The organism is Bacillus sp. 9.4, assembly GCF_055486415.1.
In genome coordinates, this window is sequence record NZ_JBVFMU010000001.1 from 167,292 (window position 1) to 280,417 (window position 113,126).

Here is a 113,126-nt window from a genome sequence, read left to right on the forward strand (position 1 = left end):
TGTCTGTTTCTTGATAAATATCTTGAAGAGAATCCTCCATTGTAATATGTATTATGATTTTTAATTCCATTGTCTTTATGAGGAATTGGAAGATCTCCAATAGCATCTTTTAATGTCTTTCTTTCTGAATATGGAACTTTTTCCGGAAACTCGAATTTTCCTTCTACATCATTCCTTATACCAACTATAAATACTCTTTCCCTTTCCTGAGGAACTCCGTAATCATAACAATTCATCAGTTTCCATTGCACTGTATACCCAATGTCAGAAAAACTAGTGATAAGCCATTCAAAGAACTTTTCATGCTTTTTATATGTCATCCCTTTTACGTTCTCAACTATGAAAGCTTTCGGTTTCTTTTCTCTGATCAGTCTATAGAAATGTGCTCCAAGGTCACCATTTTTTAAATCTAACTCTCCTCTTCCTGAGCCTGCCTCACTAAATGGAGTACAAGGGAAACCACCTACAATAAGGTCGGCATCCATGATATCACTGCCAGTAAGTTTTCTTACATCTGCTAATCGTGCATGATTTCCAATGTTCTGATTGTATGTGTCAACTGCATATTTTTTATTGTCAATTGCATCAACAATAGTGTAACCTGCTTGTTTTAGACCGACTGCGCCTACTCCAGCCCCACAGAATAAATCTACTACTGTTAATCCATTATTTTGTCTCTTGTTTATTTCAACTTCCTCCTTATTTTACCGCTATAATCCCAACGAAATTGCACCATTTAAAAAACACATCAATATCCTTAAAACCAGCTTGGTGTAGCAATTTTAAATTTTCATTCAAAGATAAAGGCTTCAAAATACCTCTTATTGCTCTAGATTTATCCATGACTTGTTTTTCATTAAGACCGTTTTCTATTTTTTTCTCGTGATAAAGCTCAATCCACATCTCATTGAAGAACGGATTATTGCCTTTAATTTTCTCAACAATTATGTATGCCGAACCTTTATTTAATCCGCGATAGACTTTATCCAGAAGAACATTTCTTTTATGTATGGAAATAAACTGATTTGTTAAAATTGACGTTACTAAACTAGCATTCTTTATTTCAAATGAATCATCTAGTACGTCACCTTCAATTATGTTGGCATCAATATTATTCTTATCCATATTGACTTTAGCTTGTTCAACCATCTCTTTAGAACTGTCAATGCCAATTAAGTTGAACAGCTTATTTGGAGATGACCTTTTTATATTTTTTAAAAACTCACCCGTTGATGTACCGATGTCATAAACATTTGTATAATCTTCAATAAACCACTGACTTGTTGAAGATATGAGCTTATGTATTTCATCATATAAAGGAACATGTTCTCTTACATGTGAGTCAAAGGTTTTTGTCACGTCTTGATCAAATTTCCAGCCAGAAACCAACAATATAACACCTCCATATATTTTATTTTTATTCTAAATAAAATTGATCTTTTATTTAGTCTGTACAAAATATCCAATGTACCCTGGCTCTTTGGGTTTTAATTCGCCCCAAATATTTTTATTCTTGTCTACTATTTGAAGCTTGAATTTATTGTCTACACTCTTCTCAACTAACTCTAATCCATATTCATCAATATATTTTTGAGCTTCATTTTCATTAAATGACCAAGCTGCCATGTCTTCTAATAAACGGTGTAATTGTAAGGACATTTTTCTACGCAATTCCAGTGTTTGATTTCTAAATTTTAATTTAAGCAACCCTTCTCCACCCTTTCTGATAAATAATCAGTTTCACAAACACTTCACACATTTCAAATATTTAACATGCTAGACTAGAGTTGTAATCACAATCAAAATTTAGGGGGCAATTCTTATGAAAAAGTTTTACAAAGGATTGATTGTTTCTGCCTTATCTCTAACCACTCTGGCTCTTCCTGCTTTCACATCACAAGCTTCAGCCCTAACGCCTGTCAAATCATTTGACCAAGTTAAACAACTAGGTAATCCGATTAGCACAGTTGATTACCGCATGCTAAGAAACTCTAACGTATCTCTATTAAAAGGTTACACCCGATGGGAAATAGTATCTGGAAGCAACCTCATTAGCATTAGTTCCAGTGGTGTTGTTTCTTCTCACTCAACATTAGGTACAGCAGTGGTTTACGCTTATGACATTAACGGCAATTATGTTATTTATAAAATTACAGTAGAAGCACGTTAGTTTAATAAGGAGTGTTAGTTCACTCCTTCCCTTTTTGTTTTACTCAAATAATTGAATCAAATCCTCTACGATCTCATCGCTGCCCCATTGTCCAGTATCCCATGAATATGTATGTAATCCAGCATTGCTCATAACTTCTCTGTATAAGTTTAAAATTGAATCAATATCTTTTCCTTCTATATACTCATCTCCCCGCACGCTTAGCCGTTCTTTAATAATGTTTGGATCAGCATGTAAGTATACAACCTTAGCTTTCATTTTAATTTTATTCTCAATAAATCTAAGTTGTTGTTCTGTAAGGATTGAGTAATCTTTGAATTTCTTTGCATATACCAAGTTAGAATAAACAAACCTGTCAATAATCACGTTGTCCTTGTCAGCTAATTTGTTAAAGTGCTCAAATAATTTCTCATTCCCGCTTGTGGCCAACTCAAAGCTTGAACCTTTGATAATTGGATACTTCAGTTCTTTGCTTAGCTTTGCTGCAACTGTTGATTTAAAGCAGCAATCAGGCCCCTCCAAGATAATTAATGCCATTAATCCTCCACCTTTCTTATTTTATGAAATCCGACAACCTGGTAAGTGCCATCAGGATACTCTACTTCTACCTGGTTGTATCGATAATCAACTTTCGCAACAGCTCCAATCTCATCTGTAAAATCAACAATTACCTTTTGACCTTTTTTAAACATAAGTTAAACCTCCCTTTAGTGGCGTTAATTCATGTTCTTTAAAGTAAGTAATGTCACCTGTTTCATCGCTAACTGCATAGTCATATGTAGCTGAATGCAAATGCTCAATAATCTTTCCTTTTCTTCCAACATGATGAGGACAGCCATATCGTGCATTATTGTTAATTTCTACAGCTAGTCCAACAGGATAACTCCAGTATTTAGGCAATTTAATACCCCCTAATTAATAATTGAAACCGTTCCATGTTGTCTTCCGAAGTTAATTGCATCCTGTTCATTTGATACCAGCAAGTCCACTTTATTGCCAACAATCGCTCCACCTGTATCAATGGCTATGGCCTTAAATGAACTCCCTCCTACTTTTATTAATACTACGGAGTTAAGTGGAATAATACTTGGATCTGTAGCTATTACTCTATAACCTTTGTAAAAAATTGATTGTGTTACATCTACGCCAGTTTTGGTTCGACCGGTACAGCCTTCGGTACAGTTAGCAACATATGCGCTAAATTCGATATCTAGTGTCCTAGCATCATCATTTTCTTCATGTGTGATTTTATTTTTATTCTTTATTTGTTCATTCTTGTTCTTACCCTCACCTCCCTTCTTGATACTTTTCTTTTTCACTGGTTTGGGTTTAATAATAGCTGCGTTAAGAATATCATCTCGCCGCTTTTCTTGTTTAGCTTTCTGTTTCTTAGCAACTTCAGCGAACTTATTTAGCACCTGATTCTTGTGTTGAGGTAAGTTGATTTGTTTTGGTTTTCCATAAAATGATTCTTTTATAGAGTTTTTATTGTTTCCTGTATCTAAATAATGTTGCTCAGCACTTATGTATGAAAAGGTAACCAATGGGATTAAAATCATCATAGCACATTTAGTTTTCGATGTATATAATATAATTTTATTTTTATCCTTAATGTTGATGCGTATCACTTCTCTTTCTTTGCTTTTTTCTTTCTGTTCGATATGCCAAGGTAATCATTGATACGTTTTTTGGCCATTTCAATATAATATTCTTTATCAAGATAATCAGGAACCTTTTCGTTTTTAATGTTATCATTATTAATAAAGCAGCGAGGTGGAGTATTACCAATCTTCTCAATACGATCTTCTGTTTTCACTTTAAATACACCTTTGGCATCCTCTTCTTTAGAAGCAAATACTCTCAATACTTTTTCAGGTAACTTATCTTCCCCATGGAGAGCATACATGTACTTGTTTGAAACCTTAGAAATCTTTTGGAATTCTCTAAGTTCATTACATCCATTGATGGTTTCCTCAACTGGAATTGCTTTTGTAAAGTACTCAATCATTGCTTTGTTAACAATAGGCAGGTCATAATCCAGGTTATTAAGTTTCTTTACATATGCCCCCTTGGATTTATACTTTTGATCTTTATCAATAATAATGTAATTGTTTACGTCCTTTTGATAAATCTTTTCATAAACATCCCACTCCAAGTCTAAACGAGTTCTTGTTTCCCATTCTTTAGCAATATCCTTAATCAAATCAATATCAGATTCTTTCTCGACTTTCATGAACAAACCATCTGTATTTGACTGAATCAACTTACAATACGGCTCAATTTTTTCAATTAAATATAACAACAATAACTGTCCTGCTAAACACACATTATTAGCCATTAAAGGGTCATACAAAGGATTATACTGATCCTTCATAGCTCCATAAGTTGAATTTAAAACGATCTTATAAGGAGCTTGTTTAGGATCTTTTTTTCTTTTCAGATCTAAACGGGTATCTCTAATCTCCGTATACTTTAATGGATTTGTTACATTACGACTTATATAACCATATTCAATCATTATTGAGGGATACAGAGATGCTACATCGCAACATAAAATAATTCCCTCGTCTTTGTACTTTGGACGTGCTCCATGTAAACCACCCCATGCGAATATATGAGGAACACCAGCAACATCAACCTCAAGCTTTTTAGAATAATCCAGATTCTCAGGATTCTTGTACCAATCCACAATATGTTTGTATTTTTCAATCTTCAAAGTATCCGGGAACACAAGGTTAAACTCATCTCCTCGATTACCTTGTTTTTCAGCTCCTAGTATAAATGCTGATAATTGAGCCTTTGTTTTTGTGAACATAGACATCTTTAGATTAAACGCTTCGATTAATGCCAATTGACTTTCGAATTCCTCTTTTTTATTGTCAAATACTTCAATAGTCTGTTTCACGTCATGAATACAATAATCAATTACTTCCCTTATCTCTTCCTCAGTTAACTTTCTGTCAATATCAAAGGGTACAGATGACTCCTTGATTCTTGATCCCATAAAACCTTCAAGCTGCTTTAAACTATGAAAGCCCGTTGTTATATCAAAGTTATTTAAAGGAATCTTATATGCTTCTCTAACAACATTAAATGCTTTTACATTATCCTTAATGATTCTAGTACTGATAAAGTGAGGATTCATCCCCAATAAGATTCCTTTGAGAATATATTGATCATACATTCTTGAGTTATAACCAATCCAAATATCTTCTTTAAACATCCTATAAAACTTTTTAAGTTCTTCTGAATCGTTAACGATAACTTTTCCTTTTTTAGTATCATAATCAATCAAGACAACCATCCAGTCGTGCTTGAAGACTTCAAAGTCATAGAATATTTTTCTCATTAAATCCTCCTAAGAAAATAAGTTATCAAACATATCAGTTTTGTTCTTTTTCTCAAATTTATTTGACTCTAAAAACTCTTTATAGAACTTACATGTTTTACGATGTCCACATAATACACTGCAGTAAAAGGAATTATATTTATTTATTTTTACTGGCTGCCATTGCTTCTCATCTTCATGATCTTTATTTTCGATCCTCTCAACAGTCTCAGTAATATAGTTCTTCAACTCATTAACCTTTTCATCTGTGACCTCATATTCAACTGTACAATCTTCGAGCCAAAACTTATTCTTAACCTCTTCGGGTAAGCTGTTTAGGTTGTTTTCTTTTACTGCATTATCTAACATTAGCTCAATTTCAAAGTCGTCATATCTGAGGTTCTTCATTTGTTTTTCCAGTTGCTTGCGCATTTCCTTGACCCATTTACCTCTGTTACACATTTTCTTTATTACTTTGGTTTTTCCATGTGTACAAACATATACATACTTCACCATGAACCACAGGATTTTGTCCACTTTTAAATTTGTTGTTTGCTCAAGCGCAAACTTGTACATTAACAATTGTCTTCCTGCCTCATTAAGTTTCTTTCCAGTAAATTTACTTGATGTCTTCCAGTCATAAATACTTACATACGGCTTACCTTTTTCACTTGGAAGAATAGCATCCACATAACCCTGAAGGTAAATTCCTTCTGCGATTTCAAATACCATTAGCTTCTCTAAAATCATTTTACTGTCGATCTTATTGAAGTTGTTCATGAAATGACCGACATCAGCTTTCCAGCTGTCTCCGATTGATTCACTTGGAAAACTAACTCCATTCATTTCTAATTCAATTAATCTATTTTCAAAGTCTTTTTTAAACTTCTTAATGTCTAATTCATTTTTATAAATCTTCTCAATTCCATTATGTAATTCAGACCCCATAAGGGTATATATGTTATCGATACCTTTCTTTTTCAAAACGTATGTATTGTAATATTCGTATTCACAGTTATTAAAAGTTCCAAGCTTGGAAAAGGAATAAATGTTTTTTCCTTGTTCCCTTAGTTCATTTAATTTATCTTTCAATCAATCATCCCCTCTTTTATATCCACACCGTACAGTCTCTTATTAAACATTCAAGACTCATTTTATCTAGATCAGCCGGAGCCATTTTTGAACCTTTCGGGAGGTACTTGTTCTCTCGATCGAATATGTATCCAACCTCATTCTTGAAAAAGTTTTCAAACTTAAGACTTTTAGCAATTGTTAAACTATGTTCTTCATCAAGCCCTTCATCCATCATTATTAATGACTTCTTTGGAAACATCGATTTTATATTATTTGCTTGAACTTCACTTAAGAAGCTACCTCCTAATGAAACTCCAACATTCAAACCTTTACTGGATAAAGCCATAGTATGTTTTTCTGACTCACCAAGCATTATTATTCCTTTTTCTCTAATTGAACTGTAATTCTCAACAAATCCATACAGCGTTTTAGACTTGGGAAAAGGAATGATTGGTAACCACTTGGTCTCATCTTCACTAATGGTCTTTTTATTTAAACGTCCCATAACACCACATAACTCACCACTAAATGTTTTCCAAGGAACGGTGATTCTTCCCGTAACACTATCATAGCCAATCTGAAACACAGATTGAGTTTTTGGTAAAATGCCATCTTCGTAAAATAACATATTTGGAACTTGTTCAAACTGATCCAATATGTCTTCAGAATATGTTTCAAGATCTATATCGATGGGATTGTTAAATTTCCTTATCTTCTTATAAAATCCTCCAAAGGGAATCTTAGGTGGCTCATACTGCTCTTCATCTTTGTAGTCAATTAATTCAGCTATTTTGTTAATTGTTTTAGGAAAAGTTAAACCTAATTTGTCCTTAACAAGTGTAATTAAGTCGCCATTTAAATTCGTTGAGTAACATGTCGCACTTAAAGTTGTTTTATTGATTTTAACTGAAGTCGGGTTTCTTCCCTCTTTTCTTGCACACCTATATTCGTTTCCTCTGTTATCGATATTATAAAAACCTGTCTCTTCTAAAATAAGCTCTATGTATTCTGGTTTTTCGATAATATGATTTTTAAGATTATATACGTCCATGATCTCACCTTCCTTTGGTAATCATGTCCGCTCTGATGTTCGCTGATGCTTAGGGGTACAATAGCCAAGTTCAATCCATTTATTCCAGGCACCATCGAATTGATAAAGTAACACTGTATCTCCTTCATCATTCCGTGTCTTGTTCAAAAAGAATAACCTATATTTTTTGTTTGTATCTAACTGAATTTCTTCCTTAATGTTTGTATACTTTCCAGAAGAGTCTTTTTTAAATCTATATGGTTTAACATCAAACTTTCCGCCTGGAAACTCGTCATCCCATAATGGTCTTGTAAGTACTAACTCCGATACAATTTCTTTTACTGCCTTGGCATTGGAAAGACAAGATGCTGTTAGATATCTCGTGTTTTCCATATAAATTGCTAATTGCATTGTAATGATGACACAAATGTCGTCCTTCTCTGCAACCTGTAAGAGCTGTTTTGAAGCTTCAATTAGTTCCCCTGTTACATTATTAGAAGAAGCATCTTCTGCTTTAAATGTATCGTAAAGCATGTATCCGAATCCTTGTTTTGCCATTCTTCTCATAATTCTTTTTACATCATTTATGCTGTAATCATAAATCTTTGCAAACTTAATGCGTCCTTTATAATGTTTCTCATAGTACTCAACTGCTTTTTGCAGCATTTCTCTCTGCTCTTGTTTTAAATTACCCATTTTTTGTTTCTTCCGAGGTAAACCATAATAACCAAGTTTATGACTTAATATTGTGGCCATAAACATGTGTTGCCAAGCTCTCTTGTTCATTTCATTGGCTATAATCGTTATCTTTTCTCCCTGATCTAAAATTGACATGACATAGGAAGATACACAAAAGCTTGTTTTACCAGTTCCACTGAACCCAGCAAAAATTTGAACATTGGATTTATGAAGACCGAGCGTATGATAATTTAATAAAGGACATGCAGCTGCATAACTCAATCCCATTTCTTCGCCGTTTTCAATAGATTCAATAAACTTATCATCCAAGTCGAGCTCTTCAATTTTCACTCCAGATCCTCGACCTAAGAAAACATTATCTAATTGAAATTCAAAGTAACTGTATAATTGCTGACTTGTCATTTTCTTGAATTTTTCAAGTTCATGTATTACATTGAATCCTTTATCATGAAGCTTGAGCAGCATATTATATTTAATAAGCTCATCATAATAGGTATCAACGTTTTCATCGTTCAATACGTTTTTGAGCTCATCTACAGTTTTCATACCACCCCTTCGGATAAAACAGTTCTTTAATGTTTCTTTACCTTCTATATAGCTGAAAACACTTGCATCATCAAAGCTTTTGTAATTCATGTTACTCAGTTCCAAACCAAGAGAGTAATAAAACTTACCATCATCCGTCAAAAAATCTCTGTCTGCTCTAACTTCATCTTTATAGTCTTCATATAAGTCAGGATTTTTCCATAAGCAAAATATAAAACTTCCTTCAATTTGTCCTCTATTTTCCACTAGTTTAGCTGGATATGAATCTAAGTTGTTCAATAATTATCCTCCTCATCAAGAAACGCTGTTATATTTTTCGCGGAATTATTTTGTTTCAAAGATGAAGGTTTTGAATCATTAAATTGATTCATAATTGTTATATCAATTTGATTATTTTCTTCTTTATTTTTACGGTTTTGTTCCAGAGACCATACCTTATAGAAATCATTGATATTACTTTCTATGATCTTAAAAATATAGCTGATCATTCCAAATTCATTGTTAAATTCTTTGTTGATCAACCAATATTGAATTGTTTCTTGGTTCTTCTCAAAGCATTTTTGTATCACTTCATAATCATAAAACTTATTAAGTTCACCTATCTTCTTTAGAAAAACAGGTGGCAGCACTTGTCCATCCTTATAGTGGAGTACTTCTTTAGAAAGGTAATATAAAAGATTTTTGCGTTTTAGCTTTTCATTTTTAAAGTTTTCATATTCATCTTGGTTGCAATAATATTTATTCCTACCTTTTGTATCAGTAACCTTATAAAAAACATCTACTGTTCCATTTGCTTTACATAATTGACATACACACTTTCTAGCCAAGAAAACACTCCCTAATTAATTTAATGGGGAGCTAAGCTCCCCTTATATGTGTTTAGTTAGACAACGCATCGACTATCTTTTCAAATGCATTAGTTGGTATAGTGTCTACGCCTTTGAAATCCTTCATTTTAAACTGATCCATGATTTGTTTCATCTTCTCTTTTGCCTCATCACTGGCATTTGGAAACAGTTTTTTGATTTCGTCTGCTAATTTCTCATTCTCTTCTTGATCAACAAATGAAGAGTTATTAGCTTCATTCTGAATTTTAGTTTCTTTAAGTTGCTCTTGTTCTTTTCTTTCTTCCTCGAAATTGTTAGTGTTATTTTTTTGTTTATCAAAAGCTAAATGAATCGCTTCTTGAATAGCTTTGATAAACTCATTGTCTTCTAGAGCAATTGAAGGTGTGATATCTGAGAATCTAGATTTAGAATCGATATTAAAGTTGTCATCTCTGAACGTAATAATTCGTGATTCATCCACGACTGTTCCAATTGTTTTGTCTGGGCCAATTTTTTGCTTAATTGTTTTCTTTTCAATTGAACGATTAATGGAAGCGACTCCTAAAACGTGGAGCTTTGTCTTAATTGCATTAAAGTACTTATGGGTCATGTTTGTTGTTAACATGTCATATTCTAGACCTGTAACTACGTCAGTCATTGTTCTTTTCTTTGTATGACCTAAGATAAACATGCTGATACCCACTTTTTTTAGTTCCCACATCTTATCAAGAATTAATTCAATAGCTTTATCTTCCCCTGCTTGAAACCCCCCAAAAGCAGCTTTGATTGTATTTACTCTTTTTTCAGGATTGGCTTTATTATGTAATCGAATAACCTCTGGTTCTGTGATTTTAATAAGCTCATCAAATGTGTCATATACTAAAACCTTTAAATCGGCATAGTCTGTTGTTCTGTTTTTGATAATATCTTTAGTGATTTCATTAAAAGTTATCCAATCAGGGACATCTTCATAAGAAGCATTGGGAATAGCATCAACGCCATCCTCTTTTCCAATATTGAGAATCATATAACCATCTTCTCCAACTAATTTTTCACATACTTCTTTGGCTAGAGTGGTTTTACCGATACCTGATTCACCAATAAGTCCAATATTATAGTCCAATGGACTAACTTTAATTTTATTCTTTTTACCGAATTTTCTTGCCATATGTGACAACTCCTTATGTATTATGTAATAACGATACTGAGGTAAAATCAATTTTTCATTTAAGCAAATAAATCATCAAATGCATTATCTTTTTCTTCTTCAGTTACTTTACTTTCTTCTTTACCTTCTGATGGGGCAGTTTTTTGAGCTTGCTGCGGAATATATGTTAAATCTTCAACTTCATAGGTGCTTGTTAATGCACCTTCTGTAAAGTCATTGGAATCATTGACCTTTTTTAAAATAGGTTTTAAAAGTCGGTTTTCTTCACGGGATTCTCCTAACATTCCCCCTTTAGGTTTAAAATCATCCAATGTATTTAAACCGAGTGCAATCATTTCTTTTTGGTTTGGAGAAAGATCATCTTCAGTAAAATCTACTTCATCTGCTCCTCTAAAAATGTTAACTTCCCAAAGTAGGTGATAAACTCCATCCTCATCTACTTTAAAAAAGTTCTTAAGTAATTCTAATCTCTTCAAATGAAGTTCATTATTGAAATCAAGTTTTTTCGCATTGATTACAAGTTGTTGTGGAAAGAAACGATCCCTTTTCGCCTGATTGTCATAACTAAGCACATATGCATCAATGAAGTACTTTTTTTCTTCATCAAATGATGTTTCATCCAGTGAATCATTTGTATAAAACACATCCAAATTAGCTCTTAACTGTGATGGTGTATCATTGCTTACAATTTCAATTGTTTGGATTTTAAACTTTCTAAAATTACGGCCTTTCCAAGTGTTATATTCAACACTTCCTGTAATCTTGAATTTTTTATCCTTATACTTTTCTAGGTTTTCAGATAGGAATTGAATTGCATCATATTCGTGGATGAATTCTGCTCCATTTACGTTTAATTCTTTATATTCATCCAGGAGTTTTGAACGTGATTTCTTTTCCTCTTCAGTTAACGAGTCTTTATTATCTAAACCTCTCAATTTATATCTCAAGTCATTTAATTTTTCTTTTACAGATTCATCATTAAAATCAATAATAATTTTTGAAAAATCAGCAACCATATTTACAGTTTCATCTTTTAACCGATCTTCCCACGGAATTTCAAGTTTAGATCCTTTTTTATTTTCTGTTCCCTTACTGAAAGAGTAGACTTTATTGGGTTTACTTTTTGAATAACCACCTTCCAACTCAACAAATACGCTATTGGTTTTAGATTCTTGAACTACAAAGCTTAATCTATTCTTAACCCAGCCACTATCAAATTCCTTTACCTCATGAAATTTCTCTTTGTCGTTTGAAATGAATACATTACCAATAAATTCAAATTTATTTTGAAGTTTGCTCAACACTATTCCTCCGTAATTTAGTGATATTATTTTTATTCTTATTATTTCTATAATTAGACTTGCTGCTAAACTTACAATCTCTAATACCAAGTAGTTTGTTTAGCTCTATGTATCTCTTTTTAGGAAAATGCCAAGGCTCTGGATCGCCTTTAATGTTTCTTACTTTAATGATCGTATTATGTCTTACAGTAATCTTTAGATTTCCATATGAATATGTCTTTGAAATAAAACCTTTCTTAATTCCTTCAGGCCTAAATTCCTTTACCAACATTACATTCCTTGTTAATTTTCTTCTAGCCTGGTCTTCTTCAATGTCATAATTCCTTTTAACATCATTTCTATATGCTTCAATTGCTGATGGGTTAATTTTTAATATCTTCAATTCCTTTTTCACTTTACGACCTCCTTTCTCTCTGTGGGATATTCTTATCTTACATCACGCTCACAATATCGTCAATAGTAATTTTATTTTTATTCTAAATAATTTTCAAGAGAAGTTCCGTTCTAAACGGAACACCTTGGGCAAAGTTATTCATATTTCTTTTTAAGCTCTTTAAAGGTTACTTTCTTCAAATCGTATTCATCCATTGCAGATGAAGTAGCATTGTCGGTATCCAATGCCTCTTGTTTGTAAGTCTCAAGACTTCCCTTTGGTTCAATAGCCAAATCAGACAATTGCTTTACGTTTTTATATATATCAAGCAGATAATCATAATTATCATCGAACTCAGAAGGATGATTCTTCATTGATTTAATCTGCTTTTCAATTGTCTCTTGAGTATCTTCTAAATCTGAAATCTTGCCTTCATCTTCATAACCTGCGTAAAGCTGAACTAATGCATCATTAAAATCGCTAACATATGTTCCATTTACTTTATGTAGGTCATTAAAAATAACATCATGCCATGTTGTCTCAACTTCATTAATTATTTCTTCTGAACTTGCACCTAAGGAAGTCATATCAGTAACAAGACTTTCTTCTTTCTTAGAATATGCTTCTAGCTGCTCAAGTTTTTTGTTCTTTTTGTAAACTTGGTAGCCATAGATTCCTCCAATTATAAGTGCAACCACCGCACAAACTGAAACAATCCAAATAACTTTTTTAGTTTTCTTTGGCTTTTCTAAAGGTAACTCCCCTGTAGCCTCATGATCCATGTTGTTTATCCCCCTATAGTAAAAAAGAATCATTAATTCAATAATATATTACCATGAGGGGGAAAACTTAACAATTCCTTTTGAAATTAAAATAAAATGATAATTTTATTGAGTTATAAGGGCCAAGGAGCCACACAATGGCAGCTCCTGAGTTGATCAACCTCCGACTCTAACTTCCATATTAGCTCATCCCCCAATAATATAAATCACTTTTTAACCCCCAAAACAATTTTAATACTCTCCCTTAGGATTAAAGAGAATTATATCATGAATTTATAAAATTTAAACAATTTCACTCCATAACCATACATCCATTGTTTGCAATGTAAATCCGTCGGGTAGCTGCTTCATTTTCACATTTACATTGTATCTTCTGCCGGTTGTTTTATGTACAATAGCCAGTTCTTCTCCATTAAAGAAACGTACAATGGCCTCATCAAATTCAATTAGCTGATTAATCACGTATCCCTCTTTTAATGCTCTGATAAACAAATAAGGGTCATTTTTATACAGCTCATAAAGAATGTTCGCATATTGTTCGTTTTTGTCTCTAAGTAGTTCAAAATTAATCAATGGTATGTATAAGTCTTTGTCTGATAAATTTAATTTGTTTCTAAAGTATTTAATTGCTTCATCTTGCTCTTTAGAAATTATGTTTGGCATTCAGTTAACCCCTTTATCCGTATGATAACTGGGCTAGTCCAAGATTAGCCCAGCTTGACCCTAGTTAAAATTCCACCAGACCATCATTCTTAGCCCCTTCAGCTATTAAACTATAAGCAGCCAGAAGATGCTCTTTAATTTTCTCTTTTGTTTCTTCCCCGAAAGCATCAAAACCAATTTTAACATCGCTTGAGTAATTAATTTTCCTATTCCCTACTTGCACTACATTTTCCTTTTTAATTTCAGCAATAAAATAAGCATTTGCTAGGTTTTTTCCTAAATACTCCTCTGTAAATGGATCATAATCATCAAAAACCTCATACCGTATTTCTCCGATTCTAAGCTTTTGCTCACTCATATACTCATCCCCTGTTTTGAAATTTTTGGCACTGCTAAATTATATACCAAAACACATAAAGGGAACAAGTGTTCTCGTCTAGTTTTTTTATTTATAATCGATTACTGTATCATCTAAGGCTAATCTAGGTGTGCCGCTGTCGTATGTATTATGTATTAAAGTTGTACTGGAAGCATTAAACGTTGCATATGGATGTGAAAGCACTCTTGCGCCAATACCTTGAACATCATTCCTAATTAATCGAACCTTTTTTGTCCCGTTTAAATATATCCCATAGCCTTGATCTGAATCTCTGTTAAACATGATTTCATTTCCTCTAACCATATGCTCAGAACCGCCTATTAAGTGGATGGCAATAATTGATTTGCAATTATATATCTGGTTATCACTTATTCTGATATTGTATATATCAGCTGCGCCCATAATTGCAACATTTCTTGGTTCAAATATCTCGTTCCTTGTTAGGAAGACTTCTGAATCTTTATCCCAATATATCCCGTAACCTTTTCCACTCAATAAGAAATCGTTTAGCTTAATTCTGATGGATTGAGACCTTCACAATATAGACCTCCATATAGATTGGAGAACTTATTGTTTATAAAGGTGACATCATTAGAATCCATCACTTTAATCGCATATGCTGAGGTTGTTCCTTTCCCTTTATTATTGCTTACTTTAATATCTGATGAATTCCTCACCTGGATCTGAATACAATCGCTGTCCTGTATTCTGTTGTTTGAAATGGAAACATCTTCGGCCATATGTGTTGCTATTGCACAATTTGAAGCGTTCTTTACGGTATTATTATCAATCGATACCCCTTTCCCTCTAATCATCATGCCTATTTTAAACCCTTGAATATTGTTATCAGTTATTTGAATTCTGTTGCCAGTCTCAGTGCTCGAAACGCCTACAGAGTCTATTCCATACTCCTTAGAGTCCCCTTCATTTATTATCTTGTTACCCTTTATACTCACATCTGTACTGTAGCCATATGAAATAACATTGTCACAGTAATTATCTTTGATGGAAACTTTACCGCTTGTATGAGCAGTAACCGAACCACGACCATTTTTTCTAAACCTGCAATCCGATATCGTTAACTCATAAGGATGATCATACTTTCTTCCGTTTTCTCCGTAGCCCTCTAAATCAATACCTAGTTGTGGGCCAATTGTATCTCCTCCAGCTTCCTCTATATCACAGTCTTCAACCAATAATCCTTCACAGCCGTTAGTAGCTAAATTGTTCCGTCTCCCTCTTTTTAGTTCGCATTTTCTTACGGTCACACTTTTGGAAGGCGTATAAACCATCCCAGGGTAATTCATCATTCCGTGTGCTGCAATCCAAATGTTGTCTCCAATACAATCTGAGATTTTTACATTTTCAATCAAAACATTTTTGCTCCCATGAACATGTATTCCAAATCCCCATTCATGTGTTTTTCTATCGGTATCAATTAGAGAATAATCATGTTGATATCGGTCACCTATAATACGACCTCCTTTAATTATTACGTTCTCTACAAGCCCGATATAAAAACAAGAATAGCCTTGATACCCATTAGGATTTACTTGAAATACTGCTTCTGGATCTAAAAGAAGCTCCATATTGGATGGGATTTTAATTCCCCCGCCAATTTCAGGATTTCGTTGATTTAATGTATTTACTGAATCAATAATAAAATTGCCTTTTGGAATTTCCACAATAGGGAATTTATTTTTTGATGCGTATAAAAGAGCCTCATTAAACCCTTTAGTTGTTTCATTTGGATTCGAGTTAAAGGCATTTATTCCCCACTGATCAAAGTCAACATAGTATCGTAAGGTATTATTCAACAATGTCATGGTGCTACTCCGGCCATACAATACACATTTTCATTAATGAATTTAGTTAGAACAGCAATATAGTCATAAAAAACTTGATTCTGCGTTCCATTGCGTCCAGCCAGTGTAAAAGTATTAAACATTTCTCTTCGTTGTTCAGTGCTTATTTCAAGTTGAATACTCATACCAGTGCTATTTTTATTAGCAATGTTCTGCTCATTTGTGCCTGCTAAACGGGAATCTTCAGACAGCAATTCTGCAGAAAAGCCTGCATCGGTAAGTAATGATGTGATCTTTGCTGCTTTTTCTCTGTCTGTCCCACCAACTAAAGTGTGTTTCTTACTTGATGCATACCCATGAATTGAGATTGTTAAATCATGCTTACTCAATAAATCTAAAGCTTGAGGTTCATCGAAATTCGTACTTGTAATATGCAACTCAGAAGCTCCTGGTATCCTTAAACCTTCAAATAGATAGGCAGAGTAAGACTTACTTAATTCTCTTGCAAGCTCACTAGTCCCTCCTTCAATACCTCCACCATGGGGAGCCAGAATAAGCACTCTCCTGTCAACATCGGTAGTTAGAATGTTATAGCTCAAAGGTGACTCATTTTCTTTCAACTCTTCAAAATTACTATACTTATCTGCAGCTAGAACTGAATTGGGATTAAACAATGCAAACAATGAAGTAACTAGGATTGGAAAAGACTTCTTGTCTGTGATATACTTATATAGCTTCGTAACCTTGCGAAGTGTGCGGTAGAGAAGGTTAGGCCCGCCAAAGCTCGCCTTCTCTGCCCCCTTAACCTCTTTTTCTTCTATTCTGTTTTTAAACTTTAACAATCAACAACTCTCCTTAAATAAGTTTATTTTTATTCTTTATTTTCACCTTATAAGCAATCACATTAGTACCACCCCCTTATCCGAATAAAATATCGTTTTTATTGAGATTCTTTTCTTATCCATTTTCTAACCTTCACTTCTTTTAACTCCACTTCATAACAATCCACTTGATCTTCAAATTCCCAAGGGCTTTCATACTGGTTTTCAGTTGCACCTTTGCTATAGAAAGTTTCAAAAAAGCGCCCCTGATATGAGAACACAATTCTATAGTGAATGCTCCACCTAGACGTGTCAGTGATTTCTTCTAAAATTGAGGATTCCGGCAGTCCCAATTCATTTATCATGTAATCTTTGTCCAATTTAATTTTCATTTAAGATAACCCCTCTTCCTTTGCAACATTTACATTCGACTAAAGGCTCATTGATTTTAGCCATAAGATAATCTAAAAATTTCTTAATATTACTCTTCAAATCCTCAACATCTTTTCCACTAAACGGTTCTACAATTGGGTAGCTCTGATATGCTTTAGGTGCAACTTTGTAAATTTCAACTTCCCGCTTTGTTTGAAATCTTTTCTCAAGTTTAGGCTTTCTCCGTTTGTACATTGCATTAAGATCAACGACATACTCGTGAGGTTTGTAAAGTTCCAAAACTTTGACTACAGTAAAACAGAAATCATAATCACTCGTGACTCTTGCAAATTTAGGGTTTATATTGGCTTTTATATGGTTTCTGATAATCTTATAGCTTTCTTCTCGGGACAAGTAACACGGCTTTGTTTCAAGAAGCATTGGATGAGTTTGAATTCTATCCAGTAAGTTATAATTCAAGTTAAAATTATGACTTTGCAGCTTAAGTTCTCCGTCAATCTCTTCAATTACGTTCATTTCAAACTCGATTTTTTCATTTTGTTGTGGGACTTCTTCAAATTTCAATTCATATAGACCTTTTACTTCGTAGTATTCACTTTCTTCATCTATGTATGAAACATTAATTACTTGTGGTGTCAGATCGGTTTCCTGGAATCCCTCTTTTAATTCATACCTATGATTGATTTTTTTAGCTGGCATTTGCTTTTCAATAACACTCGGTTCCTTATCCAGCTTAAACCAGTCTGACTTATACGTTTCAGTTGCTCGTTTCCCATCGAAAAGTAATTCATCTAATTGACTATGAAAATATCTCTTACTCTCAATATTGTCAGACACCAAAAAACAGTTATTTGTTTTAATACCAATTAGCTTCATAGAAATTCCCCTTTATAATTTTATTTTTATCTTTTTAAAATCTCTGTTTTATCTAGATTTCTGTTTACTTACTTCTTCTAATTTTATTTTTATCCAACAAATCAATAATGTAAGTCTCATACATGTCATCCCAATAAGGATCTGTTCTCGCTATGTATTTCTTTGTTCTTCCGTTCTCCTCAATCTTAAAGGTTTGTCCCTTTTTAATATCGGTGAACTTTTTCTTTCTCCATATTCCCCTGATCAACACATCAACTTCTTTAACCTCAACTGTTTGCTGCAGCATCACATTCCTCCTTTTTGATTTTCATGTACCAAGCCTGTACAATATTCAAAAACCCTAAAGGATGATGAACATGTGTGGCAGGTTCACTTTATTTTCTGAGTTTGATGACATCATTGAGCAATTCAATATAGATCAATTCTTACCCGAAGATGAATATCACCCAAGCTATAATGTCGCTCCTTCACAAAACATCTTGACAATAATCAACGATGGCTCTAATAACCGTCTTGGTAAACTTAGATGGGGTCTCATTCCTCCTTGGGCAAAAGATGAGAAGATCGGTTATAAAATGATCAACGCACGAGCTGAAACATTGGCCGAGAAACCAAGCTTTCGAAAGCCACTTGTCAGCAAACGTTGTATCATACCCGCTGACAGTTTTTATGAATGGAAACGCCTTGATCCAAAGACTAAGATTCCAATGCGGATTAAACTTAAATCATCCAATCTCTTTGCTTTTGCTGGTTTATATGAGAAGTGGAATACACCTGAAGGCAATCCTTTATACACTTGTACAATCATCACGACAAAGCCTAATGAACTTATGGAAGACATTCATGATCGGATGCCGGCTATTCTTACTGATGAGAACGAAAAGGAATGGCTTAACCCTAAAAATACTGATCCTGATTATCTGCAAAGCTTACTGCTGCCTTATGATGCTGATGATATGGAAGCATATCAGGTTTCATCATTAGTGAATTCACCTAAAAATAATTCACCTGAGCTCATTGAATCCCATTAAGTACCACTGCCATATCGCTTTATATATCACCTTCTCTTAGCTAATATGTTTTAAGTAGGAGGTGATATTTTGTTTGTATTGCCAATGCTATTGCATTCAATAAAAGAGCCATTTGACGACGAGAACTATATCACTGAGCTCAAATTTGATGGAATCAGACTCATCCTTTCTAAATTTGATAATCAGATTAAGCTATACACTCGCCACAACAACGAAGTAACAAGCAAGTTTCCAGAACTCTTGGACTTAGATATTCCAGATGGAACAGTACTCGATGGTGAAGTAATTGTAGCTGCTCCAGGTGGCGCTCCTGACTTTGAGGCTGTAATGGAACGTTTCATGTCCAAAAAATCAGCCCATAAGATTGTTTACTGTGTCTTTGATGTTATATACAAAGACGGTCAGTCAATAGCAGCTAAGCCGCTCACTGAGCGTAAGACAGTTCTGAACTCACTTGAACTGAATCATCCAAATGTTTGTGTTATCGAAGGAATTCAAGGTAACAGTCTTGCTTACTTCAACCTGGCCAAAGAAAAGAATTTAGAGGGAATCGTAATCAAGAAAGCTGGCTCCCCTTATGAGATCAATAAACGTTCACATAATTGGCTGAAAGTGATTAATTATGATTACACTGAAGTTCTCATAACCGGCTACACGAAGAAGGATATTAAATTCCTTCTGTCTTATCCTGATGGAACTGCAGCTGGATTTATGGAATTCATGCCGAACGCGGAACGAAGTAAGTTCCACTCTATGAAACATGTAAAGTCTGAATCTGATGAATATGTATTTATTGAACCTATTTTATGTAATGTTAAGCACAGATTTAAGACTAAGTATGGTAAACTTCGCATACCTTCCTTCGAATCCTGGAGAGTATAAACTCTCCGTTACATAACTCCTTATTGCCCAGCAATTTAAAAACAAATGAACATTTAGCACATAGATCGTTTTGTTTTTTAACGGTATTATATTCACTTCTCTCGATTAATAGGTGTTTTTGATTGTATCTTGGACATGAAACAGTCGCTTCAATATAAGATGCATAGAAAATCATTACATTACAGCTTCTATAAGTAAAACCCATCCTTGTTTCTTGCCATAACTAGATCGCCCACTTCCTATATAAAATATCCCTAATCAAAGGTATTTTTCTTCGGCTTCTCTCATTCTTCTGAAGCGATGGTTTATTTTTACGTCTTTAATTTTGAAATGCTGATTCGGATTTATTACGATGACTTCCTCTTCAATATGTAGCCCTAACCAACACATACCATAACCCTGTTCATTAAAAGGGCACAGATCTCGATAAAACAATACATTTTCAATTGGAACTTCGACTGCAACTTGAACTTCTCGTTGATACCTGTTTTCATCTGTTGTAAAAGAAACTAAAGTATTCGTTTTTAATAAAGATGAATTTTTATAATAACTGTCTAGTTCATTACGAGTTAATCCCCTATAGAGCAACAATGTTTGTGAATCATTTTCACTTTGGAGCTTTGCTTGAGTTTCCCGATAAATACGCATTATTTCTGCTTTCATAGTTTTCTCAATTAAAGAATAGGCTGGCTTTCTGATTATTTTCTCAATAACCTTAAGTCTATAGTTGAAAGATACCTCTGTTTTTATATTGAATACCTCATTAACCATCTTAGTTAATAAAAATTTGGACTCCTGCTCATTGACTAAGTTGGTATTGACCCATGATGTTATTTTTTCAAAAAAATTTATAATCTCTTCATAGTCACTTCCAAAAATCAAATGATCAAGATACGGATTTTTAACATATAACCAGTTATTGGATAACATGTCTTCACCCCTATTCAATTTCCATTAACATTCTTTATGTTACATGAATCTTTTGAAATATAAAACAGTTTAGGGCGATACTGGATATTGTCAACTTCTTATCTTTTTTATCAAATTTAAAATAAAATGAAGATTTTATTGACTGTTCAGCTCCACACTTATGTTGAGGTTATTTGCAATACGTTTACCCACCTCATCGGAAACTGTTTGGGAAACCCTTTCTTTAAATCCATAAAGCAACCGACCTCTATCTTTAAAACCTTCTTCAATAAGTGAATCAATCTTTGCTCCCGCAATACTATCCAGCTTTCCTGACTCAGACATCTTCTGAACTTCATTAGAAACCACAACACTAATCATTTCTTGTATATCTTGCTTTGTGATACCTAAGTCATTATGTATGAGGTTTTTTATTTCTTTGTATCCACTATTTTTATTTTCGAATGTCTTCTCACATTTATCTAATGGAACAAGAACGCGGTAATCTTCATGTGGGACACGCCATGCGGCTGCCCTCGTTTCAAATCGCACATAAATATAGCGAGGTGGACTTTGATACCCAACAGTTCCAATTTCCCCTTTACTGTAAATATCACTCTTAGTAATCGAAATGATTTTCTCGCCTACTTTTGCATTACGACCGACCATTTCGTAGCGCTGACCGTCAATGTGAACGATGTTGGTCGGTTCGAGTACACGGTATTCTTCGCGAAGGATAAATCCGTTAAGGTTACCGCCACATCTATCTTCGTCACTTTCTACGTGCGCCTTTCCCGGGCGGTCACGATCAACTGTAAAAATAGCGCCATTCTCGTACCAATCATCGCAATCAACCTTCTCCACAATTACGACCTTCTCGCCAACCTCCGCCTTCCGATCGATCTCCATGAATTCGCGTTTAATGCCTCCTAATTTTTCGTCGGCAAGCACATGAATCTTCTCATTAGTTTTTGTCATATTTCCATCCTCTCTTATTATTTTTATATTTTTTTTTCAATTCTTTTTAGATTTTCACATTGCATTTCACTCTTTATATTGTAGAGGCATCACAAAAGACAGATGCCACATATTCTTGGAGGTGGAATCTAATGGAATTTCTTCTAGATTTTTTTGCGAATTGGACTTTTGATAAAGTCATGGATTATTCACTAGCTACTGTAATTTGGTTTGTCTTCAAGTCCAAGTCAAAGCAGAATGAGTATCTCGATGACTTTGAGGAAAGACGCCGCTATAGAGATTAACATCCCCCTCTGCGATCGTTATCGATGCGTGTACTATTACTGATAACGATCCATCCTTATATGTTTAGTTAAAAACTATCTTTTATTTAGATTTCATCAGCTTGTCTAATAGTGTCTAACAATTCTTTCTTCTTGAAATATGTCTTTTCCAAACGACTTACTTCCTTTTGCAATTCAGTAGCAGCATCATACTTAAGGATCCATTCTCCTACTCCACAGACTTCTCTTCGTTCTTTCTCAAACGTTTTTATGTGATAACCTTCAAACCAAACCCTTACTCTTGTTCCGTTTTCAAATTCATTATTAAAAGCAGCTGCTTTCTCAGTCCCCGCATAAATACATTTATACTTGCTGTCATCGACTACATAAGTGTTCATTTTACTTTCTCCTTGTAGAGTGTATTGAGTTTCTTTAATTGATTGTCTTTAATTGAATCCCAATCAAACGTTTCAAGTATGTTAAGCAGCCGCTCAACTTTTGGTGCTCTCCAAGCTGTCATAGCGTATGTATGTGCTTCAGACGTGTAATGGTGCTTGTTCAAATTGATGTGGCTCTTTGCTTCTGTTTTGGTCAAAAACATTGTATTTGGTTGTATAATGTGAACCTTTCTTTCTGGAATTAATTCTGCTTCTTCATCAATGTATTTTTGAATCCACTCAATAGCATCGTCATAGTCGTCCTCGATTTCTTGCAACTCTGTTAAGGCTTCCTTAGACAGCTCACTATCTTCTTTTAAATCTTCTAAATAATCATCTAAAACATATGCTTCTGCAATATATGGCAGGTATACAGAATACCGTTCTGCATTTTCTTCCCGAGCTTCCACCCACTCATAGTCACCAACTGTCCAGAAACGCGGTGCAGCTTGGCCGTCGCTGTCTTGATTTTTCAACTCTTGCTGAAGTTCTTTTAAAAACTGAATGTCTTGATTCATTCGTTTCCTCCTATCTGGTTAAAATCACGATTTTAATTTAACTTTAATGTGTATCATCTTGAGAAAATCCCCTTTAATTGGTAAACTCATACTTAACTTACATAAGAGTAGGTGATTCCTTGAGTAAAACAATCGGTATTACTGGATTTTTCTTAAGCATAGTAGTGCAATCATTTTCGGCGAATGATTCGCTATCCCACAAGATCGCTACGGGTTTATTATTTGTATCTATAGCAATTTATAATTTTGACCATGCTAAAGATTATTCCAAAGCATCCCTTGTCGTAATATGCCTCTCCTTTTTCGTACTTGCTTTGAGTATTCACAAGCTGCTTTCCTTTTCTAATGACCTATTTGACAATGTGGATATAAATTTCGGAGTAATATTCATCCTTCAAATCACACTAATAATTGGATCTATAGCAATAGCTATCAGTATTATGAAATTTATCTGTGATCGTCTAAAAAAGAAACCTAACGGTAAAGAGTGTTAATCCCTCTTTGCCTTTTTAAGCTAAATACTTCTTCTTATGTGGCCTTCTATGTACAAAATCAAATGCGATATCAACTTTTGCCGGTTCCTTCTCCTCTACTGCTCGTTCCGTAACAACAATCAGTTGTCCATTTTCCTGGCGTTCAATGCTCTGGACTGAATATCCTTTAGCAGCGTAATATTCTCCAATAATCTCATCAACGTGGTTGCTATGCAGATTTGTCTTTATCAATTGAATAACCTCCACTTATTTTATTTTTATCCTTAATTCGTCTATATGTATTCCATCCGCAGCTGTCAAATATGCTTATGTCCGCTCCAAGGTGCCATTTAAACCAAACTAAGTTAAACCAGACGGTTTCAATTATGTATTTGATGTACCCTATCTCTTTTGCCCTCCGTTCTGTTTAAAATAATCCTTTTAGTGTGATTTATTTTCCAACGCTTTTAATTCTTCTTCATACAAAGGTAGAATAGCCTTTTCGGCTTCGCCCCTAGACACACCATGCTGCTCCATATATGTAACAATATCCATTCCAATGTTATTTCCTAGCTCGGTTTCCCAAACTATGTAATCAGCCATAGCAAGATTTCCATCCATTAAGTAGTTCATCCCCTTTCTATATAAAACAGTCTTTTTATTCAGTGTAAGAATGCTTGACAAACCCACTTGTCTACCCCATCATAAATTTCGACTTCGCAGTGTTGTCCATTTTCATATTTCCAAGTTCCTTGATATTCATCATTAAGTACATCGAATTCTTTATTTTCTTCATCAATCACTTGCGAATCCGTTAGCTCACAGATATAGTCTCCAAACTGGACTACGACTGCTTCCAAAGTTTTGTTTCTATCATATATCACTCGGATATCCTTCACTTCATAACAGCTCCTTTTTCAATTTTATTCATAAATATCTAACCTTCCCCAGCAAGATTCCCAATTAAACTTTATTCCTAGAATATCATTAATGTCATCATGAAACTTATTCATCATTCTAGTCGCAAAGTGTCTAGCATCTCGTTCGCTTTTCTGTGTAAAATAGCCAGGTTGACCTCCATCTACATAATTCGAATCTTTAATCCAAGTCATAAACTCATCTTGGTAAGCGTGTCTAAGTTCATGGTACAGCGTTTCGAGAATAAAGAGCTTTATAGTCTGCTTGTAGCAAGTTAAATCTTTTGGATAATTGAATGGATAAATGTGAATAATCCCAAACCCATTTAAACCAACCAGTTGTTTTCTAATGATGCTTCTTATGGTTTTTAAGCAACAAGGTGCTCCAAGGGGATTCAAAAAATTAAGCACTGCTTGAAGTTTATTTTGAAACACAAATATTCTAATCCCTAGGTTATGATAATCCTTATGTAGTAGCTGTATACAGTCCTCAATCTCTTTTGCACTTATTACAGATGATTTATTCTCTATCAAATTACTATTTAGGTTTTGCCCCGTTACCAATCGAAGGTGATCTTGATATAACCTTCCTATATCATCCTCTAGATACACCTTTACTGAGGCATTAGATTTTTCAGCAATCACCGATCGCCTCCTGTATTTCATTTAAAACTTCAATTTTATTTAGTTTTCTAATGCTGCAATAATCTCTTCTAATCGATCCCTGCTGATCCGGTAATATCTAGTGCCATCTGTTCCCCTTTGTGAAATGTTATTTTCAATCATTTCCTTTAAATCAACAACCAGTACTTTATTTTTCATTATTGAGGCCTCCTATCTGATTGTCAGAAAGCTCCTTAATTAACAACTGTCCGAGTTCATCACTAATATATCTCCAGTCAGCTCCTTCAGGCGTTCTAATACCAAGAGAAAAACCGCCACACAGTGTATCCTCAGCCAACCTTAAAACACCATCACTTGTTTTAAGTAGCTCATGTTTAACCATCCCTTTAATCATTTCTCCTCTTCCTTTCTCTTTAAAATTTTACTTTTATTTAATTTCCCTTATCTAATAATGTTGCAATAAGTACATTAATTTGGCCGCCGATAACAGTTGTAGACACACCCATGAATATCCCTTTTAATTTTTCTACACATTTTGTGATTATTTTTTCTTTAGGATGTTCATTTCTAAGTTCGTTTTCAATTTCATTAACTGAGTTTGTTATGAGTTCCCATTGTTCAAATGATAATTTTAAGTTCCATATTTCATTTCTGATTAATTTTATGAGCTCAACTATTAAATCATTGTCTCTATAACTGTTCTGAACGCCCGTTTGATTAATTGGAGCATTCATTTGATGTATGAAATTATTAAATGTATTTGTAATAAGTTTATTTTGATTTATATGTGTTCCAATATAAAACCCCAGATCTTCTTCAGAAATTTCCTTCCTATAAGTAAGCTTTTCATAAAAAAGATCTTCTGGATTCACACCCAATTCTTTACTTAACAACTTCGCTTCGTGTATTTCCATAGGCCTACATTTATTAGTTCGAGTTCCAAACATCCACAATAATAACTTTTTTTCAGGTATACCTGTGGCCAATGATAAGTGCTTAAGAGGAATATCTTTCTCTTTTCTTACTTCCCCGAATCTACTAACAAGTACTCTGTCAATTAATCTATACTGCATATACATCTCCTTATTTTCCAGAGGAATTCTATCCAAACCGCTTTCTCCAAGGGACGTTACCCTCAATACTGTGATCAAGCATTTCTTCGCAACTATTACACAGAGTTGATTTAGTTATCGTCATATGGAATGACTCCCACTTACCACAACAATGACACGTCTTTTCAAAGGCTGCTGACTCCTTTTGTCTTACCCTTTCAGATCCGTTTCCTGTTAATAATAAGCCGTTACTATAAAGGTCGCTCTGTCTTACTTCTGCTTCTATGCTCCATGGGTATATTCGCTTCTTTAAGTACCTTTGCAATAATGACTTTCTTCGGCTATTTCCAATCTTCATGAACTCTCTATTTTCAGTAAGATCAACTGTTCTTTTCATCACTTCGTCCTTTTAAACAGTTTTTCAAACCAATTTTTCTTTTTGTTAACCCCTGCAAATCCGGGATTATTCATCCTAAACCCATTTGCTATCTTGTCCATGCTATTTAACTGCTTCTTCAATTGCTCAATATCTTGGGGTGTATTGATGGTCATTGCAATATTTGATTCTTTTACTTCCTGTACTTCGGAAATCATCTTATCTAAAGTGAGATCACAATACTCATCTTCCCAGTCGCCTATGAAATAAAAACGTTCAATCAAAGTACCGCTCGACTCATCTTGAAAAGTGCCGAATAAAATTGGATCCTTATCTCTCCGCTCTTTTTCGATCTGCCTTTCAACCTTCCCCGTATAATCTGTAAACACCACATAAAACCGATCCAATTTGTCTTTCACTTTGTTGTATTTAATGATTACCTCATCAGGGATTTCACGTTCGTAATTTTCAAGCTCAATAATTTTGACTGTATCTTTTGCAATGTTATCTATGTATTCTTCAATGTCATCCCGATAAACAAACGTATCAATACCAAGCTTTACAATCTCCCGTTCTTTTTCAATTGATTCTAAATGGAATATCAGTTTCTTTGCAGCTTTAATTTGATTGGTTTGCTTATACTTATTGAGTAACACCAAGCAATTGTCGTAATATCTTTGAAGTTCTTTGTCTGTAACCTTATTTTTCTTTGATTTAATCATTTCAAAATATTGATTTGGTTGTAACGCTTCCATCGGTTCATCTCCTTTACTTCATCTAATTCACTTTAAAATGCATCTTTTAATCAGTTCTTTGTAGCATAGCTTTCAAAGAATTCTTCAACTGATCTTAGGTAACGGTATTTATTTGGATCTTCCGGATTTCTGAAACTTTTCGATAGCACCAATGACCAATTAAACATCAACGGGGAAAACCTCGCCCATTTGCTAAAGCTTAACTGAAGACCTTTCCATTCTCTTCCTGCTAATTCTGCTAATTCCAGAATTTGATCTTCTTTTAAATTCACTTCTTCTTCAAACATCACTTGAATTTCTTCGTATGGCTTATGCCCAAAACAACAATGACGTGTTTTCAATCCAATCTTGAAATTTAAAATATCAATTAAATTAATCATTTGTGTATCAAGTTCATCATATGGGATACCATTTCGGATGAATTTTTCTCTTTGGTTTGTTTTCACATTAACCTCCAATAACAGTTACACCTCCTGACCATTCCACGCTTCAAATTTCTCTATTGCAGCCTTTTGTTTATTTTCGTGATTAATTTTCTCCTTTATGGAGTTTTCATAGATAATGACTTCATTGATTGCCATCTGTATGTAATCGTAATCCCACTTTTCTTCGAAATAACTCGGAGCGAAGTCTCCTTCTCTTGTAAGGCACTTGAATTTTTCTTTCCTGAAAAAACCGCGTACCTTTTTATATAAAGATACTTTGACAAAACCTTTTGAGTGTCTATCGTTATAAATGCTAACGGCATACTCATTCCCTTCAACTGATGTCACGGGATATTTGTGCAAATGAAATTCCTTCATTCCGCGTCCTCCTCATAAAGTCGTTTGAATCTTTGTACTGCTTTTCCTTGCGAATATAAAAATTCAGGTTTATATGAGATTAAAACCGGTCGTTTGTCTATTGTCAGAACAGTGTTGTCGTCCTTATCTATGGCTAATTCAGCCCGTCCAATTGCTTCTTCCAGTGGTACGTTACAGTGTTCAAATGCCTTTTTAATCTCTGCGTCGAAAACCTGTTTCTGGTCATCAAACGCTTTCCAAATATCATTATCCCAATTTTCAATGGGTGAAGAGTTAACCGGAAATTCCTTACCCTCTGGCGTAATCATTCGGAACTTCAATTCGTTACTTTCTTCAGGATTCACTTCACACCCTCCTCAGTCCAAAACAATCTCTCATTCGTTATTTTTTCCACTTTATAATTTATGAGGTTGTTATTATTTGCGTATTCCTCCGCGTATTCCAATGCAGTTTTATCATCATTGGCGCCGAAACTGAAATGCTTCCAACCGAACTCAACTTCGTACCAAAACTTATATTCAATACGCCTTATTTCAGTATTCTCTTTGGCTTCTAAATACTTCTCAACAAAATGAATCAAAAACATCCTTTCGATAATATCTGCCTGAATTTCGTCTGGCATTCTGTATCCCGGTTCTTCACAAAATTTATCCCATTCCTTTGCTAATTCTTTTTGCTTCTCTTTTATCGATGCGAACATTTCTTTATCCTTTGCATTCATCACTCCGCGCCCTCCAATAACTCAGGATTTTGATAAACGTCTCCACCGATGTCGCATTCATTCCAATCTATACAATCATCAATATGGTAATCACAATCGGCAGGATATTTAAGACCGAATTTACCACTTGCTCGAGCAACGATCATGGGTTCACTGTCTGTCATATCAATATCTTTTTCATAAATCATTTTTTCGTTCTTATCCTTCAACCCTGTCCCCCACATGAGAGCCGCATTTTTTTGAGTACTAGCCGCAATACGGATAGGATAAAGAGCTCCTACGACATTGCGATATAACCCCCATTCTCCACCTGAGATAATAAGACTCAGCTCACCATCATCCCAATAATGCATCTTCTCGCCGTCCCAAACTCTGTATGCTGTGTTCATTCAACTGGATCCTCCTCATCCGTATTTATGATTGCTCCAATTAGCTTAGTTAAATGAATCACTTGATCTTTATTTACAGCTGTGATTGCACCATACGGATGCTCTATGAAACTTACTTCATTATTTTCATCGGTGTATAAAGTACAATTACATGTAGTACACACATAATTTTCGTTAATCGTTTGGCCTTCTAAATTAATTAAAGACCCTTCATCATGATCCAGCACTTCAATTTTCTTACCTTCTTCATAATCACTGATTTCAAGTTTTAACTCACCGAAAAACACTAATGGTTTAAGATAGAGCTTCAATTCATCTAATGATAATTCCAAGTGATATCCCCCTCCAATTTGAATCTCGATAAAACTTACATTTTATTTTGATTCTTAATTGTTTTATTCTTTTTCTCTTCATATGTAAAAACAATATCCTTTAAAATAAACTGTATTTCTTCGAGGTTGTCCTTAACAAAGTCCAAATCACCAATAGTCTTCCTTATTTCTTCCTTATTCAAGTTATGTAAAGCTCTGTTGCATGAAGCAAAAACCTTTAAAAACTTTTTCATGACCATGTTTTTTATTTCTTTATTCTGCGGATCATTAATCAAATAAAAGCGACATCTCCTTTCTTTAGTATCTTTATGCTTTGAATTATACAGTTCATGGGATCATTTGTAAATAGTAATTTTATTTTTATTCTTTATTTGTTTAAAAATAAGCTTTACTTACATAGTAAAGCCACTGTTTAATACTGTTTTAGCATCGTCCAATTTCCACAGAGTTTCATTAATTTTATCTCTAAGATCCAATAAAGCAGCCCTGTCAATCCTCAACGTTAACTTATTGCCTTTATTCTGAAAGTCAATTTCTATGTAATATTCTCCACTTGATATGTTATCAGATCCAACGTTAAAGATAATTAATGCTAAGTTATCTCTCATGTCAATTTCAATGTCCAGTTTCATTTTTAAACTCCAGTCTGACTATAAAGCCATCAATTTTTTATCTCTCATGATGACTGACAAGATGTGTGAATTTCACTTTGCTGTAAACAATTCTGAGTTCTTGTATTCTTCGAGTGCTTCATCAAACATTTCATCGATCTCTTCAACATAAGAAGCGCTTATTTCGGCATCTTCAGTTGAATTTATATCAACATCAAATAAATGATTGTAATTTGATTTCCCTCTCTCTAAAAATCCAATTTTCCCGCTTTTATTTCTCAGTTTTTTTGTTAATACAGCAATAACTAATTTCATAGCTTGTTCTTCATTCTCTGCTTTGATTCGTCCATGATAAGAAATACTAAAATCCCCTTGTACAATGAACTCCTTCATTAATTTCCCTCTCTCTGGTAGTAATTGACCAAACATACGTTCTCTTTTGATTAAATTAATTATACCCTTTTGCCTATTAGTCTGCAATTCTTTTTTGATCATTTAAAAATCAGGTAAGAATTGATATAGTAAGATAAGGAGCATACATAAAATCAGGAGGTTGTCCGATGCTAGAAGTGGAATTCGGACAATGTTTGATTCCAGATCTCCTTCAAAAAAGAGGGCTTTCATTGGGTCAACTTTCGCGTATCACCGGTATCAGTACCCAAAGGTTAAGTGATTACGCTAATGGCGTTAGACCTTCTATGAACATTCGAACAGCCAAACTTATAGCTGTAGCGCTAAATTGTACCCTCGAAGACCTCTATGAATGGAAAATCAAACATTGAAAATCGCTAGGAATTTCGCCCTAGCGAACCTCCCTGTACCCTTTTTAGGGTATAGTCTGATTTTACCACAAATTACCCCTGTTGTCTTTGTCTACTTTTGTCGAATTCTGAAAATACGAACAAAATCCTACCATCTAATATTTAAATGTCACGATTTAGCTCATATTTATGTTAGTTATTTTATTTTTACTCTTTTTGTTATGTAAGATTAATCCCTATCAAGGGATTAATTAATCAGCAATCTTTTCTGATTGAATGCAATACTTTTCTATGTTCTCCATGTTGACAACTTTTCTTAATGATTGTGAAGCGAACTTTGCATTCTCATTCAAAAATCCATATTGAGCAGTTATTTTTTTATAATCTGGTACAGTTAGTTCTTTCTTTTCCTTATATATCTTATATGCCATATTCAACTTTCCCGAATTAGCTAAGTTCTTCGGAGTAAAATAAGGCTCTTCCAGTATCTTCTGAAACGTTTTAAAAGACCTGTGTACCAAGAACTTATCCGCTTGCATACTTTGATCTGGACTTTTATATTTCAATCTAAAAATGTGTTCATTTCGTACTAAATTAGCAAACCTCAGTTTACCTGATGCTGATCCATTATTTAAATGGTAAGTGTTTTGCTCATATGCTAACCTAAGCAGCTCATGACATTTTTCGCTGACTTCAATTATTCGTTCGCCATGTTTATCATCTTGAAGTCTTACCTTATTGTCATTAAGTAAATCATTTATTGTTAAGTTAATTAACTCAGAATGCTGATATCCGTCTATGCCCTCATATACAGCTTGAACCATTGCTTTATCCTGGTTATTGAATAAATAGCTAACGTATTCCTCTACTTCCTTATTCGTAAACAATGTCTTTTTGTTCTTATCTATAAACTGTTTTAAATCCTCGTCCTTTATTTCGTATACTTTATTGATGTTACTATTTGCTAGGCCATGTTCCATTGCCCATGTAGTGTATTGACCAATAACAGCACGTGCACCCCTTAATGATTCAAGTGACTTGCTATCTAAGTCAAAAAATAAAGTGCGTAGTTCCTCTAGAGAAAAATTAAATATGTCTTTTTCCAAAATCCTTTCTGTAAAAGAAAAATCTCTGAGTTTTAATCGGTAAAGCTCTTTTGTTGCTTCACTTTCATATCTTTCTAAGAACTTTTCTTTAATTTCAGCATTGTATAGTTCACTCATATCTATTTCTCCTTTAGCCTAACGAACATCAATTTCATCATAGAAAACTTTTTTCAGTTTTTTCTTCATTGCAGCATTTAATTGTTCTTCATAATTTCTGCTGCTTAACTCCTTGAATGTCTTACCTTTATCAAAATCAACCTGCTGTAGTATCGTTGCTAGTTTAGCTAGTGGTGTGCCATTCTCTTGCATTTTTTTGGCCAAATAAATGTATCCATAAAATACAGCATTATAGTTAATGTATGATCTGTTTCTTGACTCGCTAAGATCATCTTCAAGGAAATCATCTGGAAAAGCATAAAAAAGCTCAGCAAAGAAGTCCCTTAAATACTTGGACAATTGAATAGCGTCTCTCCGTGAATTGATTTCAAAAGCATCGTCAATTGCTTCAGAAAGTGTATAATAAGTAACCAAGAATGGACTACTCATCCCAATTTCACTTTGTACACTAATTTTATCTTTGAGTTCACTATTATATTTAAGTTGCTCAACAATAGTGGAAGAATAGCGTTTTTGACCAAGTTCTTCAATCCTTGATTTCTCAACAGGATTTATAGTATTCATTTGGGCAAAATGACGTTTTGCTTTTTCTTCAGTATAATTTAAGATATTTAAAATAAAGGTTTGATCTAATTCAGGAGCTTCAGTAATAGCTTTAACAACTCCAGATATTCTATGGTAACCATCTAGAACATCAACTAATGTACCCTTAGTAACAGTTAAGCTTAGGTCGCTTGGATTGTACTCAATTTCTTCATCCTCATCTGATGTGCCAAACCGTGCATTAAATGTAAACATAGACACGATTAAGTCGCCCTTTTTAAAAAGTTCTTTAATCTCTTCAACTGATTTAGGATTAGTCTTTGGCACAGGTATTAAACTTCCCTTAATGAATCTGCCTTCCCGTTGAGTATTATAGTTGTATTGTAGTATTGAGCTATTATATAGCTCACTTAATTCTTTCGCAGTAATTGAAGTCACATAGTTATCTTCATTTATTTTTATTACGTTTTTAAATGTATAAGGAAGTGTTAGAACCTCTTCACCGGCAAAAATTCTTCCGCCCTCTAACTCCTTAGCCAGCCTTGGTGGAAAATAACTCAAAGGGTCTAAAGCAGCTACACCAGTAAGTTTGTGTAGTTCTTTAGAGAAAATATAAACTTCCTTTTCATTTAAGCGTTGAATATTATTATCATTGTTATTCAAAATTTCTTGTACATAACCAGGCAGCGTTTTATACTGCGCTCCCATGATTGCTTTTAATTCCCTTACTTTTCTGGAATCATGTTTAATATCAGATGCAACTTCTTCTATTTTATTTTTAAGCTTTAAAAGCTTATCTGTTGTCAACAGATCCTGAACCACAGTATCACCTCACACATAATCATATTAAATTTATCATTACATTAACATACAAGTAAAGCATTTATATGATTATTTATATCACTTTTATTTTAATTCTAAAAATTTTTTGAGCTTTTTACGAGTGGAAACGTCACAATCTAAAAAGAACTGCCTAAACTGGTCTAATGTAACAGAATCCAGGAAATCAATATCTATATCTTGATCAATTAAAACACCAGGATCTTGAGAATAATCTCTTTCCTTATTTAGATAATGGTCATTTAGCACATTGATGTTTTTATGTCCTGAAAATGCTGCCACCTTTTTAATGTCTCCGCTTACATTGTAAGAAAAATTAGTGGCTGTATTTCGTAAACTGTGTGGCCTAAGATTTCTTTCCTGTGGAATATTTAGCACTTTACAAACTCTGTGCCACATATCATTAATTGAGTCTACAGTTAATTTATGAAAGATCAGCTCATGGTCACCATACTCATTCTTAAGTGTTAACAACTCCTCATAAAAGGAGTTAGAAATACCTACTGGTCTCGCTTTCTTCTGTTTTGTCTTCTTGAAATTGACCAAGTAACAATCGTGCTTTGATGAATATGTTATGTCTTCCCATTTTACTCGTAAGACTTCTGACTTTCTTGCGCCTGTGCGTACACTGAATAAAATAAAGAGCTTTTTCATTAACCTATTTTGTCTCTCATGGATAAATGCAGCTTCCGCAAACTCTTCAGCTTCAGGAATCCCCTCAAATGAACCAGCTGGATTCTTCTCTGTCGGCAATGGTCTAAAATTAAAAACGCTTGAGTCACAGTCGTGTTCTGACTCCAAGAATTTAATTAAACTTTTCAGTGCTGCAATTTTATTATTAATCGTTGCATTTGTATTGTTTTTATTTTTAGCCAAATAAGTCCTATAATCCAGTAAATCATTCTTTTTAATTATTACATCTTCTTCAGTTAAATATTCAATACCCTTACCAACTTGATAATTAAAGAATTTTCTAATATGTCTTTCATAGGTGGTTCTAGTATTAGACTTTTCAATGTACAGTGATTTGTCGTCCCTATTTCTCAAATCTAATTCATCAAACCATCTATTTATGTCATTAAAAATGGAGTAATCCCTTACAGATGGTGTTTGCTTTTTCATTTCCAAGGTTTCCACCTCATTTAATTTTATCCATTAAATAATTATCTAAATCATACCACAAATTTAACCAGTCAGTGTCTTGATTAGAGCTTCTTAGCAGCATAATATTTGCATTGCAGATTTCTATTTGCTTCATTAAGTCATAAACTTCTAGCAACTTAATCAAAATAGATATATTCAATAAAGCACCTACTTTAAGTATAAAATTAGTTTCTCAATGAACAGCTGAATATTGTTTTGTCGCCTGAATTTTGTCGCTTACATTTATAACAGGTTTGCCAGTCAGTTCCTCAAAAAATTCATTTTCAAACCCTATCCATTCATCATTATGAATTTCTTCCTGCAAGTAATTAAGATATGCTTCTGATATTCCTGGTTGCTCTAAGAATTTCAAAACAATCATATGCTTTTTCCAGACTTTCTTTTTATTTTCCTCGGTATAATATTTATTGTTAGTCATTTTATTTTTATTCTCCTTATATGCATTTAATTGTGTTATTTTGATCCTTAATAAGCATATGCTCTTTATGATTTCTTCTCATTGTAGTAACATTATTAGGTGTAAACACATCTGGATCTTCCATATGAAGATTAACACGAGTAAAGCTCTTAAGTTGTTTTATGTATTGATACTGTCTTAATGAAGTAACCTTATACTCTTCGTTTTTATTTGATTCTTCCATAGTCCCATCTCCCAACAACGTTATCTTATGTATCTTCATTATATCCGTTGCCAACAGATTATGCAATAATTAATTTTATTTTTATTCTAGACAAATAAACACATGTGCTCGATGTGTTTAAAATGTCTATTTTATTTAGTTTCATTCTGTTTAGGAAGCCATAGTTTTATGTCGTGATCTAGCCATTTCCGCTTCATTCTCAAGGTGATTATCCTCTTGTGCTATTGTTGAATTGATTGCAGCCATTTCTTCATAGCCTTTTGCCATTTCTTCATAAGAAAATGTTTGTAATAATTGTTTTTTCATTCTAATTCCCCCATGTTCTCATTTTTCAGTTTTAGAATTCCTGGAACTTTCCCTTAAAATTAGAAAAGACGCCTGATCCAATGGATCAAACGTCTAAGACAGTATTATGTATTATATTTGTTTTTTACGCCCCACGACTAGCAGAGGCTACTGTAACATCTCCACTTGCAGTTTCAACAGATTGTTGACCACTTACGAAACCAACAGCTAATGCAATTAAAATAACAAGACCGAAGTAAATTTTCTTCATTTTCTCACCTCCTTTCAAGGATGTCAACATTTAGAGTGAAATTAAATTCAATATTTCATCTGTATATCCACGTTTTTTAAGTTCAATAAGAGGCAAATTTAAACAAAGTTTATCGCCGGATTTTTTGAACTTCTTTATGCTTTCATGAAAGAAGGAGACATCATCATACAGTAGACCTTTAACATGATTTAGAAATCCTAAGTCATCATCCAAAACATTCAATTTCTCGATTTTTTCTATAATTGATGCTGCTTTCTCTAGTTCCTTCATGTTGACTAAATAATAGGCAACCTCAATCATATCCGGTATCTCGTTTGACTGAAAATCAATCCATTTATTATCTTTTGCCCAAACATTATTAAGAAAGCAAAGAGCTAGCTCTAATTTGTAGACGTGATGAGGATTTTCTTTTGCGTATTCCATCCCCTTTTCATAACATAATTTAGCTTCTTCATAATCTTCAAATATAAATGTGTTTCCATATGTCAAATAACCAAATACAATTAATCTATTGTTATTTGTACTTTCAATAACTTTTTGGCAATGAATCCTGGTCTCTTCTAATTCGTAGTCATTCAAGGATATATTGGCTTTTAAAAGTTCAATTCGGCCATAATAACATTCTTTAATAAATCCATCAGGTAACTCTTCTATATCTAAAAATTGCGAAGTGCTTTTCATTAAACCGAATTCACCAATTTTCAGATATTCGTACATAATTAGTATGTTTGAAAATAAAAACATTTCAGGGGTTTTTATTCTGAATTTACCTGTTTCTCTTATAGCATCATTTAACGTAATTTCACTTTTATTTAATCTTCTATGTATAGAGTAAATCTGACCCCATTCACGGCTTATTGAATTAGATGATTCGTAAAGATTATTAATAAGCTGGTCAGTAAGCTCATCCCATTGATTTAAATCCGAATATTCAACTGAGTGTCTTGCACATTTTTTGTTAGGATCTAATTCTAAGAAGTACTCACTTAATAGCTGTTTTTCATTATCAGGAAACAAGCTTTTTACGATGTTTATTATACCTTCGATGTTATCCATTTCTTTTTCTGGGGTGTTCACAAACTTATAGAAACCATTTACTTTTTCATAACCGGCCAATTTAGCAAGTCGAGCTGCAAGCTGATTATCTTTTTCGCATTCGTTCTTAATCATCTTCTTTAATTTCAACTTGTCTCCCCCCCTTTTATTCACTTATCACTTCCCTTGTTTATAATATACCTCATAGTTGTCAGAATTTCAAGTATATATTTTATTTTTATTCTTTATTTGTTGTTAAATCAATGAAATTCCTATTTTAACCAGACAAGGGCTTAGGCTTGTAAAGTGCCCCTGTCCCATATTTTCTAACCGTATTCGTAATAGACATCCTTTTGCTTCAGTCTTTCAATCACTAAGTCTTTAAAAGGGATATCTCCCAAAATAGCAAACCGAATATGATCAATTTGTGTTCTGTTGCTTTGCGTCTCTTGCGACAATATTCTTTCTATATTATTTCGTTCAAAAGCATAACTTTGAAGTTTTTTTCTATACCGCTTATAATCCTCAATTGAACAATTGTTTACTTTTGTAAAATGAATTATCAATCTATCCAACTGCTCTGATGATAAAACTAATTGCGACCTTTTAAAATGCTGGAATGCATGACAGTTTGCACAAATTAAATCCAGGCCAATTAACTTGACAACCCCATTATCAAAATCGTATTCTTCTATTTCATGTACATGTAATTCTTTATAATTTTCTTCCTTTGGGTGGTGTTTGCATATATCACATGTGTAGTTATTCTCTTTTAGAATCTGGGGTCTAATCTTCTTTAGCCACAATGATTGAGTTAGATTTTTTCTAACTGTCTTTCCATGAAACATAGTTGGTTTAGCATCAATTTTTAATTTAAAATGAGCGAACTCATCCATATGAAAACCTCTTTCCTATCCTAATTTATTTTAATTTTACTTCATGATAAACTGCAATTGGTTCAACAGCTATATTAGGGTAAGAAACAGAGGCGAACATGTCATTAATTTTCGAAAACTCTTTCAAAATTTCGTTTATTACTCTTTCTAGAGACTTTTCACTTTTTATATTATCCATCTTAATACTGGCACCAAAGTCTTTAAAGTTATCTTCAATATTCCCTGGTTTATTAGGCGGGATTTTCGTTATTTGACAAATCAGATCCCATTCACCTTTTGGTTTAGAACCGTATTTATAAATCATATTTCTAGTTGTTTCACGCAAATTTTCAGGATTAATTGCTCCAATAAAATTAATCCCTTTTTGATTTTTGACTTCAATAGTGGTTAAGTCAGAGTAAACACTTTGAATAAAATCTGTAAAGCCACTTATATCATCATTTTTTTGACCACCTCTTATTAAACTATCTACAGTACCAATTTTCTCTATTGTACTCCCTAAATCTTGATAATCGTATATTGAAAATTCACCCTTAACTTTCACAAAAATTCTTTCATTTCTACCTAATGCATTCCTATCTAATTTTGAAACATCTTTATATGGTAAAACGTTAAGAAGTTCAGTTAGTGCAAAATCATGAAGTGTCTTTTGTTCTTGCAGTCCTTTTGTGTTGTTGTATGTATACTTTCCTTCTGCAGATAAAGGTACCCCCAGCAGCTCTAAAATCTTCGATGATTTAGCTGTCCCTTCTAACTCATGATTTTTCTCCTTAGTTTCAATTATTGATTCAACAATTCCCTTATTTAACTGAGCAAGAATCGATTGAATTTTGTCTCCATTAAAGTACACAATGTCTCTATATATCATGTAACAACACTCCAATTCTTATTTAAAATAATAGAAATAAAAGATTGAGGATTTTTTATTCAAACCATTTACTTTTTAAATTGTTCCTTGTGTAACAGAAGAATTGTAGATGTGGATTAGATTTATACCTCCTCCATGACTCTTCTCTAAGATCTAGCCTATACTTCATTTGACTTTTATTTGCAATATTTTTAAAAATTTCTATTGGACAAAAAAAGACAATTAAGTCTGCTCCTCTTTCAAAAACTGTAGCTATAAATGGTTTGAAATCTAATCTTTCACAGGCTTTTTCAGCTGATTCAAGAGCTTTCTGAGTAATTCCAATGCTGGGCTTTCCGTCAACTAGAGATTTAAATTTAACTGATATTCCCCAGTTTTCACCCTCTTCACTTCTAGCAAAGATATCAATCCCCACATAATCAAATTTCACACACTCAAACCCCTTGCTGGATAAATAAAAAAGAATCATTTGTTCACCAAATTTTCCAGCTATATCAGCATGCCTTGAACTTTTAAATACTAACTTTCCTCCATCCTGCCCCATATATGTAACCCCATTCTGAATAAAATGATTATTTTATTACTATTATACTACAATTTTCCTTGGTCACACTAAACAAAAAGCAGTCTATTCAGATCTGCTCCTTAGTGTTTCTTCTTTTAACTTTTTGTTTAGTTTGAAGCCAATTAAGACATTGACAATAGCTGCTGGAAGATATAAAACTCCTGCACCCATTATTCCCAGCGCAGTGCTTGAACCCAATATAAATGCCTGCATTTCTGTGTTTCTTGACTTCAGGCTAAGTAATACTAAGAGACCCGCTAAAACTCCCATAAGCCGTGCAATACCTGGAATAAAGAAATCTGTTAGGACTCCAAATAATTGCCCTATAATTGATAGCATAATCCCGAAAAAGCTGGACAATAAAACTAAATTTTTAATGTCATTTCACTCCTTTTTAAAGCCGCTTCCATTCAACATACTCAAATCGTTTCTGATACAAGTCTTCAAGTATAGCAGCCCATTCAATCCAACCTTCTGCAACAATGTTTTTCTTTTCTCCATTCTCAATCCACTCTATCCAATACACCTAAACACTCCTAACGCTTTACGACTTGGATTTCCCTTACCTCACATTGCACATTACACTTCGTTTTCAGCTCACTTGCTACCTCAATGACTTCATACATTGTTTGCAATTTAGAAGCGCCGTGGAGGTCGCTAGATGTTAAATAACCGTCCTCATCTAAATTAAATGATTTGAAGTATTCCTTATTTTCAAACTGCAATACATAGAAATAATCAATCAAAGGCATAAATCAACCTCTTTTAAATAATTTTGTAATCCTCATTGCCAATGGCAGTAAACCAATTAACATAAAAAAAGCAATCACATTAAGCTTATTTTTGAAAAACAGGCTGGCCAAATTCCTTTCCATGCCCGCTGCTGTTTCTTTATCCATGAGTTCTTTAAACTCCTCATCATAGACCTGATCAACAAAAATAAACTTAATGCCGGTCATTAATCCAACTCCAAGCCAGATAATTAAAAAATAAGCTAATCCAATCATTTGTTCCCTCCCTATATCGAACGAAATTTGGTATTCTTGAGTATGTTGAATAAATTATGTAGGTGATCTTGTGGAAGAGAAATACGAAACAAACGGATATGACACTTCAATCGTATATGATTACAAAGAATATCCTGATGTAAAATACGGCCGCTGCGACAATTGTGATTACACTTTGTTTAAAAGCTCTGTGAAGAGTGGAATATTTTTACGTGAATGCAGAAGGTGTGGCATGAAAAAGAGCATTTAGTGTAATGCTCTTTTTGATTAAAACACTTCTTTTATCTTAATTCTTTATGCTCTCGGATTAAGACATGTAATCGTGTTAAGGTTAATACATGATTGCATAAGGAGTGATACCTTGCTAAAAGTTGCAAAAATTTCGGTTTCTTGCTTTGCATTAGTCTTGTGTGTATATTCACTGTTTAATCAAAATGAATTATTATTGATTGTTGCGCAATTATTTGTTGCAGCCCTTTTATCAGTAGTCGGGCTTGAAGCAATATTAAGCAAACAAAAACTGTCTGGATATTTATTGTTTGGAACAGCAGCCTTCTTACTTGTTGTCAACTGTGTTAAATTCATGATTTAATTTAATGTAGGAAGATGGAATCCCAAAACCAATAAATGAAAGCTGCAACAATACTCATAATGTAATAATTTAAGCTTCTGAATACAGTAAGAGCATTTGACGGATAATCAACAAACCAGAAAAAAACACAGCTAAAAAGGCTACTGCAGCATAAATTAACAAATTGATCAAACTGAATTTTCTGGGCCTTCTTCTTAGTAATTTTTGCAAAGGGATAGCAAATAATAAGTAAGTGATAAATGAGTAGAATGCTATGATTCCTATTGTGATTAATGCGATCGCCATAAAAGCTGAATAAACAAACATATACAAGCCAAAGATTAGACCATATGACAAGCTAGAACATACCAATGTATAAGCGTAACTGTCTAACGGTTTATATAACCCCAAAATGGTACCTCCGCTATTCTTCCGTTTCTATTAAAGAATTGCTTTATGTTGAAGGATCAATTACTTCTGGTTTATTAACGTTACTTCTATAGTCTACTTCTTCCGTTCCATCAAGTTCAATTGTAAGAAGAAGGTCATAACCATCTTTAATATGTACAACTGAGTGTGAAAAGTCATCTGGAAACCCGACATGAGATAAAAAATTTGCAAACTCAGTTGATCTCATTTTAGAAGGGCCAAATGTAAAGTAGTTTTCAATTAAAACAGTGTCCCCATTTAGAAAATCAACATAAGTTAAATCATCTCCAGAGTTTTCCCCATAATGAAAGTGAGTGATTTTTGTTACTTTTTTAAATCGCTTAGTTTCAGCCATCATTTTAATATCATTTATTACAACTGATGGATCATCCCTTCCACTTACCGGCCGAAAAATAATTCTTGGCTCTTTGTTATACTTATATTCCTTAGTGAGTTTTTGCAAACTATAAATATTCATTATATTCTCCTCTTATCTCTTTAAAATCGTAGTTATATTGTCTATTTGGCTGTTTTAATCACAATTTGACACTCAATTTTATAATCTGTTTCACCGGTCTCAATCTTTGTATCATCACGGTTAATTTTATATTTCCCTCCATACAAACTTGCTGAAATTGGGTGCCTTATGCCACTCTTTAACTGATCGAAAATGTGTTTCTTGCCTTCTTGAAAATTCTTTCGAGGAACATGTCCTACTTTGAAATCATTTACATAGACAGCTATAGCTTCCGTATCGTACTTGTTATTCTCTTCTATTCGCAATTCACAATTAGAGAAAAGTGCATTATGATAAACAAAGATTGGCTCATCAAAAGTAGATTCTAAAATCTCTTTATTTGTCATACCATCATATTTTTCATCGAAGAAAAAACTATTTTCATCCTCAGTCTTGATGGCTTTCTTAATATCTTTTTGATAGTGTGATGTTCCTGCAACTTTAAAGTCTATATACTCAAAAAATGCAGACTTTTCTTCATATTTCCTTGAGAAGGCAGTTTCTTGAATCAAGATTGGGAAATTTTCTTTTTTAGATGTCGCCTCTGTTTCGTTATTAACATTAGAAGTATTAATATTATTATTTCTATTCTCATTCTGTTCATTTTTAACTTTGTTCTTGAAAAAGTTGAATATGCCCAAATGTACCCCTCCAATTAAAATAAAAGAATGATTTTATTTAAACACCTTGAGTATAGTCTGATTTGTCAATAGTTACGAGATGTTCAATATCATCATAGTGCTCTGCATTCATAACCTCATAAATATCAATTCCAAGATTTTTCTTCAAATTGCTTTTAGCATGTAAAACAATCATATTATCTGCATTAATGCCATTAGGCATTTGTGGTACACCCGCATCTGTTTTGATTTCTACACCGTTTACATTGAAAGTTACTTTTACTGTATTTTGCATTATAACCTCTCCTATTCCCTATAAAAGTACGATTTTATGCAGACCTAGAAAACTTGTAATTCCTTCCTATGCTTGTAACTTTAGTATACCATTTTCATCCTGAGTGATCGATATGGTTATGATCTTTTTGGAAAATCAATAACTCATGCAGCTCGATGTTTAGGTATGTACATACCTTATCCAACAGCTCTCTCGGATACCGCTCCATTTCGTCATTATAAAGCTTTCTGACGGTCGGATACTCATGATCAATATCTCTGGATAGCTTTCGGATACTGATCTTTTTTTCGTCTAATATGGGCTTTAAATTTGATCTAATCAAGGTACTCACCCCATTTCCTAAATATGCTTCCAGGTTTTATATAACACAATGTCTGATATTGTTGACCTCTTCACACCAAATCTTTCTGCAAGATAATTTTGTGCCTCTGTCTTTTTCATATTGTTAATCAGAAGTTCATATTCTTTTCTTATTGATTTAACCTGCCCTTGACTGAGTTTTGACTTGGGATTTAACTCTCCCATTTTTAACTGAGCTAGTTTATCAATATATTCAGCTGTTTGCCTTTTTTCAATAATCCCCTTCCTAATATTCGTTTTCGCTTTGTCAGACATTTTATAATCCCTTTTCCCATAAAAGGGATGTCCAATTTTCATTAAGCTCATTTTTTGTTTCGTTTCCTCAGAAAGTTTTCTTCCTTTTAGAGCTTTACTTATTTTTTCCTTTGATTCTTTAGAATGCTTAAAACCTTTAGGAGGCATAACTCTTACACCCCTTGCAATATTGTTCTAATGTCCATATCCCGCCTTGTGAAGTTGTCATTATCTTGTCTTAATACAAGCTCGGCAAATGCCTCAGCAAAGTCCTCTTTATAGTTGTATTCAGCCCTCTCTGATTTGCCTTCTTGAGAGAGTTTATAAGTTTTATAATTTAATAGCTGATGATGTACGGCATGCCCTAGTTCATGAATGGCTGCTTTTAAAGTTGATCTTCTGCAAAGAAAGATCGTTCTTGATTCTGGACAATAAGCCCCTAATACTTGAAACTCAGAGTCAACATGTTCTTCAGTTTTATCCAGTACAACAGTTCCTATTTTATCCTCTAAAGTATACTCAACTTTATCCAATAATCCTGGAAAGGTGCTGTTTATATAATTAATTGCCTTATTATGAATAATGCCGACATGGGTAAGATTAAAAAGATCCATGATATCAAGAAGACCTCCATTTAATAGTTATTTGTGTAATATATTCCTTGTTTTGTAATTCAAGTATACCATGATCATTTTAAGTTATCAAATATTATTTTATTTTTACTCTAATTTTATTTTTGTCTCTTTTCTTTAAAATCCATGTTTTATTCAGTTATTTAGATTTGGCCTAATTAGATTAACGATTTCTTTTACATATTCAATAAACTGATTTTGGTCTTGAAGAATACCAAGCTTTTCGTATTCACCAGTAAAAAGCCATTGTGGGGTTTCCCCATTTGTCTGTATCTCCATGATAAAGCTTGATCCTTTTGTGTTGATCTCTTCATCTTCCTTAATTTCATAATGATGTGTAATCAATTTTTTCAAAGAGTGGCTGTCCTTTATTTCTTTTGTATAAAATGATAATCCCTGCTCCTCATACTGCTTTAGTTCAAAGCCATTATCCAGTAAAAAGTTCAAGGTGTTTTGATTTAATGTAAGCAACATTTATTTCCCCTTTCATTAAAACTGCTGTTTTATTCAGATTTTAAGGCATTCACAAGCTTCTCCCTGCACTCATCGCAAACGTGTATTATGCTTGTCGCATATGGCAAACAAATACTATATACACCTTTCAATCTTCTATTCCCACATCCATTGCAATGTTTAGTTTCTTCTGTTTTATGTACACTAATTTTATCTCTATCCAAACTGCGCCCTCCTTAATCATCCGTACCGTCATACATTTGATCTTTTGAATGAGTTTCAAGATGTTCCAGAAAGTCTCGCCAGTTATCTGTCCCATTTTCTATACATTCACTAAAATATTCTTTCATGAAATCACTGTTTATTTCATTAGATTCCAACCAATCACGAATTTTATTCGCATCCTCTATTGCCTGCTTGTAATTAAAAGAACTGTTTAGAATGGCTTTCTTAATATCATCAGGAACATGCATTACTTCACGCCCTCCTTATTTTTTATAAACGACCATGTTCTTTTAAGAATGATTCTGTATCCTTGATTCTAGTAATCAAAATGCTATTATCATGCCATATTTCGTTAGAATCCTCTTTAATCCTGTAAAGTATGTCCAGCTCATTTTCTGCGCTGTCAAGTTGACCGTTCAAATATCCTTTGTCATACTGTTTCATTCCGCATCCTCCTCTAACCCTATTACAAGTTTTTCAACTGCTCCTATCTCATATAAGAACTTTTCAACGTCACGAATCAGACTATCTACGGTATCTGCCGCATATCCATCTTCCTCTTGTGCTATCTCTTGTAAATCATCCATAGTAAGTATTACTTCTTGCAATGCTTCTGCTTGTTTTTTGTTTATTCTATGACCTTTGAAGTCTTTCATATCCTTACCTCCGTATGTATAAAATTGTTGTTTTATTCATCTTCTACTTTGCCCCATTTTTCTTTGCAACTTTTGCAAATATAATAATCCTCGGTACCATCGTTTTCTACATAAAACTCTACTCCCTTTTCCATATGAGAATTGATATTCATTCCGCAAGAAGTGCAATGTTCTATAAAAAATAAAGGATCAACGTTATACATTATTTACTCCCCTTTCAGATAACTATGTTGTTATTTAATATTACTATTTAGATATGATTATATAATGTATACTGGTATTTCGCTTTTGGATGACCCAACCATGATCTGTTTTATTGCTTTGAATTACGGGCAACTGCCAAACTATTTTATTTTCAGCATCTTCACATCACCTTTTTAATCCATGTTATATATTGAACTGATTTCACCTATTAAATTTTCCTCATGATCATAAACTTTTCTTGTCTCGATACGGACAACAACATCACCCACAGGACTAGAGAAAACAATCTTTTCACCATCATTAAACATAAATTCTAACCCATCCAATTTAAAAACTGTTTCAAGGTGTTGTTTCACTGTACTCTCATTCATTCGATTCTTCTCCTTTCTGTTTGAAGATTATAGACTGATCTCATTATCTAACAATGGAGTAACTCTATTCGCCTCTTAATACAAATTCGGGATTATGATTGCTTCTGATAAACTCTTCTAATTCCCTGATTCGCTTTACAATAATGCTGTCTTCACTCCAACATTCGTTAGACTCAGCTCTAATACTAACCAACGTTTCAAGCTCACGCTGGGCGCTATTAATTTCGGCATCAAAGTATCCTTTTTCATATTCCGTAAAAATTCTCATATTAACCTCTCCATTCTGTTTAAAATATGCATTTTATTTAAACAACTTCGAGCTGCTCTTCTATAAAGCTAGTAAAATCATTTTGTTTAATCGGTGTGGTAATTTTCTCGTTTTTTAACTTCTTATACCTTATAACCATTCTATTGATCCATATCATGTATTCATAAATTTTATATTCATCACCTGGCTTTATTCCTTGAGATAGCATATAGTATCTGAACCTAACTTGGCATTCATCATAAGGAGGAGCTATATTCATGTGTTTTGACCTCCTTGTAAGCATCCAAATGTTGCTTCTTCAATATTCAATCTCAGAATGATTCTCATAATCTCTTCTTGGAACCCTTCACTGTCTTTTTCACATGAAAGTTCCGTTAACTTTTTCATATCAGTAAGATTAAGATTTGGTAATACTCTCTTCACAAAATGATCTTTTGCTTTTGCAATGTTTTCTTTTTCTTTTTTTGCCTCTCTCATTGATTTTATGCTAACTACTTTTGTTGATTTAACTTCTTCTTGTACTTCATCTACTTGCTTTGTTTCTTCTGTAATCTGCTGAGGTGCAGGATCTGTAATAAAGCTTTCAACTAACTCAGCTTCACCATTTTTGATTAGTTCTAATGCTTCAACTTTCTTAATTGGGAAACTTCTCATTTGAGCCCAGCTATATCTATAGTATCTGTTTCCTTTTTGTTTAATTAACATCATCTTTAACCTCTCCATTCATAAAGTAATATTATTTTTATTCTAATTTTATGTAATAAATTCTTATCTCCTTAACTTGTTTTAAGTATAACATGGTTATTATAGATTATCAAATGTTATTTTATTTTTATTCTAATAAATTTATATAAGTTTTCGTTCAGCTTGCTGAACAAAACCGGACGTAAAGCGCCCTTCTTTACGGACGTATGTAATTAAAATGTTCTCCCTTTTTTAAAATTTATTTTTATACCCTTTCCCTAAAGACTTAGGCTCTGAAACCCTTGATATGACTGACTTTTTTTCAAAGTTTAAGAGGTTTGTTCTATTAACCTATTCATTTAACCATTCTAAAAGCAGCTTCCTCATCCTTAAAGATGGAATGAATAATGTTATTTCTTTTCCATCTCTTATACCTGATCTCCATATCCACTGTACTAATTCAGATAAAGCAAACAAATCCTGATCAATTGCAATATTATATTTATTCTTAAAATAACTATAAAGGATTGTATTAACGTATCTGTTTATTGTATAAGCTAAATGTTTCTTATGTTTAAATTCATTTGTAGCACGTGCATTGCAGGAAACAAAACCTTTTGTATAACCATTACCTTTTATTTTATTCTTATGTTCTGAATAGGTCGTCCACATTGCTTCATCACTTGATGACTTAACAATGTTGTTAAAGTAATTGAATACATTGTTCTTTACTTTTTTGATTGTATAAGATGACTTATCTTTGTACCAGGTTGATGATAATGAATAATCTAACTGGCCTACAGCATTCAAGTTACCTTCATAAATTTTAATCTTATTACGGATCATTCCCTTAACGTTGTTCTCAAAGTCTTTATTGTATTGAGTGAACCGGTATTTTCCATCTATGTAGGATGACACATATTTTTCATAAGCAATCCCATTCACATCATAGTAATACCTTTGTATCTGAGCATCAAACATGTAAGTTAATATGTAAACCTCTTTAAACAATTTGAATACCTCAGCTGGAAAGTTCCAAATCAATATACTGTCTTTAAAATAAACAAGATTATTGTTCAATGCCATGTCTCTAATGTCATTGTAACGTGTCTCATAATCCCTTTTATCTTCGTTCCATTTAACAAATCCATCTTCAACATAGATAAGATTAGAATCAAATAGTGTTGTAAGATCATGTGTCTTCACTTGTAGCTGCTCAACTACTTCCATAACCTCATCTAATATTAAAGTATAGTTACCTGAAAGGATAAGCTCTTTTGTTTCATCGTTTGCATTCTTAAATAGGTTATGAGTTGCAACAATGTTTTTATTCTGTGATAAGAGTTCATGAAGTGATTCAAATTTATATTGAGTCTTATCCCCTTTTGTTCTTACTTTAGGTTCATACATTTGTCTGTTGGTTACACTTTTCTTTATCCGCTCAACCTCATTAAGATAAGGTGTGACAAATATAAAGTTATCTTCTGGGTTAGCGTTGTTCATGTAGTTAATAGCTGCTGATGTCTTACCAGATCCCATTATGGAATCAACTACTTTAACTTTATTCATTTAGCATCTCCTTTTGATTTAATTAAAATAAAGGAACGATAAATGTTTACCGCTCCTTATTTACAGTTTGATATTTAACTGGTGTGTTCAAGGTTCATGTTGTTTAACTTTGCTTATCTCTTCTCTGTACTCTAAAAGGTCTGAATCAATTCTGTCAGTTGTTTTCTTGATGGAGTCAATATCTTTCTTGAGCATTTCTAATTCCTTAGCAAGCTGCCGAATAGCATCCAGGAATTTATTCTCCACTCATCTCACCTCAATGATTTAATTATACCATGAGGCCTATATGATTAGCGTGACTTGTTTCTTAGATTAAGGAATACAAAATAGATAATCCATAACAGTATGGCAATGATACATGTGACTATGAATGTTGTGTTGATTAGTGTTTGTGCTTCGCTGCTGAAGTAATCTTTGATGAGTTGAAACATTAAGAATAAGCCAATGAATGTGACATGGGTAAACCATAGTGAGAATCGTTTCATGTTTACAATGTGCTTGATCATGTTATAATATGGGTAGGAACTAAAGGAGAAGTTCATTCCCCTTTAGCTTAGCTCTCATCGGCGTATACGTTGGCGTTGTCTCTTTGGTCGGAGTCGCTTGCGTATACGCTTTTTCTTTTTGCTTGTCCCATTCATTAAGTTTCTTACCTTCTCAACTATTGTGAGGCAGTTGATAGTAAGAACTGTTAATGAGATGAGGAAAGCAACTAAGATACCCACTTTCTCAAGCACTATGTACACCTCCTTTCCTATGACTCTATTATAACACAGTTTACCTATAAAGTCATTTTATTTTTACTCTAAATAATTATATTTTGTTGGTGAATGTATTGATGCTTTAATTAGTCTGTAGGATGGTTTAGCTGTTAGGACAGCATTGATATGGGAATGGACATTGGATGGCTTAGATAGGTGTTATATTGATTCTGAGAGCGTGGTAGTGTGATAAGCGAAGGATATATGATTACATAAGGTATGGTTATGTATAGTGATGAGTATAAAATAAATATGTCTTCGATTCCCTCGGATTCGTTATAAATACGATTATCTTTAATGAACGGTTATTCATTTTTATATTGCCGACCAATTTATTTTTTTAAATTTATTCTTGTGTTTGACCTGGAATTATGTTGGAGCTGTGTTGAATAAACAGCCTTAAGGAATTCCCTACATAAGGTATATTATATGGGGTTTCCACTGCCAGTATATGGGGGTATTTTTACATCTAATGGTAAAAATAAGGGAACGAATGTGCCTATAGCACTTCCATTTCCACACCCTTCCCAAATTTACATTTTCCCTATTTCACATAAAATCGTCCTTTTTCACATCGTAATCGTTATCGTAAAAACCTATATTATCAATGTTTTTCCCTCTTCAAATTTCTCCTTTTTCATCAATTTCTCCTTAAAACGACTTCTTTCCCCTACTCCCACTTATGTTTTACGATCGTTTGCCCCTATTCACTAATTAAAGTATCAAATATCATTATGTTTACTGTCTTTTTTGACCCTTTATAAATTTTTACGATAAGCATGTTTTTCGTGTACGATAACATTACGATATGCAAACTTATCCCCAAATAAAAAACATGACCCTACACCAGATTTTCTTGTGTCTATTTCCACTTTCCATCATATATCCATTTAATATTTTTTGAATTTTATATTTACAAGAATAAAAATAAAATATATAATCGAATCACCTGGTATACACAGGAATTTTTAATAGCTCCCTTTAGAATAAAAATAAATTTACTATGGAGGTGATTGGATGAAAAGACAGTATATGTTTAGCAACTTAATTGGTTTTCTTGAGGCTAAAGTTATTAATGAAACAGCTACACTAGAAGAAGAAAATCTTTATCAAGACTATTTGTGGTACGGAACAGTTAATCAAAGAAGTCATACATACAGAAATTTAGTGTCCCAATATTTAAATAGTAGTTATTAAGAATAAAAATAAAATAGTTTATTAATTTACAAGGGGAGAATTTATTGAAAGGAAAAAAAGACGGTCTAAATAAGCAAGTACATATTTACAGTATTGATACTTCTGCTTTTTATAATGATCAAGAAAACAAATTACATAACAAGATTTTAAAATCATATAGGTACAGAGAACATCTCAAAAAACTTGAACATGTTGATAAAAAACATAAGAAGTACATAACGCAAAGGATTATTTCCTTAAAAGAAAATCTTTATAACGCTTTTAACAATCATAATCAAATAAGGACACTTAGAACAGATTCCCTGAAAGATAATAATGTGATTTCATTATTTGATTCAGTCTTAACTCGAACGTTGGGAATCAAAGAAAACTCTCTCTCTGAAGAGATCATGGTTGTCCAAACTTATCACTTTCAAATTTTAAGGGACATTATTGATAAAGGATTCATACATAACAATGAGAAATACGTTTATTTCACTAGCAGTGCCGGTCAAATACGAACCAAAAAATCTTGTTTTATCAAACAAAGCACCTTAGATAAGTATCAAAATACTCTAACTTGTGGTCTTAGTGTTGAGCATATCAATGCTCAAGGTGGAAGCAGCATAAACAAATGGAATAGCTACATGGCCTTATCGAATAGCGCCAGCAGTCCATGGGAAATTGATATTGATAAAACTATTGTCGTAAATGACTTAGAAACAAACGTTTCCAGCCTGGTTGATTATATTGACCGTGATACATATGAAATCACTCGTAAAGTTATGGATATTCCTATAGAACATACAGATGGTTGTGGAATGATGCTTCCTAGTTTGAGCCAGAAAAGCTTTATGGTCAGATTGCCTTGGGTTAAGGGTCTACTTGTTCCGTTTGACTTTAGAAAGTTTGCTGAAAAACACAGTTCATTTAAAGTTAAGGACGTCTACGGTAAAGAATGGGACATTATTAAAGATGATATCCAAATAATTTTTACGAAAAGCCAGTTTAAGATGTGGAAGTACTATGATTCTTGGGATGATTATCGCTATAAATTTAAAAAGTATGGATGTTTAGGAGCTAAATTAAATGAAGAAGATCCATCTGTTGAGGGAAAACTGACTTACCAGATGCTACAAACACTCACTGATATCACAGATGAGGAATTGAAACAAATCAGCTCAAAGACTGTTAGTGAGATTACTCAATTAGGCACTGATAAAGAAACAATGATGAAAGTTTTAGGGGCTACCGAGAAAAATAAACATAAGACAAGCCTTCAAGAAGCTCTACTAATATATCCTGAGCTGCTAAATGATGACCATACCAAAGAAATCATTAAGAATAAGAAGAAGAGTATGATTAAGGACGCCAAATCTGGGAAATTACTTGTCAGTGACGCCAGGTATACATATTTATGTCCTGATCTATATGCTTTTTGTGAAAGATTGTTTCTTGGAATTGAGAATCCGAAAGGACTCCTCACCGGTAGCGATGTCCATTGTTCTTTATATGATGAAGGGTATATTGATATCCTCCGCTCTCCTCACCTATACAGAGAGCATGGAGTTAGGTGGAACAAAAAAGATGAGGAATATGAAAAGTGGTTTATTACCCCAGGTGTTTATACCAGCATACATGATCCGATATCCAAGCTGCTACAGTTTGATAACGACGGAGATAAGGCCTTAATTATTTCTGATGAGCTAATCGTTAATATAGCCAAACGTAATATGGAAAACATCGTTCCGTTGTATTATGAAATGTCAGTAGCCCAGAAACAAGAGATTAATAGCAGAAACATCTATGAAGCACTAACTCTTGCTTATGGGATCAATATCGGGGAGTACAGTAACAATATCACTAAGATATGGAACAGTGACAATATAAACCTAGACGTGATCAAATGGTTATGCATGGAGAATAACTTTACTATCGATTTTGCAAAGACGCTTTTCATGCCCACCCGCCCTGATCATGTTGATGAGCAAATCAAAGATTACATAAAAAATAAAGTCCCCTACTTCTTCATCAATGCAAAGGATAAAGAAGAAAATAATGTTGAAAAACTTAATAACAGTACAGTAAACAGGTTAGAACAAATTATTCCTTCTGATAGAATTAATTTTAGGTCTGTCGCTGGTCACTTTGATTATCAGTTATTGTTGAAAAACAAGAATACTAGATTAGATGAATCGATAATTAAAATGTATACCAGACTTGATCGCAACAAAAAGTGGTTAATGAATAGTGACGAAGAAACGAAACCAGGTCAAAAGCTTTATGTTTATAAGATAATTAAGGATCGATTACTGGAAGTACATAATAAGGAACAATACATAGTTGATGTTTTAGTTAAACACCTTTACAAGAAGAAAAGCAAGTTCAAAGCCACCCTATGGGAATGTTTTGGTGATATTATGCTTAATAATTTAAAAGTTAATTTAAAGGACATGAAGAGGTGTGATGATTGCGATCTTTTATTCTCTCCATCCTCTAATAGACAAAGGCTTTGTGAAGGGTGTGGAAGTAAGAGAGAAAAAGAAAAAACAAAGGAACGAGTAAGAAGATTTAGAAGTGTAACGGTTTAGAAAGTGCCTTGAACCCTTGGTACATAAGGGTTTCTGGCTCTATATGTAAAAACCAGCAAAAACCAAGGGACTTTAAATCCTTGCAGGACAAGGGATTGAGCGATTTTTAGTCAGAAAATAGATAATCGCCATAAGGGAGAAAGAAAGCTAATTTCCACATATAAGGGTGAGTACGTCTCCCATTTTTCAATAGAAGCACAAACGTTACCGTAATTATACTTTAACAAAAAATAACCAAAATCACTAGGAGGAATTAAAACATGAACAAAACAGAATTTGTTGGAGCAGTTGCAGAAAAATTAGGTGTTCCTAAGAAAGAAGCTACTCCTAAAGTAGAAGCAGTATTTGATGTTATTGTTGAAACACTAGCAAAAGGTGAATCAATCAAGATTCCTGGAGTTGGTACATTTGAAGTCCGCGAACGTGCAGCACGTAAAGGGAGAAATCCGCAATCAGGCGAGGAAATTGATATTCCAGCAACAAAAGCACCTGCCTTCAAGGCTGCAAAAGCTCTCAAAGATGCAGTGAAAGCTTAACAATCTATAATGAGGGATTAGCATCTCTCCCCTCTCTTCACCTGTAAATGCGGTGGTGGAATAGGTAGACACATACAAGCCGAAGGGCCGTAAACTTATGCGAGGTGCAAATCCTCGTCTGCATTCACTTCAGGTGTTAAGAGAGATTATTTGATTGCCAACATTGGGGTGTTGTCAATCAACCGTTGATTACTAATATATGGGATATCAGTTCTCGACTAATGTTCATTATGAAGATACAGACTAATTTGAATGAACATTAGTGGAGATTCCTCTTCTGTGTGGACTAGCTTTTATTGATTAAACAATATCTACTCCCCTATTTTCTGTATCATTCTGACACAAAATTGCGGTTGGTCATTGCAGTTAGTCGGATAGTAGTCATTTATGAGGGTGCGAGGTTAACTCGGATGTCTGTATCTTAAGGAGACAGGTAAATGGCTATTATCGGGCTAAACATGTCGGTAAGACCTATGCTACTCAAGCTGAAAAATTGCTGTTTTGTAGGGTGAATCCCATCACAGTCTTACTATGGGTGACATGTAGCCTGAATATTAATTACGGTGTACTGCTTCGGCTTACACTTAGGTAAGGCAGATGCGTCTTCCTTCCCTTTAAATAAAGCCCTTGTAAGCTTTGGGGCTTATTATGCGGTCATCAAAATTTTTCCGGGTTAGCGAGTCTTCTATACTCGTAAAATAAGTGGAATAGTGTTTGAGCGATTGATCACCGCTCCTATTTCACAGAAAAGGATTATTTTCGGTCTTGTCTTTTCAATTTCACTAGAAAACACATTCACTATTTTATTCGCTATGTCTCCTTCAATGTTCTGAATGGAGACTTACCTTCCATGCACATACCTCCTTACACGAGTCAGAGAAAACTGTGTAAAATAATTGGCGAGCGTTTGAGACGCTTTGTTTCTCAATAAGGCGTGTAACCTAACAAGAGAGACTGAAATGCCATTGAGAAGGCTTATAATGAGTCTTTCCTTCTCATTCATTGGTGTAGGTGAGATGGGTAAGAAAATAACTAGAACAATAGAATTTAAAAGTCATTCACTCTTTTTTTTTTTAGCTTTTACTTTGTCATAACCAAACATAAAGCCAAAAGCTATCATTATTGCCCCACCAAAACGAAGATATTGGTGATATTCAAAATCTTTAAAAACAGTAACCGCTCCAACTACCAACAAAACACCTATTATAATAAAGGCATTCAAAACTTTGTCTATCAAAAAAACACCCCTTTTTCAAATTCATCTACACTTCATTATACCTATTGTGGATTATTTTACCACCCGGAACAGTTTTTAATAACTGGAATAGGTCTGTAATTCATATGTACGCAAGATATCAATAATCTCCTTCGGGCGTTTCCCCAACGCCTATCCGACTTATCTTTTCATCTCCTTCATATCCCCTTTTCGGACGTTACCGATGCTTCGGATCATCGGGCTTCCGAAGGAGCTTATTGTACGTAAATAAAACAAATATTGGAGGAATTTAATTTGGCTAAAGGTAAAAAAGAATACTCTTTTAAAAAATGCACTGTAAACGTTGATGAAGATCAAATTATTGAGTATAAAAATGATGGCATACACATTCACTCATTATCTAAGTACTTAAGAGAAATTGAAAGCAAAACAGAACCGATTGATTTCACTTTAAAAAGCGACAGTGAAGTTGTGCCTCAAGAAACTGAAGGACTCTCTGAGTAGGTGATGACTGAATGACAGCTATTTTAAACCCTGTGTTGCGCCGTGAAAAGGAAGAATCCTTTACTGACTATCACATCCGACTTTTTAAAAATAAAGATACTTATCACATTGATACTAAAACCATTGCCGCACTCTTAAACAAAGATCAAGGTACAAATTATGATGAGAGTAAATGGCGCAAGGATTATAAGCAATATGAACGATGGAATGATTACATAATGTCCAAGAGTTTGGATGAAGAAATTCTAAGGAAATACGAAGAAGTGCGACTTCAATCTGAAAAGGAAAAGATTAGAACTCGTGATCAAAAAAGAGAATATAGAAAAAGTATAACGAATCAAGCTCGCTTTGAAAAAATCAAGGATGATGTAGTCCAAGCTATTGTTAATTTAGAATCAAAAAGACCTCTTCGTTTCACTTTCCCCCTCCCAGCTACTGCTGAAAAGCATGGGCTTGCTTTATTCAGTGACTGGCACTTCGGAATGGAAATTGATAACCGCATCAATAAGTTCAATAAAGAAATATTCGATCAACGAGTTGAGCATCTCACAAACAAAGTAATTGAGTATGGAAAGAAGAATCATGTCTCCACATTACATGTTGCGAATCTTGGCGATTTAATTGGAGGTCTTATACATGTTTCAACAAGAGTTCAGGCTAATGAAGATGCTGTAGAGCAAATTAAATATGTGTCAGAAACGCTTGCTGAGGTGTTAGCTATGTTGGCCAGCGAGTTTCAAGAAATTAAGTTTTACAATGTAGCTGGTAATCACGGTCGTCTCTCCCCTTCTAAGAATGATGTGGGAATAAAAGAAAACTTTGAATACCTCATTAATTGGTATCTCGAAGCTAGATTAAGAGATATTAAAAACATTTCCATCGAACCGGAACAAGATGGTTTTATCCCCGCTAAAATCAACAATCAAGAAGTCGTGTTTGTCCACGGTCACTATGATCGTGTTGATCAATGCGTAACCCGCCTACCTCAATTACTTGGTTATATTCCTTCTTACATATTCGGTGGTCATATTCATCACAACTATGAAAAAGAATATGGCAGCACAACAGTTGTTGTAAATGGAGCGCTTGTTGGCGCTGATGATTATGCGATGCAAGGTCGCTTTGGCACGAAACCGTCTCAAAAGTTCATGGTCTTTGATGAGAATGGTATTGAGGCTACTTACATTATTCGCTTTAAGAATGAAAAGTAAAGGGATGAGTCTATGTCTGCCAATGAATTTATAGGAATATTAGCAGAACAGTGGGACAACCTGTCCCCTGAAAGCAAGAACACTCTAGTAAATTTAATTGTTAATTGATATAAAACTTTAATTTTATTTAGATTGGAGTCGCATTAATGGCTGACTGCAAAAAGGTTTATTAAAGTAATACAAAAAAAAAACGATTGAGGATGAAGAAGAAAATGACGAATGAAGACTTTAAATATCTGAATAAGCACTTAGAAACACTTGCCCAACTCAAGCAGTCTGGATACAAATGTGATAAAGAGATATCTACTGTTATTAGTAAATTACATAAACTAATGGGACTTGCATCAAAATCAAAAGTTAATTTTTACACTTTAGGTAGCAATGTTGAAAACGAAAACATTGCTGATTATAAAATAGGCGTAGATTTTCCAAAAGGAAATAGGTTGTTAATCGTTGATCCCCGGACAGACTATACAACAGTTTTACTTGTTAATGTTAAAGACTCCAAATTTGAAAACATTAAAAGAAGAATAGTCCCTCAGACATTCGGATATCAAGCAGACCTATTGGTTCAGATTTTAAAAGAAAAACGCCCTGACAAACTGTTGATTGATACATGTGGAATTGGTAAAGGGTTAATGGACATGGTGATTAAAAAGTTAAAAACACAAGATATCGAAATGTCTCCCAGCGGTGATTTGACCTTTAGTTAAACACCTTTTTAGAACGCCCAGCGATGATTGCGGTACTCCCCTTCCGCTCTATTACTGGGCGTTTCATAAAATGTGTTTACATCAACTTTATGGAGGTGAAATGGTGGGTCGGAAACCTAAAGAAAAAGAAAAACTGTTATGTGCTGCATGTCAAAAGGAAAAAGACAAAGATTCTGGCTTTTATAATTCCCGCAGCAAGCTTTATGAAAAAATAGGAAAAGTACCAATTTGTAAATCTTGTCTCAAGAAAAATATAGACTACAGCAACATGGACTCTGTATACACTGTCTTACAGCAAATCGATGTCAAATTTGATCCTTTATACTGGGAGCAAGCAGTTCAAAGAAAAACTGACACATTTAGTGCATATATGACAATGGCAAATTCCCTAAAGCAGTTTAATGGAACTGGTTGGAAGGACAGTATTTTAGAACAACAACAAGAAAAAGCTATTGCTGCCGAAGCTCAGCGTGATTCAGTAAAACAAGTCTCAGATGAAATAATTGATAAATGGGGAATTGGTTATACACCCGATGAATACCACCAGTTTGAAAGGAAGTACAACAAACTCATTCGAAATTATGGAGAAAAAACCGCTCTCCATACTGAGGGATTACTCTCATATATTCGCTTCCGTGTCAAAGAGGAATTAGCTACAGCTAAGGGTGAAGTAAAGGAAGCTAAAGAGTGGGGTCAAATGGCTTCAAAAGCAGCTACTGACGCAAAGATCAACGTTTCTCAGTTAAGCAAAAGCGATATTAGTGGCGGTGTGGATGTGCTGTCACAACTTTTCGAAGCAGTTGAAACTGAATTAGGTATCATCCCTCTCCTTCCCCGCCTAACCGCTCAACCTTACGATGATGCTGATTTAATCATTTGGGCCATAATCAATTATTACAGAAGACTAGAGGATAAAGAAAAAGTAGCTTATAAAGACATATATCATTTTTACGATGAGATGCTCGAAGAAGATTTCAAATCAAAGGGGCTAACTACAGAGGAAATTGAAAACTTGAAAAAAGCACGAAACAACGTTTTCCGTGACTTAGAAGATGTGTATAAAGAGCCACTTTACGACACTGGGGATGAAGAATAATGGCAAGCTACAAAAACTTCACCTCTAAGAACAATAAACATACAAAAAATCGAACAGATATTTATGAATCCTCATTTGAAACTCCAGTAAATCCCAATGATAGCTCTAACTTAATACAGAAAAACATTTCAAAATGGGCAGAATTCACCTCCTTCATTCGTTTTTATCCTGATATTTTTTATGACATGTTAAAACCCGAAGTTGGTGGAATTGAACTTGATTTATACCAAAGAGTTATGATGAGAACCCTAAGTCGCTTCCCTCAAAATTACTTCTGTATTCCTCGCGGCGGATCAAAAACCCTCACTCAAATCATGGTTGCGTACCATACAGCAATCTGCTTCCCAAATGTCACATTAGCAATAACCGCTTCAACCAAAGAATCTGCGGTTAAAATTTGGAAAGAAAAACATGATGAAATTTTAAGGTTCTATCCTTCTATTGCAGATGAAATCAAAAGCGAAAGTTTTTCCAAAGATACTGGAAGAGTTGAATTTCAAAATGGCGCAATTATCGATAACCTAGCCAACGCTCAATCTTCAAAGGGATTACGTAGAAGACGTGGCTCTCTTGAAGAATCTGCATTAATCGATAAGGATCTCTATGATGATGCCATTGAACCAATATTCAATATTCCACGAACTACAATGACTGGTGAAATTGATCCTGCAGAATTAAATGGCCAAATAAACCGTTTTTCAACATCAGGATACAAAAACTCTGATGAATACGAAAAGATTCTTACTATGGTTAAAGAAACTGGTGACTTGAAAGGCTCCTTTGTATTTGGATCAGATTGGAGAATTCCTATCCACTTTGGTCGTCAAAAAATGTCCACGATTAATAAAGCCAGACAAGGAAACGTTACCCGCTTTCGACAAAACTACCTTTGTGATTGGATTGGCGCAAGTGACGGAGCTTTAATCAACATCAGTAAATTAATTAAAGCCAGAACTATTACACAACCAGAGCTATCTTGTCCTCGGGATAAAAACAAAAACTTTTTGCTTAATGAGTATGTTATTGGTGTAGACGTTGCACGTTCTGCAGCTGAGTCAAACAACAAAACGGCTATTATTGTTTTAAAAATTATTAGGAATAGTAACAACCTTATTAGACAAGTTCAAGTAGTTAATATCATTGAACCACCTAATGGATTAAGCTTTAAGGAACAATCCATCATGGTGAAAAGAGTCTTTAAAAATTATGGCGGAAACCAAGACCTCTCACTCTCTAGAGTCAAAGCTGTTGTTGTTGATGGTAATGGAGTCGGCGGTGGATTAATCGACCGATTATTAGAAGATGTTACTGATCCTGAAACAAATGAAGAGCTTGGATGTTGGGCTACAATTAACACTGATCAAAAACCAGACGTGCCTAATTCACCTGAAGTCGTTTACAACCTAAAATCACAAGGTATAAACCAGGATATTATCACCCAGTTTTTAGACTATGTTGAATCGGGGAAGTTAAAGTTACTCAAAGCTTTCGAAGATATCAAAAACCAAAAAGACATTGCAGACGATGTTATGGTTGAAGCAGCATGTATTCAAACTCAGTTGTTTATTGACGAAGTGGCCAACCTACGGATCAAGAAAAACCAAAATTCTTTTACTGTAGAACAGGTTGTAAAACGTATCGATAAAGACAGATACAGTGCGATTGCTTACGCCTTATATTACATTGCTCAATTTTTAGAGAAAGAGGAATCCGATGAAGAGTATTCATTTGGGTTCTTTTTTAATTGAATTTTTTAATCAGGAGGTGAAAAATGGATACTCAAAAAGAGCCGTCTTATGAATATAATACTGATTTATCAAACCTGGATTCGCTATTCTTCAATACCTCAAATACTTCCGTTTCATATGATCGAGTGAAAACTTGGCTTAATAATCACAATCTTTATAACAAACAAATCCGAAATGCCTCAAAATTTCTTTATAATTCAAATGGTATTTACAGGAATGTAATTGACTACATGGTTTCTCTCCCTACCCTAGACAGAGTTGTCTACGGGAACTCAAATGATCATAGTCAATTAAAATTGGACAAACGAACATATGGAATCGCATTAAGAAAAATAAATGACAAAAATATTGTTCGAGATTCACTTAGAAAATTAAGTCTTTACGGCACATCTTTCCATTATTTCGAATCAGTTGCAGCTGACAACTTTCCTAAAACACTTAGTGATTATGAAGTTGATTCAATATCTGAAATCAACGATACAAAAGAGTTCAATTGTTCTATCCTCCCTCTCCCTATCGATTACTGCAAAATTGTCGGGAGAAAAAATTCTTCATATTTGGTGGCTTTTGATGTATCCTACTTTGATCAATTTACAAGCAAAGGGAGATCTTTAAAACTTAAAAGGTGGCCAAAGGAATTTAGACAAGGTTATGTTGAGTATAAAAAAGATCTCAATAAACGTTGGCTCGTATTAGACAACAATAAGACGATCACCGTTAAAGGCAGCGCTGATTTGGAAGATCAATGGGGACGACCGATTGGACTAGCTGCATTTGTTGATATGGTTTATGACGATTATTTTGTTGATACAAAAAGAAACATTCTTGATGATTTGAACAGTACATTAATTTATCAAACATTACCTGAAGGTGAAAAGAAAGGTGTATCTTCTTTAACACAAAAGCAACAAGAACAACAGCACAACAGTATCAAAAATGCCTTAGTTTCTAAAGGCGCTGTCAAAGGGATAAAATTCTTCTCTTTGGCCTCAGGTACTAAGCTAGACAAGCTTGAGACTAACGTTGATTTCCTTAAAGTCAAAGGTGAAGATGAATTAATAAAACGAATATCAACTAACTTAGGTTTTGCAGGTTCAGCGTTAAATGGTCAAGACGGAAATTATTCCTCTCAATCTACAAACATTGAAATGGTGTCCTCACAAATTTTCTCCTGGTTAGAACAGATCTCTAGTGAGTTTAACAAAGTCATTAATGCAAATATCATTAAAAATCCCAAGTCTTATGTTGAAGTTTACTATCTCCCCCTTACCCATGTTAACCGTAAAGAAAAAGTCCAAAATATGAAGGACTTGTACACGAGTGGTCGAGGAAGTTTAACCGCTTGGATAGCAGCTACTGGGTGGAATCCTGATGCCTACTTGTCATTAATGGAATATGAAAAAGAAGAAGGATTCGATGAGAAATTCCCTGTTCATGCAACTTCCTACACTATGAGTAAGAATGATAAGTCTGCTGGTCGTCCTGAAGACGATAGTTCTCAAAACGAGAACACCATTAAGTCCAAAACAAATAACAGTAACGGTACGCCCTCTGGCTCATGAAGGGAGGTGAATTAATATTTGAGAAGTGCAATCTTAGAGATTAATAATCAACGAAAAGTAAGCGGACGAACCTTTGTAAAGTGGGTTGTTCTTGAAATACATGAAAACAATACCCAATACAATAAAAACGGTATTACCTGGATCGAAAAACACGTTAATGCAAACTTAAATTCCATTAAGGATATGCCGCTGTGTGTAGAATTTATTGATTGTGAAAACAGTGAACCATTTGGACATGGCATGACAGAAATTAAAGATGGGACTCCCCTGTTTGAAAACAGCACTGTAGTTGGTGTTACAACCAATGGATATATTGACACTATAGAAGTAAATGGTCAACAAAAAAGAGTGTTAATTGGTGAAGGTTTTATTTACAACCAAAGGTACCCAAAGTTTGTACAATGGCTTAAATCGAAAATGTTTGATGGCGAATTCCCTGAGACCTCAGTAGAAATTTCTGCAGTTGAAGGCAGCTCTTCAATTGAGTATGACGGTGGGTATAAAGAAAAAGGTCGTATACCTATGAGATTTGATTTCACCGGCGACGCAATTCTCGGAATTGATCCAGCTGATGATGCTGCTGTCTTACTGGAACTAAATAATAATCACAAGGAGGAACAGTCAATGGCAAAAACACAAGATGAAGCATTAGTTGAATTGAATAATAAGCTAAACATTGAGAATAAAGCACTTGAAACAAAAGTGGCTGAACTTAATGAGGCGCTTAAGAAAAAAGATGAGGAGTTAAATGCTGCAGTAAAAGCAGCTAAAGATGAGAAAGCAAAAGTTGAGGAGAAAGAAAAAGAAATCAAAAAAGCAAAAGAAGAAAAAGAAAAAGCTGATGCCGAGTTGAATTCACTGAAAGAATTCAAACAAAACGCAGAAAACGAAAAGCTAAAAAGTGAACTAAATCAAGATCTCAATAAATATACAGAGAAAGAAAAATCGGTCGCGAAAGAAAAAATCGAACTCTTCTCCAAATCTCCTTCTCTTGAGCTAAAGACACAAATTCTCTCGGAAATTAACTCTTCAATCGCTCAATCATTTATTGCACAACGTCAAAAGAATCAATCAACTGAAACAAATAGCACTAATGATAAAGACATTTTTTCAGAAATTAATGATGCTGGACAAGAAAGCTCAGTATCTATTAATGATCTCTATTAAGATAAAATAACACTTTTATAGAAATGAGGAATTTATATGTTCAAGTTTGGAACTATCGGTGCCTTCAAACAGGTGCGAAATAACCCGCGTTGTAAAGCAACGAAAGATTTAGTGCCCGGCTTGGTTGTGTTACCAGATGACTCCACCGGTCTTGCGCCTACCCCTGCCGATGCTGTAGCAGCAAAGGGCGACATTTATGTTGTTGGCAATATCATTGATAAACCTGAGGTTAGAAACAAAGCTGATTTTAAAGTATTGAAAGATGAATACGTTCGGGCTTTCCGTGTAACTGATTTGACTGATCTTCCAGTTGAGCTAAGTCAAGATACAGTTCAAGGTTTTGATGCCCTCATTGCGGGAGATGTTATTGTCCCAGCAGGTGATGGAACTGGTCAATGGACTAAAGCTGGAGAAGATGTTGCTGATTACAAAGTTAAGCTTAAAGTTCTTGAAAAAACTACATTCGGTGGTAAAGGTCTGTACTTAAAAGTACAAGCCTAATCCCTAACTTTTGGAGGTAAAACTAATGAAAATTGAACTTAATAACGTAAAACGGGACTCAGATGTGTTTGCTAATCCCAAGTTAAATTCAAAGTCACCTATTATTGAGATCTTCTCTGCAATTGCAACAGGAAAAGATATTTCTAAATTCGGCAATAAAGCCGATACAGTTATGAAACATGTCAAAGATTTAGCAGCTCAAGCTGTACTAGGCAACCCCGTAGCAAAAGCTGAAATAAATACAATTGTTAGATTGGCAATTGAGCCTAAACTTATTTCAGCTGTTAAATTATTTGATTTCATGGGTACTTTTAGACAAATCGGTTATGATCAACAACCAATGATGACTACATACGCACACGAATCAATTAGAAGTGGTTTCCAAGCTTCTCGTGGAGACGTTCCTTTTGCTACTACAACTTGGAACGAATACCCTATTGGAACACAGACTATTTCAGCAGGCTATGCTGTTAATTACCGTGAAATCCAAAGTGGAAACCTAGATAAAGTTGCTGAAGGTATGGAACAAGTTCAGACCGATATGATGAATAAAGCTATGTATTATGTCGTAAATGAAATGTACAACGCCATTAAGTCAGCTACCGGTGTTAAATATTTCTCGGAAAATGCCGGTATTCAAAAATCTGCAGTTGATGACACTATTAAGAAGGTTCGTAGATTCGGTCAACCATCTATCGTTGGTGATTATTCTGTTGTTTCTCAGTTAAATGATTTTGCTGGATTCCAAGCAGTCGCCGGAGATGCGACTAGTACAAAATTGCCTGAATCAGTAATGGATGAAATCCGCAAGACAGGTTTACTGAGTACTTATAAAGGTTCTTCTGTTGTTGAATTACCTAATGCATACAACCTCACTGAACTTAACAAGACTGGAGATAACTTCAAAACTTACCTTCCTGAAGGTCTTCTATTCTTCATTCCTCAAGGTGCAAAATCTCCTCTTCAAGTATTCCAACGTGGTGGATTAACTTCTATGACAGGTAACGATATCGTGTCTGGTACAGAGATTACTCGATTTGACATGGAAATCGGTGCAGGTGTAGCTAAAGGACAAGAACATCAAATCGGATTAATCCGTGATGAAAATTTCGAAATCACACCTGAATAAAATCATTATGGAGGGCATTGTCCCTCCTAAGTAAAATTATGGAGGGTATTATGTCAATTAATTTAGATAAGAAAATCGCTATTAAAAATTTGTGCTCGTGGGACTTATATTTCAAAAAATTAGAAAGCCATGGAGATTTCCGTTTACCTGCTAATGGCATTCGTCAAATTACAGTAGGTGAAGTTCAGTCTCAAGTTTTTGATAATGTAAAAATGTTTGTAGGCACCGATGGGCAAGGGTCTCATGCGAAAATTTTCATTGATGATAAAGAAACTAGGGTTCACCTTGGGTTTGAGGCTGCTGAAAATGACAGTGAGCAAGAAGTGATCACACCTGAAAGAATCAAGCAGATTTTAGCTTACAAAACTCAGAAAACATTCGAAGAAAATGTAACTAAAGATATCAAACTAGAATCCGAAAAAGCTCAGTTATTTGAAATTGCAAAGAAAGAAAAAGTAAATGACTATAAAAAGATCAAGTTTATCGAAGAGTTTACTGGTTTTAAGTTTGATACAGAATCATAAGGAGTGATTTAATGACACCTTATGAAAAAATTATCAATGTTTTTCATTCTTTGTTTCAATCGAACGAAGTGTTGCCGGAGGGTCTTGAAAAACAGTTTTTGATTAATGCTATTAGCGATTACGAAACAGATCTTACAGATCTTGGTTTCCATGAAGAAACTAATACGTTTGATGTCAAACTTTCAAGAGCTCAAACCCAATTACTCGGAATGCTTATGTACAGAGGATATTTAGGCAGATACAGAGATAGGGCTCTCAAGTTGAATAACGTAATTGGACGAGATATTCAATTAACAGGCTTAGCAAACACAAAAGCACAAGTAAATAGAGCATATGAGAGCTTGTGTGATGATATTGATCAAAAAATTAGCAAGCTTAAAACCAATAATTTCGAGTGAGGTGCTTAGATGTCAATAGATTGGTACCTTTCTTCCTCCTCGAATTATTTAAGTGGCTGGGAAAACGATGAATTTAATACGAACAAATATGAAATATTTAAAGAAATTCTTGCGAATTCACCCGAAACATATGATATTGAGCTCAATCATAAGTCTCAACAGGTAATTATCCAAACAACCCAAGACAGTGAAACTAAGAAAGTGCTTACCGTATTAGGATTGCTTAATCGAGGCGACTTGATTAAATATGATGATAGTTATTGGATTGTTAATTCAAGACCTACAGACAATAAAATGAACGATAGTGCTACTATGAGACAATGTAACACCTCATTTTTTCTAACCTCAGAAGACAAGTTAGTCGATACTGGCAAAATTAACGAAATCACCGGTATGCCAATTTATGAAAAAGTACCCGGTGAAAAAACTGAAGTCCCCTGCATATTCGAAAGGACAACTTCAATAAATGGCACTGAATTGGCCGTAAATCTTCCAGATGGCCAAGCAAACATTACAATTCCTTATCTTGTTCATGAAAAATTGAAAATCGGACTTACCCTCACCTTCTTTGGCGAAGATTATCAAGTCGATGATATAGACTTTTCAAAAGTTTACAGAGACCACGGAACAATAAAATTGGTTGCCAAAAAGAAAGTTGGTGAAAAGACATGAGCATGACTGTTGAACAGATGACAAAAGTCTTCAGATTAGTTATGGATGATGTTGAACTGAATCGGCTCTTGTATTACAAAACTGATCCTCTCTCCCCTTCTCATCCAGATGTTCAATCACTCGAAAATTATTATGACTCCACAAATGACTCTCCCGCTATTATCAATACCATATTCAAGCGAGCACCTAAAACAGATGATCTATCGGATTCACCATTATGTAGGATGTGTGTTTATTTAGGGAATGCATTACCTAAGCCGACAAACCAAAGCTTTATGTTGTTAAATCAAGAATTGATGATCGATGTATACACACACATTAATACATTTGAGATATCTGAGTATCGAAGTTTGAAAATCATCGACAGGGTTTCAAAATTATTTTTCAATAAAAATATTGCTGGTTTTGGTGTAACAGTAGATTATAGACGTTTGCTTATTAGTAATCCTCCTGACGGATACCTGGGCTACAAGATGATCTTTACTTTTGGAGCAAGCAAATGAATGAGTTAAAGGATTTCTTTTTCTTGGGAAAACCGATCCAGACTGAAATAGGTGAGATTGATTTCATCCGCTTAAAAGATTATCCTCTCTACACCAAGGAACTAAGCATGTTGAGGATGAATAAGAAAAGTCTTATTAAAGAATATTCAAGGTTTAATGAGGATGGCTCGCTTGACCCATTTATTATTGAAATGAAAAAGAGAGATCTTTATGAAATTGTACATTCGGTACTCCCTGATTTTCACGAGGCTTATTTCAAAGTTTTTTCAAAAGTATTGATAAACAAGGATTCCCTATCGTTGATTGGAAAACATAATTTTCCCCGTCTCCGAAAACTAATACTAGACATGCATTGTATCACTGAAGACAAGGTCGTTGACAATGATGAACTTCAGGAGTTCCATGATATAAGTAAATCACTCAAGCAACAAGATTCTCAAAGTGATTTAAAGGATATAGTAAGCTGTGTTGCTGCATTTAACGGATACACGTATGAAGAAATATCTGAAATGACGATGTATCAACTATATTTGTCGTTCTACAGGATGGCTGAAGTTATGAATTATAACACAACCACACTTTTTGCTACCGTCTCTCCTGATGTCAAAGTAAGTGATTGGAGCAGTCACATTAATCTTTACAAGGAAGAGTCTTATCACCTGAGCACTAAAGATGCTAAAAATATCGAGCAATTATTTGGAGGCTAATTAACTTTAGTCTCTTTTTATTTTTATTTAGGAGGAAACAATTTGGCAAAACAAACAGTAATCCATGAAGTTGGAAAAATTACAGCTAAACGTCTGAGCGATAATAAGGTTATTGCTTCAGGTGTTACACAAATGACTCAGTTTTCCCAACAAGTTCAACAAGACTTTTTAAAAGGCGGATGGGGTAACCGAGACCTGTATGTTATTAATTCAAGTAAAGAAGTATCGGGTAATGTCCGAAATGCTTTCTTTGATCTTGATTTCATGGCAATGCAGCAAGGCGTAAAAATTGAAAACGAAACAATTTCTGTGTGGGAAGATGAAAGCCTAAATGTTAGTGATACTGGTACAGTTACCCTTTCATATCTCCCATTGTCTAAAGTTTCATTAACTAACGAAGATGGAGATCAAATTGAAGTTGACGCTGCATCTAAAACAGTTACTGTGCCTGATACCTTTGCAACCAAGGGTGAAGCTTTAGCAGTTCATTATCAAATTGAAGTTGAAGCCGAGACGGTTGAAATTAACGGTGAAAAATTCTCTGAGAATTACTACTTTGAAATTCACACAATTGAATACGATCCTAAGACTTCAAAAATCTACAGTGACCTTTATATTCAGCTCCCTAAAGTAAACTTCTCTGGTGAAGCAGATATGTCGTTTGAAGCAGGAAATGCATACACTCCGGAAATCGGCTATCGAGCCCTTGCTGATAATAACGGAAAAATCGGTAACTTTGCTCGTGTAAAACGTAAAGCTGATGGGACAAAGGGCGTTGTCACTAGTGATGAAGGAACTGGCTCATCTCAAAGCTCAGACCTGGGCGGAACAACTGAATAATTAAGGAGGCGTTTATTATTGCTTTTTTAAATCAGGACGGTGATAAATACACCTCTGCAAAAGATGATGGGACAGGTAATCCCATAACTGCTGTATCAATTGAACGTTCCACTGTCCCTTTGGAGGTTGGTCTTAATAATGACCAGCCTCTTAATGTTAATGTGGCCAATACATCACTTGATGTAAATATAGCTAATACGGCTTCTGTCCCTGTTTTGGTTAAAAACACTGCAGCAATTAAAACCCAAGTTCAAAAATCCTATTCTGAATTTGTTGTTACTGATGCTGATACTGTAGCTACAGGTGCAACTAAGTCTTATACAGTTGATCTAATCGATTCACTTGGTGTTTTCAGAACGTACGGTGTTGCTATGTACACAACTCAAACAGACAGTTCAAACAGCAAAGTTTTAGCAAGTATTTATTCCGTACCGAAAAACATCCCATTTTATTCTGCAACTACACCAGGTAATGATAATTCTGTTCTTTTTAACAGCATTACCTTTGTTCAGAACTATCCTTTGCAAAAACAATTAACTTTCACTGCTCCAAAAATACATCTGACAGTTAAAGCAGCCGGTACAGTTGATCTAACTGGGTTGAAAATCGTTGTTTGGGGGATGGAATAATGACATTTGATGAAGTATGTGGTCTGTTTACACAATTTGATGGTTTGGAACAAAAATTTCTATTGCTATCAGATGGATCCTATATCAGTGTTGATGATTTCAAGCAACGCTTTGAAGGCGACTTCAATGAGTACGAACCTTTAAGTTCACTTCAGTCATCCCCTTCTTCTACCCCAGCTTGGGAAGGTATATGGAATAAGTTACAAGAGGATGGGCTCTTTGAATAAGTCCTCCCCTCTTGTTTTTCTAGATAAAAGACAGTTTTTATACAGATTAAGGAGGTGGAGTTGTTGACAGAAACGACTGAAAATGTCGTAACCACAATTCCAGACAAAACTTCATTTACTTTTCATGAAGCAACAACCGCCCCGTCTGAAGGTGAAGAATTTGTAGTGGATCATTTTCGGGAACTTACTGTTAAGATCTCTGGTTCCTCAACTTCACGGGAAATTAAATTTTATGCAGTTGATGAAAATGGCGAAAAAACTCCCTTAAGTGGAACTAACAAAACAGACTTACAGCTAGCAACTAGTACTTTAAATACAAATGAATACTGGGACTTCGATATAGGTGGAGTATTTAAAGTATTGTTTGAGGTTATAGCAGTAAACGGTGATATATCTGTTAAAGGAATTGCGGTGAGTTAAATGAGTAACAGTAAATTTGCGGGTCAATTGAAACAAAACAACCTTCAAATTAATAATCTAAAAGCAGGCACTGCACAAACTGAAAAACACATGGTTGATCACGAGGAAAGGCTTACTGAGACCGTCAATGATTTTATGGAATATCAAAACTATGAGCTGAAAACACACACAGAAAACTTTAATAATCCGCATCAAGTTACTAAAAACCAAGTTGGATTATCTAATGTTACCAATGATAAACAAGCAACCAAGTTAGAGTTTGACTTACACGTCAAAGATACAAGTCTTCATGTATCATCTGCTGACAGAGAAGCATGGAACTCCAAAGAAACTACTGCAGGAGCACAAATAAAGGCTGATAAAGCATTAAGTGATGCGAAATCATATGTAGATATTCATACTTCAGATAAAGCTAATCCTCATGCCGTTACTGCTGCGCAAGTTGGTCTAGGAAACCTCACAAACGATAAACAAGCAACTAAATCAGAATTTGATATTCACATTGGAAACTCAACTGTGCATATTTCATCTACAGAAAGAAACAAGTGGAATGGTGCTCAATTAGTCAAGTTTACAACAGATTCCGGCTATGGAACAAACCTCGGTTCAGGAGTAGATACTAGAACTCTCACAAAGACAGGAATTTATTATGGCAAAGAGTTTGTAAACACTCCGAGTGAAGCAAGTTTTCATACAATTGTAGTACTAGCTATGTCAGATACTGTTATAGTGCAAGAAGCAACGAGATGGTTTGATAATAAAAAATTTATACAAACGATGAATGGAGCCAACACGTGGTCAGGTTGGAAAGAAATAATTACAAAAGATCAACTATCTCCAACATGGAAGAACCTCACGCTTCAAAATGGGTGGACTATTTACAGTGATCGAACTCCTCAATATGCAATTATAGGGAATCATGTGGTATTTAGAGGCGCTATTCAAGGCGGTACAATTGGCACTTCTGCTAATAATTTCATCCCCGCTTTCACAATGCCTACAGGTACTCGCTCTTTATCAAATATAGTTTTCGCTACTGGACTAATGAATGAAGCTGGGGTAGCAAAAGCGTATTCTCAAACTTCAGGCTATGTTTCAATTCTATACTCAGGTGAGAATACAGCTAACGGCATTGTAAATCTAGAAAATATACACTACTACATTTAGGATGTGACATTTCACCTTGACAACAATTGTTTGCTATAAATATGATCCAAAAACGCACCTATATCTTGAACCTGTCGAATACGAAGAATCTGATACACTGCCAATAAATTGCACAAAAGTGCCCCCTCCACCTGGTCTATATCTAGCTAAATACAGTATTGAGGATCAGTCATGGGTTGAATCTGCAAACAAAGATTACATCGACAGCCTAAAAAATTCAGATATCAAGCCCTCAGATATTGATATCTTAGGTCAATCCCTAACAGAGGCAAGAATCACTATTTTAAAACAAGCTAGAACTATAACTACGATGCAGTCTGATATAGAAACGCTGAAAGGCAGGGTAACAACTTGAGTAATTTTTGGGTTATTGCTTTAAGTAAAGATTGGGCAACAGTTTCTCAAGTAAAAGAAGCCTATGAATATAATGATGTATCTAAAGACGAGCTACAAGAAGGCGTAACAAATAATATTATTACTGTTGAGGAATATGAAGAAATAGTTGGAGAGCCCTACGCACCTACTGATTCGAGTCCAATAGAACAGTAATTTGATAAGAATTTATCTGGCAGGTGTCTTGTGCTTTATAGAGGATATAAAAGGAGGATATTAAATGGCATCAAAAAAATTGAATTTAAGTTTAATTGAGGAAAGTGTCAATAAGTATGACAAGAAAGAAAAAGTCCAGTTAACCGATGATGTACATGTATTCATCTACCCATACTTTTCCCCTTCTCGGTTAACAAAAATGCTAACTGAAATGATCTCTGATCAACAAAAAGCCGAAGATAAAGGTATTGATTTTAGTAAAATCAACACTGTTCAATGGGTATTCTTTTCAATTGTAAAAGAATTTTCAGATTTGGGGATTCCAAATGACATCAAAAATAAAGTTAAATGGTACCTTAAGCTTGTCGATTCCGAATTCTTCCCTATGATTATTAACAGTTATCCAAAAGAAAACATGAAGAAGCTTAAAGATGCAACAGAAGCTTTAGAAAAAATCACTGAAGACTTGTTAACTATGAGCCAAGAGGAAATCAACAAACTTATTCTAGAAAAGGTAGAAGAAATAGAGACTGGTTCTGGTGAAGTTAGTGGCGAAAACAATTAAAGATATCAAAGCTATGGTTGAACAAGCTGCAATTCAATCAATTCATAAATCTTCTTCTAATGTGAAACAAATTATGGTGAAAACAGGAAAAGAGCACATTGATGAAGATGTTTACGGTGCATATGATCCCCTACTTTATGAACGCACAGGACAAGTTAAAGATGCCTTTATAACCACCAACGAAAGCAACGGGGTGTCATTGGACAATATTAGAGATGATGATGGAAAAGACATTGCTACAGTCATTGAAACCGGGCAGGGGTATACGTACCCTGATTCATATGGATATGGCTACGGTAAACCTCGTCCTTTTATGAAGAATACCTCTGAGACCTTAAGAGATGGACGATTAACTGCAGCGCTAAAAAAAGATTTAAAAGCAGATGGTATTAAAACAGACTAATGGTGGTGAATCAATGACCAAAATTAAGAAAAACATGTTAAGGGATAGGGCAAAAAAACTGCCTGAAATTACAGACGAAATGTGGCAACACGTAAATGATGAGTTAAGGACTATTGTCGATGAGTTCATTGCTGTTCAAAACTTTAGTCCAGCAACAAAAAAACAATATCAATCAGGGCTTAGGCAGTTTGGTTATTACGTATATCAATCGATGAATAACAAACCTTTATACAAGCTCACCAAAAGGGATATTCTTCGGTATTTAAGCTATCTTCGTGATAACCGCAAACTCTCCTCTTCTGCACAAAGTTTTAAAAAAGCTTGTGTTTCATCCATGTTTAATTACATCGAGAATGTTATTGCTGATGACGAGGATTTCAAAGAGTATCGGAGTTTTAGAAACTTAACCCGAGGGCTCCCTCCTATTCCCAAAAACAAAGTATATGACAAAGTAAAAATTACTTTTAATGAGTACAAAGATATGATGGATGTACTTGAAAAGGACGAGAATTATTTAGGTATGGCCTGGCTTGCAACAGCCTTTAATGTTGGAGCCAGAAGGAGTGAAATCATACAATTCAAAACAGAAATACTTGATTATCCAATACCTGAAGGTAAGACATTTGTATACAGTCATAATGTGCGACTAAAAGGTCAAGGTGATGACGGGAAAGTAGAGCCCTATATGATTAATCTTGAAGCTTTAAAATACATGCGATTATGGGTTGAAAATAGAGGCTATGAATCGGAGTACATATTTTCAACTAAATACGGTGGCGAAGTTAAACAAGCTTCAAAGTCATGGGCTGATTACTTTTGTTCAAATGTTTTAAGCGATATTCTTCAACGAAGAGTCAATCCTCATATATTTAAAGCCTCTTGTGTAACATATCTTCTTGAAAGTGGAGTGGATTTAAAGCTCGTTTCAAAATATGTTGCACACCACGAAGATGTATCAACAACCATTGCCCACTATGATCTCAGGGAATTTGAAGAAGAAAAGAATAAAATATTCTCTTAACCCCTCTCCTTTCAAATAAAATCCCTCTTTTATTCAGAATCAAGATTCCTCGTTTGAGGGATTTTGCTTATGTATAAAACAAAGAATCACTTTTTCCCCTATAAAGACAAAGTGATTTTAAAATTAGCTATTAGGTAAATCCACTTTTGCATTGAGAATTAGAGAAACGTACCCTTGGAAATCTAATTTCCATTAAAATCCTTTACATATTCGTCGATAATATGGAGAGGTGATGAAAATGTTAAATAAAAAAGTACTAAAACACAATCTGGTTGAGATGAATCCCAAAGAATTAATAAAGTTTATCAAGCACGAATTCCCTATTAATGGACAAGATTATCATACACATGCAAGGAAAGTCCAAATAATAAAAGCTTTAAGCCCGTCTGAATTATCATCTGCCATTGCAAGGATGGAAGGAATAAAATCGCAATATGATCCATCTAAAACTTGGGGAATTGGAAGTTTGATTTTGGGAACATCGTTTATAGGATTTCAAGTATTATTTGGTGTGAATCTATCAAAAATTACTGAGGGAAACCGATTGAATGCATTAATTTACGTATTAATCACAATCATAATTTGCTTATGGACACTTCGTAATATTTTAAAAGATAAAGAAAATGCTACAACTGCAGATTATCTTAAAGAACTGCTCATTCAGATAAAGTCAGAAAAGAACCAATGATTTCACTTTCCATTTATATAGTTCTCCATGACTGGAAACAGTGATATAATGTAGGAAAATGATACCGGCGGTGGTTGAATGGGATATAAGTTAATGGCTTATGGTGGCTATTTTTTATTCTGTCTTTTCTTTTTGCTAATGGATAGCTGGAGAGGCATGGGAATTTGCTTAATAATTGCAGGATTAGCCCTATTAGCACTTGAGCCCTATAAAATTAAAGCCCAAAAAAATATAGATAAACTAAAAGAAAATGCGCAAAAACTTAAGCACTTCGACGGTGGTTTTAATCCAGACAATTTCTTTAATACTTACCAAACTAAAATTGCTTTTAAGGAATCTGAATTCCTTGTGAAAATATATCATCTTAATAGAGATGAACATATTGAAGAATACACAATCCCTTTTTCTAATATTATTGAATCCGAAATTGCTTTGGACAATCAAATAATTTCTAAAGTATCAAAATCGGGAATCGTAGCTGGAGGCCTGTTAGCTGGAGGCATTGGAGCTGCACTTGGAGGATTGTCTGCCTCTTCAATACAAAATGAAATGGTCAAATCCGTCACACTAAAGATTACTGTTGAAGACCTAAGTAAACCTATCCATTACATCGATTTTCTCCCCACACAAGAAGTTGAAGGGTATAATACTCAGGGGTATAAGAAAGATAGCAATATCATTCAACAAGCACTTAAGAATGCAGAATATTGGCATGGTGTTATGGATGTAATTATTAAGAAAGCAAACAAAGTCGCTCAATAACTGAGTGGCTTTTTTCTTTGTCCTCTCCCCTACTGAAAGGAAGTGATTCTTACTTGAGTCAAAACCTCAAAATTATACTAACCCCACAAGCTGATACCTCATCCAAAACTGTCGAACAGTTAAATCAGCAAATTAAATCTCTGGAAAAGAAACTCAATTCCCTCAAGCTCAATACTAATATTGATTCTACAACCTTAAAAGCTCTTCAAGAATTCTCCTCTGCTGTCGATACATATCAAAAAAACCTAAAATCCTATAATCAAACAGTTAAAGAAACCTCAACAGTAATTAAAAATGCTGACGGATCAGTTGAAAAGCTCACCCAGCAGTATAAGAAAAATGGTGAGATACTTCAACGTGAAACAAAAATAATCAATAATCGCAATACTGCTCTAAAGCAAGAAACTCAAGAGGTTAACAAGCTTACACAGGCCACTGAGAAACTAGGTCAGGTTCAAAAAAAGACCGAGCAGAGAAATCTGCAAGGACAACCAACAAAGGTTGTGCAGAAAAATCGCCACGGATTCGATGATATTGTTTATACAACTGATCCTAAAACTAATTCGACCTCTTCAAAAACTACAACTAATTATGACCAACAAAGGAGAGCAATTGAGCAACTTAAGCAAGATCTAGAGAAGCTTAGACAGCAAGGGATTGTTACTGATACGACCATCTCATCTCTTGGCCGAAAAATAAACACAGCTCAATCCGCTCAACAAATTGAAGCACTGCAAAATAAGATAAGGATGCTAGACGATAAATCTGCGGCAGTTGCAAAGAACAACGAATTAAAGAAAACCATTGAATTATATCAGCGACAGGCACAAGTGAATGTCCAAAACCTCAATACACGGTATGGTAGTTCAATGGGGTCTAGTAATAGACAAGCTGTTCAAGATTATTTGAATGCAGTAAATAGTCTTAATGTAAGCACTGGAAGCAATAATATCAGATCACAAATTCAAAGCTTGAATATGCAATTTAGAGAATTAGCCTCCAGCGCTCAAGCAGCTGCTAATCAAGCTTCTTCTTTTGGAGCAGAACTAACCCAAACCTTCAAAAGCATGTCCACCTATTTAATCTCCGGTTCTTTATTCTATGGAGCTATCTCCGGCCTTAAAGAAATGGTATCTCAGGCAATAGAAATTGATACTCTCATGACAAATATTCGCCGTGTTATGAATGAGCCAGACTATAAATATAATGAACTTCTCCAAGAATCTATTGACTTAGGTGATACACTTTCAAATAAAATCACAGATATTCTCCAAATGACAGGCGATTTTGGGAGAATGGGTTTCGATGAAAGTGAACTCTCCACGTTAACGAAAACTGCTCAAGTTCTTCAAAATGTCTCCGATTTAACTCCCGATGATACAGTTAATACTCTTACGGCAGCAATGCTCAACTTTAATATTGCAGCAAATGATTCAATATCAATTGCAGATAAATTAAATGAAGTTGATAATAACTATGCTGTTACAACCCTCGACCTAGCGAATTCTATCCGTAAAGCAGGTTCAACTGCTTCTACATTCGGGGTCGAGTTAAATGATTTAATCGGTTACACAACAGCCATTGCTAGTACAACACGTGAATCAGGGAATATCGTAGGAAACTCTTTAAAGACAATTTTCGCACGAATTGGGAATAATCAAAGCTCAATTAAAGCGTTAGATGAAATCGGTATTTCTGTCAAAACAGCTGGCGGTGAAGCTAAATCAGCAAGTGATTTAATTAGTGAAGTTGCTGGTAAGTGGGATACGCTTTCTGATGCTCAAAAACAAAATACTTCAATTGGAGTAGCTGGTATTTATCAATTATCCCGTTTTAATGCAATGATGAACAACTTCTCTATTGCTCAGAATGCGGCTAAAACTGCGGCTAACTCAACAGGAAGTGCTTGGAGTGAGCAGCAAAAGTATGCAGATAGTCTACAAGCTAGGGTAAATAAGCTTCAAAATAACTTCACTGAATTTGCTATTGCAGCTTCTGATGCTTTTATTAGCGATGGATTAATTGAATTTACTCAAGCAGCAGGTTCTTTGCTTAACGCATCAACAGGAGTAATCAAATCAGTTGGGTTCCTACCTCCCCTATTAGCTGCAGTAAGCACTGCAACCCTTTTGCTCAGTAAGAATACTCGCACATTAGCCACCACCCTAATTTTGGGCACCCGTGCAATGGGGCAAGAAACTTTAGCGACTGCTGGGCTAGAAGCTGGTATGACTCGTGCAGCTGTCGCCTCAAGAGTTCTAAAAACTGCTCTTCGAGGGTTGCTTGTGTCAACATTAGTTGGAGGTGCGTTTGCTGCTTTAGGATGGGCACTAGAATCATTAATTTCATCATTTGCAGAAGCTAAAAAAGCTAAAGATGATTTTGAGCAGAGCCAGCAAACCAATGTCGAAGCAATTACGACCAATAAAGACTCCACTGATAAACTAATACAGCAATATAAAGAGCTTCAAAAGGTTAAAGAGTCAAGATCTTTAACTTCAGATGAAGAGCAAGAATACCTTCAAGTCACTCAGCAATTAGCACAAACTTTCCCTGCATTAGTTAAAGGCTATGATTCTCAAGGAAATGCAATTCTTAAGACAAATAAAGAGCTTGAAAAAGCGATTGAGAATACTAAAGAGTATTTGGATTTAAAGAAACAAGAAACAAGAGACAGTGCAAAGAAAACATTCGAAGACGCTTCTAAGGAAATTAAAAAGTCTAAGAATGAATTAAAGCAGTACAAGCAAATAGCTGACTACAACGACAAAGGTAGACCTAAATGGGATCTCATTGCCGATGACAATGACTATAAGATTGCTGCTGATAAAGCTAAACAAAGTATGCTCAAAGCTCAATCTGACATTGAGAGTGGAAATGCTAAAGTTAAAGATAGCGTCCTTTCAATTGCAAATGCTTATAGTTCAATTGATATCAGTAATACTTTAAAGACGAGTATTAGTGATGTTGTCAACAAACTGAACTTAAAAGACGATTTAGATCCCGAAGAATTAGAAAAATTCTCCTCTTCTTTAGGAAAGCTTCAAGAAAAAATGCAAAAAGCTTTAGATTCAGGTGATGAAAAAGCTTTCGATAATGCAAAAAAAGATCTTCAAAGTCTCTTAGAAACATACTCCAAATCCGATTCTTCTATTGATGTTTTTAAAATGAGCTTCGACAAAGCACAGAAGAACATAAAAGATGGAGATAAGAGCTTATCTTCCGTCAAATCTGAAGTTGGTGATTTGGGTGAGACGCTGGCAGAAGCAGGTAACGAGGCAGAAGATTTTGGTAAGAAGCTAAAAGAAGCTCTGGATGCAAATAGTGTCGATGATATTAAGGCAGCTATTAAAGAAATGTCAGATGCTATGCAGTTTGATTCCGTTCAAGATGCCTTAAATGGGGATATTTTCAATAACACCAAAGATCAAGTGGCTCCTCTCAATGATCTTCTAGAAAAAATGGCTGAAGGTAAAAGCATTTCTGCAAATGAAGCTAATACCCTTATTCAAAAAGATAAGGAACTTGCCAAGGCTATTAGCATTGAAAACGGTGTTGTGAAAATTAACCGTGATGAAGTTATCAAACAAAGAAAAGTTAAACTTGATGCTTACAACGACATGGTTACCTATAGCAACAAATTGATGAAAACAGAAGTTAACAACGCTATCAAAACTTTAAACGCTGATACCTTACGGATTGACAGCCTGAAAAAGCTACGAAAAGAACGAAAGCTTGATATGTCTGAGGCTGAACTGTCAGACCTAGAAGTTAAGTCAATTAATAATGTTGCAGATGCAAAAAAAGAACTTAAAAAGCTTGAAGAGAAAATGCTTCAACCTGGTGGGTACTCCAATAGTCAAATTGAAGCAATGCAAAGCGTTAAATCAGCTTTAGAATCTTATATTTCAGCATCTGAAGAAGCCACCAGCACACAAGAAATGAATAAACAGGCACTTGTTGAAGCTGGAACATCTTTGGAGAATTGGACAGATCAACAAGAAAAAGCCAATGAAGAAACCAAGACTTCCATGTATGTTGTTGATAAATACAAGGAAGCATTAGAAAAAGTTAATGCTGAGATTGACAAGTACAACAAGCAGGTCAATGATTATCCAAAATACTCTCAGAAATATCGAGATGCAATTAAGAAAGAAATTAAAGCACTTCAGCAAAAGAAAAAGCTGATGCAGGAACAAGCTAAGTTGCTTAAAGATCAAATTAAATCCGGTAACATTACTCAATACGGTATTGTAACCTCTACAACTTCTTCTAGCGGAACCCCCTCCTCAACTGGTGGATCATATTCAGGCAAGTATTCAAGCTACATAAATTCAGCAGCTAGTAAATACAATGTTGACCCTGCCCTTATTGCAGCTGTAATTCAGCAAGAATCAGGGTTTAATGCTAAAGCACGATCTGGTGTAGGTGCCATGGGATTAATGCAACTGATGCCAGCAACAGCAAAAAGCTTAGGAGTAAATAACGCTTACGATCCTTATCAAAATGTTATGGGTGGAACAAAGTACCTCGCCCAACAACTTGAAAAGTTTGGCGGAAATGTTGAAAAAGCATTGGCTGCATATAATGCTGGGCCTGGTAACGTAATTAAATATGGTGGTATCCCCCCTTTTAAAGAAACACAGAATTACGTCAAGAAGATCATGGCCAACTACAGCAAATCCCTCTCCTCTGCCACTTCTTCAATCGCCAGCTATTATACAAATAATAGCGCTTTTAGGGTAAGCTCCAAATATGGACAACAGGAATCTGGTCTCCGCTCCTCCCCACATAAAGGAACTGATTTTGCTGCAAAAGCAGGTACAGCAATTAAATCTCTTCAAAGTGGTAAAGTCCAAATTGCTGGCTACAGTAAAACTGCAGGTAACTGGGTTGTTATTAAACAAGATGATGGAACAGTTGCCAAGTACATGCACATGCTTAACACTCCTTCTGTTAAAACAGGTCAATCAGTTAAAGCCGGTCAAACTATTGGTAAAGTTGGTAGCACAGGGAACTCAACTGGAAACCACCTTCATTTACAGATCGAACAAAATGGAAAAACAATCGATCCTGAAAAGTACATGCAAGGTATTGGAACTTCTATTTCAGATGCGTCACAAGCTGAGGCAGAACGGCAACAAGGGATAGCCCAGGCTAAATCTGATCTTCTCTCCCTTCAAGGAGATATAGATTCAGTCAATGATCAGATTCAAGAACTTCAGTATGAACTAGTTCAATCCAAACTAGATGAGTTTGATAAAAGAATTGGGGATTTTGATGTTCGGATAGCTAAAGATGAATCAATGGCTAACCGATACACTTCTGACAGCAAGGAATTCCGCAAATACACCTCTGATCAGAAAAAAGCTGTTGCAGAACAAGCTAAAATCCAACAACAAAAAGTTAATTGGATTCAAAAAGAAATAAAAACAAATAAAGCATTGAACTCCGCTCAACGTGCCCAGCTTCAAGAAGAGCTTAAACAAGCCAAACTAGATTTAATTTCTGTTCAAGATCAGGTTCGTGAGCTACAGAAGCAACTTGTCCAATCTAAAGTTGATGAGACGCTTAAGTCAATTGAAAAGTCATCTTCTAAAACCCAAGGGAAAATTAAAGATGTTGATAATAAAATTTCAATGACTGAAGAAGATGAGGACAAGGTTAAGTACTATAGCAAACAGATAAAGCTCATTCAGCAACAACAAAAGGAAGCCAAAAAATATATCAAACAGCTTGAAGAGCAAAAGAAAGCTGCGAAAGGTTTCCCTGACATCCAGGAACAGATCACTGAAGAAATCGAAAACTGGAAAGATAAACAGAAAGATTTTAACCTTGAGCTTTATAACACCAAGAAATCGATCAAGGATATTTATAAATCATTGGCTGATGAAGTTGTATCCATCTACAAAGAGATGTACGAAAAAATGCGGGATATTGAGTTAGAAGCCCATCAGAAAGCGACACAAGATAAGATTGATGAGATCGACAAAGAAGACGAAGAAGCTAAATATCAAAAGGAATTGAAGGAGAAAAACCAAGCAATACAGGAAACAAAAGATAAGATCAGTAAACTTTCCATGGACGACTCCTCTGAGGCTAAATCGCAAGTCAAAGACCTAGAGAAACAACTTCAAGAACAACAGGAAGCTTTGGATGAGTATATAAAAGATCGTAGCAACACAAAACGGAAAGAAGCCCTTCAAGATCAGCTTGATAAAGATGAAGAATCAATTAACAACAAGTACGATGACCTGGTAAATGATGAACGAGCATTCAAAAAGCTTGAAGATAAGCTTATGGATGGTAAAATCACTGATATCGCTAAACAGCTTAATGAATTCACCAAGTTCATTAACGAGAATATGAGGTCGATTGGGAAAAGTATTTCCAATAACTTGATTGATAAGCTTAAGGACGCTGCCAGTGCATTAAATACCGTTACAACTGGAAATACAACAGGTAAAAAGGTGTCATCATTTGCTTCTGGTGGATATACAGGCACAGGACTTGGAGCAGGTAAGCTTGCATTCTTACATGACAAGGAACTTATTTTAAACAAGACAGATACTGAAAACATGCTGGAAGCTGTGAAACAAGTTCGTCAAACGTCCACTGATAATTCAGTAAAGACTACCTCTAAATGGGGTCAACCTGGTAAAATTTCAGATGTTTTAAGTAAGAGTATTTCTCTTGTTACACCAGCAATGAACGCTGCAGTTGCTAGTCAAACAAGTCTAACTAAAGGCTTAATTCCAACTCTTAAGAACTTCTCGACACCTACTGTAACCCCTTCTACACCTCAAGGAAATACATCAAACAATCAGAACTCATTCACAATTAATGTAACAGAAGCTAGTAATGCTAAAGAAACTGCAAGCTTAGTGTACAAACAATTAGCAAATGGTCTTAAAAATACTGGACTGAATTTCAACATAACATGAGTCGGCTAAAACCGGCTCTTTTTATATTGGGGGTGAAAAATTGATTAGACAGAGCCAATATTTCCTGTTTGACAACGAAAAGTCCATTGACTACGGAGTGGAAAACGTTAATACAGAGTCTGGGTTAGTTGAGGAATCTTTTTTGGGTTCACGATCAGTTAATGAAACTTATGTAAAAGGAAGATCAGAGCCGTACACTGAAGGTGTCAAAAGAGAAGCAAAACAATTTCCTTTAAACTTTTATGTTGGTGAAAATTATGATGAGAAAAAAATAAGAGCAATTAAGCGCTGGCTAGATGTTGATGATTACAAGCCCTTAGCTTTCAGTGAAAATTTAGACATTGTGTATTATGCAATGCCCGTAGATACCAGTGATCTAGTCCATAATGCGGCTAGACATGGATATGTTCGTTTGACAATGAAATGCAACTCCCCTTATGCATATAGTCGAAACACAAGTACTCATTCCTTTGATATATCATCAGGAATGAAAACCATTGAACTCCATAACAAAGGCGATGTTGCGATTTACCCTACTGTTGAAATTTTTAAAATTGGCGACGGCGATGTAAAAATCGAGAACCTGAGTGATTATACTGATCCCTTTATATTCAGCAATCTAAAAGACAGAGAAATTGTTAAAGTGAATGGTGATAAAGAAATAATCGAGTCGTCTTTATATGGGAATGAAAGATATGATGATTTCAATGACAATTATATTAGATTGGATTACGGAAAAAACCGATTAAAAGTGACTGGAAAATGCAAACTGAGACTCACTTTCAGATTTAAGTATCGGTAAGAAGGTGAAAAATTGATAACTATTCGCAAGGATACAGAGATAAAAAACATACGCTTATCCCTTGCTAAGCCAGATAAGACTAAAATAGCCAACATTGATGAAGTTCTGAATCCAACTGTAACTTTAAATCATGGAAGCAGCGTTCACGAACTCTCCTTCTCTATTCCACTTAAGGCCACCTATGATGGGGTCATTAAAAGGAATCATGTTGTAGATTTACTAAAACCCTGGTACCTAATTAAAACTGAGTTTTATGGGCTCACGATTTGGTTTATTATCACAAAAAGAACCAAGTCATTCAGCAGTGAAATGGATACTGTACAAGTTGAGTGCAGATCTCTTCAACATGAATTGAGCAGAATAAGCGTTCTTAAATATGAGGAGACATCTAAAAACCTCCAGGAAGTAGTTACAGACTGTTTAAAGAATACTAGTTGGACGGTTGGATACATAGATACTCTCTTTAACATAAAACGAAGACAGTTTGATGTATCATCAACTAACAAGCTTGATTTTTTATATTCAATCTGCGAGAAGTTCGATGCAGTTCCAGTCTTTGATACCGTAAAAGAAACTGTAAGCTTCTATAAAGAATCCGACATTTCCAAATACAAAGGCCTTAAACTGAACCCTCGGCAATATATGATTAGCATGGACGATTCTGAGGATGCAGACGAATTGGTAACAAGACTATATGCTACTGGAAAAGATGGTATCAGTATTAATTCAGTGAACCCAACTGGGCAATCCTACATTGATGACTTTTCTTATTTCCTCTTCCCCTTTCAACGTGACGAACAACGAAATGTTATTTCTCACAGTGCCTATATGCCAGATGAACTTTGTCATGCAATTCTTGATTACAATGACCTTGTTAACAACGAAGGAAATGCGTTTAATAAACTTCTCACCCAAAAGAACGAAGCTGAAACTAGTTTAACCGAATTGAATAATGAGCTTTACACCCTTGATCTTGAAGTCCAAAAGCTATTAGATCGAATTGAAGTTGCGAAGAAAGCTGGAGATGACACAAGTCAACTGAAAGCTCAACTCGCCATAAAGCAGAAAGTAGTTTCAGAAAAGAAAGTCCAAATTGCTACGATTGAATCAACAATTTCTCAAATATCGGCTTCAATTTCTAAGCTTAAAGAAAAGCTTTCATTTGAGAACAATTTTAGTGAAAATCAGCAAAAACTGCTCTCACGTTTCATTTCGACAACTGAGTGGTCAAATGACAGCATCTATGATGAGAATGAACTTTATGATGATGCCAACGAAGAACTCGAAAGTCGCAATACACCGCCAGTAAATGTAACACTCGATATAGTAAACTTTTTTAACTGTCTTAGTGAAAAACATAACTGGGATAGGCTCAGTTTAGGAGACATAGTACGAGTTCAACAGAATGATTTAAATACGGATATTAAAGCCATACTTTCAGCAATAACAATTGATTTTGAACAATCAAATATTAGTGTCACAATTACAAATGGAAAAAGAGTTCAATCTGATTTTGAGAAAATCATAAAAACCGTTTACAGAACAAATAAAATAAGTACTGAATTAAACAAAAGAAAGATTGAATGGGACAAAGTAACTGAAAACTTCAATATCCGAAATGACAGAATCTCAGTGCAGCCAGCACCCCCTACCATTACTTCTGACGGCACGGCAATTACACATAAGGTAAATGATAATGGGTCAGTTGATATAACCATTCAGTGGGACTATGTTGATTCCGATGAGGACAAATACAACATTGATGGATTTGAGGTTTACTTACACGGTAGTGATGACAATGAGGAGTACACATTTGGCTCTGTGCAAGCCAGTGAAAATTTACAAAATGTTAAATATGACAGACGCACAGCCACTTTTACCGGATTACCTTCAAATATGTACTACACTATCGGTGTTCAAGCTTATCGAAGAGTAGATGCAGATATAGATATAAATCAGATTCTTCTTTCGGATATAGTTAAATCAAGTCATCCTTCTGAAAACCCCTACCTCCCTTCTCCATCTATCGAAGTAAAAGGAAGCCTTAGTGGAAAAGTTAATGGTCTCTATACAATCTCCACAGAAACTAAGCCAGAAGATCCAGAGACAGGGACAATTTGGATCAATCCCCAGAACAATAAACAAGAACTGTTTAACGGAGAAGAATGGATTGTCTCATCTGCAGGTTCAGCAGACTCCTTAAATGGTTTTACAGCTTCTACAACCACCTCGCCAAATTCAATACCAGTGCGCAATGAATTAGGAATTATTAGTGGTTCAATAGACGGTAATGCAGAGTTGTTAGGTGGACGACCAGCATCAGATTATGTATTAGCTCAAAATATTCCCCTACCTCCTAAGTTCGCAAAGGGTGTTTATATAGGAGACGGTACTCCAAGTAAACAAATCCCCCTCTCCTTTACTCCAGATCTAGTCAAAATAACTCCAATTTCAACTGAAGACAGTATGCTGGTTATTGAAAGTCCTACAGGTGGTTATGCCTATCAATGTACATGGTCTGGCCTCTCTCTAATTGGCGGAGATTTAAGCTACGGATCTTTAGGCGATAAAATCTTTTTAACTGGCTCAGATGAAAATTTTAGAGGAAACAAATTAAATGTCAAATATATATGGGAAGCTTACCAGCAAAATTAAACGGAGGTGATTAATCTGACCGACTTTGCTGAATTGTATAACGATCCAATTTTAAGTAAAAAAAGAAAAGGTTCAGTTGATGATCCCTATCTGACTTATAATGAGACATTAACTGTCTATAACGGCAGAGTACTTCTGACTGAGATTCCAAACAGAGAGTTTCGTGTCGAAGTTATAGGAAGTAACAAGGAATGGCGAGAAATTGAAGAAGGTAAACTTGAAGACAATTATTTTAAGGTTGATTACCTTATGGGAGTTGTCTTTTTTAATGCTTCAAATGAAGGAAAATCACTCACCTTTAATTATAGTGGTGAAGGTGCTGCCTTCTTCCCCGCCACTCGAATTTGGATTAAACGTCAAGGTAACATGGTTGTAGAGACTCTGCAAGGACTTATTGATGATGCTGAAGATGCAATAATACGGATGAATGAGAGAATCGCCGAGTGTGAACGAGTAACAAAACGATGCATCGAAATAACAAACTGGTGTAGACAAGCAACTTCTGATTATGAGTATGTAGTTGAGAACACTAGAAAAATATACTTGCCGATGGTTTATACATATCAAGATTTAATGAACACTTATCCAAATCCTCAAATTGGATGGGTTGTTACTGTTAGAGAAACCGGTATCGAATATCGTTGGGACGGTTTTGACTGGATTAATATTAGTATTTCAGATCAATATGATGGTTACGATGTAGTTTCCAGTTATGTTGAACCCTATAACATAAGAACAATATGGCTTAGGACGAACAACGCTCCTGTAAGAAAACGAGTAAAGACATCGGCGAATACTCCTGACGGTAGCATGATTTGGATTCGTAAGGAATAAAGGAGGACACATACATTGAGCAATAATTTAATTCCAGTAAATACAATGGGGTATTACGATGAAGAGAAAGAACAATGGATACCTGTAGATGCTGTTGGCTTAAAATCAAATAATAATAGATACACTGCTGATGATATTAATCAGAAGTTCATTACAACAGATAATAAGATTGGTAATGTTGATAGTATTAAAGCAGAAGGAAGCTCTTTATCTGAAAAGATTATAAATGAATTTAACTACAGAGGGATAAATATTACCTGGTTAGGTGCGAAAGGTGACGGTGCTACCGATGATTCAACTGTCTTTTCTGAGATTGAGTCAAATTATCAGGATAAAACTTTTGATTTAGCTGGAAAAACCTATGTTGTTTCTTCGTTTCCAAGAAAAAATAAATATGTTAATGGTTATTTCAAGATAGGCTCCCAAACATTCTACTCCGGTTACGTTTCTATCATACAATCAGGTAATTCAAATGTTATTATTGGGCGCAATGCAGCAAAAAACTTCCGGCCTGGTGATCAATACACTGGAGTAGCCGGGCATAATTTAATTGCTATCGGTGATAATGCAATGCTTGCTGCCAGCCAAAATTCTAAAAACTCGATTGCAGTTGGTTTAAACGCTTTAAGTTCTAATGAATACGGTTTTTATAACATTGCAATAGGACAGAAAAGTCAATCTTCCTCCAATGGTGTTCAAGGACAAAAGTTTCCTGGCACAAGAAATGTTTCCATTGGTGATCACACATTAATGTTTAACAAAGACGGTTATTTAAATATTGCCATGGGTAGAAATGCCCTACAGACAAATGAACATAGTAAATGGAATGTAGCTTTAGGCGCTGGTTCAATGTCTGGCTATGCCCCTCTAGACCTCGACGGTTCTTCTATTGTTAACAACACTCCTCAATCTTTTGTGTGTTCAACTGGCGTAGGGTTAAACACTTTATCGATGTCAAACGGAAATGATAATACCGCCATTGGAGCAAACGCTGCAAAAGAACTCAAAAAAGGTGATCGCAATACTGCTATAGGCGCTTATGCTATGGAGTCGTTTGAAAAAGATGTTTCTTTTGAAGGAAACGAAAGAGTTATCTCAGAGTTATATGGAACTTATGAATGGCGTGACCAAACTATTACAGTAAATATGCCAAAACATGGTCTACAGTCTGGTTACAAAGTTTTATTGTCAGTTAACAATAGAGAAGCAATTTATTTTACAGTAACTGGAGCTACCACAGACACCTTCACAGTATCTACAAATATTAAAGCCTCAACTCCCGAAACAGGCACCTTGTTAATGAAAGAATACAGTACAACTACATCTGTATCTAAAAGTTACGATAATACTGCAGTCGGAATAAAAAGCATGTATCAAGCAACTCGCGGAAACTTCAATACAGGATTAGGCGGATTCTCACTTTCTAAAAATGGTGGCGATAGAAATACTGCAGTTGGTTACTTAGCACTTGCGAGCAATGTTACAGGTACAAACAATACAGCTCTAGGCTATGGTGCTTTAAGGTTTATGACAGGTGGCGCCGAATTAAAAGACATTTCGAACTCAACTGGTATCGGATTTAATTCAAGGGTATCAGGGAGTAATCAAATTCAACTAGGTAATGGCGACGCAACTCCTTATTCATTCAATCCGCTTCAAAACAGGTCAGATTTGCGAGATAAAGCTGATATTAGAGACACTGTATTGGGATTAGATTTTATTAAAAAACTCAGACCTGTTGATTATAAATGGGATATTCGGGACGATTATGTAACTTTTGATCAAGACAATAATGTTATCCAGCTTAAAAAAGATGGTTCCAAAAAGAAAGATCGTTATCATCATGGTGTAATAGCCCAAGAAGTAGAAAGCCTTATTAAGGAAACAGGAGTGGATTTCGGAGGATTCCAACACCATGAAGTTAATGGTGGCGAAGATGTAATGTCAATTGGCTACACTGAATTTATTGCACCTCTAATAAAAGCAGTTCAAGAGCTTTCTGCTAAGGTTGAAAAACAAGCAGAAGAAATAGCAGTGCTTAAGAACTCATAATACAACCTTTTAGGTGGTGGTTATATTCTAGATAAAATATAGATTTTATTCAAAATACATACTTGAAAGACAGAGATAACAAGAGCATACGTGAGATAAAGAGAGATTGGATTTAGTCCCCTTCTCTCTTTTTTGTGCTCAAATTTAATTATTAGGAGAGATGTTTTTATGACAATTCAAGCGAGACAAATGCTCGTACCATCAAGCAAATATACAATTAAATGTCCCTATGCAATGACAGCTGAATATATCACATTCCATAATACAGCCAATGATGTATCAGCAAATAATGAAATTAGCTATATGAGAAATAATAACGCAACCGTATCATATCATTTCGCTGTAGATGATAAAGAAGTTGTTCAAGGACTTCCTACAAATCGGAATGCATGGCACTGCGGTGATGGAGAACATGGCACAGGAAACCGCAAGTCAATTGGTGTGGAAGTTTGTTACTCTAAATCAGGTGGAGAACGTTATAGACAAGCAGAAGCACTGGCAATCAAGTTCATTGCACAACTACTCAAAGAACGTGGCTGGGGAGTTGAGCGAGTTAAGAAGCACCAAGAGTGGTCTGGCAAATATTGTCCTCACCGTGTTTTAGATGAAGGTCGTTGGGATGAAGTTAAAGCTGCAATTGCCGCTGAATTAAAAGCTCTCGGTGGCAAATCAACTACTCCAACTAAAACATCAACCAAACCAACTACATCCTCTTCATCAGCAGCAAGTGGTTCCCTTAAATCAAAAGTTGACGGTCTTCGTTTCTACTCAAAACCATCATGGGAAGATAAAGATGTTGTCGGCACAGTAAATAAAGGCATTGGATTTCCTACAGTTGTTGAGAAAGTTAAAGTCGGATCTGCGTATCAATACAAAGTTAAGAACTCTAAAGGCGCTACATATTACATCACTGCTTCTGACAAATATGTTGATGTTACAGGATCAGTTAAAGCCTCTTCTCCTGCCCCAAAAACAACATCAACTTCTTCAAGCTCCTCATCTATTAAATCCGCGGGAAAAATTAAAATTATCGGTGTATCAAGCGCAGCAATCGTAATGGACAAACCTGATCGAAATAGCTCTAAAAATATTGGCACAGTCAAGCTTGGAAGCACTATTTCAATTTCTGGTTCAGTTAAAGGTAAAAACAATTCCAAAGGTTACTGGGAAGTTATTTATAACGGTAAACGTGGATACATCTCAGGACAGTTTGGTTCAAAAATCTAATTATATTCAATTATCTCGGAGGATATTTGTTGATCTAATGTATCAGTGACTATCCTCTTAATTTAGGAGGTGATGTAATGTCACCTTTCTATATTCATTAAGGGTTGGTGACAAATGGATAATTTTGAGCAAAGCACCATTTCAAGATTAAGTGCACTAGAAGAAAAAGCAAAACACACTAATAACAAGATTGACTCTCTTGAAGAAAGAACAAATGTTATCGGTCGTATAGCTACGCTCGTTGAGCAACAAGTCGAAATTAATAAAGACTCTCAAGCACAATCAAGAGAACAGTTTAGTACTCTTAACGAAATGAGTAACAGTTTAAAAAATCTAAGTAAATCGTATGAAAAACTGGACAATCGAGTTGAAATATTGGAACGCTCTGATTCCACTCGAAAAATTGACCCCTCTCAATTTACAAAAGACCTTGTATTCAAGGTGCTACCAAGTGTGATTGCAACTATTATTGGTGCATGGTTACTCATACATTTTGGTCTTAAATAAAAATGAACAGGAGACGATTAAATGACTAAAATTAACTGGAAAGTAAGACTGAAAAAGAAAACATTTCTTGTCGCAATTTTCTCTGCAACGCTGTTATTCGTACAAGCAATTGCCTCTGCTTTTGGATATGACTTGACTGTATTTGGTGACGAATTGACAGAGAAATTTAATGCACTTCTAACGTTTTTAACTGCAATGGGCATCATTGTTGACCCAACAACTCAAGGTATTTCTGATAGTGAACAAGCAATGGATTATGATTCACCGAGATAACCCCCCCCTACCCTTCTCTTAATTGAGGAGGGTATTTTTTTCGTTTTTTCAAGTTTTGAGCTTATAATCAATTTATTTGTAATTTTCATACAAATCTCTTTACATTTCTTTCCTCCAGTGCAACTATATAATAAAAAGGACATGAAAGGGGTTTGAAACTTGAATACTGAAAAAGTCATTCCTTATGACTTAGTAGCGACAAAAATGAATCATTGGTATGTGGCAATTAAAAAGAATTGGGTCGGTAGAGCAGAGGAAATGCGAAAAGAAGTTATGCAAGAAATAAAGGTTATGGAAGAGAATCAAGATGTCTTGCTATACTACTCTCTACTCGAATTTAGACATAAATTAATGTTAGCGTATATGTACCCTAACGCCATAAAGGACATTGAGAAAAATTATGGTGAGTTAAAAGAATATGCAGGTCATGAAAACTTAACAGGAATGCTCGAATATTACTATTATTTTTTCATGGGCATGTTCTATTTTAGACAAAAAGAGTTGACGTTCTCCCTTAATCACTATAGACAAGCAGAGAAACATTTGGACTCCATCGATAGCGAAGATATTGAAGTTGAAAAAGCTGAATTTTATTTTAAATTATCAGAAGTGTATTACCACATGAAACAAACTTATTTTTCAATGAATTATGCCATGAGAGCCTATAATATTTTTAAAAAGCAACCTGATGTTGATGGAAACTCTACATACGGGGTACAAAAAGTACGCTGTCAATTCGTCATATTTGGCAATTTGCTGGACAGCATGAAGTTTGATGAGGCGTTAAAAAGAGCATATAAAGCTTACCAAGAAGCAGAAGAGCTGAATAAAAATGAGAAGAATCGTGGACATTTGATACGTTCAGCACTGTTTAATATTGGATTATGTTATAATCAAATGGAAGAACTTGATAAAGCATTTTTTCACTTTAATAAGTCGCTCCAAATCATTGAGCCAGAAAACCATGATTATGCAGCTAAAACATTGTTTGTTATCTCCTTCTTAAAAGGAAGGCAAAACGATACTAAAAATGCTCAAGCGTTTTATGAACAATCAAAGCAGATAGCAGAACAGTACAACAATGAAGTAGTTATTGAAAAGCTGAAAATGGTTAAAGGTCTTTTCTTGGACTCGGATTTAAATTTAGTAAGAGAAGCGTTCCAGTTCTTCAGAGAAAGAGGTATGTACCCTGATATGGAAAGCTATGGAGTTGTTGTAGCTGATTTTCTCACAGCAAAAAAAGAAGCTTGGGGTGCAATTGAATTTTATCGTTTGGCAAATGAAGCAAGAAGACAAATTAAAAGGGGAGAAGCAATATGAAAACAAAACTAATTATCTGCGCAGTTCTATTATTCGGTGTTGCCGGAACAGTGGGTGCTTCCTATCTCCAACAACAAAACGATACGCTCAAAGTTGCTGAAAGAGCCGAAACGTAAAAACTAATAACTGAGTAAGGAGAATGGAGGGAGATTCCCTCTATTCTCATGATTTATGTCCACCAGTCAGCCCTGCTCTGTGAAGCGCAGTACCAGCAGGTGTATAAGAAACTGCTCTAAGAATCGCTTTCGATCCGTATTTACTTCTTATCCCATCCATTACAAACCCGAGTTTCCTTCTCTTCTCATTATCCACCTCAAATAAACTCAGCTGCTGATTCACATCATCCTCAATATTTGATAACGTAACTGAGATACTTCTCACTGTTTTATCCGAGTAAAACTTATTAAAAAGCATCAAGCAGCATCTATAAATATCCATCGTGATATTTGTGGGAAGATCAATTGTTTTTGCTCGATGAAATCCACCACCAAGCTCATCCTTGCTGTATCCAATTCCCAGGCTTATTGTTCGACCAACTTTATTGTGTGTACGTGCCCTTCTTGCAACTTCCTCACAAATCTCCAGAAGAACAGCCTTAATCTCTTCTCTCCTTGTGTAATCCCTCAGTAAAATCTGACTCTTACCAAAACTAATCTGCCCTTGCATCAATGGAGCTCCTATTTCAGATAAATCGATTCCATGAGCATGATAATACAACTGGTTTCCCATTATACCGAACTTCTTTTCAAGCAGCTCTAAAGGAAATTTAGCTAACTGACCTACAGTTGATATTCCCATCCGATTCAGATTTCTTTCCATCCTCCCTCCTATCCCCCACATTTTAGACAACGGATGAACCTTCCAGAGTTTATTTGGCACATCTTCATATCTCCAACGTGCAATACCACTCTTCATTTTCTTACTCTCTAGGTCAAGTGCAAGCTTACTCAGCAACATATTATCTCCAATACCCACTGTGCACATTAGGCCAAACTCTCTCCACATGCTGCTTTGGATTGCTTTGGACATTTCTTCAGGATTCATATTGCCTGAATCAAGAAATCCCTCGTCTATGGAGTACATATGTACATATTGTTCAGGAACAAACCTGTAAAACAGCTTTGTAATCTCAGTCGAAACTCTGATGAAAAGCTTCATTTGCGGATTCACAATGTGTATTCTTGGATCTTCAGGTATCTCAAAAAGTCTAGATCCTGTTTTGATTCCAAAATCTTTTTTAAGTGCAGGAGATGCAGCTAATACTACACTTCCCTGTCTCTCCGTATTCCCTACAACAGCAAGATAACAAGTTAAAGGATTAAGCCCCATTGTTACAGCCGATACAGAAGCATAAAAGGATTTCATATCGACACAAAGTATATTCTTACGTGGAAATTGTGAGTAATCAATCATTGTATGTAACTCCTATGATGTTATTCATGTTGATATAGACTGTATTGTCGTTCTGATCTTTAACGTGTAGCTTTTGTTGCTCAAAATTAATGTAATGTACTCTGCCAATGACATTTTCAACTAATCCATTGTTAAAAAGCTTGAATAGCAATTCTTTGTTAAATTCAAGTGCTTCAGAAACGAGAAGATCCATTTCTTCAATTTGTTGATCATCTAGGGATGGCTTTTCTATTTTTGATAAATCAATCAAATCCTGTTTAAGTTGCGTTAAATGTTCTGGGAGCATAATTGACGTGTATTTAATTGTTCCTCGATCTCTAAGCATATAGACTCACTCCTTTATTGATCTAATATTAACAGAACAAATGTTCTTTATTCAATATAAATAAGAACAACAGTTCGATGTAAATGTTGGTAATAAAATATAAAGGTCAATTATGATATATGTAGTATTAATTAAGGAGTGAGATTCTTTTCGACGAAGGAGAGTGTGATGGTGAATGAAGAAGAGGTTAATTGGATTTTTGATTTTAGTTCCTGTTTTGATTATGTCAGGTATATCTTTAACCGAATCAAACAAAAAGGCACCTGAAGAAGTTTTAGAAAGTGCTTGGGATGAATTTGGTTTATTTAGTTTTCAAATTGGAATAACAGATCCGGCAATTACAATTGGCATGGATCAAACCAAAAGTGAAGCAAAGCTCCGTGAATATTTAGAAGATAATCTGTCTAGAGAAGCAAAAGAAAAATATAAGATTTATATATTCAAAGATGATATTTATAAGTTGGAGAAAGAACATCGAGAGTATTTGAAAGCAAATAACCCTAATAAGTAAAACGCCCAGCACTTTTATTAAGCTGGGCGTTGTTTTCGTTATTTAAATAGAATTTCTATAGGCATTAATTGCTTCATTTCGTAACAGCATATTATCTTTATTAACCATGCCTAAGTTATAAGCTTTTTTGATAACATCTAATACCTGTGAATCCATTGTAGAAAGGTTTCCACCTGCAGTAAATCTTAATTTCCAGTCTTCTAAAGACTTATTCAAATCAAGCGTGCTTTTTTTATTCTCGGGTTTAACAATCTCATTTTTCTCAAGTTTTTCGCAAAACTCGTTAAAACCTATGGAAGATTGCTGAGTATTGTTCTGACCGTACCCTTCTGTAGCTAAGCTACAAAAAGCTAAGAATTTTGGATCTTTAGTTACATCATAATTAGAAGTACTAATCACCTGGTTCACTCTCTTTCAAAATCAATTTTTTGGCTATAAAGAAAAGTAGTACCTGAGCTTAGTGCTCTTATCTGAATTGAGTTATTTTGAAGTGCGTCCATAGGAATCTCAAAATATTTATCCCAGCCTATTACCACCTTATTTTGACCAAGGATAGCATCAGATTTAAACATTTTAGCTGTGCCGTCATACAACAGATTTTTACCATCTTTGCCTGTGATAACTGTTAACTTGGTATACCCCATAAACCGAGCTTTCACATATAGTTTATTTCCCTTCAAAACGTTTGGCGCTTTGGTTTGACTAAAAGTGATGTTATCCCAAGCAAAATCGTTTCCGTCTGATGTAATCCCTGTAATTTGTAGATAGTAGAGTGGTAATGCTTCTGCCGCTTTTGCTTTTGATGAATCAGTGAAAGCGAAAGCAACAACTGCTAGAAGAGCAAGCAGTACATATGTAATTCTCTTCTTCATTTCCTAAATCCTCCTTGGTACAAGTTTACATGTTAAATATCGTCAATTGAAGGAAATTGTTTAATATTTGAAATAAAAAAAAGAACCTGCATTAAGCACGTTCTTTTCATACTGTCAATTTATTGTGAATTTTTAACGACAAGGACATTTATGTATAGTATAATATTTCCTGTACATAAAGTTTGCTCACTCAAGGGAGTCTTGCTCACCTCCATGTCTCAAACAGAGGAGGTGGGGCCAATGTCAACATTTCAAGTATTAGTGCTCATGCTTGGATTTGGGTCATTTATAATTGCATTGTTGACCTATATAAAAAAATAGACCCCCTTGAGCCCTGGAAAAGTTTAAGGGATGGTCTATTCGGTAGATCTGAGCAAGCCCTTTAGTGGGCAGCTTTAGTACAAATAATGACCTGTGGGTGTTGGCGCACCCCTGGTCTTCTTTTTATTTTATGCATTTCTTAAGAAAGAAATACGCTGTAACCAATCAAATGTCTTACAGTTCTGATTATAACACATTAAGTGAAACCATTGAAATAATTTGCAAAATTTTTGTTTTATGGATAAAATCATTATTTTATTTGGATTGAGGATGCTTAGTTTTGCAACATCTCATACATTGCAATACTTTTGTTTAGTTGTCTAAACTAACTTTCAATGCATCAGCTAGCATGGCGTTAAAATCATCAAATTTGTTCATCAGCGTTCCAGAGGGTTTATCAAGCTCTAAGTATTCATTCTCAATTACATCTAAACAATACCAAGCTGTATCTGAGTCACCAAAAAACAGATATTTTTTCTGCTCATCATTTTCGTGCCACTGTTCATTTGTTTCAATAAAACCATAAACTTCTTCATCTTTTCCTTCTTCCAATAAATTATTGTCGATTCCGTAAATCACTAAACCATTGAAATCTAATCCGTTTACACTTTGAAGGAATTCCTTATATCCTGTAGGAATCTCATTTATAGGAAACTTGCCTACAACCGCCGCTTCAAATTTACTAATTTCTTTTTCTGTAGCAGAGGAGTTTAGTTCATCTCCATACTTTGCTTCTTTTTTGCGAATATCTTCTAATAAATTTACCGACATAAAACTGCCCCCTTTTATCCCGGCTACATTCTAAACTACCGCTATTCTTTAATAAAAAAGCTCTCCTATTGAGAGCTTAAAACATTATCTTTGCAATATCTTTTCTTAACTGTTTAATAAGTCATCATCTAATTCAATATACAGAATCCCATCATCTTCTTCATCAGTTTCAATTGGTTCATCAACTAAACTTATGATAAACTCCTCAAACGAATTGGCAATCAGGAAAAAATCTTTATTTGGATGACTTAATTCATGATCCCAAAACAATATCTTTTCATTATCGATGTCCATGCATATTTCATTCCCGCCTGCGGAGCTTGCGATAGGAATAATATTTCTAGGAAAGCGATCAGAATATGTATCGATTGCTTTCTGAAGACTGTTATGATCGTTCGCTAAACCATAAAAACCTTCTAACAATTGTGTATCATCGTCCTTGCCCATCCAAGGATCTTTCTCTAAAGGTTTATAGCAAACGTCATACTCAATTTCATCTGTTGTTTTTTTACTTTCTAGATAACAGCCGCCATATTCCTTCAAAAAGTCCTTATAATCAGAAGGTAATTGTTTTCCTATGTTCATTTCAATTTCTTTGAGTTGTTCATTTTTATTGATGCTGGGATCTGTTTTTGCATCAATTGAAAACTCTTTCAACTTTTGTTTGATATTATAGAAGCTCACTTTATTTACCCCTTCATATGTATGGAAAAATGAGTTAAAGACCTTCTTTTCAGTTTTAGTCGTCCCAGTCTTCATCCTCTTCCCAGTCATCTTTCGCTTCTTGAATCTTATTATAAAAAAATTCAATAAAGCTTTCTGCAACAGTATCTTGATATCCAATTAACCTATCCCATTCAACTACTGGGCATTCTCCGTCCTTCATTTTATTCGTATCTAGACAGTAAGCAAAGTAATCAACATCTTCAATAACCACAAGTCCATCAGGAAGGCCGTAGTGTTCTCTATATTCCTTAGTTCTATTTACAACTGATGCATGATCAAAGTTGTAGCCTAAAACTAAAATACCGAATAAACCACCAGCACCGTATTTTTCTAAAAACCATTTATAACTGTTGGGAAGATCGCATTGGAGGATTTCTTCAATGCGTTCAATGTTTTCATGACTTGCGCCATCTGTAAATATAGCATTTTGTTTATTTTCATTAATAAAGTTTTCAACCTTCGAATAAATCATTTAAACACCTCAATTTCCATTCTCAAATTGTTTCGCTCTCCACTTCCAATATCTCTTTCTAAAGCTCTCGTATTGTGCTTTTAAAACCTTATCATTTCTAAAACTTTCACCATCAGACTTAAGCTTATGAATGACATCACTATATTTTGTATGTAAACTGTTCGGGATTTCAAGCATTGGGCCAGGTTCTTCTTGAATCAAGTGATGTAAATTAATCTGTGTACCGTCTTTTGCATAAGGGGCATTCCCGTTTTTCATTAGCTGAAGATTTGTAACACCGAATTCTGTTTTTTGATTAATATCAATATCTTTCATAGTATACACTCTACGGCTTACATCTTTAACTTTCCCCTTCGCCTTTACCTTCCCCTTTATTTCATACGCTTCATACTTTTCTTTATTTAACCATGGTGGATTAATCTTTTGTCCAGTAAACGGCTTTCTTGTTCCATCTGGTAATTTCTTTGCATTAGTCAAAAGTTCATTCTTAAGGTTTTGGCTATCAACCACATTGTATGGCACGTTATCAGCTAGAGCAAGTTTATACTTAGGGTTATAAGGCAACAAATCTGGAATCTTGACGTCCTTAATTTTCTTACCTGCTTGACTTGCTTTATTTATTACCTTGCCCGCTGCATCTGCTTTGTTAATGGCTCCTGCACCTTTGGTTCCAACAACAGCTGCAGCCACTGATCCAATTGCATACGTCACCCATCTGGATCTAGAATAGGCATCTCCATTCACCATATCCTTTTGATATGACTCTTCAATTGCAGCAGATATTGCATCATATGTTTTCACTGGATGAATAATTGCATTCCCCAGTGCTGAGAGTGTTTCTCCTGGATCGGTGATGAAGTCCCATATGCCGGTTACAGTGTCTTTTCCTACATCATATAAACCTACTCCTACACCTTTTACGATATCCCAGGTGATTTCTCCTGCTCCTTCTAGCTGCTTCGCTTGTTCAATTTGCACTGCAAGCTGTACTTGAGCCGGTTCAAGATTCTCGTACCCTACTTTCTTAGCAATCTCTAAATATTCATCAGGGTCAGAAACACCGTCATTAAGTTTTTTCTTTAATTCCTTGATTTCACGTTCCTTTGCTTCTTCTTTCTTCACGCTTAAGTAAGCTTCAGAATGCTTCTCAATATCGCCTTTTTTCTTATGTATGTCACTTTCTCTGTACGCTTTAGCGTTATAGTGTATCGGAGTGGCGTTTTTCCCTTTACCCGTAGATTCCTGCAGCTTTTTAAAATCTTGCTCAATAAATTGTTCGTTTGGCTCAGTCTCGGCATATTCAGTTTTTAAATCCTTATCAAGCTTATTCAGCTTATCGATGGTTTTTTCACGTTTGTCATCTGCAGAAGAAAGTTTGTCTTTGAAGTCTTCTGTTGAGAATATTTCAAGTGGAAGAATATCATTGATGTCATTTAAAATGTCTTTCATTGCTTTCTTTTGTTCAGACATAATGGATTTTGATTTTGTGTATGCATTGACAAGTTCATGTTCTAAAAAAGATTCTTCTATGTAAGCATCAGACATCTTGGCATCTTCAAGTTTTGCAGAAATGCTACTTAAAAAAGCAATCTTCATGTCAATTAAATCAATCCATTGATCGGTAACACCGACATGATCATGATAAAATGCTTTAATGTTGTCTGCACCCTTACCTGAAAACTCGCTGTCATCTAGGTCAGCTACGGACTTAAACGCTTTTTTAAGCTTCACCATTTGTGACCTTAGTTCCTTGTACTCTTTGGTTCTTTTATCCGCTTCAGAGAGTAATGAATCAGCTTCAATAACCTTCATATCATTCTCCTTTCATGCTTACTCTATGTAAATTTTACCACAATCAACTATTTCAATAACAGAAAAAGACAGCCTAATATGACTGCCCTTTAATGATTAACATGTGAAACTAAAAAATCTTTGGGTGCATCTTTAATTTATGTTCTTATAGTAAACTTTAGCATCTCTTTCAAGTTCCCAATACTTATTTCCATTTGAGCTTAAAAGTCGATCAAACCAAATTTCAAAATTCGTCTTTAAATTTACTGCTTCATCAAAATGATCAATCGAATCCAAATAAAATAAGTAATCTAAGTCCCCTTTTTCATATCTATTCGAATCTATAACATACCTTCCATCAAAATGATACCCAATTAAAAAACACTTTTCTGGAAGATCTTCTGTTTCATTGTCTTTCAAAACATCTTCAATACTAAGTATTTCAACCCCATCAAAAAACTTCATTCCATTATGTAGAGCTAGGAATTCTTCATAATCCTTGGGTAGACTTACATTGAAATGAGATTTTAATTTTGTAATTTCATCTTGTGTTGCGGGTTCATTAAATTCAAATGCAGCATCTTCTAATACGAAGCCACCTGGTTGAATCATTGGAAAAGTGCCGTACTTAGAAATAGCTTCTTTAATACCAGCAAGTGTGCAATGAATAAGTTTGCCTTCTTCCATATCCTATCCCCCTAACAACAATTATCTAGATTTTACCATGTTATGCAGATACAAGGGAAGCCTTACTATAGGACACCAATGAGATATTAGGAAACAATTTTATTCATGATTGAAGCCGCATTAGTGGTGAACAAAATGTAAGTGTTATTTGTTGTTTTAATTACTACCCTATCGGTTGAGCCATAAGGAAATCCAATCCTTACTGCGCTTTTCTCCTCTCCCCCATAGTTTGGATCAAGGAATACATCGTTAATTTCTTTGATTGGAATTTCAATTTTGGATAGCTGCCAATTGATAATTAAGTTTTCGTTTGATTTTTCAACGTTGATTCCAAGCATAAAAACATTCCCCTTTTGACTATGAATTCAGTAAAATTTTAACATACGCCTGGATGTTTTAAAGAGAAATGCGATGATATTAAGGAAAAATTAAATTCACAATAATTGGATACAGGATTATAATTATTGATGGTTTACCGATATAAATAGAGAACAAACATTCTAAAAGGGGAAATGAAATTGAAGAAAGTATTATTAGGTTTTGCAGCATTCACTTTGAGCTTATCGTTGGCAGCCTGCAGCTCAAATGATTCTGAAAAAGTAAGCACAGAAAAAGAAACGCCACAAGCATCTACGGATGTAGAAAAGAAAACAGGCCAAAAGGAAGCTGCTAAAGAAATAACTGCTGACAAATCTAAGGAAAAAGACAAAAAGGAATTGGTCGATGTTACTCTAGATAGAGCTGTTGATGGTGACACAATTAAAGTTAGCTACAACGGAAATATAGACACGGTTCGTTACTTGCTTGTAGACACACCTGAGACGAAGAAACCAGATTCATGTGTTCAACCGTACGGTGAAGATGCATCAAAACGAAATAAAGAATTGGTCAGCAGTGGTAAGCTGCAGCTGGAGTTTGACAAAGGCGATCGCAGAGATAAGTATGGAAGACTGTTAGCTTACGTTTATGTTGACGGCAAATCTGTTCAGGAAACATTGCTAAAAGAGGGATTGGCTAGAGTAGCATATGTATATGAGCCAAACACCAAATACATAGACCAATTTAAGAAAGACGAGCAGGAAGCAAAATCAGAGAAGCTTTCAATCTGGAGCAAGAATGGATATGTGACCGACCGAGGATTTAATGTCTGTGTGAATGAGAAAACCACTGCAGTTAAAAAAGCAACAACGTCTAAACCGGCAGCTAAACAGCCTACAACTCCAAAGGCATCAGATGAAGCTTCGACTACAACTGAAAAAGAAGCTTCTTCAGAGACAACTGGAGAAACAGAAACATTTAAAAATTGCACAGAGTTAAGAAAGAAATATCCGAATGGAGTGCCTAGCTCCCACCCTGCTTACCAATCTAAAATGGACAGGGATCATGACAACTATGCATGTGAACGCTAATTGAAAGCCCTTTGCGGCTTTCTTTTTTATTTTTAGGGCTCTTTACACAAAAAGAGGCTATCCACAGATTTAAAAAATTTCGGGACAACCTCTTTTTAACAATATCTAATCAATCATCTGATTCTTTACTCAAAAAAAGCTTTTGAATAATTAACGATACCTTGCACATCTTCAAGAGAATTATCTGCTAATTCTAGAGCCATAAACACTTCATCAGGCACCTCAAATGGGGCTTTTATATTCCATAAGCTAGCTGGCTTAAAACCAAACCTTGGATAATAATCTTTATGTCCTAAAACAATTACTGAACGATAACCAAGCTCTATTGCGTTTTTTAACGCAGTACGAATTAATTTACTCCCAATTCCTTTTTTCTGATAATCAGGCGCAACAGAAACTGGAGCAAGTGCTAAAGAATCGACAGTGTTATCGCCATCTATGATTTTTATTTTAGATAAAAGGACATGGCCTACGATATCTTTATCTTGATTTAATGCGACCAATGAAAGTTCAGGAATGAATGCATCTGATTTTCTAATCCTATTTACAAGTAAATGCTCTTTCTTGTCACTATATTCTTCATTTAAAAAAGCTCTTTTAACAATTTCTTCAGTCGTATTATATTCATGTGTGAGTTCTTGTCTAATTAAGAATTCCATTCATAGTCTCCTGTTCTTTTAATTAATTACCATAAGATTTTTCTTCATCCTATAAATTGCACTCCCTTAATGACCGAAACCATTAAGAACATTTACTTACCCAGCTCCACACGTAAGTTTAATAAACAGATTAGTATGTACTTATTGTATGAAATTTGCGTATTTGGGATCAACTTCACTATTTTATTCCCTTAGATTACTTGAGTTCATTTTTAAAATTTTTATCTTCACGATGGTCTTTATGCAAAAACAGCCTATAAATTAAAAGAACCAGAGAGCTATGTGAGGGAGCTCTCTGGCGTTATAGTGGCTGTTAAACCCCTATGATACATATACAGGATACTTTATATTTAGGATGTATTCAAGATAAGATATATTTTATTGTTTAATGACCAGATTGAGTTACGCTTGATATCTTCTGCTACTAGAACCAACATTTCTAAAGAGTAAGGAAGCAATCAAAGCTAAAACAAAATAAACAACTACAAACCCGCCCCAGAAGACAAGCGCTTCATCAAATGGAAATCCAAATAGTCTAAAAATAACCCTGTGAACAATACCGGTAATAATAATCAGGATACTTGTAGAAATTGCAAAAGTAATATGTTTCATTAAAAACAACTCCTTACGAAAGATTTATTACTCTATCAGAGCAGTTAGCTATTTCTGGATCATGCGTTACACATATGATTGTTTTCCCCATTTCTTTCAACTGATGGAAAAGAGAAAGAATAATGTTCTTGTTGTACTCATCAAGGTTCCCGGTCGGTTCATCGGCCAGAATGATATCGCATGGTTTTAGAATAACCCTGGCTATTGCTACACGCTGTTGCTCACCACCGCTCAACTGGTATACCTTTTTCTTTAAAAAGCTTTTATCTAAGCCTACCATCTCCAGAGCTTCAGATAGCTTGTTTTTGTCAAAGTCTTTTACGTATGCTGTGGAGAGCAATAAATTTGTTAATACAGTTTCATTATCCATCAGCACATAATTTTGAAAGATATATCCTAAATTCTCTCTCCTTAACTTCATCACCTCTTTAGATTTAGGATTTTCATAGCCTAAAATCACAACTTTACCTTCATCTGGATAATCTAAGAGGCTGATTATATTTAGAAGAGTGGTTTTGCCAGAACCGCTCTTGCCAACAATAGAAACGAATTCATTTTCCTCTATGTTAATTGAAAAATTAGAAAGAACTGATTTTCCATCAAAGCTTTTGGATATGCTTTTAAGTTCGATCATAATCTGTCTCCTTTTAAAATCTTATTCATGTTTTTCCTGTTCAAATAAAGGCTTAGGAAATACAGAATAATCATCTCAATTCCAATGAACAATACAATCAAGCCTATTAATTCATATATTTTATAATAAATACTAAAGCAGATTCCTATCAGACAGTTAGACACAGTCGACAATATGATTAAGCTCTTATTTCTAGCCCAGTATGAATATCCAAATATCTCTTTAAGATACAGTCGATAAGCATTTGCGCTGTAGTATGACCATATATAAGAGATAAGGAAGGCTACTGACAATATGAGTGTTATCGCTAAACCAATTAGATTCTGGATGAACTGATTTTGAATTCGTGCTATTTGGTCGCTTAATTCTTGATAGACCGATATCGCAGAACCAATCAGCTCTTTTGTATCTGTTTTATCTAAATAAGGGATGATGTGGTCATATGCCATACCTTTTGAGGCATCAGAAAAGAATAAACTTGAGGTTGCATATGCACCTATAACTGATGAATCAACATTATCAGTGAATACAATTGCAATTGGATCAACAATATTGTTTTTATTGTTGCCGAGCATACTATTGTAAGTGAAGTATTCTTGATTATTTTGAGTATATATTATTTTGATCTTCAACTGGTCTTTTTTCAGCGTATTCAATGGTTGCTGAATTTCTTTGTTATACATATTGTCTACTTCAACCTTATCGAAGAAAAATTGATCTTTGTAAGCTTTGAGGATTTTTTCTTTATACTTAGCATATTTTTTTGGAACAAGTAAATTCAATGTGTTTTGATCGAAGGTTAATTTTTTTTCAGTAATCGTTTTTCCGTTAATTCCTTTAATGGTGTTTACTTTTAAATAATTAGGACTAATCGTTACGCTTCTTCCGGATGGTGAATAAATTTCATTTTCTTTGGTTGTATTCAATGTATAGAAATAAACTGGAGTTTTCCCATTCATTTTCAGTATTCCATAGTTTTGAGCATCCATTATAAACGCATCTTTATGTCTTTCTAATTCATGATAAAGCTTTCGTACCTTCTCGTTTTTTTGTCTATCAATTTTTAAGTCACTGTAGTTTAAACCTGTATCAGCAAAACTGGTTTTATAAATTGTTTGTGTCTTATTCCAATAAGATTGATTGTCTAGCCGTTGTTTTAAATCGAACAAATTAGAGAGGGATGAAGCAAAAATATTAAAAAGTAGGATTGTTATAATTAACTTAAAACCCAATGACAGCCATTGAAACTTTTTAAATGGTATACCGCCTTTTATCGTGGCGCTTATATTGCTGTTGTTATATAAAATCAAAGTAACAATAATTGTGTATACCATGATTGAGAATGTCGCAATCAGTGCATTTCGCATGTACATTTTAACGTACACTGATAACCAGTCGTTTAGGTTGAATATAAAAGCCAGAATTACAATGAGAAGGGCGCCGCAAATTATGATCATAACAAGTGGTTTTAAAAACATTTTTGGAAAAGTTAACAGTGATTTGGTTTTCGAATACCCCCATAGCTTCTGTAAGAGAAGTTGCTTGCGATTTTTAATTACGAAATAAAGGATGCCAATAAATAAGATTAGCATGGAAAGCAAAGCTAACAAGAGCAATGCGGTGCTGAACACAGCAGAGTCATTTAAACTGATGTTTTCTTCAATACTGACATCACCATAGTCTGAGAATAGCTTTTTAGCTTGTTCAATTACATCTTCGTCCTCAGATGAAATATAAAATCTATTTCCTAACCCTACGTTGTTTATTTGGTTTAAATTGAAGTATCTGATTTTCCATGTTGATAAAGGGAAATCAATAGTACCAATTAAATTTTTACCTGATTCATTTGCTGTTTTATTGAAATTAGATATAAACCTATCTCCTATTTTGATTGAAGGTTCATTCTTAAGGTTTGAAGCGTAGATATTTAAAGTCTTCTCGTCTAAAAAATTGTATTGAGTAATATTCACTTTCTCTTTCTTTGAAAATTCAGCTATTTCCTTAATGAAATCATCACTTTTAAATTGTGCTTTGTTGTAATTAATAATTAACGTTTGTTTATTAGAGAATAAAGTATAAAAAACTTGCTTATTCAGAGTGTAGTGATAGCTGGATATGTTCATTGAGAGTAAAAATAAAATGAACAATATATAAATCGTTTTCTTCATTGGATAGCCTCCATAAAAAGAAATCCGGTGCCTTATATTCAAGTTTTGACGGCACCGGAAGTAGATTAAAAATCACTTTGTTATTGTCTGTTTTATTTCGTATCCCAATAAGCCCTATTTCCAAAAAGAGTTGCATACACTGAAGCGTAGGTATACCCTTCATCTTTTTTCTTCCATTTAGATGAAAAGAACCTTTCTCCGCCAGCCTTCGCACTTGATTTGTGAGTCTTTTTAGTATGATTGTAATTAGATTTAACTTGATCATCTTCGAAACCGTGATACCAAGTACCGCCACCCGCTTTGGTTTTGGTCAATTTCATTATTTGTATTAAATCCCTTGTTTCATCCAAGTTCACTTCTCCGTGTGTAGCCTCATCTGAAGAACTAGCAAAAACGACAGAAGATGATACTAGTAAAGTAGCTCCCAACACCATTGAAGCAAAAACCTTCTTTTTCAATATAACCTCTCCTTTTTGTTTTCACAAGAAAATATATTGCGTTCTTTCTTGTTAAGTATGAGTATTACACTTAAAAAGTTATGTCACTTCGTGTTGAAAAGACCTTCAATACCAACATGACGAACCACGACAAAAAAACTGATTATGTTACCATATCCCCCCTTTCCAGACACCCAATATAAGGAATTATTGGGTTTATTTGATCATACAATGACTTTTAATCTTTTTCAAGTTCAAATTTCCTATGAGATTAGTAAGTGAAGACATTAGGTGATGTAAGCGTGAAAAGTTGAGTACTTTTCGCTCAAATCAGGGATAGATATGCATCATCTAGTTATAGAGGAAAAGAAAAAAAGCCACTCTTGATTAACAGAGTGACTTTATGAATGTTTTCTACATAAAACTCTTTAAAATGTGAATTTTATTTAGATCACCTCCTCTTAAATATGTATATTAAACTTAAATTCTAATTTACATAAATAAAAATTTGTTGCCCAGCAATAATAAGTAGCAGAAGAATTATTACCCATACGTAATGGTTCAGACTAAGCAGGAATGTTCCGATTGCTGGAAATAGTTTTGGGAATAGAGCAATTAATAGAGCTACGATCATACTGATAGTAGTGATGATTAGTGATAAAATTGCGATTTGTGTTTGATCCATTATTCTTTCCCCCTATAATTTTCATTAGACTTTTATTGAAGTTTAATCAAGGCATACACAAGCATTATAGATAGTTAGTTGAGTTATTTAACAAGGCTGTGGAAGAACCTTGTTTTATCCTAGAGTTACTCATAGTCAATGATTCATCCCTCTCATATATCCTTCAATAGATACTCGCGACTTTTGCTAACAGCACAATTCAGCGAAAAAATTTTCCGTCATTATAAGTTGCGTATAGACTTTCCAAGACGGACAACTATTCATTTGAACTTCTACCTACACTTATAAAACGGGTACAGTAATGGTCATTTTGCGACATCAGAAATAAAATTCTTCACAACCGATAATATGCACGTCGAATAAATGTTGCGCGAATTTCTTCTGTCACTATTAACTGCGAGGTTAAATACGAAATGGCACAACCTTTTCGCTAATTTTTTTCACCCTTCATAAGTAAAACCCCATCGGTGTATTCGTTTTTGCGACGTCCTGATAAAAACTTTTACAGCCATCATTAATAACTGCAAGGGTAATCTCAAAAATGGACACACTCTCACGATGAACTCACTCATTAAATAGATGCGTAGGAACTTCGGTGAATGGACAAAAACCCCGTCTATTAAAGATGAGGTCTAATTTAATTTATGAATTCATAACACATATATCGAAATCTAAAACTAGATAGATCTATATTCAAAGAATACAAATCTTTCAAATTATTTTGTTGTTTTCGTATTCAATGTTAGATAGAATGTTTTTACAGAGATACTTCTGTTTTGACATTAAACACAATAAAGAGGTGCTAAATTTTTGGAGTTAAAAAACATTGTCAATTCTTACAACATCACAAATATTTTAGGTTATCTTAGACGTTCTCGTCAGGACATGGAACGAGAAAAAAGAACAGGTGAAGACACACTCACAGAACAAAAAGAACTTATGAATAAAATACTTACGGCCATTGAGATCCCTTATGAATTAAAAATGGAGATTGGATCAGGAGAAAGCATTGAGGGTCGCCCTGTTTTCAAAGAATGTCTTAAAGATCTTGAGGAAGGTAAATATCAGGCAATTGCTGTTAAAGAAATAACAAGACTTAGTCGTGGGAGTTATAGCGATGCAGGACAAATTGTCAACCTTCTGCAAAGCAAACGATTGATCATAATTACACCATATAAGGTTTATGACCCTAGAAACCCTGTAGACATGCGCCAGATTCGTTTTGAATTATTTATGGCTAGAGAAGAATTTGAAATGACCAGGGAGCGTATGACAGGCGCTAAATACACTTATGCAGCACAGGGAAAATGGATATCTGGACTAGCACCTTATGGATACCAATTAAACAAAAAGACGTCTAAACTAGATCCAGTTGAGGATGAAGCAAAGGTTGTTGAACTAATATTTGATTTATTTTTGAATGGTCTCAACGGGAAGGATTACAGTTACAATGCAATTGCCACTCATTTGACCAATCTGCAAATCCCCTCCCCTGCTGGAAAGAAAAAGTGGAATCGATTCACTGTGAAAGCCATTCTTGAAAATGAAGTTTATATAGGAACTGTTAAGTATAAAGTCAGAGAGAAAGAAAAGGACGGCAAGAGAACAATTAGACCCGAGAATGAACAAATAATTGTACCTGACGCACACACTCCTATAATTGATAAAGTTCAATTCGAGGAAGCAAATAAAAAAATCGAAAACAAAATACCTTTGCTACCAAATAGAAGCGATTATAAATTAAATGAATTAGCTGGTGTATGTATTTGTGCTGACTGTGGTGGCCCATTGTCAAAATATGAAGCTAAAAGAAAGAGACAAAACAAAAACGGTACTGAAAGCTTATATCACGTTAAAGTGCTCAGATGTCTCAATAACAAGTGTATGAATGTCCGATACAATGATGTTGAAGAAGCAATATTAGATTATCTCAGACTGTTTAAATCATTAAATGATAAGGAACTTACAAATCATATTGAAGACATGGTGCATTCACACGAAAATAAAAACAACATCAAATCTCAAAAACAGATTAATGAACAATTCGAGCAACGTGAGAAAGAGTTGCAAAATAAACTGAATTTCATCTTTGATAAGTACGAAAGTGGTATATACTCTGACGAAATTTTTCTTCAGCGAAAAGCAACATTGGATAAGGAAATGAAAGAACTAAAAAAAGCTAAAGATGAGTTAAATGGTCTGGCAGATATTAAATCAGGTATTGATATCAGTAAAGTCAGAAGCCAAATGAAAAACTTGATTCAAATTTACGAAACATCAAATGATAAAGAAGAAAAAAACCACTTACTCAGAATTGCATTAGAAAAAGTAATTGTTAAAATGACAGCTAAAAGAAAAGGCCCAGTGCCTGCACAATTTGAAATAACACCTATTCTTAGGTTCGGTCTTTTAACTGGTGATACGCTGACTGATACTAAGGAAAGCTCATTTTCGTAGTTAGTATCTCAATAAACAGATAAAGCTGTATCTCCTGTGAACACAATGGGTGCCACCAAGCTGTTATCTGAAAAGCTGTTTCATCAAGCAAACCGCCACGTCCAAAACAAAGGAACCTTGTTTTGTTCGGTCCGCTTTGGAAATGTTCTCGGTTCCAGAGGTTCGGTCATCCCCATATTATTTGAACAGATGATGGAGGGTGAACCTCTGACCATCACAGACAAAAACATGACCAGATTTTTCATGTCAATAGACGATGCAGCTACATTGACATTACAATCAGCTGCTATTACAAAAGGCGGAGAAACCTTTATTTTCAAAATGGAATCACTGAAACTTGAAGAACTGATTCATGGGTTTGAAGAATATGCATCGCAGCACGGGCTCCCGCGGCCGGCTGCAGTAGAAGTGGGCAAGCGTCCAGGTGAAAAGCTTCACGAAGAATTAACATCTCCACATGAAATTGAATCACTGTATGAATGGGGCAACCTTTATGCAATCCTTCCAGAGCCGGAAAAACATCCTGACTTTCGCAAAGTCAATCTGCCTGGGTATCAATCAGATCAAGCCCCGCTCATTACGAAAGAAAGAATTGCTCAGATTATTGAAGAATTGCATCAAGAGAAAAAGGCATAAAAACAAGCCTGTCTATCCATTAGGCAGGCCTGTTTTTAACACTTTATTTATTAAAGAGATGCAGATAGCTTTCGTATCCTTCTTCTTTCAGCTTATGCTTCGGAACAAACCGCAGCGCTGCTGAATTTATGCAGTAACGAAGTCCGTTTGGCCCCGGTCCGTCATTAAATACGTGGCCAAGATGAGAATCAGCAGTTCGGCTTCTTACTTCTGTGCGAATCATGCCGTGGCTCGTGTCCAGTTTTTCTTCCACTTCTTCTTCTTCAATCGGCTTTGTAAAGCTTGGCCAGCCGCAGTGGGAATCAAATTTATCCTTGGATGTAAACAATGGCTTGCCTGACACAATGTCTACATACAACCCTTCTTCCTTATGATCCCAATATTCATTTTGAAATGGCGGCTCCGTGCCGTTATTTTGCGTTACTTCATATTGCATGCGATTTAATGACTTCAATTTTTCTTCTTTATTGTACGCCATTTATTTAGCCCCCCAATGCTCGCTGATAAATCCCGCTCGTCCGGAACCTGTCCGGTAGCGCTGATAATGTGCTGGATTCTTTTTATAAAAATGCTGATGGTAGCCTTCCGCTTCATAGAAAGATTCAGCTTTTAAAATGTCCGTTACAATCGGATCTTTAAAGATGCCGCTTTCAGCCAGACGTTGCTTGGAAGCTTCCGCAAGCTCCTTTTGTTTTTCATTATGATAAAAAATGGCTGCGCGATAGGAACTGCCGCGATCAGCAAACTGCCCCCCGGCATCTGTCGGATCGATTTGCTGCCAAAATAATTCAAGCAGTTTTTCATAAGGGAATACATCAGGATTAAACGTGATTTGAACGGCTTCACGATGTCCCGTCGTTTCACTGCACACCTCTTCATACGTAGGGTTTTCAGTATGGCCGCCTGTATACCCGGACACCACTTTTTCAATTCCCGGCTGTTCGTCAAAAGGTTTAACCATACACCAAAAACAGCCTCCTGCAAATGTGGCGATTTCTTTTTTTTCAGACATACTGGTGCCTCCTTTGTTAATACGTGGTATTATTATATTATAGCATGTAAAAATAGAATGAAAATGATTCTGCTTTTCAATAAAATCTATAGGTTTTAAGCAATATGCTTATGTAATGGAGGTTCACAAATTTGAAAGTAAGAACACAGATGATGTACGATATGGAAACTTTACTCCGTAAAGTCTTTAAACAAATACGCAATGAAATCAATGAAATTTTAGATAAAGAGCTGTCGCGGAATGAATTCACCATTCTTCGGATCCTCAGTGAACAAGGGCCTAAAAAAGTCACTGAATTTGCGCCTATTTTAGAGGTATCGGCAAGCCACATTACGGCTGTGACCGATGCGCTGGTAGAAAAGGAATGGATTACGAGAATCAGATCGAAGGAAGACAGACGCATCATCCGCATTCATATCACTGAAGCGGGCGAAAAAGTCCTTCAGCACTTTAACGAGAAAAAAACGGAATATTTCTTTAAACGCTTTGACTGCTACACTGATGCTGAACTTGCCACGTTAATCGAGCTCTTCAGCAAACTTGATAAAAAACGGTGAAAAAAAGCACATACCGATATATAGGTATGTGCTTTTCGCAGTGCTTCACTTATTTTTCAGTAAACAGCTTCATTGCTTTCCAGCGGCCATATCTATAATACAAAAATGCCGCGCAGCTGCTAAATAAAAAACTCATTCCGATTCCAAGCCCGATTCCTTTTTGTCCAAGCCAAGCTGAAAATAGAGCTGTGAAAGGATATCTCAACACCCAAAACGAGATTAAATTTAATACCAGAACCTGCAGCATCGCTCCCGCGGCCCTGACGATTCCGTTCAGCACAAAATTAATCCCAATAAAAGGGTAGAAAAACGCGATCCACTTCAAATATTGTTCACCAAATGCGACCGCATCGGGCTCACTGATAAATAACCTTATGAGATATTTACCAAATACCCAAATCATAACCGCAATCACCAGCATGCAGGAAATAACAGCTATCACACCCAGCCTTGCAATTGTTCCCACTCTTTTTTCGTTTCCGATTCCAATATTTTGCCCTGCCATACTATTGACGGCCGTACCGGCAGCCATTGCTGGAAGCGTGATGATGCTATCAAGCCGCTGCACCGCGCCAAAGCCTGATACCACGTGATCTCCGTATGAGTTGACAACACTCATAATCGCCATCATACCGCCTGTAATCACCATCATCTGCAGACCTGCCGGAATCCCGAGTTTCAAAATCAGCGCGGACTCTTCCCACTTGGGCATTCTCGGAATCGAGAATGGCACAAGCTTGTGTTTGATGACATAAAACAACCCATACAAAAACGCAATGCCCTGTGACAAAATCGTTGAATAAGCCGCTCCCGCTATTCCCATGCGGAACACAGAAATAAAGAGCGGCGCAAGCACTGTATTCAGTACAACAGCAAACGCAATAAACCGGAGAGGTGTCTTGCTGTCACCCAGCGCACGAAGCACAGTACTGATAAAGTTATAACCAAACAAAAATAAAATGCCGATAAATTGAATCTGTAAATACGTCTCAGCAAGCGGAATCATTGACTCCGGCGTTTTTAGAAGACGCAGCAAAAGCTCTGAGAGAAAAAAACCGGCAACGCCGAATCCGATGCTTAGGCCTGTTAATAAAACAACAAAAGCGTTAATATACGACGCCATTCCTTTTACATCATCTTTTCCTTTTTGCTGAGATAAAATGGTTAACGTCGCATTGTTAAGGCCCAAAATAAAAGACAGCACGGTCAAAACAATCGTGCTTGATACCGCGGCTGCTCCAAGGGCCTTTGCCCCCAGTAAATTGCCGATCCACAAGCTGTCTATAAATTGAAAGGAAACCTGCAATGCGTTTCCGAGCATAATAGGCATTGAAAACAGTACAAGCTGTTTCAGCACGTTCCCCTGTGTAAAATCGTATGCTTTCATCTTTTCTCCTTGTGTTCTCAAATTTTCTTCGGACCGCACGAAAAAAGAGACGTTGTTTCATGTCTCTTTTTTCATGACTTATCGGTTTTTTTTCGGTCTCGCATACCGAATGTAAACACCATCACACTTAGGAACAAGGCACAATAGGAAACATTCAAATACATTTGATCCATGTCTTCAGCAGTCAGATGATGATAAGCAAGCCAGCCGAAGTACAGGGAAAATGTAAAGGATAATAAACTGAAATACTGGTAAATCCGTTTCATTTTCAGTCACCTCTATTGTTTAGGATGGTAATAGGAAAACTCAATTTCATCTTTTTCTAAATTTATCTTATCCGCTTTGACATACATTCCATTCGTTAAAGGCATTTCTGACAAACGCACTTCAATGCTTTTATCTCCGGGGTGAACATGGACAAATGACGGCAATTCATAAAAGCTGTCCATATAATTTAACACAAAGCTAATTGGTATACTCAATTTCCCTAACGAAAATTTCGTGACATTCAGCTCTACATCACCGTTTTTTTTCACGGTCGGTTCAAAAGCGATAAACGCATCAATAGACGTGGAAAATGCCTTGATTTTCCCTGCGACATGAACATCATCATCAATCTCTACTTTATAATCAAGCTTGTTTGATGCTTTGTCGTTTAAATATGAGTTAACAAACGCAGCTAATGATTCTTTTGTGCTTGTCACTTGAAATCCATACTCGCTCTCAGATGAATCCTTCACCTGAGCCTGTTCCCCCGGGAGCAAAACAAGTGCCACAAACCCGGCGGCGAGGATAAAATTAATTGCAAGCAATATAAAAAACAGTCGCTTCCACTTATTCATGCTGTCACCCTACTCTTTCGGTAATCCTTCTTTTTTAATGGCTTGATAGACGCGCTTTGCGATAAGAGAATAACCCGTACCATTAGGATGAAAATCATCCTCCTCAGAAATTCGGCTACTGTCACTTTTTTGATTGAACAAATCTTCGATATGAACGATTTTTGCATGTTTATCTTTTTTCAGCTCTTTTTCAGCAATATGGTTCCAATCCGTGACGACACCATTTATTTCATTTAGTTCTGATAATGTAAACGTAAACGGATTGTACATGCTGACATAAATCAGCTCAGCGTGATCATTCAGCTCGCGAATTTCAGAAATGATTTTTTCAAAGCGCTTTTCGTACGGTTTTTCCGCTTCCTGAAACGGTTCAACGGTTAATTGCAGAAAGTTTTGGCGAAGGATTTTCATCAAATCATTACCGCCAATTGTAAAAAAGACATAATCTGCGTCCTTTATGCCTTTTTGAACCTTTTTATCTTTTAGTTTTTCTAATAAATCATCCGAACGGTTCCCTTTTACGGCATAATTTTTCACGTCGACCGTTTTGACTTGTTTATCTGACCGGATAGAATCCGCCACCTTGCCGACATATCCCTTTCCGTCGGGATCTCCGACTCCTTCTGTCAGCGAATCTCCGACAGCCGCT

The 113,126-nt window shown here is 34.9% G+C and carries 150 protein-coding genes and 5 pseudogenes (2 of these 155 cut by a window edge); 53 read left to right on the plus strand and 102 right to left on the minus strand.

Features of this window, described 5'->3' with window-relative positions; translation table 11 throughout:
* The 3 genes in view from ACZ07B_RS01055 to ACZ07B_RS01065 are tightly spaced (at most 48 nt apart) and all read right to left on the minus strand, a layout consistent with a single transcriptional unit that may run on beyond the window.
* Positions 1-686: the 5' portion of a DNA cytosine methyltransferase gene (locus tag ACZ07B_RS01055; RefSeq protein WP_464877029.1), read on the minus strand. 280 nt of this gene lie to the left of the window's left edge; the window shows 686 of its 966 coding nt (coding positions 1-686); it begins with the start codon at positions 684-686; the stop codon falls past the left edge of the window.
* 13 nt (positions 687-699) lie between these two features.
* Positions 700-1,392 carry a methyltransferase domain-containing protein gene (locus ACZ07B_RS01060; RefSeq protein ID WP_464876786.1) on the minus strand — a complete coding sequence of 231 codons (693 nt, stop codon included), beginning with the start codon at positions 1,390-1,392 and terminating at the stop codon, positions 700-702.
* A gap of 48 nt (positions 1,393-1,440) precedes the next feature.
* A complete protein-coding gene (locus ACZ07B_RS01065) occupies positions 1,441-1,707 on the minus strand; it encodes a hypothetical protein (RefSeq protein WP_464876787.1) in 267 nt (88 codons plus the stop codon).
* A gap of 115 nt (positions 1,708-1,822) precedes the next feature.
* On the opposite strand from ACZ07B_RS01065, the gene ACZ07B_RS01070 reads away from it, so the two are divergent.
* Complete coding sequence (locus tag ACZ07B_RS01070; RefSeq protein ID WP_464876788.1) at positions 1,823-2,170, plus strand: BLB8/JUQZ-1 family protein; 348 nt, start codon at positions 1,823-1,825, stop codon at positions 2,168-2,170.
* Between the two features lie 39 nt (positions 2,171-2,209).
* On the opposite strand, the gene ACZ07B_RS01075 is transcribed toward ACZ07B_RS01070, so the two are convergent.
* From ACZ07B_RS01075 to ACZ07B_RS01170, 20 genes and pseudogenes are all read right to left on the minus strand, one after another.
* On the minus strand, positions 2,210-2,707 hold the full coding sequence (locus ACZ07B_RS01075) for a nucleoside/nucleotide kinase family protein (protein WP_464876789.1): 498 nt from the start codon (positions 2,705-2,707) through the stop codon (positions 2,210-2,212).
* Positions 2,707-2,862, minus strand: coding sequence for a hypothetical protein (locus tag ACZ07B_RS01080; RefSeq protein WP_268276827.1), 156 nt, complete (start codon positions 2,860-2,862; stop codon positions 2,707-2,709). The genes ACZ07B_RS01075 and ACZ07B_RS01080 overlap by 1 nt, the downstream gene beginning before the upstream one ends.
* A complete protein-coding gene (locus ACZ07B_RS01085; RefSeq protein WP_019712328.1) occupies positions 2,855-3,070 on the minus strand; it encodes a YorP family protein in 216 nt (71 codons plus the stop codon). Before ACZ07B_RS01085 ends, ACZ07B_RS01080 begins: the two co-directional genes overlap by 8 nt.
* Positions 3,071-3,081: 11 nt before the next feature.
* Positions 3,082-3,798 (minus strand): 3D domain-containing protein, encoded by a 717-nt coding sequence (locus ACZ07B_RS01090; protein WP_464876790.1) that lies wholly within the window; start codon positions 3,796-3,798, stop codon positions 3,082-3,084.
* Complete coding sequence (locus ACZ07B_RS01095) at positions 3,795-5,519, minus strand: hypothetical protein (RefSeq protein ID WP_464876791.1); 1,725 nt, start codon at positions 5,517-5,519, stop codon at positions 3,795-3,797. The genes ACZ07B_RS01090 and ACZ07B_RS01095 overlap by 4 nt, the downstream gene beginning before the upstream one ends.
* A 9-nt stretch (positions 5,520-5,528) precedes the next feature.
* Complete coding sequence (locus tag ACZ07B_RS01100; RefSeq protein ID WP_464876792.1) at positions 5,529-6,590, minus strand: PD-(D/E)XK nuclease family protein; 1,062 nt, start codon at positions 6,588-6,590, stop codon at positions 5,529-5,531.
* Positions 6,591-6,606: 16 nt separating this feature from the next.
* Positions 6,607-7,623, minus strand: coding sequence for a hypothetical protein (locus ACZ07B_RS01105; RefSeq protein ID WP_268296378.1), 1,017 nt, complete (start codon positions 7,621-7,623; stop codon positions 6,607-6,609).
* Positions 7,624-7,644: 21 nt separating this feature from the next.
* Positions 7,645-9,126: a DnaB-like helicase C-terminal domain-containing protein gene (locus ACZ07B_RS01110; RefSeq protein WP_464876793.1), complete on the minus strand. Its 1,482-nt coding sequence runs from the start codon at positions 9,124-9,126 to the stop codon at positions 7,645-7,647.
* Entirely contained in the window at positions 9,123-9,674 is a 552-nt protein-coding gene (locus ACZ07B_RS01115; protein WP_268296381.1) for a hypothetical protein, read from the minus strand. Before ACZ07B_RS01115 ends, ACZ07B_RS01110 begins: the two co-directional genes overlap by 4 nt.
* Positions 9,675-9,726: 52 nt before the next feature.
* Positions 9,727-10,842 (minus strand): AAA family ATPase, encoded by a 1,116-nt coding sequence (locus ACZ07B_RS01120; RefSeq protein ID WP_464876794.1) that lies wholly within the window; start codon positions 10,840-10,842, stop codon positions 9,727-9,729.
* A 59-nt stretch (positions 10,843-10,901) separates the two neighbouring features.
* Complete coding sequence (locus tag ACZ07B_RS01125; RefSeq protein WP_268296386.1) at positions 10,902-12,143, minus strand: hypothetical protein; 1,242 nt, start codon at positions 12,141-12,143, stop codon at positions 10,902-10,904.
* Positions 12,124-12,537, minus strand: coding sequence for a hypothetical protein (locus ACZ07B_RS01130; protein ID WP_268277282.1), 414 nt, complete (start codon positions 12,535-12,537; stop codon positions 12,124-12,126). The genes ACZ07B_RS01125 and ACZ07B_RS01130 overlap by 20 nt, the downstream gene beginning before the upstream one ends.
* A 134-nt stretch (positions 12,538-12,671) precedes the next feature.
* Entirely contained in the window at positions 12,672-13,298 is a 627-nt protein-coding gene (locus ACZ07B_RS01135; protein WP_268296388.1) for an ETRAMP family protein, read from the minus strand.
* A gap of 282 nt (positions 13,299-13,580) precedes the next feature.
* Positions 13,581-13,961 carry a hypothetical protein gene (locus tag ACZ07B_RS01140; protein ID WP_464876795.1) on the minus strand — a complete coding sequence of 127 codons (381 nt, stop codon included), beginning with the start codon at positions 13,959-13,961 and terminating at the stop codon, positions 13,581-13,583.
* Positions 13,962-14,025: 64 nt separating this feature from the next.
* Positions 14,026-14,319, minus strand: coding sequence for a hypothetical protein (locus ACZ07B_RS01145; protein WP_464876796.1), 294 nt, complete (start codon positions 14,317-14,319; stop codon positions 14,026-14,028).
* Positions 14,320-14,406: 87 nt separating this feature from the next.
* Positions 14,407-16,166 (minus strand): annotated as a pseudogene (locus ACZ07B_RS01150) (right-handed parallel beta-helix repeat-containing protein).
* Positions 16,163-16,987 (minus strand): gamma-polyglutamate hydrolase PghZ, encoded by an 825-nt coding sequence (gene pghZ, locus ACZ07B_RS01155; protein WP_086343966.1) that lies wholly within the window; start codon positions 16,985-16,987, stop codon positions 16,163-16,165. The pseudogene ACZ07B_RS01150 and the gene pghZ overlap by 4 nt, the downstream one beginning before the upstream one ends.
* 98 nt (positions 16,988-17,085) lie before the next feature.
* Complete coding sequence (locus ACZ07B_RS01160; RefSeq protein ID WP_243572707.1) at positions 17,086-17,358, minus strand: hypothetical protein; 273 nt, start codon at positions 17,356-17,358, stop codon at positions 17,086-17,088.
* A complete protein-coding gene (locus tag ACZ07B_RS01165; protein WP_464876797.1) occupies positions 17,348-18,235 on the minus strand; it encodes a hypothetical protein in 888 nt (295 codons plus the stop codon). Before ACZ07B_RS01165 ends, ACZ07B_RS01160 begins: the two co-directional genes overlap by 11 nt.
* Positions 18,236-18,299: 64 nt before the next feature.
* Positions 18,300-18,521, minus strand: a complete 222-nt coding sequence (locus ACZ07B_RS01170) for a hypothetical protein (RefSeq protein WP_213385415.1) — start codon at positions 18,519-18,521, stop codon at positions 18,300-18,302.
* 70 nt (positions 18,522-18,591) lie between these two features.
* On the opposite strand from ACZ07B_RS01170, the gene ACZ07B_RS01175 reads away from it, so the two are divergent.
* On the plus strand, positions 18,592-19,266 hold the full coding sequence (locus ACZ07B_RS01175) for an SOS response-associated peptidase (RefSeq protein ID WP_464876798.1): 675 nt from the start codon (positions 18,592-18,594) through the stop codon (positions 19,264-19,266).
* Between the two features lie 69 nt (positions 19,267-19,335).
* The gene (locus tag ACZ07B_RS01180) at positions 19,336-20,148 is read left to right on the plus strand and encodes an ATP-dependent DNA ligase (protein ID WP_464876799.1); all 813 of its coding nucleotides are present in this window, start codon (positions 19,336-19,338) and stop codon (positions 20,146-20,148) included.
* 258 nt (positions 20,149-20,406) lie between these two features.
* On the opposite strand, the gene ACZ07B_RS01185 is transcribed toward ACZ07B_RS01180, so the two are convergent.
* Together ACZ07B_RS01185 and ACZ07B_RS01190 are read right to left on the minus strand one after the other, a co-directional pair.
* On the minus strand, positions 20,407-21,078 hold the full coding sequence (locus ACZ07B_RS01185) for a hypothetical protein (protein ID WP_464876800.1): 672 nt from the start codon (positions 21,076-21,078) through the stop codon (positions 20,407-20,409).
* A 135-nt stretch (positions 21,079-21,213) separates the two neighbouring features.
* Positions 21,214-22,035 (minus strand): hypothetical protein, encoded by an 822-nt coding sequence (locus ACZ07B_RS01190; RefSeq protein ID WP_464876801.1) that lies wholly within the window; start codon positions 22,033-22,035, stop codon positions 21,214-21,216.
* Between the two features lie 131 nt (positions 22,036-22,166).
* Between ACZ07B_RS01190 and ACZ07B_RS01195 the strand changes: the two are divergent.
* Positions 22,167-22,391 (plus strand): annotated as a pseudogene (locus tag ACZ07B_RS01195) (hypothetical protein).
* A 14-nt stretch (positions 22,392-22,405) separates the two neighbouring features.
* On the opposite strand, the gene ACZ07B_RS01200 reads toward ACZ07B_RS01195, so the two are convergent.
* The gene (locus ACZ07B_RS01200) at positions 22,406-22,696 is read right to left on the minus strand and encodes a hypothetical protein (protein WP_464876802.1); all 291 of its coding nucleotides are present in this window, start codon (positions 22,694-22,696) and stop codon (positions 22,406-22,408) included.
* Entirely contained in the window at positions 22,693-23,253 is a 561-nt protein-coding gene (locus ACZ07B_RS01205; protein ID WP_464876803.1) for a hypothetical protein, read from the minus strand. The genes ACZ07B_RS01200 and ACZ07B_RS01205 overlap by 4 nt, the downstream gene beginning before the upstream one ends.
* Before the next feature lie 119 nt (positions 23,254-23,372).
* Between ACZ07B_RS01205 and ACZ07B_RS01210 the strand changes: the two genes are divergently transcribed.
* On the plus strand, positions 23,373-23,747 hold the full coding sequence (locus ACZ07B_RS01210) for a YoqO family protein (protein ID WP_464876804.1): 375 nt from the start codon (positions 23,373-23,375) through the stop codon (positions 23,745-23,747).
* Between the two features lie 15 nt (positions 23,748-23,762).
* Here ACZ07B_RS01210 and ACZ07B_RS01215 read toward each other — a convergent pair whose 3' ends face one another.
* From ACZ07B_RS01215 to ACZ07B_RS01295, 17 genes are all read right to left on the minus strand, one after another.
* A complete protein-coding gene (locus tag ACZ07B_RS01215) occupies positions 23,763-23,978 on the minus strand; it encodes a hypothetical protein (RefSeq protein WP_464876805.1) in 216 nt (71 codons plus the stop codon).
* Positions 23,979-24,167: 189 nt separating this feature from the next.
* A complete protein-coding gene (locus ACZ07B_RS01220; protein ID WP_242304318.1) occupies positions 24,168-24,347 on the minus strand; it encodes a hypothetical protein in 180 nt (59 codons plus the stop codon).
* 41 nt (positions 24,348-24,388) lie between these two features.
* Complete coding sequence (locus ACZ07B_RS01225) at positions 24,389-24,625, minus strand: hypothetical protein (RefSeq protein WP_464876806.1); 237 nt, start codon at positions 24,623-24,625, stop codon at positions 24,389-24,391.
* A gap of 24 nt (positions 24,626-24,649) precedes the next feature.
* On the minus strand, positions 24,650-25,288 hold the full coding sequence (locus tag ACZ07B_RS01230) for a hypothetical protein (protein WP_268388450.1): 639 nt from the start codon (positions 25,286-25,288) through the stop codon (positions 24,650-24,652).
* A 39-nt stretch (positions 25,289-25,327) separates the two neighbouring features.
* Positions 25,328-25,465 (minus strand): hypothetical protein, encoded by a 138-nt coding sequence (locus ACZ07B_RS01235; RefSeq protein ID WP_225516802.1) that lies wholly within the window; start codon positions 25,463-25,465, stop codon positions 25,328-25,330.
* Positions 25,455-25,661 carry a hypothetical protein gene (locus tag ACZ07B_RS01240; protein ID WP_217002416.1) on the minus strand — a complete coding sequence of 69 codons (207 nt, stop codon included), beginning with the start codon at positions 25,659-25,661 and terminating at the stop codon, positions 25,455-25,457. The genes ACZ07B_RS01235 and ACZ07B_RS01240 overlap by 11 nt, the downstream gene beginning before the upstream one ends.
* 37 nt (positions 25,662-25,698) lie before the next feature.
* Entirely contained in the window at positions 25,699-26,376 is a 678-nt protein-coding gene (locus tag ACZ07B_RS01245; protein ID WP_464876807.1) for a hypothetical protein, read from the minus strand.
* 339 nt (positions 26,377-26,715) lie between these two features.
* Entirely contained in the window at positions 26,716-27,450 is a 735-nt protein-coding gene (locus tag ACZ07B_RS01250; RefSeq protein WP_464876808.1) for a hypothetical protein, read from the minus strand.
* Between the two features lie 50 nt (positions 27,451-27,500).
* Positions 27,501-27,908 carry a hypothetical protein gene (locus ACZ07B_RS01255; protein ID WP_464876809.1) on the minus strand — a complete coding sequence of 136 codons (408 nt, stop codon included), beginning with the start codon at positions 27,906-27,908 and terminating at the stop codon, positions 27,501-27,503.
* Positions 27,909-27,914: 6 nt separating this feature from the next.
* Positions 27,915-28,253, minus strand: coding sequence for a hypothetical protein (locus ACZ07B_RS01260; RefSeq protein ID WP_017697051.1), 339 nt, complete (start codon positions 28,251-28,253; stop codon positions 27,915-27,917).
* Complete coding sequence (locus ACZ07B_RS01265) at positions 28,250-28,561, minus strand: hypothetical protein (protein ID WP_050496380.1); 312 nt, start codon at positions 28,559-28,561, stop codon at positions 28,250-28,252. The genes ACZ07B_RS01260 and ACZ07B_RS01265 overlap by 4 nt, the downstream gene beginning before the upstream one ends.
* Before the next feature lie 32 nt (positions 28,562-28,593).
* Positions 28,594-28,977, minus strand: coding sequence for a hypothetical protein (locus tag ACZ07B_RS01270; RefSeq protein WP_142374233.1), 384 nt, complete (start codon positions 28,975-28,977; stop codon positions 28,594-28,596).
* Positions 28,974-29,363, minus strand: coding sequence for a YopX family protein (locus ACZ07B_RS01275; RefSeq protein ID WP_464876810.1), 390 nt, complete (start codon positions 29,361-29,363; stop codon positions 28,974-28,976). The genes ACZ07B_RS01270 and ACZ07B_RS01275 overlap by 4 nt, the downstream gene beginning before the upstream one ends.
* On the minus strand, positions 29,360-29,695 hold the full coding sequence (locus ACZ07B_RS01280; protein WP_464876811.1) for a hypothetical protein: 336 nt from the start codon (positions 29,693-29,695) through the stop codon (positions 29,360-29,362). Before ACZ07B_RS01280 ends, ACZ07B_RS01275 begins: the two co-directional genes overlap by 4 nt.
* Positions 29,696-29,730: 35 nt before the next feature.
* Positions 29,731-29,970 carry a hypothetical protein gene (locus ACZ07B_RS01285; protein WP_464876812.1) on the minus strand — a complete coding sequence of 80 codons (240 nt, stop codon included), beginning with the start codon at positions 29,968-29,970 and terminating at the stop codon, positions 29,731-29,733.
* A gap of 117 nt (positions 29,971-30,087) precedes the next feature.
* Positions 30,088-30,327 (minus strand): hypothetical protein, encoded by a 240-nt coding sequence (locus tag ACZ07B_RS01290; RefSeq protein WP_464876813.1) that lies wholly within the window; start codon positions 30,325-30,327, stop codon positions 30,088-30,090.
* A gap of 72 nt (positions 30,328-30,399) precedes the next feature.
* The gene (locus ACZ07B_RS01295; protein WP_464876814.1) at positions 30,400-30,699 is read right to left on the minus strand and encodes a hypothetical protein; all 300 of its coding nucleotides are present in this window, start codon (positions 30,697-30,699) and stop codon (positions 30,400-30,402) included.
* Between the two features lie 167 nt (positions 30,700-30,866).
* On the opposite strand from ACZ07B_RS01295, the gene ACZ07B_RS01300 reads away from it, so the two are divergent.
* The gene (locus ACZ07B_RS01300; RefSeq protein ID WP_041338568.1) at positions 30,867-31,088 is read left to right on the plus strand and encodes a helix-turn-helix domain-containing protein; all 222 of its coding nucleotides are present in this window, start codon (positions 30,867-30,869) and stop codon (positions 31,086-31,088) included.
* Positions 31,089-31,318: 230 nt separating this feature from the next.
* On the opposite strand, the gene ACZ07B_RS01305 is transcribed toward ACZ07B_RS01300, so the two are convergent.
* From ACZ07B_RS01305 to ACZ07B_RS01370, 14 genes are all read right to left on the minus strand, one after another.
* Entirely contained in the window at positions 31,319-32,290 is a 972-nt protein-coding gene (locus ACZ07B_RS01305; protein ID WP_166851859.1) for a phage lytic cycle repressor MrpR family protein, read from the minus strand.
* Between the two features lie 18 nt (positions 32,291-32,308).
* The gene (locus ACZ07B_RS01310; RefSeq protein ID WP_166851857.1) at positions 32,309-33,655 is read right to left on the minus strand and encodes a DNA sulfur modification protein DndB; all 1,347 of its coding nucleotides are present in this window, start codon (positions 33,653-33,655) and stop codon (positions 32,309-32,311) included.
* An 84-nt stretch (positions 33,656-33,739) separates the two neighbouring features.
* Complete coding sequence (locus tag ACZ07B_RS01315) at positions 33,740-34,795, minus strand: tyrosine-type recombinase/integrase (RefSeq protein ID WP_464876815.1); 1,056 nt, start codon at positions 34,793-34,795, stop codon at positions 33,740-33,742.
* A 214-nt stretch (positions 34,796-35,009) separates the two neighbouring features.
* Positions 35,010-35,255: a hypothetical protein gene (locus ACZ07B_RS01320; protein WP_166851851.1), complete on the minus strand. Its 246-nt coding sequence runs from the start codon at positions 35,253-35,255 to the stop codon at positions 35,010-35,012.
* 16 nt (positions 35,256-35,271) lie between these two features.
* Positions 35,272-35,478, minus strand: a complete 207-nt coding sequence (locus ACZ07B_RS01325; protein WP_041338583.1) for a hypothetical protein — start codon at positions 35,476-35,478, stop codon at positions 35,272-35,274.
* Positions 35,479-35,628: 150 nt separating this feature from the next.
* On the minus strand, positions 35,629-35,784 hold the full coding sequence (locus tag ACZ07B_RS01330) for a hypothetical protein (protein ID WP_464876816.1): 156 nt from the start codon (positions 35,782-35,784) through the stop codon (positions 35,629-35,631).
* 124 nt (positions 35,785-35,908) lie between these two features.
* A complete protein-coding gene (locus ACZ07B_RS01335; protein ID WP_268397226.1) occupies positions 35,909-36,034 on the minus strand; it encodes a lysogeny pheromone AimP family peptide in 126 nt (41 codons plus the stop codon).
* Between the two features lie 30 nt (positions 36,035-36,064).
* Positions 36,065-37,219: an AimR family lysis-lysogeny pheromone receptor gene (locus ACZ07B_RS01340; protein ID WP_268397227.1), complete on the minus strand. Its 1,155-nt coding sequence runs from the start codon at positions 37,217-37,219 to the stop codon at positions 36,065-36,067.
* A gap of 176 nt (positions 37,220-37,395) precedes the next feature.
* Positions 37,396-37,965, minus strand: coding sequence for a hypothetical protein (locus ACZ07B_RS01345; RefSeq protein WP_464876817.1), 570 nt, complete (start codon positions 37,963-37,965; stop codon positions 37,396-37,398).
* A gap of 25 nt (positions 37,966-37,990) precedes the next feature.
* Positions 37,991-38,833: a DUF6414 family protein gene (locus ACZ07B_RS01350; protein WP_268458928.1), complete on the minus strand. Its 843-nt coding sequence runs from the start codon at positions 38,831-38,833 to the stop codon at positions 37,991-37,993.
* A 55-nt stretch (positions 38,834-38,888) separates the two neighbouring features.
* On the minus strand, positions 38,889-39,377 hold the full coding sequence (locus ACZ07B_RS01355) for a hypothetical protein (RefSeq protein ID WP_268479141.1): 489 nt from the start codon (positions 39,375-39,377) through the stop codon (positions 38,889-38,891).
* Positions 39,378-39,792: 415 nt separating this feature from the next.
* Positions 39,793-39,924, minus strand: a complete 132-nt coding sequence (locus ACZ07B_RS01360) for a hypothetical protein (RefSeq protein WP_004399255.1) — start codon at positions 39,922-39,924, stop codon at positions 39,793-39,795.
* A 10-nt stretch (positions 39,925-39,934) separates the two neighbouring features.
* Positions 39,935-40,150, minus strand: coding sequence for a hypothetical protein (locus tag ACZ07B_RS01365; RefSeq protein ID WP_071582325.1), 216 nt, complete (start codon positions 40,148-40,150; stop codon positions 39,935-39,937).
* Positions 40,151-40,153: 3 nt separating this feature from the next.
* Positions 40,154-40,405: a hypothetical protein gene (locus tag ACZ07B_RS01370; RefSeq protein ID WP_124058414.1), complete on the minus strand. Its 252-nt coding sequence runs from the start codon at positions 40,403-40,405 to the stop codon at positions 40,154-40,156.
* 70 nt (positions 40,406-40,475) lie between these two features.
* On the opposite strand from ACZ07B_RS01370, the gene ACZ07B_RS01375 reads away from it, so the two are divergent.
* Positions 40,476-40,655, plus strand: a complete 180-nt coding sequence (locus ACZ07B_RS01375) for a hypothetical protein (protein ID WP_003231000.1) — start codon at positions 40,476-40,478, stop codon at positions 40,653-40,655.
* A gap of 111 nt (positions 40,656-40,766) precedes the next feature.
* Positions 40,767-40,997: a hypothetical protein gene (locus tag ACZ07B_RS01380; RefSeq protein ID WP_464876818.1), complete on the plus strand. Its 231-nt coding sequence runs from the start codon at positions 40,767-40,769 to the stop codon at positions 40,995-40,997.
* Between the two features lies 1 nt (position 40,998).
* On the opposite strand, the pseudogene ACZ07B_RS01385 reads toward ACZ07B_RS01380, so the two are convergent.
* The 21 genes and pseudogenes from ACZ07B_RS01385 to yonT all read right to left on the minus strand — a co-directional run bounded on the left by ACZ07B_RS01385 (position 40,999) and on the right by yonT (position 49,230).
* Positions 40,999-41,390: pseudogene (locus ACZ07B_RS01385) on the minus strand (UPF0715 family protein).
* A gap of 40 nt (positions 41,391-41,430) precedes the next feature.
* The gene (locus tag ACZ07B_RS01390) at positions 41,431-41,883 is read right to left on the minus strand and encodes a hypothetical protein (protein ID WP_464876819.1); all 453 of its coding nucleotides are present in this window, start codon (positions 41,881-41,883) and stop codon (positions 41,431-41,433) included.
* 41 nt (positions 41,884-41,924) lie between these two features.
* Positions 41,925-42,563 (minus strand): HIRAN domain-containing protein, encoded by a 639-nt coding sequence (locus ACZ07B_RS01395; protein ID WP_464876820.1) that lies wholly within the window; start codon positions 42,561-42,563, stop codon positions 41,925-41,927.
* 37 nt (positions 42,564-42,600) lie between these two features.
* Entirely contained in the window at positions 42,601-42,837 is a 237-nt protein-coding gene (locus tag ACZ07B_RS01400) for a hypothetical protein (RefSeq protein ID WP_114168598.1), read from the minus strand.
* 94 nt (positions 42,838-42,931) lie between these two features.
* Positions 42,932-43,159 carry a helix-turn-helix domain-containing protein gene (locus tag ACZ07B_RS01405; protein ID WP_217002669.1) on the minus strand — a complete coding sequence of 76 codons (228 nt, stop codon included), beginning with the start codon at positions 43,157-43,159 and terminating at the stop codon, positions 42,932-42,934.
* A gap of 17 nt (positions 43,160-43,176) precedes the next feature.
* Positions 43,177-43,599, minus strand: a complete 423-nt coding sequence (locus ACZ07B_RS01410) for an NUMOD3 domain-containing DNA-binding protein (protein ID WP_268279369.1) — start codon at positions 43,597-43,599, stop codon at positions 43,177-43,179.
* A 5-nt stretch (positions 43,600-43,604) separates the two neighbouring features.
* A complete protein-coding gene (locus ACZ07B_RS01415) occupies positions 43,605-44,045 on the minus strand; it encodes a hypothetical protein (protein ID WP_268279368.1) in 441 nt (146 codons plus the stop codon).
* A 153-nt stretch (positions 44,046-44,198) separates the two neighbouring features.
* Entirely contained in the window at positions 44,199-44,534 is a 336-nt protein-coding gene (locus tag ACZ07B_RS01420; protein ID WP_464876821.1) for a hypothetical protein, read from the minus strand.
* A gap of 32 nt (positions 44,535-44,566) precedes the next feature.
* Entirely contained in the window at positions 44,567-44,740 is a 174-nt protein-coding gene (locus ACZ07B_RS01425) for a hypothetical protein (protein ID WP_166852641.1), read from the minus strand.
* Positions 44,741-44,752: 12 nt separating this feature from the next.
* Positions 44,753-44,989 carry a hypothetical protein gene (locus tag ACZ07B_RS01430; RefSeq protein ID WP_003230991.1) on the minus strand — a complete coding sequence of 79 codons (237 nt, stop codon included), beginning with the start codon at positions 44,987-44,989 and terminating at the stop codon, positions 44,753-44,755.
* Positions 44,990-45,011: 22 nt separating this feature from the next.
* A complete protein-coding gene (locus ACZ07B_RS01435) occupies positions 45,012-45,185 on the minus strand; it encodes a hypothetical protein (protein ID WP_015968356.1) in 174 nt (57 codons plus the stop codon).
* On the minus strand, positions 45,182-45,397 hold the full coding sequence (locus ACZ07B_RS01440) for a hypothetical protein (RefSeq protein ID WP_284929312.1): 216 nt from the start codon (positions 45,395-45,397) through the stop codon (positions 45,182-45,184). Before ACZ07B_RS01440 ends, ACZ07B_RS01435 begins: the two co-directional genes overlap by 4 nt.
* A 32-nt stretch (positions 45,398-45,429) precedes the next feature.
* The gene (locus ACZ07B_RS01445; protein WP_464876822.1) at positions 45,430-45,600 is read right to left on the minus strand and encodes a hypothetical protein; all 171 of its coding nucleotides are present in this window, start codon (positions 45,598-45,600) and stop codon (positions 45,430-45,432) included.
* Between the two features lie 174 nt (positions 45,601-45,774).
* Positions 45,775-45,972: a hypothetical protein gene (locus tag ACZ07B_RS01450; protein WP_464876823.1), complete on the minus strand. Its 198-nt coding sequence runs from the start codon at positions 45,970-45,972 to the stop codon at positions 45,775-45,777.
* Between the two features lie 64 nt (positions 45,973-46,036).
* The gene (locus tag ACZ07B_RS01455; protein ID WP_326249005.1) at positions 46,037-46,240 is read right to left on the minus strand and encodes a hypothetical protein; all 204 of its coding nucleotides are present in this window, start codon (positions 46,238-46,240) and stop codon (positions 46,037-46,039) included.
* Between the two features lie 37 nt (positions 46,241-46,277).
* A complete protein-coding gene (locus ACZ07B_RS01460; protein ID WP_464876824.1) occupies positions 46,278-46,499 on the minus strand; it encodes a hypothetical protein in 222 nt (73 codons plus the stop codon).
* Positions 46,496-46,948: a hypothetical protein gene (locus ACZ07B_RS01465; protein WP_464876825.1), complete on the minus strand. Its 453-nt coding sequence runs from the start codon at positions 46,946-46,948 to the stop codon at positions 46,496-46,498. Before ACZ07B_RS01465 ends, ACZ07B_RS01460 begins: the two co-directional genes overlap by 4 nt.
* Before the next feature lie 327 nt (positions 46,949-47,275).
* Positions 47,276-48,493, minus strand: a complete 1,218-nt coding sequence (locus ACZ07B_RS01470) for a hypothetical protein (RefSeq protein WP_464876826.1) — start codon at positions 48,491-48,493, stop codon at positions 47,276-47,278.
* 87 nt (positions 48,494-48,580) lie between these two features.
* Positions 48,581-48,739, minus strand: a complete 159-nt coding sequence (locus tag ACZ07B_RS01475; protein ID WP_121572579.1) for a hypothetical protein — start codon at positions 48,737-48,739, stop codon at positions 48,581-48,583.
* 44 nt (positions 48,740-48,783) lie between these two features.
* On the minus strand, positions 48,784-49,035 hold the full coding sequence (locus tag ACZ07B_RS01480; RefSeq protein WP_464876827.1) for a hypothetical protein: 252 nt from the start codon (positions 49,033-49,035) through the stop codon (positions 48,784-48,786).
* 18 nt (positions 49,036-49,053) lie between these two features.
* Complete coding sequence (gene yonT, locus ACZ07B_RS01485; RefSeq protein ID WP_225516770.1) at positions 49,054-49,230, minus strand: type I TA system toxin YonT; 177 nt, start codon at positions 49,228-49,230, stop codon at positions 49,054-49,056.
* A gap of 1,041 nt (positions 49,231-50,271) precedes the next feature.
* Here yonT and ACZ07B_RS01490 point away from each other — a divergent pair.
* The 4 genes and pseudogenes from ACZ07B_RS01490 to ACZ07B_RS01505 all read left to right on the plus strand — a co-directional run.
* Positions 50,272-50,451, plus strand: a complete 180-nt coding sequence (locus ACZ07B_RS01490; RefSeq protein WP_464876828.1) for a hypothetical protein — start codon at positions 50,272-50,274, stop codon at positions 50,449-50,451.
* 44 nt (positions 50,452-50,495) lie between these two features.
* On the plus strand, positions 50,496-53,021 hold the full coding sequence (locus ACZ07B_RS01495) for a hypothetical protein (protein ID WP_464876829.1): 2,526 nt from the start codon (positions 50,496-50,498) through the stop codon (positions 53,019-53,021).
* Positions 53,022-53,281: 260 nt separating this feature from the next.
* A complete protein-coding gene (locus tag ACZ07B_RS01500) occupies positions 53,282-53,557 on the plus strand; it encodes an HU family DNA-binding protein (RefSeq protein WP_120363383.1) in 276 nt (91 codons plus the stop codon).
* Between the two features lie 563 nt (positions 53,558-54,120).
* Positions 54,121-54,231, plus strand: a pseudogene (locus tag ACZ07B_RS01505) (hypothetical protein); the annotation flags it as partial.
* A 380-nt stretch (positions 54,232-54,611) separates the two neighbouring features.
* Here ACZ07B_RS01505 and ACZ07B_RS01510 read toward each other — a convergent pair.
* On the minus strand, positions 54,612-54,794 hold the full coding sequence (locus tag ACZ07B_RS01510; RefSeq protein WP_464876830.1) for a hypothetical protein: 183 nt from the start codon (positions 54,792-54,794) through the stop codon (positions 54,612-54,614).
* A 273-nt stretch (positions 54,795-55,067) separates the two neighbouring features.
* Here ACZ07B_RS01510 and ACZ07B_RS01515 point away from each other — a divergent pair, with 273 nt between their 5' ends.
* The 35 genes from ACZ07B_RS01515 (at position 55,068) to ACZ07B_RS01685 (ending at position 91,093) form a co-directional block, all read left to right on the plus strand.
* A complete protein-coding gene (locus ACZ07B_RS01515) occupies positions 55,068-55,277 on the plus strand; it encodes a YonK family protein (RefSeq protein ID WP_068947519.1) in 210 nt (69 codons plus the stop codon).
* An 11-nt stretch (positions 55,278-55,288) separates the two neighbouring features.
* Positions 55,289-56,488 carry a metallophosphoesterase family protein gene (locus ACZ07B_RS01520; protein WP_217002448.1) on the plus strand — a complete coding sequence of 400 codons (1,200 nt, stop codon included), beginning with the start codon at positions 55,289-55,291 and terminating at the stop codon, positions 56,486-56,488.
* A 212-nt stretch (positions 56,489-56,700) separates the two neighbouring features.
* Positions 56,701-57,201 (plus strand): hypothetical protein, encoded by a 501-nt coding sequence (locus ACZ07B_RS01525; RefSeq protein ID WP_268422129.1) that lies wholly within the window; start codon positions 56,701-56,703, stop codon positions 57,199-57,201.
* Between the two features lie 103 nt (positions 57,202-57,304).
* On the plus strand, positions 57,305-58,297 hold the full coding sequence (locus ACZ07B_RS01530; RefSeq protein WP_412095527.1) for a hypothetical protein: 993 nt from the start codon (positions 57,305-57,307) through the stop codon (positions 58,295-58,297).
* The gene (locus tag ACZ07B_RS01535; protein WP_032721637.1) at positions 58,297-60,045 is read left to right on the plus strand and encodes a hypothetical protein; all 1,749 of its coding nucleotides are present in this window, start codon (positions 58,297-58,299) and stop codon (positions 60,043-60,045) included. Before ACZ07B_RS01530 ends, ACZ07B_RS01535 begins: the two co-directional genes overlap by 1 nt.
* A 23-nt stretch (positions 60,046-60,068) precedes the next feature.
* Positions 60,069-61,607, plus strand: a complete 1,539-nt coding sequence (locus ACZ07B_RS01540) for a hypothetical protein (RefSeq protein ID WP_268324229.1) — start codon at positions 60,069-60,071, stop codon at positions 61,605-61,607.
* A gap of 18 nt (positions 61,608-61,625) precedes the next feature.
* Positions 61,626-62,774 (plus strand): hypothetical protein, encoded by a 1,149-nt coding sequence (locus ACZ07B_RS01545; RefSeq protein WP_268422132.1) that lies wholly within the window; start codon positions 61,626-61,628, stop codon positions 62,772-62,774.
* 36 nt (positions 62,775-62,810) lie between these two features.
* Positions 62,811-63,275: a hypothetical protein gene (locus ACZ07B_RS01550; RefSeq protein ID WP_268422134.1), complete on the plus strand. Its 465-nt coding sequence runs from the start codon at positions 62,811-62,813 to the stop codon at positions 63,273-63,275.
* Between the two features lie 25 nt (positions 63,276-63,300).
* Positions 63,301-64,404 (plus strand): hypothetical protein, encoded by a 1,104-nt coding sequence (locus ACZ07B_RS01555; protein ID WP_332276173.1) that lies wholly within the window; start codon positions 63,301-63,303, stop codon positions 64,402-64,404.
* A 50-nt stretch (positions 64,405-64,454) separates the two neighbouring features.
* Entirely contained in the window at positions 64,455-64,928 is a 474-nt protein-coding gene (locus ACZ07B_RS01560; RefSeq protein WP_017696877.1) for a hypothetical protein, read from the plus strand.
* 11 nt (positions 64,929-64,939) lie between these two features.
* The gene (locus ACZ07B_RS01565; protein WP_017696878.1) at positions 64,940-65,326 is read left to right on the plus strand and encodes a hypothetical protein; all 387 of its coding nucleotides are present in this window, start codon (positions 64,940-64,942) and stop codon (positions 65,324-65,326) included.
* Positions 65,327-65,335: 9 nt separating this feature from the next.
* Complete coding sequence (locus tag ACZ07B_RS01570) at positions 65,336-65,998, plus strand: hypothetical protein (RefSeq protein ID WP_464876831.1); 663 nt, start codon at positions 65,336-65,338, stop codon at positions 65,996-65,998.
* The gene (locus ACZ07B_RS01575) at positions 65,995-66,501 is read left to right on the plus strand and encodes a hypothetical protein (protein ID WP_068947510.1); all 507 of its coding nucleotides are present in this window, start codon (positions 65,995-65,997) and stop codon (positions 66,499-66,501) included. The genes ACZ07B_RS01570 and ACZ07B_RS01575 overlap by 4 nt, the downstream gene beginning before the upstream one ends.
* Entirely contained in the window at positions 66,498-67,208 is a 711-nt protein-coding gene (locus tag ACZ07B_RS01580; RefSeq protein WP_003230954.1) for a hypothetical protein, read from the plus strand. The genes ACZ07B_RS01575 and ACZ07B_RS01580 overlap by 4 nt, the downstream gene beginning before the upstream one ends.
* Positions 67,209-67,250: 42 nt before the next feature.
* Entirely contained in the window at positions 67,251-68,048 is a 798-nt protein-coding gene (locus ACZ07B_RS01585) for a hypothetical protein (protein ID WP_041054450.1), read from the plus strand.
* Positions 68,049-68,065: 17 nt separating this feature from the next.
* Entirely contained in the window at positions 68,066-68,677 is a 612-nt protein-coding gene (locus ACZ07B_RS01590; RefSeq protein WP_213420385.1) for a hypothetical protein, read from the plus strand.
* Positions 68,677-68,904, plus strand: coding sequence for a hypothetical protein (locus ACZ07B_RS01595; RefSeq protein ID WP_061187715.1), 228 nt, complete (start codon positions 68,677-68,679; stop codon positions 68,902-68,904). Before ACZ07B_RS01590 ends, ACZ07B_RS01595 begins: the two co-directional genes overlap by 1 nt.
* Before the next feature lie 63 nt (positions 68,905-68,967).
* Positions 68,968-69,324, plus strand: a complete 357-nt coding sequence (locus ACZ07B_RS01600; protein ID WP_106019969.1) for a hypothetical protein — start codon at positions 68,968-68,970, stop codon at positions 69,322-69,324.
* Positions 69,325-70,491: a pyocin knob domain-containing protein gene (locus ACZ07B_RS01605; RefSeq protein WP_217002454.1), complete on the plus strand. Its 1,167-nt coding sequence runs from the start codon at positions 69,325-69,327 to the stop codon at positions 70,489-70,491.
* Between the two features lie 16 nt (positions 70,492-70,507).
* Positions 70,508-70,846: a hypothetical protein gene (locus tag ACZ07B_RS01610; protein ID WP_217002455.1), complete on the plus strand. Its 339-nt coding sequence runs from the start codon at positions 70,508-70,510 to the stop codon at positions 70,844-70,846.
* Positions 70,843-71,040, plus strand: coding sequence for an XkdX family protein (locus ACZ07B_RS01615; RefSeq protein WP_263463282.1), 198 nt, complete (start codon positions 70,843-70,845; stop codon positions 71,038-71,040). The genes ACZ07B_RS01610 and ACZ07B_RS01615 overlap by 4 nt, the downstream gene beginning before the upstream one ends.
* A gap of 64 nt (positions 71,041-71,104) precedes the next feature.
* The gene (locus tag ACZ07B_RS01620) at positions 71,105-71,605 is read left to right on the plus strand and encodes a hypothetical protein (RefSeq protein WP_464876832.1); all 501 of its coding nucleotides are present in this window, start codon (positions 71,105-71,107) and stop codon (positions 71,603-71,605) included.
* Positions 71,589-72,008, plus strand: coding sequence for a hypothetical protein (locus ACZ07B_RS01625; RefSeq protein WP_464876833.1), 420 nt, complete (start codon positions 71,589-71,591; stop codon positions 72,006-72,008). Before ACZ07B_RS01620 ends, ACZ07B_RS01625 begins: the two co-directional genes overlap by 17 nt.
* A gap of 13 nt (positions 72,009-72,021) precedes the next feature.
* A complete protein-coding gene (locus ACZ07B_RS01630) occupies positions 72,022-73,029 on the plus strand; it encodes a tyrosine-type recombinase/integrase (protein WP_121591836.1) in 1,008 nt (335 codons plus the stop codon).
* Positions 73,030-73,267: 238 nt separating this feature from the next.
* Complete coding sequence (locus ACZ07B_RS01635) at positions 73,268-73,717, plus strand: hypothetical protein (protein ID WP_106019974.1); 450 nt, start codon at positions 73,268-73,270, stop codon at positions 73,715-73,717.
* Between the two features lie 78 nt (positions 73,718-73,795).
* On the plus strand, positions 73,796-74,479 hold the full coding sequence (locus ACZ07B_RS01640; RefSeq protein WP_106019975.1) for an immunity protein: 684 nt from the start codon (positions 73,796-73,798) through the stop codon (positions 74,477-74,479).
* A gap of 53 nt (positions 74,480-74,532) precedes the next feature.
* The gene (gene cwlP / locus ACZ07B_RS01645; RefSeq protein WP_464876834.1) at positions 74,533-81,423 is read left to right on the plus strand and encodes a transglycosylase CwlP; all 6,891 of its coding nucleotides are present in this window, start codon (positions 74,533-74,535) and stop codon (positions 81,421-81,423) included.
* Positions 81,424-81,463: 40 nt separating this feature from the next.
* On the plus strand, positions 81,464-82,225 hold the full coding sequence (locus ACZ07B_RS01650) for a distal tail protein Dit (RefSeq protein ID WP_464876835.1): 762 nt from the start codon (positions 81,464-81,466) through the stop codon (positions 82,223-82,225).
* A gap of 12 nt (positions 82,226-82,237) precedes the next feature.
* A complete protein-coding gene (locus ACZ07B_RS01655) occupies positions 82,238-84,880 on the plus strand; it encodes a DUF7361 domain-containing protein (RefSeq protein WP_464876836.1) in 2,643 nt (880 codons plus the stop codon).
* Positions 84,881-84,895: 15 nt separating this feature from the next.
* Positions 84,896-85,714 carry a hypothetical protein gene (locus ACZ07B_RS01660; RefSeq protein WP_464877030.1) on the plus strand — a complete coding sequence of 273 codons (819 nt, stop codon included), beginning with the start codon at positions 84,896-84,898 and terminating at the stop codon, positions 85,712-85,714.
* Positions 85,715-85,729: 15 nt separating this feature from the next.
* Entirely contained in the window at positions 85,730-87,766 is a 2,037-nt protein-coding gene (locus tag ACZ07B_RS01665) for a tail fiber domain-containing protein (protein WP_464876837.1), read from the plus strand.
* Between the two features lie 168 nt (positions 87,767-87,934).
* The gene (locus ACZ07B_RS01670; RefSeq protein ID WP_464876838.1) at positions 87,935-88,993 is read left to right on the plus strand and encodes a peptidoglycan recognition protein family protein; all 1,059 of its coding nucleotides are present in this window, start codon (positions 87,935-87,937) and stop codon (positions 88,991-88,993) included.
* A gap of 114 nt (positions 88,994-89,107) precedes the next feature.
* Positions 89,108-89,500 carry a hypothetical protein gene (locus ACZ07B_RS01675; RefSeq protein ID WP_017696898.1) on the plus strand — a complete coding sequence of 131 codons (393 nt, stop codon included), beginning with the start codon at positions 89,108-89,110 and terminating at the stop codon, positions 89,498-89,500.
* A 21-nt stretch (positions 89,501-89,521) separates the two neighbouring features.
* The gene (locus tag ACZ07B_RS01680) at positions 89,522-89,773 is read left to right on the plus strand and encodes a phage holin (RefSeq protein WP_216394093.1); all 252 of its coding nucleotides are present in this window, start codon (positions 89,522-89,524) and stop codon (positions 89,771-89,773) included.
* Between the two features lie 159 nt (positions 89,774-89,932).
* A complete protein-coding gene (locus ACZ07B_RS01685; protein WP_464876839.1) occupies positions 89,933-91,093 on the plus strand; it encodes a response regulator aspartate phosphatase in 1,161 nt (386 codons plus the stop codon).
* Between the two features lie 162 nt (positions 91,094-91,255).
* Here the strand turns inward: ACZ07B_RS01685 and ACZ07B_RS01690 are convergent, their stop codons facing one another.
* A complete protein-coding gene (locus ACZ07B_RS01690; RefSeq protein ID WP_464876840.1) occupies positions 91,256-92,506 on the minus strand; it encodes a Y-family DNA polymerase in 1,251 nt (416 codons plus the stop codon).
* Positions 92,499-92,831 carry a YolD-like family protein gene (locus ACZ07B_RS01695; RefSeq protein WP_268274598.1) on the minus strand — a complete coding sequence of 111 codons (333 nt, stop codon included), beginning with the start codon at positions 92,829-92,831 and terminating at the stop codon, positions 92,499-92,501. Before ACZ07B_RS01695 ends, ACZ07B_RS01690 begins: the two co-directional genes overlap by 8 nt.
* Positions 92,832-93,006: 175 nt before the next feature.
* On the opposite strand from ACZ07B_RS01695, the gene ACZ07B_RS01700 reads away from it, so the two are divergent.
* Complete coding sequence (locus ACZ07B_RS01700; protein WP_464876841.1) at positions 93,007-93,342, plus strand: hypothetical protein; 336 nt, start codon at positions 93,007-93,009, stop codon at positions 93,340-93,342.
* Positions 93,343-93,384: 42 nt separating this feature from the next.
* Here the strand turns inward: ACZ07B_RS01700 and ACZ07B_RS01705 are convergent, their stop codons facing one another.
* Positions 93,385-93,741 carry a hypothetical protein gene (locus ACZ07B_RS01705; protein ID WP_072566416.1) on the minus strand — a complete coding sequence of 119 codons (357 nt, stop codon included), beginning with the start codon at positions 93,739-93,741 and terminating at the stop codon, positions 93,385-93,387.
* Positions 93,742-93,746: 5 nt separating this feature from the next.
* Positions 93,747-94,214 (minus strand): DUF4879 domain-containing protein, encoded by a 468-nt coding sequence (locus tag ACZ07B_RS01710; RefSeq protein ID WP_268274600.1) that lies wholly within the window; start codon positions 94,212-94,214, stop codon positions 93,747-93,749.
* 240 nt (positions 94,215-94,454) lie between these two features.
* Between ACZ07B_RS01710 and ACZ07B_RS01715 the strand changes: the two genes are divergently transcribed.
* Entirely contained in the window at positions 94,455-94,535 is an 81-nt protein-coding gene (locus ACZ07B_RS01715) for a putative holin-like toxin (protein WP_127721184.1), read from the plus strand.
* A 312-nt stretch (positions 94,536-94,847) separates the two neighbouring features.
* Here the strand turns inward: ACZ07B_RS01715 and ACZ07B_RS01720 are convergent, their stop codons facing one another.
* From ACZ07B_RS01720 to ACZ07B_RS01745, 6 genes are all read right to left on the minus strand, one after another.
* Positions 94,848-95,306, minus strand: coding sequence for a YrhA family protein (locus ACZ07B_RS01720; protein ID WP_268274601.1), 459 nt, complete (start codon positions 95,304-95,306; stop codon positions 94,848-94,850).
* A 105-nt stretch (positions 95,307-95,411) separates the two neighbouring features.
* Entirely contained in the window at positions 95,412-95,990 is a 579-nt protein-coding gene (locus ACZ07B_RS01725) for an SMI1/KNR4 family protein (protein ID WP_268274602.1), read from the minus strand.
* 55 nt (positions 95,991-96,045) lie between these two features.
* On the minus strand, positions 96,046-96,504 hold the full coding sequence (locus ACZ07B_RS01730) for an SMI1/KNR4 family protein (RefSeq protein WP_464876842.1): 459 nt from the start codon (positions 96,502-96,504) through the stop codon (positions 96,046-96,048).
* 9 nt (positions 96,505-96,513) lie between these two features.
* Positions 96,514-98,316: an LXG family T7SS effector ribonuclease toxin YobL gene (gene yobL, locus ACZ07B_RS01735; RefSeq protein WP_464876843.1), complete on the minus strand. Its 1,803-nt coding sequence runs from the start codon at positions 98,314-98,316 to the stop codon at positions 96,514-96,516.
* A 132-nt stretch (positions 98,317-98,448) separates the two neighbouring features.
* On the minus strand, positions 98,449-98,982 hold the full coding sequence (locus ACZ07B_RS01740; protein WP_464876844.1) for an SMI1/KNR4 family protein: 534 nt from the start codon (positions 98,980-98,982) through the stop codon (positions 98,449-98,451).
* A gap of 86 nt (positions 98,983-99,068) precedes the next feature.
* Complete coding sequence (locus ACZ07B_RS01745) at positions 99,069-99,320, minus strand: SunI/YnzG family protein (protein ID WP_268274606.1); 252 nt, start codon at positions 99,318-99,320, stop codon at positions 99,069-99,071.
* A 180-nt stretch (positions 99,321-99,500) separates the two neighbouring features.
* On the opposite strand from ACZ07B_RS01745, the gene yokF reads away from it, so the two are divergent.
* Entirely contained in the window at positions 99,501-100,391 is an 891-nt protein-coding gene (gene yokF / locus ACZ07B_RS01750) for an endonuclease YokF (RefSeq protein WP_464876845.1), read from the plus strand.
* A 125-nt stretch (positions 100,392-100,516) separates the two neighbouring features.
* On the opposite strand, the gene ACZ07B_RS01755 is transcribed toward yokF, so the two are convergent.
* The 6 genes from ACZ07B_RS01755 to ACZ07B_RS01780 form a co-directional block, all read right to left on the minus strand.
* Complete coding sequence (locus tag ACZ07B_RS01755) at positions 100,517-101,050, minus strand: GNAT family N-acetyltransferase (RefSeq protein ID WP_003230849.1); 534 nt, start codon at positions 101,048-101,050, stop codon at positions 100,517-100,519.
* 402 nt (positions 101,051-101,452) lie between these two features.
* Positions 101,453-101,662, minus strand: coding sequence for a bacteriocin-like WGxF protein (locus ACZ07B_RS01760; protein WP_040082925.1), 210 nt, complete (start codon positions 101,660-101,662; stop codon positions 101,453-101,455).
* 13 nt (positions 101,663-101,675) lie between these two features.
* Positions 101,676-102,296 carry an ATP-binding cassette domain-containing protein gene (locus ACZ07B_RS01765; protein WP_268555353.1) on the minus strand — a complete coding sequence of 207 codons (621 nt, stop codon included), beginning with the start codon at positions 102,294-102,296 and terminating at the stop codon, positions 101,676-101,678.
* On the minus strand, positions 102,293-104,464 hold the full coding sequence (locus tag ACZ07B_RS01770) for a DUF1430 domain-containing protein (RefSeq protein WP_464876846.1): 2,172 nt from the start codon (positions 104,462-104,464) through the stop codon (positions 102,293-102,295). Before ACZ07B_RS01770 ends, ACZ07B_RS01765 begins: the two co-directional genes overlap by 4 nt.
* Positions 104,465-104,556: 92 nt before the next feature.
* Positions 104,557-104,922, minus strand: a complete 366-nt coding sequence (locus tag ACZ07B_RS01775) for a lactococcin 972 family bacteriocin (protein ID WP_051922666.1) — start codon at positions 104,920-104,922, stop codon at positions 104,557-104,559.
* A gap of 466 nt (positions 104,923-105,388) precedes the next feature.
* Positions 105,389-105,586, minus strand: coding sequence for a hypothetical protein (locus ACZ07B_RS01780; protein ID WP_406900677.1), 198 nt, complete (start codon positions 105,584-105,586; stop codon positions 105,389-105,391).
* An 810-nt stretch (positions 105,587-106,396) separates the two neighbouring features.
* On the opposite strand from ACZ07B_RS01780, the gene ACZ07B_RS01785 reads away from it, so the two are divergent.
* Together ACZ07B_RS01785 and ACZ07B_RS01790 are read left to right on the plus strand one after the other, a co-directional pair.
* Positions 106,397-108,043 (plus strand): recombinase family protein, encoded by a 1,647-nt coding sequence (locus tag ACZ07B_RS01785; RefSeq protein WP_464876847.1) that lies wholly within the window; start codon positions 106,397-106,399, stop codon positions 108,041-108,043.
* 15 nt (positions 108,044-108,058) lie between these two features.
* A pseudogene (locus ACZ07B_RS01790) lies at positions 108,059-108,679 on the plus strand (polysaccharide biosynthesis protein); the annotation flags it as partial.
* 43 nt (positions 108,680-108,722) lie between these two features.
* Here the strand turns inward: ACZ07B_RS01790 and msrB are convergent.
* Positions 108,723-109,157, minus strand: a complete 435-nt coding sequence (msrB, locus tag ACZ07B_RS01795) for a peptide-methionine (R)-S-oxide reductase MsrB (RefSeq protein ID WP_024572009.1) — start codon at positions 109,155-109,157, stop codon at positions 108,723-108,725.
* A complete protein-coding gene (gene msrA, locus ACZ07B_RS01800; RefSeq protein ID WP_153256139.1) occupies positions 109,158-109,691 on the minus strand; it encodes a peptide-methionine (S)-S-oxide reductase MsrA in 534 nt (177 codons plus the stop codon).
* Between the two features lie 131 nt (positions 109,692-109,822).
* On the opposite strand from msrA, the gene ACZ07B_RS01805 reads away from it, so the two are divergent.
* Positions 109,823-110,248: a MarR family transcriptional regulator gene (locus ACZ07B_RS01805; protein WP_004398634.1), complete on the plus strand. Its 426-nt coding sequence runs from the start codon at positions 109,823-109,825 to the stop codon at positions 110,246-110,248.
* A gap of 49 nt (positions 110,249-110,297) precedes the next feature.
* On the opposite strand, the gene ACZ07B_RS01810 is transcribed toward ACZ07B_RS01805, so the two are convergent.
* From ACZ07B_RS01810 to ACZ07B_RS01825, 4 genes are all read right to left on the minus strand, one after another.
* Complete coding sequence (locus ACZ07B_RS01810) at positions 110,298-111,635, minus strand: MATE family efflux transporter (RefSeq protein ID WP_024572007.1); 1,338 nt, start codon at positions 111,633-111,635, stop codon at positions 110,298-110,300.
* Positions 111,636-111,706: 71 nt separating this feature from the next.
* The gene (gene ypmT, locus ACZ07B_RS01815) at positions 111,707-111,901 is read right to left on the minus strand and encodes a protein YpmT (protein ID WP_017696912.1); all 195 of its coding nucleotides are present in this window, start codon (positions 111,899-111,901) and stop codon (positions 111,707-111,709) included.
* Positions 111,902-111,913: 12 nt separating this feature from the next.
* Entirely contained in the window at positions 111,914-112,477 is a 564-nt protein-coding gene (locus ACZ07B_RS01820) for a YpmS family protein (RefSeq protein WP_015251867.1), read from the minus strand.
* 9 nt (positions 112,478-112,486) lie between these two features.
* Positions 112,487-113,126, minus strand: partial view of an SGNH/GDSL hydrolase family protein gene (locus tag ACZ07B_RS01825; RefSeq protein ID WP_003245956.1) — the 3' portion only. It continues 128 nt past the right edge of the window; 640 of the gene's 768 nt are visible here — the last part of the coding sequence; the start codon falls outside the window, past its right edge — the gene reads right to left on this strand; the stop codon is at positions 112,487-112,489.

Bases quoted from the DNA above. Each gene is read 5' to 3' on its own strand.
- ACZ07B_RS01070 (WP_464876788.1), top strand. From the start codon at position 1,823: ATGAAAAAGTTTTACAAAGGATTGATTGTTTCTGCCTTATCTCTAACC.
- ACZ07B_RS01075 (WP_464876789.1), bottom strand. From the start codon at position 2,707: ATGGCATTAATTATCTTGGAGGGGCCTGATTGCTGCTTTAAATCAACA.
- ACZ07B_RS01080 (WP_268276827.1), bottom strand. From the start codon at position 2,862: ATGTTTAAAAAAGGTCAAAAGGTAATTGTTGATTTTACAGATGAGATT.
- ACZ07B_RS01095 (WP_464876791.1), bottom strand. From the start codon at position 5,519: ATGAGAAAAATATTCTATGACTTTGAAGTCTTCAAGCACGACTGGATG.
- ACZ07B_RS01105 (WP_268296378.1), bottom strand. From the start codon at position 7,623: ATGGACGTATATAATCTTAAAAATCATATTATCGAAAAACCAGAATAC.
- ACZ07B_RS01120 (WP_464876794.1), bottom strand. From the start codon at position 10,842: ATGGCAAGAAAATTCGGTAAAAAGAATAAAATTAAAGTTAGTCCATTG.
- ACZ07B_RS01135 (WP_268296388.1), bottom strand. From the start codon at position 13,298: ATGGATCATGAGGCTACAGGGGAGTTACCTTTAGAAAAGCCAAAGAAA.
- ACZ07B_RS01140 (WP_464876795.1), bottom strand. From the start codon at position 13,961: ATGCCAAACATAATTTCTAAAGAGCAAGATGAAGCAATTAAATACTTT.
- ACZ07B_RS01145 (WP_464876796.1), bottom strand. From the start codon at position 14,319: ATGAGTGAGCAAAAGCTTAGAATCGGAGAAATACGGTATGAGGTTTTT.
- ACZ07B_RS01160 (WP_243572707.1), bottom strand. From the start codon at position 17,358: ATGAAAATTAAATTGGACAAAGATTACATGATAAATGAATTGGGACTG.
- ACZ07B_RS01165 (WP_464876797.1), bottom strand. From the start codon at position 18,235: ATGAAGCTAATTGGTATTAAAACAAATAACTGTTTTTTGGTGTCTGAC.
- ACZ07B_RS01170 (WP_213385415.1), bottom strand. From the start codon at position 18,521: ATGCTGCAGCAAACAGTTGAGGTTAAAGAAGTTGATGTGTTGATCAGG.
- ACZ07B_RS01175 (WP_464876798.1), top strand. From the start codon at position 18,592: ATGTGTGGCAGGTTCACTTTATTTTCTGAGTTTGATGACATCATTGAG.
- ACZ07B_RS01185 (WP_464876800.1), bottom strand. From the start codon at position 21,078: ATGTTATCCAATAACTGGTTATATGTTAAAAATCCGTATCTTGATCAT.
- ACZ07B_RS01190 (WP_464876801.1), bottom strand. From the start codon at position 22,035: ATGACAAAAACTAATGAGAAGATTCATGTGCTTGCCGACGAAAAATTA.
- ACZ07B_RS01200 (WP_464876802.1), bottom strand. From the start codon at position 22,696: ATGAACACTTATGTAGTCGATGACAGCAAGTATAAATGTATTTATGCG.
- ACZ07B_RS01205 (WP_464876803.1), bottom strand. From the start codon at position 23,253: ATGAATCAAGACATTCAGTTTTTAAAAGAACTTCAGCAAGAGTTGAAA.
- ACZ07B_RS01220 (WP_242304318.1), bottom strand. From the start codon at position 24,347: ATGGATGGAAATCTTGCTATGGCTGATTACATAGTTTGGGAAACCGAG.
- ACZ07B_RS01235 (WP_225516802.1), bottom strand. From the start codon at position 25,465: ATGAAAAATAAAGTACTGGTTGTTGATTTAAAGGAAATGATTGAAAAT.
- ACZ07B_RS01240 (WP_217002416.1), bottom strand. From the start codon at position 25,661: ATGATTAAAGGGATGGTTAAACATGAGCTACTTAAAACAAGTGATGGT.
- ACZ07B_RS01250 (WP_464876808.1), bottom strand. From the start codon at position 27,450: ATGGAAGCGTTACAACCAAATCAATATTTTGAAATGATTAAATCAAAG.
- ACZ07B_RS01260 (WP_017697051.1), bottom strand. From the start codon at position 28,253: ATGAAGGAATTTCATTTGCACAAATATCCCGTGACATCAGTTGAAGGG.
- ACZ07B_RS01265 (WP_050496380.1), bottom strand. From the start codon at position 28,561: ATGATTACGCCAGAGGGTAAGGAATTTCCGGTTAACTCTTCACCCATT.
- ACZ07B_RS01275 (WP_464876810.1), bottom strand. From the start codon at position 29,363: ATGAACACAGCATACAGAGTTTGGGACGGCGAGAAGATGCATTATTGG.
- ACZ07B_RS01290 (WP_464876813.1), bottom strand. From the start codon at position 30,327: ATGAAACTGGACATTGAAATTGACATGAGAGATAACTTAGCATTAATT.
- ACZ07B_RS01295 (WP_464876814.1), bottom strand. From the start codon at position 30,699: ATGAAGGAGTTCATTGTACAAGGGGATTTTAGTATTTCTTATCATGGA.
- ACZ07B_RS01300 (WP_041338568.1), top strand. From the start codon at position 30,867: ATGCTAGAAGTGGAATTCGGACAATGTTTGATTCCAGATCTCCTTCAA.
- ACZ07B_RS01305 (WP_166851859.1), bottom strand. From the start codon at position 32,290: ATGAGTGAACTATACAATGCTGAAATTAAAGAAAAGTTCTTAGAAAGA.
- ACZ07B_RS01315 (WP_464876815.1), bottom strand. From the start codon at position 34,795: ATGAAAAAGCAAACACCATCTGTAAGGGATTACTCCATTTTTAATGAC.
- ACZ07B_RS01320 (WP_166851851.1), bottom strand. From the start codon at position 35,255: ATGACTAACAATAAATATTATACCGAGGAAAATAAAAAGAAAGTCTGG.
- ACZ07B_RS01325 (WP_041338583.1), bottom strand. From the start codon at position 35,478: ATGGAAGAATCAAATAAAAACGAAGAGTATAAGGTTACTTCATTAAGA.
- ACZ07B_RS01330 (WP_464876816.1), bottom strand. From the start codon at position 35,784: ATGAAAAAACAATTATTACAAACATTTTCTTATGAAGAAATGGCAAAA.
- ACZ07B_RS01335 (WP_268397226.1), bottom strand. From the start codon at position 36,034: ATGAAGAAAATTTACTTCGGTCTTGTTATTTTAATTGCATTAGCTGTT.
- ACZ07B_RS01345 (WP_464876817.1), bottom strand. From the start codon at position 37,965: ATGGATGAGTTCGCTCATTTTAAATTAAAAATTGATGCTAAACCAACT.
- ACZ07B_RS01350 (WP_268458928.1), bottom strand. From the start codon at position 38,833: ATGATATATAGAGACATTGTGTACTTTAATGGAGACAAAATTCAATCG.
- ACZ07B_RS01355 (WP_268479141.1), bottom strand. From the start codon at position 39,377: ATGGGGCAGGATGGAGGAAAGTTAGTATTTAAAAGTTCAAGGCATGCT.
- ACZ07B_RS01365 (WP_071582325.1), bottom strand. From the start codon at position 40,150: ATGCCTTTGATTGATTATTTCTATGTATTGCAGTTTGAAAATAAGGAA.
- ACZ07B_RS01370 (WP_124058414.1), bottom strand. From the start codon at position 40,405: ATGATTGGATTAGCTTATTTTTTAATTATCTGGCTTGGAGTTGGATTA.
- ACZ07B_RS01390 (WP_464876819.1), bottom strand. From the start codon at position 41,883: ATGAATATTTATAGTTTGCAAAAACTCACTAAGGAATATAAGTATAAC.
- ACZ07B_RS01400 (WP_114168598.1), bottom strand. From the start codon at position 42,837: ATGCAAAATACAGTAAAAGTAACTTTCAATGTAAACGGTGTAGAAATC.
- ACZ07B_RS01410 (WP_268279369.1), bottom strand. From the start codon at position 43,599: ATGCCTCCTAAAGGTTTTAAGCATTCTAAAGAATCAAAGGAAAAAATA.
- ACZ07B_RS01415 (WP_268279368.1), bottom strand. From the start codon at position 44,045: ATGGATCTTTTTAATCTTACCCATGTCGGCATTATTCATAATAAGGCA.
- ACZ07B_RS01430 (WP_003230991.1), bottom strand. From the start codon at position 44,989: ATGCATGTTCCTGATGATATTAAGAAAGCCATTCTAAACAGTTCTTTT.
- ACZ07B_RS01435 (WP_015968356.1), bottom strand. From the start codon at position 45,185: ATGAAACAGTATGACAAAGGATATTTGAACGGTCAACTTGACAGCGCA.
- ACZ07B_RS01440 (WP_284929312.1), bottom strand. From the start codon at position 45,397: ATGAAAGACTTCAAAGGTCATAGAATAAACAAAAAACAAGCAGAAGCA.
- ACZ07B_RS01445 (WP_464876822.1), bottom strand. From the start codon at position 45,600: ATGTATAACGTTGATCCTTTATTTTTTATAGAACATTGCACTTCTTGC.
- ACZ07B_RS01450 (WP_464876823.1), bottom strand. From the start codon at position 45,972: ATGAATGAGAGTACAGTGAAACAACACCTTGAAACAGTTTTTAAATTG.
- ACZ07B_RS01455 (WP_326249005.1), bottom strand. From the start codon at position 46,240: ATGAGAATTTTTACGGAATATGAAAAAGGATACTTTGATGCCGAAATT.
- ACZ07B_RS01460 (WP_464876824.1), bottom strand. From the start codon at position 46,499: ATGAATATAGCTCCTCCTTATGATGAATGCCAAGTTAGGTTCAGATAC.
- ACZ07B_RS01465 (WP_464876825.1), bottom strand. From the start codon at position 46,948: ATGATGTTAATTAAACAAAAAGGAAACAGATACTATAGATATAGCTGG.
- ACZ07B_RS01470 (WP_464876826.1), bottom strand. From the start codon at position 48,493: ATGAATAAAGTTAAAGTAGTTGATTCCATAATGGGATCTGGTAAGACA.
- ACZ07B_RS01480 (WP_464876827.1), bottom strand. From the start codon at position 49,035: ATGAACTTCTCCTTTAGTTCCTACCCATATTATAACATGATCAAGCAC.
- ACZ07B_RS01490 (WP_464876828.1), top strand. From the start codon at position 50,272: ATGAAAAGACAGTATATGTTTAGCAACTTAATTGGTTTTCTTGAGGCT.
- ACZ07B_RS01500 (WP_120363383.1), top strand. From the start codon at position 53,282: ATGAACAAAACAGAATTTGTTGGAGCAGTTGCAGAAAAATTAGGTGTT.
- ACZ07B_RS01520 (WP_217002448.1), top strand. From the start codon at position 55,289: ATGACAGCTATTTTAAACCCTGTGTTGCGCCGTGAAAAGGAAGAATCC.
- ACZ07B_RS01525 (WP_268422129.1), top strand. From the start codon at position 56,701: ATGACGAATGAAGACTTTAAATATCTGAATAAGCACTTAGAAACACTT.
- ACZ07B_RS01535 (WP_032721637.1), top strand. From the start codon at position 58,297: ATGGCAAGCTACAAAAACTTCACCTCTAAGAACAATAAACATACAAAA.
- ACZ07B_RS01540 (WP_268324229.1), top strand. From the start codon at position 60,069: ATGGATACTCAAAAAGAGCCGTCTTATGAATATAATACTGATTTATCA.
- ACZ07B_RS01550 (WP_268422134.1), top strand. From the start codon at position 62,811: ATGTTCAAGTTTGGAACTATCGGTGCCTTCAAACAGGTGCGAAATAAC.
- ACZ07B_RS01555 (WP_332276173.1), top strand. From the start codon at position 63,301: ATGAAAATTGAACTTAATAACGTAAAACGGGACTCAGATGTGTTTGCT.
- ACZ07B_RS01560 (WP_017696877.1), top strand. From the start codon at position 64,455: ATGTCAATTAATTTAGATAAGAAAATCGCTATTAAAAATTTGTGCTCG.
- ACZ07B_RS01565 (WP_017696878.1), top strand. From the start codon at position 64,940: ATGACACCTTATGAAAAAATTATCAATGTTTTTCATTCTTTGTTTCAA.
- ACZ07B_RS01570 (WP_464876831.1), top strand. From the start codon at position 65,336: ATGTCAATAGATTGGTACCTTTCTTCCTCCTCGAATTATTTAAGTGGC.
- ACZ07B_RS01575 (WP_068947510.1), top strand. From the start codon at position 65,995: ATGAGCATGACTGTTGAACAGATGACAAAAGTCTTCAGATTAGTTATG.
- ACZ07B_RS01580 (WP_003230954.1), top strand. From the start codon at position 66,498: ATGAATGAGTTAAAGGATTTCTTTTTCTTGGGAAAACCGATCCAGACT.
- ACZ07B_RS01595 (WP_061187715.1), top strand. From the start codon at position 68,677: ATGACATTTGATGAAGTATGTGGTCTGTTTACACAATTTGATGGTTTG.
- ACZ07B_RS01605 (WP_217002454.1), top strand. From the start codon at position 69,325: ATGAGTAACAGTAAATTTGCGGGTCAATTGAAACAAAACAACCTTCAA.
- ACZ07B_RS01620 (WP_464876832.1), top strand. From the start codon at position 71,105: ATGGCATCAAAAAAATTGAATTTAAGTTTAATTGAGGAAAGTGTCAAT.
- ACZ07B_RS01630 (WP_121591836.1), top strand. From the start codon at position 72,022: ATGACCAAAATTAAGAAAAACATGTTAAGGGATAGGGCAAAAAAACTG.
- ACZ07B_RS01635 (WP_106019974.1), top strand. From the start codon at position 73,268: ATGTTAAATAAAAAAGTACTAAAACACAATCTGGTTGAGATGAATCCC.
- ACZ07B_RS01640 (WP_106019975.1), top strand. From the start codon at position 73,796: ATGGGATATAAGTTAATGGCTTATGGTGGCTATTTTTTATTCTGTCTT.
- ACZ07B_RS01670 (WP_464876838.1), top strand. From the start codon at position 87,935: ATGACAATTCAAGCGAGACAAATGCTCGTACCATCAAGCAAATATACA.
- ACZ07B_RS01675 (WP_017696898.1), top strand. From the start codon at position 89,108: ATGGATAATTTTGAGCAAAGCACCATTTCAAGATTAAGTGCACTAGAA.
- ACZ07B_RS01680 (WP_216394093.1), top strand. From the start codon at position 89,522: ATGACTAAAATTAACTGGAAAGTAAGACTGAAAAAGAAAACATTTCTT.
- ACZ07B_RS01690 (WP_464876840.1), bottom strand. From the start codon at position 92,506: ATGATTGATTACTCACAATTTCCACGTAAGAATATACTTTGTGTCGAT.
- ACZ07B_RS01695 (WP_268274598.1), bottom strand. From the start codon at position 92,831: ATGCTTAGAGATCGAGGAACAATTAAATACACGTCAATTATGCTCCCA.
- ACZ07B_RS01700 (WP_464876841.1), top strand. From the start codon at position 93,007: ATGAAGAAGAGGTTAATTGGATTTTTGATTTTAGTTCCTGTTTTGATT.
- ACZ07B_RS01710 (WP_268274600.1), bottom strand. From the start codon at position 94,214: ATGAAGAAGAGAATTACATATGTACTGCTTGCTCTTCTAGCAGTTGTT.
- ACZ07B_RS01715 (WP_127721184.1), top strand. From the start codon at position 94,455: ATGTCAACATTTCAAGTATTAGTGCTCATGCTTGGATTTGGGTCATTT.
- ACZ07B_RS01720 (WP_268274601.1), bottom strand. From the start codon at position 95,306: ATGTCGGTAAATTTATTAGAAGATATTCGCAAAAAAGAAGCAAAGTAT.
- ACZ07B_RS01730 (WP_464876842.1), bottom strand. From the start codon at position 96,504: ATGATTTATTCGAAGGTTGAAAACTTTATTAATGAAAATAAACAAAAT.
- yobL (WP_464876843.1), bottom strand. From the start codon at position 98,316: ATGAAGGTTATTGAAGCTGATTCATTACTCTCTGAAGCGGATAAAAGA.
- ACZ07B_RS01740 (WP_464876844.1), bottom strand. From the start codon at position 98,982: ATGGAAGAAGGCAAACTTATTCATTGCACACTTGCTGGTATTAAAGAA.
- ACZ07B_RS01745 (WP_268274606.1), bottom strand. From the start codon at position 99,320: ATGCTTGGAATCAACGTTGAAAAATCAAACGAAAACTTAATTATCAAT.
- ACZ07B_RS01755 (WP_003230849.1), bottom strand. From the start codon at position 101,050: ATGGAATTCTTAATTAGACAAGAACTCACACATGAATATAATACGACT.
- ACZ07B_RS01760 (WP_040082925.1), bottom strand. From the start codon at position 101,662: ATGAAACATATTACTTTTGCAATTTCTACAAGTATCCTGATTATTATT.
- ACZ07B_RS01765 (WP_268555353.1), bottom strand. From the start codon at position 102,296: ATGATCGAACTTAAAAGCATATCCAAAAGCTTTGATGGAAAATCAGTT.
- ACZ07B_RS01770 (WP_464876846.1), bottom strand. From the start codon at position 104,464: ATGAAGAAAACGATTTATATATTGTTCATTTTATTTTTACTCTCAATG.
- ACZ07B_RS01780 (WP_406900677.1), bottom strand. From the start codon at position 105,586: ATGGATCAAACACAAATCGCAATTTTATCACTAATCATCACTACTATC.
- msrB (WP_024572009.1), bottom strand. From the start codon at position 109,157: ATGGCGTACAATAAAGAAGAAAAATTGAAGTCATTAAATCGCATGCAA.
- msrA (WP_153256139.1), bottom strand. From the start codon at position 109,691: ATGTCTGAAAAAAAAGAAATCGCCACATTTGCAGGAGGCTGTTTTTGG.
- ACZ07B_RS01810 (WP_024572007.1), bottom strand. From the start codon at position 111,635: ATGAAAGCATACGATTTTACACAGGGGAACGTGCTGAAACAGCTTGTA.
- ypmT (WP_017696912.1), bottom strand. From the start codon at position 111,901: ATGAAACGGATTTACCAGTATTTCAGTTTATTATCCTTTACATTTTCC.
- ACZ07B_RS01820 (WP_015251867.1), bottom strand. From the start codon at position 112,477: ATGAATAAGTGGAAGCGACTGTTTTTTATATTGCTTGCAATTAATTTT.